117 protein-coding genes and 1 tRNA gene (2 of these 118 only partly in view) are annotated in these 115,343 nt (G+C 42.2%); 41 read left to right on the top strand and 77 right to left on the bottom strand.

All coding sequences use genetic code 11. The annotated features are described in order from the left end of the window. Positions 1-264: the 3' portion of a YbgC/FadM family acyl-CoA thioesterase gene (locus SULKU_RS06925; RefSeq protein WP_013460233.1), read on the top strand. It extends 108 nt beyond the left edge of the window; the window shows 264 of its 372 coding nt (coding positions 109-372); its start codon lies off the left edge, out of view; its stop codon occupies positions 262-264. On the opposite strand, the gene SULKU_RS14400 is transcribed toward SULKU_RS06925, so the two are convergent. The 7 genes from SULKU_RS14400 to SULKU_RS06890 all read right to left on the bottom strand — a co-directional run bounded on the left by SULKU_RS14400 (position 259) and on the right by SULKU_RS06890 (position 4,764). Then, entirely contained in the window at positions 259-708 is a 450-nt protein-coding gene (locus SULKU_RS14400) for an ankyrin repeat domain-containing protein (protein ID WP_013460232.1), read from the bottom strand. The genes SULKU_RS06925 and SULKU_RS14400 overlap by 6 nt on opposite strands. Before the next feature lie 3 nt (positions 709-711). Then, positions 712-1,218 carry a ferritin-like domain-containing protein gene (locus SULKU_RS06915; RefSeq protein ID WP_013460231.1) on the bottom strand — a complete coding sequence of 169 codons (507 nt, stop codon included), beginning with the start codon at positions 1,216-1,218 and terminating at the stop codon, positions 712-714. Positions 1,219-1,284: 66 nt separating this feature from the next. Next, on the bottom strand, positions 1,285-1,950 hold the full coding sequence (locus SULKU_RS06910; protein ID WP_041666772.1) for a Crp/Fnr family transcriptional regulator: 666 nt from the start codon (positions 1,948-1,950) through the stop codon (positions 1,285-1,287). Further along, positions 1,928-2,932 carry a hypothetical protein gene (locus tag SULKU_RS06905; protein WP_151174273.1) on the bottom strand — a complete coding sequence of 335 codons (1,005 nt, stop codon included), beginning with the start codon at positions 2,930-2,932 and terminating at the stop codon, positions 1,928-1,930. The genes SULKU_RS06910 and SULKU_RS06905 overlap by 23 nt, the downstream gene beginning before the upstream one ends. Positions 2,933-2,991: 59 nt before the next feature. Further along, entirely contained in the window at positions 2,992-3,654 is a 663-nt protein-coding gene (locus SULKU_RS06900) for a uracil-DNA glycosylase (RefSeq protein WP_041666771.1), read from the bottom strand. Between the two features lie 81 nt (positions 3,655-3,735). Next, complete coding sequence (locus SULKU_RS06895) at positions 3,736-4,146, bottom strand: hypothetical protein (protein ID WP_013460227.1); 411 nt, start codon at positions 4,144-4,146, stop codon at positions 3,736-3,738. A 198-nt stretch (positions 4,147-4,344) separates the two neighbouring features. Next, the gene (locus SULKU_RS06890) at positions 4,345-4,764 is read right to left on the bottom strand and encodes a class II SORL domain-containing protein (RefSeq protein ID WP_013460226.1); all 420 of its coding nucleotides are present in this window, start codon (positions 4,762-4,764) and stop codon (positions 4,345-4,347) included. 182 nt (positions 4,765-4,946) lie between these two features. Here SULKU_RS06890 and glyS point away from each other — a divergent pair, with 182 nt between their 5' ends. The 3 genes from glyS to SULKU_RS06875 all read left to right on the top strand — a co-directional run bounded on the left by glyS (position 4,947) and on the right by SULKU_RS06875 (position 9,923). Beyond that, the gene (glyS, locus tag SULKU_RS06885) at positions 4,947-6,983 is read left to right on the top strand and encodes a glycine--tRNA ligase subunit beta (RefSeq protein ID WP_013460225.1); all 2,037 of its coding nucleotides are present in this window, start codon (positions 4,947-4,949) and stop codon (positions 6,981-6,983) included. Next, complete coding sequence (locus SULKU_RS06880; RefSeq protein WP_013460224.1) at positions 6,955-8,094, top strand: NAD(P)/FAD-dependent oxidoreductase; 1,140 nt, start codon at positions 6,955-6,957, stop codon at positions 8,092-8,094. The genes glyS and SULKU_RS06880 overlap by 29 nt, the downstream gene beginning before the upstream one ends. A gap of 143 nt (positions 8,095-8,237) precedes the next feature. Further along, positions 8,238-9,923 (top strand): sensor domain-containing protein, encoded by a 1,686-nt coding sequence (locus SULKU_RS06875; RefSeq protein WP_013460223.1) that lies wholly within the window; start codon positions 8,238-8,240, stop codon positions 9,921-9,923. 1 nt (position 9,924) lies between these two features. Here the strand turns inward: SULKU_RS06875 and SULKU_RS06870 are convergent, their stop codons facing one another. Continuing rightward, positions 9,925-10,389: a hypothetical protein gene (locus tag SULKU_RS06870; RefSeq protein WP_013460222.1), complete on the bottom strand. Its 465-nt coding sequence runs from the start codon at positions 10,387-10,389 to the stop codon at positions 9,925-9,927. A gap of 2 nt (positions 10,390-10,391) precedes the next feature. Next, complete coding sequence (locus tag SULKU_RS14395; RefSeq protein WP_013460221.1) at positions 10,392-11,186, bottom strand: C40 family peptidase; 795 nt, start codon at positions 11,184-11,186, stop codon at positions 10,392-10,394. 126 nt (positions 11,187-11,312) lie between these two features. Between SULKU_RS14395 and hemH the strand changes: the two genes are divergently transcribed. From hemH to SULKU_RS06840, 5 genes are read left to right on the top strand one after another with little or no spacing between them, the layout of a single operon-like run. Further along, the gene (gene hemH, locus SULKU_RS06860; protein ID WP_013460220.1) at positions 11,313-12,260 is read left to right on the top strand and encodes a ferrochelatase; all 948 of its coding nucleotides are present in this window, start codon (positions 11,313-11,315) and stop codon (positions 12,258-12,260) included. After that, positions 12,261-12,902 (top strand): HAD family hydrolase, encoded by a 642-nt coding sequence (locus SULKU_RS06855; RefSeq protein ID WP_013460219.1) that lies wholly within the window; start codon positions 12,261-12,263, stop codon positions 12,900-12,902. A gap of 1 nt (position 12,903) precedes the next feature. Then, the gene (locus SULKU_RS06850) at positions 12,904-14,142 is read left to right on the top strand and encodes a hypothetical protein (protein ID WP_013460218.1); all 1,239 of its coding nucleotides are present in this window, start codon (positions 12,904-12,906) and stop codon (positions 14,140-14,142) included. Positions 14,143-14,179: 37 nt separating this feature from the next. Beyond that, positions 14,180-14,887 (top strand): DUF695 domain-containing protein, encoded by a 708-nt coding sequence (locus tag SULKU_RS14390; RefSeq protein WP_013460217.1) that lies wholly within the window; start codon positions 14,180-14,182, stop codon positions 14,885-14,887. Continuing rightward, complete coding sequence (locus SULKU_RS06840) at positions 14,887-16,725, top strand: MFS transporter (RefSeq protein ID WP_013460216.1); 1,839 nt, start codon at positions 14,887-14,889, stop codon at positions 16,723-16,725. The genes SULKU_RS14390 and SULKU_RS06840 overlap by 1 nt, the downstream gene beginning before the upstream one ends. A 6-nt stretch (positions 16,726-16,731) precedes the next feature. On the opposite strand, the gene SULKU_RS06835 is transcribed toward SULKU_RS06840, so the two are convergent. The 4 genes from SULKU_RS06835 to SULKU_RS06820 form a co-directional block, all read right to left on the bottom strand. Further along, positions 16,732-17,043 (bottom strand): hypothetical protein, encoded by a 312-nt coding sequence (locus SULKU_RS06835; RefSeq protein WP_151174271.1) that lies wholly within the window; start codon positions 17,041-17,043, stop codon positions 16,732-16,734. Between the two features lie 197 nt (positions 17,044-17,240). Next, positions 17,241-18,833: a WD40 repeat domain-containing protein gene (locus tag SULKU_RS06830; RefSeq protein WP_041666769.1), complete on the bottom strand. Its 1,593-nt coding sequence runs from the start codon at positions 18,831-18,833 to the stop codon at positions 17,241-17,243. A gap of 10 nt (positions 18,834-18,843) precedes the next feature. Next, on the bottom strand, positions 18,844-19,650 hold the full coding sequence (locus tag SULKU_RS06825; protein WP_013460215.1) for a response regulator transcription factor: 807 nt from the start codon (positions 19,648-19,650) through the stop codon (positions 18,844-18,846). A 2-nt stretch (positions 19,651-19,652) separates the two neighbouring features. Further along, on the bottom strand, positions 19,653-20,468 hold the full coding sequence (locus SULKU_RS06820; protein ID WP_013460214.1) for a sensor histidine kinase: 816 nt from the start codon (positions 20,466-20,468) through the stop codon (positions 19,653-19,655). Positions 20,469-20,660: 192 nt separating this feature from the next. Here SULKU_RS06820 and SULKU_RS06815 point away from each other — a divergent pair, with 192 nt between their 5' ends. Genes SULKU_RS06815 through fliG form a run of 3 tightly spaced genes read left to right on the top strand, consistent with a single transcriptional unit; the run spans position 20,661 to position 23,324 of the window. Continuing rightward, positions 20,661-21,029: a diacylglycerol kinase gene (locus SULKU_RS06815; protein ID WP_013460213.1), complete on the top strand. Its 369-nt coding sequence runs from the start codon at positions 20,661-20,663 to the stop codon at positions 21,027-21,029. A 59-nt stretch (positions 21,030-21,088) separates the two neighbouring features. Further along, a complete protein-coding gene (locus tag SULKU_RS06810) occupies positions 21,089-22,273 on the top strand; it encodes a saccharopine dehydrogenase family protein (protein ID WP_013460212.1) in 1,185 nt (394 codons plus the stop codon). Between the two features lie 25 nt (positions 22,274-22,298). Continuing rightward, positions 22,299-23,324: a flagellar motor switch protein FliG gene (gene fliG, locus SULKU_RS06805; RefSeq protein WP_013460211.1), complete on the top strand. Its 1,026-nt coding sequence runs from the start codon at positions 22,299-22,301 to the stop codon at positions 23,322-23,324. Here fliG and SULKU_RS06800 read toward each other — a convergent pair whose 3' ends face one another. The 21 genes from SULKU_RS06800 to SULKU_RS06700 form a co-directional block, all read right to left on the bottom strand. Further along, positions 23,325-23,894, bottom strand: coding sequence for a hypothetical protein (locus SULKU_RS06800; protein WP_013460210.1), 570 nt, complete (start codon positions 23,892-23,894; stop codon positions 23,325-23,327). Positions 23,895-24,048: 154 nt separating this feature from the next. After that, on the bottom strand, positions 24,049-25,245 hold the full coding sequence (locus SULKU_RS06795; protein ID WP_013460209.1) for a sensor histidine kinase: 1,197 nt from the start codon (positions 25,243-25,245) through the stop codon (positions 24,049-24,051). A gap of 64 nt (positions 25,246-25,309) precedes the next feature. Continuing rightward, positions 25,310-26,557: a methyl-accepting chemotaxis protein gene (locus SULKU_RS15300; protein WP_013460208.1), complete on the bottom strand. Its 1,248-nt coding sequence runs from the start codon at positions 26,555-26,557 to the stop codon at positions 25,310-25,312. A gap of 20 nt (positions 26,558-26,577) precedes the next feature. Then, positions 26,578-26,877, bottom strand: a complete 300-nt coding sequence (locus SULKU_RS06785) for a hypothetical protein (protein ID WP_013460207.1) — start codon at positions 26,875-26,877, stop codon at positions 26,578-26,580. A 343-nt stretch (positions 26,878-27,220) separates the two neighbouring features. Beyond that, complete coding sequence (locus SULKU_RS06780) at positions 27,221-27,586, bottom strand: D-Ala-D-Ala carboxypeptidase family metallohydrolase (RefSeq protein ID WP_013460206.1); 366 nt, start codon at positions 27,584-27,586, stop codon at positions 27,221-27,223. After that, positions 27,579-27,788 carry a hypothetical protein gene (locus SULKU_RS06775; RefSeq protein ID WP_013460205.1) on the bottom strand — a complete coding sequence of 70 codons (210 nt, stop codon included), beginning with the start codon at positions 27,786-27,788 and terminating at the stop codon, positions 27,579-27,581. The genes SULKU_RS06780 and SULKU_RS06775 overlap by 8 nt, the downstream gene beginning before the upstream one ends. Then, positions 27,781-27,999, bottom strand: a complete 219-nt coding sequence (locus SULKU_RS06770; RefSeq protein WP_013460204.1) for a hypothetical protein — start codon at positions 27,997-27,999, stop codon at positions 27,781-27,783. Before SULKU_RS06770 ends, SULKU_RS06775 begins: the two co-directional genes overlap by 8 nt. Further along, positions 28,000-28,617 carry a hypothetical protein gene (locus tag SULKU_RS06765; RefSeq protein WP_013460203.1) on the bottom strand — a complete coding sequence of 206 codons (618 nt, stop codon included), beginning with the start codon at positions 28,615-28,617 and terminating at the stop codon, positions 28,000-28,002. Between the two features lie 18 nt (positions 28,618-28,635). Then, on the bottom strand, positions 28,636-28,977 hold the full coding sequence (locus SULKU_RS06760; RefSeq protein ID WP_013460202.1) for a hypothetical protein: 342 nt from the start codon (positions 28,975-28,977) through the stop codon (positions 28,636-28,638). Beyond that, positions 28,977-29,453, bottom strand: a complete 477-nt coding sequence (locus SULKU_RS06755) for a hypothetical protein (RefSeq protein ID WP_151174269.1) — start codon at positions 29,451-29,453, stop codon at positions 28,977-28,979. Before SULKU_RS06755 ends, SULKU_RS06760 begins: the two co-directional genes overlap by 1 nt. A 467-nt stretch (positions 29,454-29,920) precedes the next feature. Continuing rightward, positions 29,921-30,343 carry a hypothetical protein gene (locus tag SULKU_RS06750; protein WP_013460200.1) on the bottom strand — a complete coding sequence of 141 codons (423 nt, stop codon included), beginning with the start codon at positions 30,341-30,343 and terminating at the stop codon, positions 29,921-29,923. A gap of 405 nt (positions 30,344-30,748) precedes the next feature. Next, entirely contained in the window at positions 30,749-31,528 is a 780-nt protein-coding gene (locus SULKU_RS06745; RefSeq protein ID WP_013460198.1) for a hypothetical protein, read from the bottom strand. Positions 31,529-31,684: 156 nt separating this feature from the next. Continuing rightward, on the bottom strand, positions 31,685-32,992 hold the full coding sequence (locus tag SULKU_RS06740; protein ID WP_013460197.1) for a hypothetical protein: 1,308 nt from the start codon (positions 32,990-32,992) through the stop codon (positions 31,685-31,687). 177 nt (positions 32,993-33,169) lie between these two features. Beyond that, complete coding sequence (locus SULKU_RS06735; protein ID WP_013460196.1) at positions 33,170-33,730, bottom strand: hypothetical protein; 561 nt, start codon at positions 33,728-33,730, stop codon at positions 33,170-33,172. A gap of 1 nt (position 33,731) precedes the next feature. Then, positions 33,732-33,938, bottom strand: a complete 207-nt coding sequence (locus SULKU_RS06730; protein ID WP_013460195.1) for a hypothetical protein — start codon at positions 33,936-33,938, stop codon at positions 33,732-33,734. Between the two features lie 10 nt (positions 33,939-33,948). Then, a complete protein-coding gene (locus SULKU_RS06725; RefSeq protein ID WP_013460194.1) occupies positions 33,949-35,292 on the bottom strand; it encodes a hypothetical protein in 1,344 nt (447 codons plus the stop codon). Next, positions 35,289-35,483, bottom strand: a complete 195-nt coding sequence (locus tag SULKU_RS06720) for a hypothetical protein (RefSeq protein ID WP_013460193.1) — start codon at positions 35,481-35,483, stop codon at positions 35,289-35,291. Before SULKU_RS06720 ends, SULKU_RS06725 begins: the two co-directional genes overlap by 4 nt. A 165-nt stretch (positions 35,484-35,648) precedes the next feature. Continuing rightward, positions 35,649-36,137, bottom strand: coding sequence for a hypothetical protein (locus tag SULKU_RS06715; protein WP_013460191.1), 489 nt, complete (start codon positions 36,135-36,137; stop codon positions 35,649-35,651). Positions 36,138-36,411: 274 nt separating this feature from the next. Further along, positions 36,412-36,762, bottom strand: coding sequence for a hypothetical protein (locus SULKU_RS06705; RefSeq protein WP_013460189.1), 351 nt, complete (start codon positions 36,760-36,762; stop codon positions 36,412-36,414). A gap of 3 nt (positions 36,763-36,765) precedes the next feature. Next, the gene (locus SULKU_RS15010; protein ID WP_013460188.1) at positions 36,766-36,924 is read right to left on the bottom strand and encodes a hypothetical protein; all 159 of its coding nucleotides are present in this window, start codon (positions 36,922-36,924) and stop codon (positions 36,766-36,768) included. Continuing rightward, positions 36,921-37,199 carry a hypothetical protein gene (locus SULKU_RS06700; RefSeq protein WP_013460187.1) on the bottom strand — a complete coding sequence of 93 codons (279 nt, stop codon included), beginning with the start codon at positions 37,197-37,199 and terminating at the stop codon, positions 36,921-36,923. The genes SULKU_RS15010 and SULKU_RS06700 overlap by 4 nt, the downstream gene beginning before the upstream one ends. 77 nt (positions 37,200-37,276) lie before the next feature. Between SULKU_RS06700 and SULKU_RS06695 the strand changes: the two genes are divergently transcribed. The 4 genes from SULKU_RS06695 to SULKU_RS06680 all read left to right on the top strand — a co-directional run bounded on the left by SULKU_RS06695 (position 37,277) and on the right by SULKU_RS06680 (position 39,281). Further along, positions 37,277-37,483, top strand: a complete 207-nt coding sequence (locus tag SULKU_RS06695; protein WP_013460186.1) for a hypothetical protein — start codon at positions 37,277-37,279, stop codon at positions 37,481-37,483. 122 nt (positions 37,484-37,605) lie between these two features. Next, positions 37,606-38,157, top strand: a complete 552-nt coding sequence (locus SULKU_RS06690; protein WP_013460185.1) for a response regulator — start codon at positions 37,606-37,608, stop codon at positions 38,155-38,157. A gap of 111 nt (positions 38,158-38,268) precedes the next feature. Further along, a tRNA-Glu gene (locus tag SULKU_RS06685) sits at positions 38,269-38,343 on the top strand. A gap of 185 nt (positions 38,344-38,528) precedes the next feature. Then, positions 38,529-39,281, top strand: coding sequence for a diguanylate cyclase (locus tag SULKU_RS06680; protein ID WP_013460184.1), 753 nt, complete (start codon positions 38,529-38,531; stop codon positions 39,279-39,281). Positions 39,282-39,318: 37 nt separating this feature from the next. Here the strand turns inward: SULKU_RS06680 and SULKU_RS06675 are convergent, their stop codons facing one another. Then, on the bottom strand, positions 39,319-39,570 hold the full coding sequence (locus SULKU_RS06675) for a hypothetical protein (protein ID WP_013460183.1): 252 nt from the start codon (positions 39,568-39,570) through the stop codon (positions 39,319-39,321). 319 nt (positions 39,571-39,889) lie between these two features. Between SULKU_RS06675 and SULKU_RS06670 the strand changes: the two genes are divergently transcribed. Further along, positions 39,890-40,186 carry an ATP-binding protein gene (locus tag SULKU_RS06670; protein WP_013460182.1) on the top strand — a complete coding sequence of 99 codons (297 nt, stop codon included), beginning with the start codon at positions 39,890-39,892 and terminating at the stop codon, positions 40,184-40,186. A gap of 49 nt (positions 40,187-40,235) precedes the next feature. After that, positions 40,236-41,927, top strand: a complete 1,692-nt coding sequence (locus SULKU_RS06665) for an EAL domain-containing protein (protein WP_013460181.1) — start codon at positions 40,236-40,238, stop codon at positions 41,925-41,927. Between the two features lie 3 nt (positions 41,928-41,930). Here the strand turns inward: SULKU_RS06665 and SULKU_RS06660 are convergent, their stop codons facing one another. Then, a complete protein-coding gene (locus SULKU_RS06660; RefSeq protein ID WP_013460180.1) occupies positions 41,931-42,689 on the bottom strand; it encodes a D-alanyl-D-alanine carboxypeptidase family protein in 759 nt (252 codons plus the stop codon). Positions 42,690-42,827: 138 nt separating this feature from the next. Here SULKU_RS06660 and amrA point away from each other — a divergent pair, with 138 nt between their 5' ends. Together amrA and amrB are read left to right on the top strand one after the other, a co-directional pair. Next, positions 42,828-43,388, top strand: a complete 561-nt coding sequence (amrA, locus tag SULKU_RS06655) for an AmmeMemoRadiSam system protein A (RefSeq protein ID WP_013460179.1) — start codon at positions 42,828-42,830, stop codon at positions 43,386-43,388. Beyond that, on the top strand, positions 43,378-44,178 hold the full coding sequence (gene amrB, locus SULKU_RS06650; RefSeq protein WP_013460178.1) for an AmmeMemoRadiSam system protein B: 801 nt from the start codon (positions 43,378-43,380) through the stop codon (positions 44,176-44,178). Before amrA ends, amrB begins: the two co-directional genes overlap by 11 nt. A 2-nt stretch (positions 44,179-44,180) precedes the next feature. On the opposite strand, the gene SULKU_RS06645 is transcribed toward amrB, so the two are convergent. From SULKU_RS06645 to SULKU_RS14385, 7 genes are all read right to left on the bottom strand, one after another. Continuing rightward, on the bottom strand, positions 44,181-46,772 hold the full coding sequence (locus SULKU_RS06645; protein WP_013460177.1) for a chemotaxis protein CheW: 2,592 nt from the start codon (positions 46,770-46,772) through the stop codon (positions 44,181-44,183). Between the two features lie 128 nt (positions 46,773-46,900). After that, a complete protein-coding gene (locus SULKU_RS06640) occupies positions 46,901-48,130 on the bottom strand; it encodes an FprA family A-type flavoprotein (RefSeq protein WP_013460176.1) in 1,230 nt (409 codons plus the stop codon). 46 nt (positions 48,131-48,176) lie between these two features. Beyond that, positions 48,177-48,494 (bottom strand): hypothetical protein, encoded by a 318-nt coding sequence (locus SULKU_RS06635; RefSeq protein ID WP_013460175.1) that lies wholly within the window; start codon positions 48,492-48,494, stop codon positions 48,177-48,179. After that, positions 48,491-49,588 carry an alanine dehydrogenase gene (gene ald / locus SULKU_RS06630; protein WP_013460174.1) on the bottom strand — a complete coding sequence of 366 codons (1,098 nt, stop codon included), beginning with the start codon at positions 49,586-49,588 and terminating at the stop codon, positions 48,491-48,493. Before ald ends, SULKU_RS06635 begins: the two co-directional genes overlap by 4 nt. Continuing rightward, on the bottom strand, positions 49,560-50,786 hold the full coding sequence (locus SULKU_RS06625; protein WP_013460173.1) for a nitroreductase family protein: 1,227 nt from the start codon (positions 50,784-50,786) through the stop codon (positions 49,560-49,562). Before SULKU_RS06625 ends, ald begins: the two co-directional genes overlap by 29 nt. Beyond that, complete coding sequence (locus SULKU_RS06620; RefSeq protein ID WP_013460172.1) at positions 50,779-51,213, bottom strand: ankyrin repeat domain-containing protein; 435 nt, start codon at positions 51,211-51,213, stop codon at positions 50,779-50,781. Before SULKU_RS06620 ends, SULKU_RS06625 begins: the two co-directional genes overlap by 8 nt. Positions 51,214-51,225: 12 nt before the next feature. Then, the gene (locus SULKU_RS14385) at positions 51,226-51,774 is read right to left on the bottom strand and encodes a thiol peroxidase (protein WP_013460171.1); all 549 of its coding nucleotides are present in this window, start codon (positions 51,772-51,774) and stop codon (positions 51,226-51,228) included. A 139-nt stretch (positions 51,775-51,913) separates the two neighbouring features. Between SULKU_RS14385 and nifA the strand changes: the two genes are divergently transcribed. Further along, positions 51,914-53,548, top strand: coding sequence for a nif-specific transcriptional activator NifA (gene nifA / locus SULKU_RS06610; RefSeq protein ID WP_013460170.1), 1,635 nt, complete (start codon positions 51,914-51,916; stop codon positions 53,546-53,548). On the opposite strand, the gene SULKU_RS14380 is transcribed toward nifA, so the two are convergent. Further along, a complete protein-coding gene (locus SULKU_RS14380) occupies positions 53,545-54,519 on the bottom strand; it encodes a GGDEF domain-containing protein (RefSeq protein ID WP_013460169.1) in 975 nt (324 codons plus the stop codon). The two genes, nifA and SULKU_RS14380, sit on opposite strands and share 4 nt — an antisense overlap. Positions 54,520-54,711: 192 nt before the next feature. Here SULKU_RS14380 and SULKU_RS06600 point away from each other — a divergent pair, with 192 nt between their 5' ends. Both SULKU_RS06600 and SULKU_RS14375 read left to right on the top strand, forming a co-directional pair. Further along, a complete protein-coding gene (locus tag SULKU_RS06600; protein WP_013460168.1) occupies positions 54,712-55,584 on the top strand; it encodes a hypothetical protein in 873 nt (290 codons plus the stop codon). A gap of 65 nt (positions 55,585-55,649) precedes the next feature. Beyond that, positions 55,650-57,584 (top strand): diguanylate cyclase domain-containing protein, encoded by a 1,935-nt coding sequence (locus tag SULKU_RS14375; protein WP_013460167.1) that lies wholly within the window; start codon positions 55,650-55,652, stop codon positions 57,582-57,584. 3 nt (positions 57,585-57,587) lie between these two features. Here SULKU_RS14375 and SULKU_RS06590 read toward each other — a convergent pair whose 3' ends face one another. From SULKU_RS06590 to nifN, 10 genes are all read right to left on the bottom strand, one after another. Continuing rightward, complete coding sequence (locus SULKU_RS06590; protein WP_013460166.1) at positions 57,588-58,853, bottom strand: DNA polymerase Y family protein; 1,266 nt, start codon at positions 58,851-58,853, stop codon at positions 57,588-57,590. Positions 58,854-58,919: 66 nt separating this feature from the next. Then, positions 58,920-60,185 (bottom strand): RNA polymerase factor sigma-54, encoded by a 1,266-nt coding sequence (gene rpoN, locus SULKU_RS06585; protein WP_013460165.1) that lies wholly within the window; start codon positions 60,183-60,185, stop codon positions 58,920-58,922. Positions 60,186-60,360: 175 nt separating this feature from the next. Next, a complete protein-coding gene (locus tag SULKU_RS06580) occupies positions 60,361-60,651 on the bottom strand; it encodes a 2Fe-2S iron-sulfur cluster binding domain-containing protein (protein ID WP_013460164.1) in 291 nt (96 codons plus the stop codon). Positions 60,652-60,731: 80 nt separating this feature from the next. Then, the gene (locus tag SULKU_RS06575) at positions 60,732-61,109 is read right to left on the bottom strand and encodes a 2Fe-2S iron-sulfur cluster-binding protein (protein WP_013460163.1); all 378 of its coding nucleotides are present in this window, start codon (positions 61,107-61,109) and stop codon (positions 60,732-60,734) included. Positions 61,110-61,187: 78 nt separating this feature from the next. Continuing rightward, entirely contained in the window at positions 61,188-61,634 is a 447-nt protein-coding gene (locus SULKU_RS06570; protein ID WP_245535137.1) for a nitrogen fixation protein NifZ, read from the bottom strand. Beyond that, positions 61,591-61,965, bottom strand: a complete 375-nt coding sequence (locus tag SULKU_RS06565; protein WP_013460161.1) for a nitrogenase-stabilizing/protective protein NifW — start codon at positions 61,963-61,965, stop codon at positions 61,591-61,593. Before SULKU_RS06565 ends, SULKU_RS06570 begins: the two co-directional genes overlap by 44 nt. A gap of 10 nt (positions 61,966-61,975) precedes the next feature. Then, positions 61,976-62,491, bottom strand: a complete 516-nt coding sequence (locus SULKU_RS06560; RefSeq protein WP_013460160.1) for a flavodoxin — start codon at positions 62,489-62,491, stop codon at positions 61,976-61,978. 11 nt (positions 62,492-62,502) lie between these two features. Then, positions 62,503-62,955 (bottom strand): NifX-associated nitrogen fixation protein, encoded by a 453-nt coding sequence (locus SULKU_RS06555; protein WP_013460159.1) that lies wholly within the window; start codon positions 62,953-62,955, stop codon positions 62,503-62,505. Positions 62,956-63,068: 113 nt separating this feature from the next. Further along, positions 63,069-63,521: a nitrogen fixation protein NifX gene (nifX, locus tag SULKU_RS06550; protein ID WP_013460158.1), complete on the bottom strand. Its 453-nt coding sequence runs from the start codon at positions 63,519-63,521 to the stop codon at positions 63,069-63,071. Further along, positions 63,511-64,809 carry a nitrogenase iron-molybdenum cofactor biosynthesis protein NifN gene (gene nifN, locus SULKU_RS06545; RefSeq protein ID WP_013460157.1) on the bottom strand — a complete coding sequence of 433 codons (1,299 nt, stop codon included), beginning with the start codon at positions 64,807-64,809 and terminating at the stop codon, positions 63,511-63,513. The genes nifX and nifN overlap by 11 nt, the downstream gene beginning before the upstream one ends. A 107-nt stretch (positions 64,810-64,916) precedes the next feature. Here nifN and SULKU_RS06540 point away from each other — a divergent pair, with 107 nt between their 5' ends. Both SULKU_RS06540 and SULKU_RS06535 read left to right on the top strand, forming a co-directional pair. Next, the gene (locus SULKU_RS06540; RefSeq protein ID WP_013460156.1) at positions 64,917-65,351 is read left to right on the top strand and encodes a putative toxin-antitoxin system toxin component, PIN family; all 435 of its coding nucleotides are present in this window, start codon (positions 64,917-64,919) and stop codon (positions 65,349-65,351) included. Continuing rightward, positions 65,348-65,575 carry a hypothetical protein gene (locus tag SULKU_RS06535; RefSeq protein ID WP_013460155.1) on the top strand — a complete coding sequence of 76 codons (228 nt, stop codon included), beginning with the start codon at positions 65,348-65,350 and terminating at the stop codon, positions 65,573-65,575. The genes SULKU_RS06540 and SULKU_RS06535 overlap by 4 nt, the downstream gene beginning before the upstream one ends. 124 nt (positions 65,576-65,699) lie before the next feature. Here SULKU_RS06535 and SULKU_RS06530 read toward each other — a convergent pair whose 3' ends face one another. Together SULKU_RS06530 and SULKU_RS06525 are read right to left on the bottom strand one after the other, a co-directional pair. Beyond that, the gene (locus SULKU_RS06530; RefSeq protein ID WP_151174267.1) at positions 65,700-66,425 is read right to left on the bottom strand and encodes a hypothetical protein; all 726 of its coding nucleotides are present in this window, start codon (positions 66,423-66,425) and stop codon (positions 65,700-65,702) included. A 180-nt stretch (positions 66,426-66,605) separates the two neighbouring features. Beyond that, positions 66,606-67,436 carry a mechanosensitive ion channel family protein gene (locus SULKU_RS06525; RefSeq protein WP_013460153.1) on the bottom strand — a complete coding sequence of 277 codons (831 nt, stop codon included), beginning with the start codon at positions 67,434-67,436 and terminating at the stop codon, positions 66,606-66,608. Positions 67,437-67,571: 135 nt separating this feature from the next. Between SULKU_RS06525 and SULKU_RS06520 the strand changes: the two genes are divergently transcribed. The 3 genes from SULKU_RS06520 to SULKU_RS14370 are packed head-to-tail and all read left to right on the top strand — an operon-like array spanning position 67,572 to position 72,268. Continuing rightward, positions 67,572-68,828, top strand: a complete 1,257-nt coding sequence (locus tag SULKU_RS06520; protein ID WP_013460152.1) for a maltoporin — start codon at positions 67,572-67,574, stop codon at positions 68,826-68,828. Between the two features lie 39 nt (positions 68,829-68,867). Further along, entirely contained in the window at positions 68,868-69,788 is a 921-nt protein-coding gene (locus SULKU_RS06515) for a substrate-binding domain-containing protein (RefSeq protein WP_013460151.1), read from the top strand. Beyond that, complete coding sequence (locus SULKU_RS14370) at positions 69,788-72,268, top strand: putative bifunctional diguanylate cyclase/phosphodiesterase (RefSeq protein ID WP_013460150.1); 2,481 nt, start codon at positions 69,788-69,790, stop codon at positions 72,266-72,268. Before SULKU_RS06515 ends, SULKU_RS14370 begins: the two co-directional genes overlap by 1 nt. Here the strand turns inward: SULKU_RS14370 and nifE are convergent. The 3 genes from nifE to SULKU_RS06495 are packed head-to-tail and all read right to left on the bottom strand — an operon-like array spanning position 72,262 to position 76,001. Continuing rightward, complete coding sequence (gene nifE, locus SULKU_RS06505; RefSeq protein WP_013460149.1) at positions 72,262-73,629, bottom strand: nitrogenase iron-molybdenum cofactor biosynthesis protein NifE; 1,368 nt, start codon at positions 73,627-73,629, stop codon at positions 72,262-72,264. The genes SULKU_RS14370 and nifE overlap by 7 nt on opposite strands. 58 nt (positions 73,630-73,687) lie before the next feature. After that, positions 73,688-75,337 carry a diguanylate cyclase gene (locus SULKU_RS14365; protein WP_013460148.1) on the bottom strand — a complete coding sequence of 550 codons (1,650 nt, stop codon included), beginning with the start codon at positions 75,335-75,337 and terminating at the stop codon, positions 73,688-73,690. 49 nt (positions 75,338-75,386) lie between these two features. After that, positions 75,387-76,001, bottom strand: a complete 615-nt coding sequence (locus SULKU_RS06495; RefSeq protein ID WP_013460147.1) for a class I SAM-dependent DNA methyltransferase — start codon at positions 75,999-76,001, stop codon at positions 75,387-75,389. 141 nt (positions 76,002-76,142) lie between these two features. On the opposite strand from SULKU_RS06495, the gene SULKU_RS06490 reads away from it, so the two are divergent. Genes SULKU_RS06490 through SULKU_RS06470 form a run of 5 tightly spaced genes read left to right on the top strand, consistent with a single transcriptional unit; the run spans position 76,143 to position 80,566 of the window. Then, positions 76,143-76,565 (top strand): host attachment protein, encoded by a 423-nt coding sequence (locus tag SULKU_RS06490; protein ID WP_013460146.1) that lies wholly within the window; start codon positions 76,143-76,145, stop codon positions 76,563-76,565. 50 nt (positions 76,566-76,615) lie between these two features. Then, positions 76,616-76,954 carry a TraR/DksA family transcriptional regulator gene (locus SULKU_RS06485; RefSeq protein WP_013460145.1) on the top strand — a complete coding sequence of 113 codons (339 nt, stop codon included), beginning with the start codon at positions 76,616-76,618 and terminating at the stop codon, positions 76,952-76,954. A 10-nt stretch (positions 76,955-76,964) separates the two neighbouring features. Next, positions 76,965-77,438 carry a DUF2603 domain-containing protein gene (locus SULKU_RS06480; protein ID WP_013460144.1) on the top strand — a complete coding sequence of 158 codons (474 nt, stop codon included), beginning with the start codon at positions 76,965-76,967 and terminating at the stop codon, positions 77,436-77,438. Between the two features lie 10 nt (positions 77,439-77,448). Next, positions 77,449-78,063 carry a protein-L-isoaspartate O-methyltransferase family protein gene (locus SULKU_RS06475; RefSeq protein WP_013460143.1) on the top strand — a complete coding sequence of 205 codons (615 nt, stop codon included), beginning with the start codon at positions 77,449-77,451 and terminating at the stop codon, positions 78,061-78,063. A gap of 4 nt (positions 78,064-78,067) precedes the next feature. Continuing rightward, complete coding sequence (locus SULKU_RS06470) at positions 78,068-80,566, top strand: cation-translocating P-type ATPase (protein ID WP_013460142.1); 2,499 nt, start codon at positions 78,068-78,070, stop codon at positions 80,564-80,566. A gap of 5 nt (positions 80,567-80,571) precedes the next feature. Here SULKU_RS06470 and amrS read toward each other — a convergent pair whose 3' ends face one another. From amrS to SULKU_RS06450, 4 genes are all read right to left on the bottom strand, one after another. Then, a complete protein-coding gene (amrS, locus tag SULKU_RS06465) occupies positions 80,572-81,597 on the bottom strand; it encodes an AmmeMemoRadiSam system radical SAM enzyme (protein ID WP_013460141.1) in 1,026 nt (341 codons plus the stop codon). A 33-nt stretch (positions 81,598-81,630) separates the two neighbouring features. Further along, the gene (locus SULKU_RS06460) at positions 81,631-82,059 is read right to left on the bottom strand and encodes an Hsp20/alpha crystallin family protein (RefSeq protein ID WP_013460140.1); all 429 of its coding nucleotides are present in this window, start codon (positions 82,057-82,059) and stop codon (positions 81,631-81,633) included. 108 nt (positions 82,060-82,167) lie between these two features. Next, complete coding sequence (locus SULKU_RS06455) at positions 82,168-84,288, bottom strand: helix-hairpin-helix domain-containing protein (RefSeq protein ID WP_013460139.1); 2,121 nt, start codon at positions 84,286-84,288, stop codon at positions 82,168-82,170. Then, positions 84,285-85,538 carry a DEAD/DEAH box helicase gene (locus tag SULKU_RS06450; protein ID WP_013460138.1) on the bottom strand — a complete coding sequence of 418 codons (1,254 nt, stop codon included), beginning with the start codon at positions 85,536-85,538 and terminating at the stop codon, positions 84,285-84,287. Before SULKU_RS06450 ends, SULKU_RS06455 begins: the two co-directional genes overlap by 4 nt. A gap of 118 nt (positions 85,539-85,656) precedes the next feature. Here SULKU_RS06450 and pta point away from each other — a divergent pair, with 118 nt between their 5' ends. Together pta and SULKU_RS06440 are read left to right on the top strand one after the other, a co-directional pair. Then, positions 85,657-87,747: a phosphate acetyltransferase gene (gene pta / locus SULKU_RS06445; RefSeq protein WP_013460137.1), complete on the top strand. Its 2,091-nt coding sequence runs from the start codon at positions 85,657-85,659 to the stop codon at positions 87,745-87,747. Then, positions 87,744-88,850 carry an acetate/propionate family kinase gene (locus SULKU_RS06440; protein ID WP_013460136.1) on the top strand — a complete coding sequence of 369 codons (1,107 nt, stop codon included), beginning with the start codon at positions 87,744-87,746 and terminating at the stop codon, positions 88,848-88,850. The genes pta and SULKU_RS06440 overlap by 4 nt, the downstream gene beginning before the upstream one ends. On the opposite strand, the gene corA is transcribed toward SULKU_RS06440, so the two are convergent. Both corA and SULKU_RS06430 read right to left on the bottom strand, forming a co-directional pair. Further along, on the bottom strand, positions 88,851-89,819 hold the full coding sequence (corA, locus tag SULKU_RS06435) for a magnesium/cobalt transporter CorA (RefSeq protein ID WP_013460135.1): 969 nt from the start codon (positions 89,817-89,819) through the stop codon (positions 88,851-88,853). Then, a complete protein-coding gene (locus tag SULKU_RS06430) occupies positions 89,816-91,030 on the bottom strand; it encodes a phosphoglycerate kinase (protein ID WP_013460134.1) in 1,215 nt (404 codons plus the stop codon). Before SULKU_RS06430 ends, corA begins: the two co-directional genes overlap by 4 nt. Positions 91,031-91,196: 166 nt before the next feature. Here SULKU_RS06430 and SULKU_RS06425 point away from each other — a divergent pair, with 166 nt between their 5' ends. Beyond that, positions 91,197-92,645 carry a pyruvate kinase gene (locus SULKU_RS06425; RefSeq protein WP_151174265.1) on the top strand — a complete coding sequence of 483 codons (1,449 nt, stop codon included), beginning with the start codon at positions 91,197-91,199 and terminating at the stop codon, positions 92,643-92,645. A gap of 8 nt (positions 92,646-92,653) precedes the next feature. Here SULKU_RS06425 and glgP read toward each other — a convergent pair whose 3' ends face one another. Genes glgP through SULKU_RS06375 form a run of 10 tightly spaced genes read right to left on the bottom strand, consistent with a single transcriptional unit; the run spans position 92,654 to position 108,844 of the window. After that, positions 92,654-94,297: an alpha-glucan family phosphorylase gene (gene glgP / locus SULKU_RS06420; protein WP_013460132.1), complete on the bottom strand. Its 1,644-nt coding sequence runs from the start codon at positions 94,295-94,297 to the stop codon at positions 92,654-92,656. Between the two features lie 7 nt (positions 94,298-94,304). Continuing rightward, the gene (locus SULKU_RS06415; RefSeq protein ID WP_013460131.1) at positions 94,305-95,564 is read right to left on the bottom strand and encodes a glucose-6-phosphate isomerase; all 1,260 of its coding nucleotides are present in this window, start codon (positions 95,562-95,564) and stop codon (positions 94,305-94,307) included. Continuing rightward, the gene (glgB, locus tag SULKU_RS06410; RefSeq protein WP_013460130.1) at positions 95,561-97,507 is read right to left on the bottom strand and encodes a 1,4-alpha-glucan branching protein GlgB; all 1,947 of its coding nucleotides are present in this window, start codon (positions 97,505-97,507) and stop codon (positions 95,561-95,563) included. Before glgB ends, SULKU_RS06415 begins: the two co-directional genes overlap by 4 nt. After that, positions 97,504-98,982, bottom strand: a complete 1,479-nt coding sequence (gene glgA / locus SULKU_RS06405; protein ID WP_013460129.1) for a glycogen synthase GlgA — start codon at positions 98,980-98,982, stop codon at positions 97,504-97,506. Before glgA ends, glgB begins: the two co-directional genes overlap by 4 nt. Then, positions 98,975-99,817 carry an ROK family protein gene (locus SULKU_RS06400; RefSeq protein WP_013460128.1) on the bottom strand — a complete coding sequence of 281 codons (843 nt, stop codon included), beginning with the start codon at positions 99,815-99,817 and terminating at the stop codon, positions 98,975-98,977. The genes glgA and SULKU_RS06400 overlap by 8 nt, the downstream gene beginning before the upstream one ends. Then, positions 99,814-101,235: a glycogen synthase gene (locus SULKU_RS06395; RefSeq protein ID WP_013460127.1), complete on the bottom strand. Its 1,422-nt coding sequence runs from the start codon at positions 101,233-101,235 to the stop codon at positions 99,814-99,816. Before SULKU_RS06395 ends, SULKU_RS06400 begins: the two co-directional genes overlap by 4 nt. After that, a complete protein-coding gene (locus tag SULKU_RS06390; RefSeq protein WP_013460126.1) occupies positions 101,228-102,238 on the bottom strand; it encodes a galactose-1-phosphate uridylyltransferase in 1,011 nt (336 codons plus the stop codon). Before SULKU_RS06390 ends, SULKU_RS06395 begins: the two co-directional genes overlap by 8 nt. Next, positions 102,231-104,285 carry an alpha-amylase/4-alpha-glucanotransferase domain-containing protein gene (locus SULKU_RS06385; RefSeq protein WP_013460125.1) on the bottom strand — a complete coding sequence of 685 codons (2,055 nt, stop codon included), beginning with the start codon at positions 104,283-104,285 and terminating at the stop codon, positions 102,231-102,233. The genes SULKU_RS06390 and SULKU_RS06385 overlap by 8 nt, the downstream gene beginning before the upstream one ends. Before the next feature lie 18 nt (positions 104,286-104,303). Further along, positions 104,304-106,352, bottom strand: a complete 2,049-nt coding sequence (locus SULKU_RS06380) for a glycoside hydrolase family 57 protein (RefSeq protein WP_245535163.1) — start codon at positions 106,350-106,352, stop codon at positions 104,304-104,306. Beyond that, on the bottom strand, positions 106,337-108,844 hold the full coding sequence (locus SULKU_RS06375; protein WP_013460123.1) for a sugar phosphate nucleotidyltransferase: 2,508 nt from the start codon (positions 108,842-108,844) through the stop codon (positions 106,337-106,339). The genes SULKU_RS06380 and SULKU_RS06375 overlap by 16 nt, the downstream gene beginning before the upstream one ends. Positions 108,845-109,098: 254 nt before the next feature. On the opposite strand from SULKU_RS06375, the gene SULKU_RS06370 reads away from it, so the two are divergent. The 3 genes from SULKU_RS06370 (at position 109,099) to SULKU_RS06360 (ending at position 111,896) form a co-directional block, all read left to right on the top strand. After that, the gene (locus tag SULKU_RS06370; protein WP_013460122.1) at positions 109,099-109,806 is read left to right on the top strand and encodes an EF-hand domain-containing protein; all 708 of its coding nucleotides are present in this window, start codon (positions 109,099-109,101) and stop codon (positions 109,804-109,806) included. A gap of 178 nt (positions 109,807-109,984) precedes the next feature. Continuing rightward, complete coding sequence (locus SULKU_RS06365; protein ID WP_041666988.1) at positions 109,985-110,653, top strand: response regulator transcription factor; 669 nt, start codon at positions 109,985-109,987, stop codon at positions 110,651-110,653. After that, entirely contained in the window at positions 110,646-111,896 is a 1,251-nt protein-coding gene (locus SULKU_RS06360) for an ArsS family sensor histidine kinase (RefSeq protein WP_013460120.1), read from the top strand. Before SULKU_RS06365 ends, SULKU_RS06360 begins: the two co-directional genes overlap by 8 nt. Positions 111,897-111,901: 5 nt before the next feature. Here the strand turns inward: SULKU_RS06360 and SULKU_RS06355 are convergent, their stop codons facing one another. Beyond that, on the bottom strand, positions 111,902-113,179 hold the full coding sequence (locus SULKU_RS06355; protein ID WP_013460119.1) for an OprD family outer membrane porin: 1,278 nt from the start codon (positions 113,177-113,179) through the stop codon (positions 111,902-111,904). A 267-nt stretch (positions 113,180-113,446) separates the two neighbouring features. Between SULKU_RS06355 and SULKU_RS06350 the strand changes: the two genes are divergently transcribed. Further along, complete coding sequence (locus SULKU_RS06350) at positions 113,447-114,319, top strand: Abi family protein (RefSeq protein WP_013460118.1); 873 nt, start codon at positions 113,447-113,449, stop codon at positions 114,317-114,319. A 22-nt stretch (positions 114,320-114,341) separates the two neighbouring features. Continuing rightward, on the top strand, positions 114,342-115,160 hold the full coding sequence (locus SULKU_RS06345) for a hypothetical protein (RefSeq protein ID WP_013460117.1): 819 nt from the start codon (positions 114,342-114,344) through the stop codon (positions 115,158-115,160). Here the strand turns inward: SULKU_RS06345 and SULKU_RS06340 are convergent. Then, positions 115,157-115,343, bottom strand: partial view of an arsenic transporter gene (locus SULKU_RS06340; protein WP_013460116.1) — the final stretch only. The gene runs 1,067 nt beyond the window's last position; 187 of the gene's 1,254 nt are visible here — the last part of the coding sequence; its start codon lies beyond the right edge, outside the window; it ends in the stop codon at positions 115,157-115,159. The genes SULKU_RS06345 and SULKU_RS06340 overlap by 4 nt on opposite strands.

Genomic DNA, 115,343 nt, shown 5'->3' with positions numbered 1-115,343 from the left:
GGACGTTCACCGATATTGGAAAACGGACATTTCGTAGCCAAACATATCGATGCGGAGTATCTGAAAAGTGCCAAATTCGCTGACATTTTAGAGGTAAAAACAACACTCTTAGAGATTAAAAATGCCTCATTTACGTTATTGCAGGAAGTATTCAGAGCCGATGAGAAACTTTTTTCGATGAAGATTGTTCTGGTTCATATCGATTTTTCGGGAAAAATGACAAAAATCCCCGATCGCGAAAAACAATTTCTCTCAGCTTTATAAGAGAGGCTTGAGTTTCGGTGCCGCTTTTTCAATCGCTTCTGCGATCTCTTTGTTTTCTTTCATCAATGCAATATCCAAGGGTGTCATCCCGTCTTTACTCATCGAACTTCCTGAAGCGCCGTTTTCAAGTAGATACAAAGCAATAGTGTTGTGCCCTTTCCAAGCAGCCAGATGCAATGCAGTCGCACCGCCGGAGTCTTGAGCGTTTACGTCCGCACCTTTGGAGACAAGATACTTGACCGCTTCCAAATTCCCGACCCAGCAAGCATACATTAAAACTGTTTTATTGTTATCCTCTCTGGCGGCATTCGCATCATTCAGATTTTGAACCTGCATTTCAAGCGCCTCGGTATCATTAAGGTCAAGCAAACTTACCAGTTTCAATATCTCTGCACCATACAGGAGATTAGAGAGTAGGACTGCTAATAAAAGAATTTTTTTCATACGTTAGTTTTTAAACTCGGCAATAAAATCATGGATGTCATCGTACAGTGCCTGTAGATCCTCTTCATGCTCGACTTCATCTGCCAAAATTTGTGAGACCATGTCATAGGTAATAATGTCTTTTTCCCGAGTAATGTCGAGGATATTGGAATAGACACTGATAGCACATTGTTCGCCCTTGATAGCTTGTTCAAGAACTTTGCGTACATCAGGATCAGTCGGGGCCTCATATCCGCAATTGGAATTGCTTACCCACTCGGAAGGATGAAGTACCGGAGTACCACCGAGCTGAATAATCCGATCGGCTACCATCGTAGCATGACGCAGCTCATCCGCCGCATGTTGGGTAAGCTCTGCGATTGCAGCATCTTTCATTAACCCTTTGACCACTTTGGATTCGATGAAATACTGGTAATACGCTAACCATTCATCACAATATGCTTTGTTAAGAAGTTCGTAAACCGTTTGCGCTTCGATTCCTCGAAGGAGTGAAATACCTCTTTTGCCCATCGTAAACTCCTTATCTTTTTTTATAGATTGTTTAACTCTATCACTGCTTCTCTTAAAGGAAAATAATTATCCGCAACACCGATTTAATTTATCCGAGGACAAAAGGTTTAAACCGTTTTTTTTCGAGAATTCTATTATCCCTTCGGATTTTAATTTTTTAATCATTCTTGATAGTGTTTCGGGCGTAATCCCAAGCAAATGTGCAATTTCGATCCCTTTAAGGCGCTGAAAAATACCGATATCATCTCGAATCAATCGCGCTACTTTTGCCATGGCGTTTGGGGCACTGTGTCGTTGCAGCGAGAGCTCTAATGCGGATATTTTTTGGGTCAGTGAGGAGATAAGGGCGATGCTCAATGAGGGATCATTCTGCAAAAGTTTAAGAAAAGGATCACGAGCAATTTTTAAAATAATTGAGCTATCTATCGCTTCACACGAAGCCGGGTAGGGGACTTGTTTCAATGTTGCGACCTCGGCGACCAATGAAGGTGCCCGGAATCGGTGTATCAACATCGTCTCGGTTGAGGCGGTTGATTTGAAAATGGAAACTTCCCCTTCAATCAGAAAATGAAAATAATCGCTTTGGTTCCCTTCATAAAAAATGATTTCACCTTTATTATAATGGCGGATAATTCCGATCTGTTCGATCTGATTGCACTGTAGTGGGGTTAAATGGGAGAAAATTCCGATTCGTTCCAGAGAAAGCGAATTATTTTGAGGTAACTGATTCAAAACCGTACTCTTTCGCATGCAACAGCTCAACAGGATAAATAACTTGAGAATTAATTAGACGCATTGTATAGGCTCGTGGCGTATTATCTAACATCGAGACAAGATAATCGATTCCGACACTGCTGGAGTATTGAATCCAATCATAGGCAAGATCGTTATTCATCAATTCATTAGCCTCATAAATCGAAGGAGGGAATTCAACGAGAGAATTGGCGATGATCATATTTTTTCGATCTCGGTATTGGGTTAACACTAAAAGATTCGGGTCCATATTGATTTGTGTGGAGAGAATATTACGTTCTTTGATCCCTATAAAAGTGAGTTGGGAGGCCAAAATAGCGCTTTTTACAACAGGAATATGAAGGATTACACTGTTTTTGTTAAATAGGGAAGGTTTTGAAAGATGGGAAATAATATTGTCACCGTTAAAGTCTACGGCGTAGCTTCTGACTTTTTTCTTTTCGCGTTCATGAGCCAGAAAAACCTCTTCGGTAGATGACTTTAGTTGCGAACCCACCGGTGAAGTGTCGTAAAAGATTGAAATTGAATCTGCCATATACGGGAGCAGCGCTTCAATCTGTGCCAGATAATCGATTCCTCCGAAAGTGATATTATCAGGAGCTGATGGGATATCACGCTTATGCACGGTCGGAATAAATATCGGGAGATGTGTCTCGATATGGACAAGATTCTTGGCACCTTCACCGGTAAGGGGAGCCAGTACGGCATCCATTTTGTCTTCACGCAGTTTTGCAAACGTTTCTGCCAACGTTATTGACGATTCATCCTGCATAGTATATTGTTGTATTGAAAAACGGCCGCTTCGACGGGTTGAGAGTGTTGCCAGTGCGACGTTATAAACCGACTGTGCATATTTTCCGATTATCTTCGGAGAAGAGACTACGGCAATTTTAATCGATTCATCAGGTTTGATGGATGTTTGAATCGGGTGGATTGCATCGGATGATTTTCGAATAACCATCGTTTTTCCCTGAGAAAAAACGAACATAAGCGAAAGGATAAAAGCTAAACGCAAAAAGATCATAATAACTGGCTCTTGATAGTTTGCAAATCCCTCATCGCCTCTTTTTTACAAGAGGGATTGCGTACAAGATAGAGGGGATGATGCATCGGAATCAATTGAGAATCTCCATAAGGGATAATCTCTCCCCGGACACGTTCAAAATCTCCGTGGTCTCCGCTGAGTATCCGATAGGCATCCGCTCCCAGAGGAATGATAATGCGGGGTTTAATCAGTTCAATCTGTTTGGATAAAAACGGAGCGCAGCTGCTGCATTCGCTGGGGGAAGGATTTTGAAAACCGAACGGCTTGCATTTAACGGCATGGGTAAAGAAAACCTCTTCAATTTTTAGATTCAACACTTTTTCAATCATATCCCGCAGCATCACGCCCGATCTTCCGACATAATACTCTGAACTCTCATCTTCAGCGGCTGAAACGTAGGCATCCACAAACATCAGTTGAGCCTTAATGTTGCCGTATCCGCTCATACTTTGACGGCGGGACTTACTCAAATCGCAGAGAAAACATTGAGCAATGTTTTGATTAATTTCCCCAAGAGAATCGGGTAATGAGTTCAAAGGGGTTTGAAGATTCGGCGTAATCGGATCAACAAAAGAATACCCTAATGATTTTAACCGATAAAGATTTTCGAGAAGAGCAAGATTTTGAAAAGAGTCCACGGCATTCACTTACGTTTATGTATTTAATGGAGTATAGATAAGAAGGGGTTAAAAGGAGATAAAAAGTCTAATCTGATTTTCTTAGCGGTGAAGGATATCTTCCGTTTCAATGCGGACATGGGAATCTTTGTGGATCTCTTTCATAATCTGTTTTAGACGGTTTAAAATAAGTTTCGGCGACATGGTTACATCCAACGAATCCAATGCGACTGAGCTGCTGTGGTTATTAAAATGTCCGTCTAACTTATGGATAATGTTTTGAGATGCTTTGTAAGCGTTTTCTTCAGACGTAAATGCAAAAATTATAAAATAGTGATGTTCATCCAACTGTATCAAATGATCTGAAAGCCTCACAAATTGTGATAAATCCACTACACTTAATGGTGTTTCATGGTACAACAGGGCAAACGTTGCGTCAACCTCAAATCGCTCATATGTATAGTACGTTTTTTTGACGAGTACATTGACCCGATTTAAGATGTTCTCATCCATAAGTACATAATCTTTAAAAATAGTTTTAATATGATATCCAAAAAGTGTTGTAATTAACTTCTCGTTTGATTACAAATCTATTACTATTTATTATTCAGGTATCTGTTTTTTATACATTGCAATGATGCGAGATGAGAAAAAAGTTGAAGAAATTTTGTAAAGAGGGGGATAAAGCCCGCTTTGGGCTTTATTTAGAATTTACGAGCAGTGTCCGCCGCCGCAGCAAGAACTGGCTTCTTCGACTTCAACTTCAACCGGAGTTGATTCCCATACGCCGTGTTTAGTACAGTAGCCGTGAGCTACAAGGGTCAATTTTTTCCCTGTCGGAACGATGTTGAAAGTGACTTCCGCATGGTTCTTTTCATTTCCGAGTGTACCGGGTACGAAATCTGCGCGTGCAAGTAATGTCTCACCGTTATAAAGTGCGATATTGGCGATAAAGTGATCGAAATCATCAGGATGAGAATATTCGTTCCCCATTTTTACCGTAACGGCAAATTTTTCGCCTTTTTTAGCATTTGCTGCACAGTGGATAAACGGTGAGTGACGATCGATATAATCTTTTTTCGCTTCACGGTCTACTGTGCTGATATCTACGTAACGATTGATTGTTGGCATGATGTTTCCTTAATTGAATAATTATGATGTGGGTATTGTACTCCTCAAAACTTTTAACAACACCTAAATAAGATATTTTATCTCTGAATTAATTTTTTCCAAAGCAACGGTCATTCAACAGCATTTTTTAACCATCTAAGCGGTAAAATCGGACTTTAAAAATGATTAACGGATAAATGATTATGTTAAAACCACTTTTGATTGAGATCGGTGTCGAAGAACTGCCGGCTGTTCCTCTGCTCAAAGAACTTGCGGATATAGAAAAAAAATGGGTCGCGGTACTCGAAAAAAACGCACTTCTCGGAGAGTTTGAGTTTTACTATACGCCGCGTCGTTTGGTATTGTGGCACCGTGAATTTAAAACGCGTCAGGACGACCGTATAGAAGAGTTTTACGGGGCACCGGTCGATATTGCCATTAAAGACGGTACTCCTACACCTGCCGCATTAGGGTTTGCCAAAAAATGCGGCGTGGAGTTCAATCAGCTCTCCCGTGCCGAAAAGGGCGGTAAAGAGGTACTTTATTTCAGCCAAAATATTCCGGGACGCTCAAGTATTGAAATCTTGGGTGAAATGATTGACCAATGGATTAAAAGCTTGAGCTTTGGAAAATCGATGCGTTGGGGTTCGAACCATGAGAGTTTTATCCGTCCGATCCGCTGGGTAAACGTTACGCTAGGGGAAGAACTGGTCGATATGGAGCTTTTCGGCGTCCGCTCCGCTTCTGAGACGTACGTTCACCGTATCAGCCATTTCGAAGCGAAGAAAGTAAACTCTATCCATCACTATTTCGATCTTCTCAAAGAGGGTTCCGTCGATCTGTATCCGCAAAGCCGCCGCGAGTCGATTTTAGCCAATTTTGCACAACTAGAAAAAGAAAACGGTATTAGTATCGAAGTCGATGAAGATCTTTTGAATGAAGTCGTTGCGATTACCGAACATCCGACACCGCTTTTAGGTAGTTTTGATGAGAGTTTCCTTGAGCTTCCACCGGAAGTTATCATTACATCTATGAAAGAGCATCAGCGCTACTTTCCCGTATTCAAAGAGGGGAAACTGATCAATGCGTTTGTTGTTGTTTCCAATGCACTCACCGATGATTTCTCCAAAGTAATCGAAGGGAATGAACGGGTTCTGCGTCCGCGTCTTTCCGATGCACTTTTCTTCTATCGAAACGATCTAAAAAAAGGGCTCAGTACCGCGGGACTCGAAAAAGTCGTCTTTATGAACGGCTTGGGAACATTGGCGGAAAAAATCAAGCGTGAAAAAGTGGTTGCATCCACTATCGCCAATCTCATATATGATAATATTAATCCTGCACATTTGGATCGTGCAATGGATCTGGCAAAAGCCGATCTGATGAGCGAGATGGTGTATGAGTTTACCGAGCTTCAGGGGCTTATGGGGTATTATTATGCATTGGCGCTCGGTGAAAATGCGGATGTCGCAACAGCTATCAAAGAGCAATATCTCCCTACTGGGGAAGAGAGCGCATTGCCGAGTACGATGCTCAGTGCGATCGTTGCTATGTCTATGAAAGTCGATACGCTGATCGGTATGTTCAGTATCGGTGAGATTCCGACCGGTTCACGCGATCCGTTTGCACTTCGCCGTGCCGTCAACGGGATTATCAAAATTGCCGTAACGCACCAAATTCCGCTTAATTTTTCAACATTGATTGATCAGCTTGTATCTATCTATCCGCAAGGGAAAGAGTATAAAAAGAACGTTGAGACATTTGTCATCGAACGTCTTGCGGGAGCTTATGTCGGTGTCAATCCGTCGATCATCCAAGCGGTTGTTGCCAAAGATGCGAATGTAGAACTCGATATTCTCGAAATCGATCGTAAAATCCGGGCAGTCAACACTATCGCTTCATCCGATTCGTTCGTCGAAGCGTTCTCTACCTTTAAGCGGGTCAGCAATATCCTTAAAGACGAAGCGATGGATAAAGGGTTCAAGGTTAACGGAACATTGTTTGAAAACGATGCGGAGCGTAATCTATACTCCGCCGCAGTTTCGGCTATCTCTAAAAGCTACGAAACACTGGAAGAGCGTTTGGATGCATTGTTCGCACTTAAAGCGCCTTTGGATACCTTCTTCGACAATGTCATGGTCAATGCCGAAGATTTAAGTGTCCGTGCCAACCGCAAAGCGTTGGTCGGTATGATCTACGCAGAGATTTATTCGATTGCCGACATCAAAAATATCACCTTATGATGTCATCATCATCGGTGCGGGGATAAATGGCTGCTGTAGTGCTTATTCCCTTGCACAAGCAGGGCTGAACGTCGCTCTGATCGATCAGGGCGGTATCGCTTCCGGCGGCAGCGGTGCGGCAGGGGCGTTTATTTCTCCGAAAATCTCCAAAGCCGGAGAGCTCAAAGAGATAATGTCCGAGGCTCATGTTGAAGCATTGGCCTTTTATACGTCCCATTTTCCGCAGTTTACCCTCGTAAAACCGCTTCTTCATATCGCCAATAGCCCGAAAGAGGGTGAAAAAGTCGAATCCTTCAAACGAGAATCCCATTTAAAACACTCCAACATCCCCCATAAAATACAAACCCTTTTAAGCGATGAAGCATTACATTCGGCGTCGATTTATTTTGACATGGGCGCCGTCGTTGACGCACAGGGAGTATGTCACGCCATGGCGGAGGGAGTCGATTTTTATCCGATGAGAGTTGAACAACTTACCCATGCAGACGGATTATGGGAGGTAGGTAAACTAAGATCAAAGCACCTTGTCCTCGCAATCGGAGCCTATCCGAAGCTGTTACCGATCGATTATGTCGGTTTACGCGGCATCTGGGGTCATCGTATCGATATAGAAACATCAACGCATATTCCGTGTATCCTGCACCATCATGTCTCGATCTCTCCTACGACCAAAGAGGGGATTGTCGCAATCGGAGCAACCCATGATGTCCATTATTCTCCGTTTTTGCTAGAGCCTTACGATGTAGAGCAGGGGAGAGCTCTACTTTTGGAAAAAGCTTCTAAAACATTAAAATTAAATAATATAAATATTCTCAATGACTACATGGGATTGCGTTCAGGATCAAATGATTATCTCCCAATGTTGGGAAATCTTGTAGATGCCGAGGCAACACTGGAAAAGTTTCCTCATCTGCGCCACGGCGAAAAAATTAATCCGCGTGAATTCGTCTACTATCCGAATTTAACGATGGTCAACGGATCGGGGGGATACGGTTTCGTACTCGCCCCGTATTTATCAAAAAGGCTTCAAGAGCATCTAACTACGGATTCTTCCCTAAATCCTTTACTTTCGCCTTCACGTTTTTTCCAAAGATGGGCTAAAAGAAAATAATTTAGTCTTATTTATATAAAATAATGTTTAATAATATTTATTTATAATATAATATTTTATGTTTGTTTGCATTATTTATTGACATTTTTGTGAGATTTTATTAGTATAATATTCCTTTATTTTTATAATAAGGGCGGTAGATTATGAATAATTTACCTTCAATTGATTATTTTGAGCCGATGGAAGCCATTGTAAACAATACGGGAGCTTTGGTCTATGTTATCGATTTGAGTAGCTATGAAATTTTGTATGCGAATAAGCAATGCAAAAGTTTATTCGGTGATATAGAGGGGAAAGCATGCTATAGCGTATTACAGAACGGACAAAATGTCCCTTGTGATTTTTGTCCGATGCAACAGCAGCCTATAGATCCTCTTTCGCTTCCGGTGGGAACCTATTTTGAGTGGGAAAATCAAAATACGCGCAACGGCCGTTATTACCTCTACAATGACCGGATAATACGATGGAAAAACGGACAATTGGCAAAAGTTCAAATCGGTATCGATATTACGGATCAAAAAAAACTGGAATTAGATTTGAAAAATCTAACACACTACGATACCTTGACGAATTTGCCGAATCGTTTATTATTTACGGTCCATTTAAGCAATATGATTCATCATACTTACAGAAGCAAACATTATGCAGCCATCTTATTTATTGATTTGGATCATTTCAAAACGATCAATAATACAAAAGGCCATAGTGTCGGTGACCAAATATTGGTGGAAACGGCAAAACGCATATTTAATATTGTTCGGCAATGCGATACCGTTGCCCGATTCGGAGGCGATGAATTTGTTGTATTGATCAATACCAACAAGGACGACAAAATTCAGGCAACAGCCGATGCGCAATTTGTAGCCGAAAAAATCCTTGCCGAATTGGAAAAGCCTTTCTATATTGATGATTTCGACTTTAGAACATCGGCCAGTATCGGTATTGCAATGTTTACGGATTTAGAGCACTCCATTGATGATTTATTGAAATATGCTGACAGTGCTATGCACAATGCAAAAACAAGCGGACGAAATACGTTTCGTTTTTTTGATCCGCTTCTTCAAAAGATGATGGAAGATAGAGCCTGTATGCTCGATCGGCTGCGAAAAGCAATTGAAAACAATTTTATGGCACTGCATTATCAAAATCAAATTTTGGTCAATCGCCATCAGCATGTAGTCGGTGTAGAAGCGCTGCTGCGCTGGAATGACCCTGAACACGGGATGATTTCCCCGGGAGAATTTATCCCCCTGGCAGAAGAGAGCGGTTTGATTATCCCCTTGGGTGAATGGATCATGCGAGAAGCGGTAAAACAGTTAAAAATTTGGGAAGATGATCCGGTCAAAAAAGATTGGCGTATCTCGGTCAATGTCAGCTACAAACAATTTGAAAAAGATGACTTTGTATCGCTTATGGAATCTATTTTACAGGAATATCCTACTGCTGCTAATAGACTTAGACTTGAATTGACAGAGAGTCTATTGATAAAAAATACAGAGGAAGCTTTACATAAAATCCGTCAACTAAAAGTTTTAGGGATTTCTCTTTCTATAGATGATTTCGGAACAGGGTATTCATCCTTATCTTATCTAAAACAACTTCCTATCGATGAGCTTAAAATCGATCAATCCTTTATTAGGGAATTAACCACGAATCGTAATGATGTCATCATCGTCGAAACCATAATTTCAATCGGGCAAAAGTTTGGCTTTGAAGTAATCGCCGAGGGGGTTGAAACAGAAGAACAGTATCAAAAGCTTGTATTGATGGGATGCGAGTATTTTCAAGGCTATCTGTTTGGAAAGCCGATCCTTCCGTCACTTTTATAATTTAGTCGTAGACAACCACTCCGTAATTGTCGTCAATTCGGTAAAAGCGTGAGTTGGCTGTAATGATAAGCTCATCCAGGCGTGCCAGATGGATATAACTTTTTTTACCGATTTTAATTCCGTTCTCTAGAAAAAACCGTTTTAGATTGACAAATTTAATATCATTGACAAATTTATACTCGAATTGACTATACAGACGCATTTTTTTGTAGGCGAAAATATGGCTGTCGATCCCTAGCTGTGTTGCGGCATATTGGGTGGGTAAATAGCCGGAGAGATCTGTCAAATCTTCTTCGATATGGGCATATTTGATGGGAAGTGTATGTTTTTCGAGAAATATATAACGGTTAAGTTTAATGTGACGTGTATTATTCCAGTATTGATAGGCAGGCGAAGAGATATCGAGTTTTGTGTATATCTCTTTCCAAAGCCAGTGTTTGTCCAATGTAGAATAAATAGTCGACATAATTACTCATCATGATCAGGGTCGTTCAAGGCAATACGTCTGGCATACATAAAACGGTCTTTATAGTACCCTTTTTCTATTGAATCGTATTGCACTTTACGTGCGGTATAGGAGGCATGAATAATTTGGCCGTTACCGGCATAGATAGCGACATGAGACGGATCAGACTTATACGTCCTATAAAAAAGAAGATCACCGATTTGCAAGTCATCAGGATTGACATTTTCTCCAAATTGTGCCTGTTCCATTGCACTGTGCGGCAATGAAATTCCAAACTGCTGGTAAACTTGCTGCGTAAATCCTGAACAATCGGTACGTCCGCTGTCTTTGTCTCCGAAACCATAAGGTGTTCCTAAAAAACCTTTGGCACGCGAGAGCAATTTTTCTTTAGCATTTTTTAAATTTTTGATGATTTTCTGAGGTGTAGTTTTAGGTGTTTCCGCAGGTTTGGAGACATCGCAAAGGGTTGATGAGACAATAGGTGCCGGTTTTGGTACGACTAAAAAAGGATTAGCCTCTTTGCCTATTGTGTCGGGATCGATTTTGGTATTTTTTAAAACAGTAGTTTCAGCCATAGCGATAGACTTTACAGCCGGATCAGGCTGCGGAGCAGCTTTTGTTTTGGAGAATGTAGAAGATGACTGATTAAAGGAGGTGTCATCATCTTTTAAAATATCATTAATTTTTTTCAATTCGCGCTCGTATTCTAAGAAGAGAGACGGCTCACGCCTTGATGAATCCGCTTGTACGACAATACTCAGTAAAACCAGTGATAACACTGTACTTCTTATCGGCATTAACCCTCCTTCTTTTCTGCACTATAGTCATTATAGATCAAAAAGCTTTAGTTTTTTTTATAATATTTAGATTTAACACTATGTTATGGTACACTTTCTCCAAAAACGAACGGATAATAAGCATTAATGAGAGAAGCGATTGTATTATTGAATATGGGCGGCCCCAATAATTTGGATGAAGTTGAGATGTTTTTGCATAACATGTTCAATGACCCCTACATCATACGTACGAAGAGCCCTCTTTTGCGCCGTTTTATCGCGGGAATGATCACCCTGACACGTACAGAGAAATCGCAAGAAATATATCGGCAAATCGGAGGAAAATCTCCTCTGGTAACTCTTACGATAGCTTTAGCTAAACGTTTTCAGGAGGCTGTCGGAAATGAGGTTATTGTTGATTTTGTGATGCGATATACTCCGCCTATGGCCAATGAGGTATGTATCCGTCTAAAAGAACAGGGGATTGAAAAAGTTTATCTCATTCCGTTATATCCGCAATATTCCTCTACGACAACCCAATCTTCATTGGATGATTTCGAAGCATCTGCACACGCAATAGGATGGAATGTCATAACACATGAAATTAAACACTTCTTTTCATCCCAAACTTACAACCGATGTCTAATTGAACGAATCATCGAGGCGTTGGGTGATGATAATGCCGAATCGTTTGATGTCATATTCTCGGCACACGGCTTGCCGCAAAAAATCGTCGATCAGGGTGACCCGTATCAGCGTCATGTCATTGCTCATGTGGATATTATGGAAAATATGATGAAAGAGGCCGGTCTTTGCTTTAACGCTGTCCATTTGGCCTATCAGTCCAAAGTTGGGCCGATGAAATGGCTGGAACCTTCTCTCGAGACTACTTTACATGAACTATCCAATAAACGGGTCATTATTGTCCCGATCGCATTTACGATCGACAACTCTGAAACCGATTTCGAGCTCTCCGTCGAATATGCGGAAGTTGCCCATGATTTAGGGTATGAGTCGTATCGCGTATGTCGATGCCCGAACGATCATCCGCTGTTTGTCCAGACTCTCAAAGAAATCTACGAGAAAATGAGATAAATGAAACAGATTGTTCTCTTCGATATGGATGGAACGCTGATCGATTCTGGATTGGATATTACACTCTCAATAAATCATGTCCGAGCTGAGTGTTATCAGCTAGAACCCCTCAGTGTACAGAATGTCATTGATGCAATCAATGCCCCCGTTCGAAATTTGTCTGAAATTTTTTATTCTCAGAGTGTTTACGAGCAAAAAGCGCGCGATCTTTTTGAAGAACACTATTATGATCAATGCATACAAAATGTTGCTCCCTATGAAGGAATTTGTGATCTTTTATCTACTTTGCATAAAAGTAATATCATTCTGGGAGTTGCCACCAATGCCCCGAGTCAATTTGCAAAACGGATGCTGAATCATTTAAAAATGGATGATTTCTTTCAGCTGATACTCGGTGCCAATGATGTTGAAGAACCCAAACCTCATCCGCAAATGCTCAACCACCATTTAAAACACTATAATTATCGTTCAGGTACGGATAGTGCTTGGATGATCGGTGATAACTCCAAAGACATGGAAGCGGCCGCTCGGGCAGGAGTCAAAGGGATTTTCGCGGGATGGGGGTTCAGTTCTCATGGGGCAGGGGATTACTATGCCTCTACACCTGAATCACTTTTGGATATTATCAATAAAAAGGGTTAGTATGATCAGTCTGGATTTGTTACTCGTAATTTTAGCCATGTCACTTTTATTTTTGCGTCATACCGCCGTTTACAAAGACCCGAGTAAAATCAATTATACCCCTATGGTATTGGCTTTAGGCTTTATCGGAGGATTATTGCATTTTATCCTCAGCGGTTCTATTGAAATAACCATAATCAAAGAATCACTCTTATCCGTAAGCGTCGGAATCCTACTCTCAGCTATTATGAGTGTTATGAATCAAACGGTTTCGGTCATCAACTCCCATGAAGATCGATTGCGGATCAGTCAAATCAGTGAAGAAGTCGCTTTATTGACATCACTGAAAGAACGTCTTGATCTCATCACTCAAATGGAGGGGTCGACACACGATCAGATACGGCATGTGTTTAAAGAGGAATTTGACGCACTTAATGTTATTCAAGAGAATCAAAAGCTTTTTATCAAAAAAATCGAATCCCTTTTAGCGCAACAGCAAAATGCCATGGGGAAATTTGAAGAGTTTACGTTTACGGAACTTCCGAGTCTGGATAATGTCGTGCACCGCCACATCGATATGCTTCGAGTTGCGGAACAAGATCACTTTTTGCAGCTGAAAAATGTGGCCCGGTCCAGCAGTGATGAGCAAAAAGAGGTACATACTCAGTTAAATGAGATTCGTGAACTTCTGATACATATGAGCCATCATCAGCTTCCGGACCATACCATTGCGGTATTGCATAAAGAGCTGGACCGCATCGTTCAGGATTTTTCCCATCATCTTCAGTCACTCGGGGCGAAAAGTGAATCCATCGTTACCTCATTGCTTGAAAATGATGCCTTGCTTCAGGGTTCACGGGAACAAAGCGAACTGATTATGCAGCAAATGGTTCTATCCTCCAAACAGATGAAAGAGATGACCCTTCATGCCAAAGAGCTCTCCGATTCACTCAAACCGCTTTCACACCTTTTTGATTCTGCCGAAACGCTCCATAAAGAATTTGTCCATGCCAAAGGTAAACTGAGTGAACTTATCGTAACGCTTGAATCGTATGAACATCAAGAATACCGTGCAGTCCGCCAAAGTTTGGAACAAGTAGCCGCTGAAGCGACCGCACAAATCCAGCTTTTGACGCAAACACTCCAAAAACAGGGTTCGCATGAGAGGGATAGTTCTCCAATGATAGAAGCCAGAAGTGTCCAAGAATTAGCAAGTAAAGTCAAACTTCACAGAAGCTATTTGGGAGAAAACCAAGAATAAAGACTTTATAATGGCAAAAAAATAAGGTCTTTACTCCATGATAGAATTTTATGAACTGCTCGATGACGAAAATATTCCCTATCGCTGTGATGTGGAATTGGATCTTCTCGAAGAGTCTCCCCAAGAAGAACGTCCCTGGCTGTTATGGCTTTTTGTCAAAGCCGACACCCTCACTGATGCTTTGGAAGCGTTCACGACAGATCTTATCAGTACCTTAAGCGGCTCATTGGACGCCGTATTCGCGGGCAGAGTAATGAAAGAGGGATGGGCGGAATTTTATTTCTACGCTCCGCACGCCAAACGGTTTGAAAACATCAGTTCTGATGTGATGAACCGTCACGGCGGATATGTGTATGAGCGCGGATCATCCAGAGATTCGAAGTGGGAGATGTACAATGACAATCTCTATCCTGATGCATACGGCTTGCTCAGTATCCAAAACCGTCATACCATTGCCGCACTTGTTGAAGCGGGAGATGATTTGACTATCCCCAGAGAAGTAGAACACTATCTCTTTTTCCAAACCAAAAGCTCAATGGAGCGTACCGTATCGCAGCTTTCGTCACACGGTTTTGAGGTAAAAGAATATGTCAATGACGATGAGAGTGATTACGCTTACGGGGTCGTTCTGATCAAAACAGAAGCGATAATGCCTGCAATCATTGAAGAGACAACCACATCCCTGTATGAATCGGCAATGCAGGAACACGGCTATTATGAGGGATGGAGCACGGTGCTGGGATAATGAGCATCACCAAAATTAAGGGGGTAATCCCCTATGCTCTGGCACTTTTTCTTAATGCCTTTACCGACCTCGGGCATAAAATCATTATTCAAAATACCGTTTTCAAAATTTATGACGATCAGACCCAAATCATCTATACCGCTGTTCTAAACGCCCTTATACTGCTCCCGTTTGTTTTTCTCTTTACCCCCTCAGGATATATATCTCACCGGTTTTCAAAAGTGAATGTCATGCGATACGGCGCATTGTCGGCCGTATTCATTACCTTGCTGATCACCTACAGCTATTATCAGGGATGGTTTTGGACGTCATTTGCCCTGACATTGATGTTAGCGGTGCAGGCGGCCATCTATTCTCCTGCCAAATACGGCTATATCAAAGAAATCGCGGATGAAAAAGAGTTTAGCGCACTGAACGCTTTAGTTCAATCGGTCACAACGGTAGCCATACTCTCCGGTATTATCGGGTACACCGTAATGTTTGAAAATTCTCTGACCGGCCGATACAACAACGAATCGGAAATCTTGCATCAAATTGCACCGCTTGGGTGGCTGCTGGTTATCGGAAGTATCATCGAGTTTTTATTAACACTGACGCTCCCGCAAAAAGGAAAAAACAGCTCGATTCCGTTTAATATTAAAAAATATCTAAGCGGTTATTCCCTGCGTAAAAACTGGATGCTGCTACGACGTAAAAGAGAGATTTTTGACGCCATACTTTTTCTCTCGTTATTTTGGTCGATCTCACAGGTCATTTTGGCGGCATTCGGCGCTTATGCGAAATCGACCTTAGGGGTTCAGAATACCATTGTCGTGCAGGGGCTTATGGCGCTAGCGGCATTCGGCATCATTACCGGCTCGATCATTGCCGCCCGACTGTCACGCCATTATCTTCACAAGGGGCTAATTGTTGCCGGAGCGTTTAAAATCACCGTAATGCTCATTCTTTTACCGCTGACCCATAATCTTGTTCTTATCGGACTTATCTTCTTCGGATTCGGGATCGGAGGCTCGATGATGATCGTCTCTCTCAATGCCCTGATTCTTTCTCAAACTCCCCGTGCCCATATCGCGTATATATTGGCGGGGAACAACTGGATACAAAATATTTTTATGACTCTCTTTTTGGTATTAACGACCCTTTTCGCATATGCGGGGTGGGATGGATTAATGCTCTTGTATGCGATGCTGGCCGTATCCGCACTCCTTACATTTTGGACGCTCGTACGTTACAAAGATTATTTTGTGTGGTTTATTTTTGAACGCCTTTTGGCGTTGCGCTATAACATTATTCCGATGCAAACCCATAATATTCCAAAAGATAAAGCGGTTTTATTGATGGGAAACCACATCAGCTGGCTCGATTGGATTTTAGTGCAGGTGGGTGTTGAGCGGCGTATCCGTTATCTGATGGAGCGATCCATATACGAAAAACCTCTGATACGTCCCATTATGGAACTCGGAGAAGTGATTCCCATTTCTGCAAAAGGGGCTAAAGAATCGTTTCGACATGCACGTAATCGACTTCAAAATGGTGAGATCATAGGCCTTTTTCCCGAAGGTACCATCAGTCGAAACGGTGAGATGGGGACATTTATGCCCGGGTATAAAAAGATTTCAAGCGATTTGAATGGGGTCATCATCCCCTTCTATATATGCGGTATTTACGGAAGCATTTTTTCACGTGCCCCAAGACGTCATACCCCTTTACGCTCTTTGTTTCGTAGAAACATCCGCGTTATTTACGGTGAACCGCTGAGTATGGATAGCGAGCCGCACATCGTGTATGAATCGATTATCCATTTGAAAGAACATTACGGCACTCACACGTCTGAATAAAGGCGGTCAACACGAGTTAATGTTCTGCAATCCGTATTGTTTGAGCAAATCCTCATATTCATTATCTTTTCCAAATTCGTTGATGTAAAAATCAGCTATTCTTTTAGCCGACTCAAAATAGTTTTCGGCAAGAAGAATGGAGAGCTTATTAAAAGTTGCCTGACGAACGCATTCTTTGATTTTAAGCTTGAATATTGGGATCTCTGCATAAGGGGACAAAATCTGTTTCACCCGTTTGATTTGCCCCTTGGCAACCGATAGCATCGCATTAGAGAGCACCTCGTCGAACATTTCATCATATACAATAAATTCAGGCATAGATTCAAGTATAGGATTGGATGCAACAATTTCATATACGGAATATCTATCGTCCTTTTTGATCACTTCCAATAGCTTTTGCCGGATATAAGTTTCTTTCGTCAATTCTATGAGTTGATCTTTATACGGAAGGAAAATCATAACTTGTTTGATGCCTACTATGGCATCATTATATTTCCCTTCATGAATCAGCTTTTTCAGCTTTTGGATAGAAGCTTCTGCAAGAGCGCATACCCCCTTTTATAAACCTCTTCGGATTTTAAAAACTCAAACTTGGATACAAGGGCAAAATATTCTCTGAATTGTTTATTTTTAATGAGGTTGTCTGCTCTAAGATAGATTTCATAGTTTTTTTGCAGCGAATGGATCATCTCTTTTTTCTCAGGGACGACGCAAAAAGGTTTAAGAATCTCTTGCACTTTTAAAAGGTTATGCATTGGATCGGCCGAAAGCAGTTTTTTGGCTTCCGTGAAACTTTTGGCAAAGTAGTGTTCCAGCTTACGTGCACTGTCCGTTTTTTGAAGATAGGGGGCTTGTTCCAGCATACTAAACGCATCAAAAAACTCTTTATTTTGAACCAAGATGGCAAATTTTTCAAAATCTTTCTGTTTTTGAAGTAAAAAATCAAATTCCTTCTTATTATTCTCATCCGATAAAAATGGGGTTGCAAATTCTAACGCCGAAGCGGCATTACCTGTCGAAAATTGATTGATAATCTCTTTAAGCATATATTCCCACGCTTCTTGGAACATTTCTGACATCGGATGAATTGCTAAAAACAGGTTACTATCCAAGTATTTTTTAGCGGTTTTAAAATTTTCAACGGTCAGCGCTTGAGAAAAATCATCTATGAATGCATACATATCTATTACATACATCCATCCGTTTTCAAATCCAATAAACAATAATGAATCTTCAACATGCAATGAACTGATCCCTTTTTGATCGAGCTTAAATGAAGAAAACAGTGAATTATCTGCAAGTTTTACAATATATATCATCCCGTTTCGCCCGCCTACAATGGCAAATCGCCCGCTCGAATCGGCTACACAGCAGTTAGGCCAGGAAGAGAAAAGTGATTTTTTCGATATTTCATTTGTTTTAAAATCATAAATATAGGAATTCCCCTCACGACCGATTGCATACAATGATTTGGAATCATTATAAAAAAATGAGTCTTCAATCGCATCATCTACGAAGGTGTTTAAACGCTCTTTTTGATGACGTATATTTAAAACTATTAATGATTTATCATAGGCGGAGTAGGCTAAATTCCCCCCTTTTTGATCTACTGTAATATGGGAAATATAGTCCGGTTTCGGTTTTAGAGACATGATAACTCTACCGGTTTTAGTACTGTACATATAGACCTTGCCATCCGTACCTCCGGTAAGAATATATTGCCCTTTTTCACCGCAAAAGGTCATAACTTCCGCACGCTGATCATGTCCGAATAATCTGATAATCGTCTCGTCATCCTTTTCATTCATATCGCAATAACCTACGTCTGAATCACCTTTAACGGGAAGCTTCATGCATATGGCACAATTCTTTTTATTTTCTTTTACACTGTAGGCGACATGGCCGTTTTGACTAAAACATGAGCCTTTTTGAAATCTGTGCAGGGGCGGAGATGAGTCAAAAATCAGCGGTTCTTCGGTTCGGCTCCATTGTGTTTTGCATATTGAATGAAGGTTACCGTTAACATCGGTAAAAAATATTGTGCTCTCATCGGAATGTATGGCGATAACACTTGCTTTTACGTGAAAAGACTGGGTTATTTTAATCATAATACACTTCTTAATTCAGAAGTTCTATTAAGCAAAGGAGATAAAACCGCGTATTATCGTCAGAAATTATTCGTTTGATTTTTACCGAATAGATAGTTTTTTCAATATTGAAATACGGGTCTAAGTCTATTAATACACACTCATCTTTCCAGTCACAAAAAGCTAAATCACTTTTGATGAGAGCATCGGTACTTAAAAGATCTTTGATATTGAGCTTTTTATCAATCAGTTTTTTATAATGCTCCGTACAGGCAAGAATAGTAAAAATTTCACTGTTACATGTGATGATATGATCATTCTGGTCAATAATCATGGAGGGGAGGGGAATATTATTGACCAGAGATTCAAGTGACTTGTTGTAAACATACCGTAATTGTTCACGCTGATAAAGCTTTTCTTGCTCTTTTTGCAAAGATTCATGTTCGATTTTAAGTGCGAGTGAATTCAAAATATTATCAAGCTGATCGAAAACAATCGGTTTAATGATGAAGTGCTCGATTCCGATTTCGATGGCACGAAGCAAATACTTTGTCTCAGAATGGGCAGTAATCATAATGCATTTTTGGGATGGATTATATGCTTTTATTTTTTCCAGCATATCAAGTCCCAGCATAACCGGCATAGTTTGATCCGCAATAACGATATCGACAGGACGAAGCGAATTCATATAAAAATCAAGCCCTTCTTGTCCGTTCGATGCGAGAGAAACGTGACCAACCGTATCACTGAGCATATCAGAAACCATTTCACGAATAAGCCACTCATCATCTACAAACAGAACATGAAGTTTTTTCATTAATGCGATATGATTTTCCATTGTCAGCCTTTGCTATTAGTATGTGTAGGGATAAGAATTGTGAAAAATGCACCTTTCTCATTGTTGCCTGCGGCTATACTTCCGCACAATCGTTCTTCTACGATCCGTTTGGACATATACAAACTGATTCCTGTCCCTTGGGATTTGTGTTTGGTCGTAAAGTAGGGCTCAAAGATTTTGTCTAAATACTGAGTATTTATTCCTCCTCCGTTATCATATATCCGGATCATGACTTCACTTTTATCAGCTGATGGGGTAATTTCAATAATGATCGTTCCGTTGGAGACGTTGTTGAAGATAATTGTTTCTTTGGCATTATTAATCAGATGCAGCAATACCTGTTTAAGGTCATCGGGGAAACCAAAAAGCTCTATATCTTTCTGTGCGGATATATCTAACGAGATATTTACAAATTTAAGACTTTCTTTTAGAAGAGCAATGATATTTTCAATGACACTGTACAAACTGTAGGATACTTTTTCTTTATTCGGCTCGAAATGTATACGAAAATCATCAATCGTCTTTGACATCTGGCTTATGGTAGCCATAGCCTGATTTAGAGCGTCGGACATGGTGTCATTATCAAGCAGACCGTTTTTATGAAGCCTGTAAACTTTTTGAAAGAGCATGGAAACGATATTAAGGGGTTGGCGCCATTGATGGGCAATATTTTCGATCATTTCTTCCATCGAAGCGAGTTTGGCTTGATGAAAGAGGAGATAGTCTTTTTGTCGATTTTTTTCAATTTCTTCTTCGATTTTTTCTATTAAATCGCTGTTAAGACTCTGTATGGATAGATTTTGTAAGCAGTTTTTCATATCCAATCCTTATCTAAAATTTAAAAATTCGATCTGATGCTTCATTATCACGATTTAGTGTTGCAAATGTGTTGCAAAATTTAAATATTTATATTTATATATGTGTAATTTATTTTTGAAAGATCTATTCGCGCTCTATGGATAGTGAACCGCACATCGTGTATAATGCGTTCATTCATTTGAAGGAGAGTTATGGCACTCAACAAGCCTGAATATACACTTTTTAAAAATACCCGTTATGCATTGACCGGTTTGCTTGAAGTAACAAAAAATGAAAAATCTTTTCGACTTCAGATAGTATTATTCGTATTCGGTATGATTGTCGCTTGGAGTCTTCCGATAGGATTCGTGTATAAGGCGATACTTTCTGTCTCTCTTTTTATTCCTCCGATTGCTGAGATTATCAACAGTGCCGTTGAACGTACGGTTGATTTAGTGACGTTTGATCATCATGAACTTGCAAAGAGGGCAAAAGACGCCGGTGCGGCATTGGTATTTCTCTCTTTAACCATGTTGGCGTTTATTTGGGGACTTACCCTTTATGCGGCTTTTTATCTGTAACGTTTTCGTAAGAGATTTTTGCGTATAATTTATATAATATTTTTAACAGGGGTTTTGCTATGGCAACAGCACTTATTATCGGCGCCGGCGGAGTAGGGCGTGTAGTGGCACATAAATGTGTCATGAATAACCACATTTTTGATCGTATCATTTTGGCAAGCCGTTCTATCGGACGCTGCGAAGAGATACAAAGTGAACTTCCTGCAGGTTCACTTGAAATTACAACGGTAGATGCCGACAATACGGAAGAAGTAATTGCGCTAATCAATAAATACAATCCGGCAATTCTCATTAACGTTGCTCTTCCATACCAAGACCTTGCTATCATGGATGCGTGTATCGCTACCAAAACCCCTTACCTCGACACGGCTAACTATGAGCATCCGGATGAAGCGAAGTTTGAGTATAAACTTCAATGGGAAAGAGATGCCGCATTTAAAGAAGCGGGGATTATGGGGCTGCTCGGAAGCGGATTCGATCCCGGGGCAACCAATGTTTTCTGTGCATATGCACAAAAACACTATTTCGACGAAATCCATACTATCGATATTCTTGACTGTAACGCAGGTGATCACGGCTATCCGTTTGCAACCAATTTCAATCCGGAGATCAACCTTCGCGAAGTAAGTGCCAAAGGGCGCTACTGGGAAGATGGAAAGTGGATCGAAACGGCACCGATGGAAATTATGCAAGTATGGGATTATCCCGAAGTAGGGCCGAAAGACAGTTATCTTTTGTATCATGAAGAGATGGAATCACTTGTCAAGCATATTAAAGGGCTTAAACGTATCCGCTTTTTCATGACGTTCGGACAAAGCTATCTGACCCATATGAAATGCCTTGAAAATGTCGGGATGCTTGGAATCGAACCGGTGGAACACCAAGGGATGAAAATCGTTCCGATCGAGTTTTTGAAAACCCTCCTTCCTGATCCGGCGTCACTTGGACCGCGTACAAAAGGGAAGACCAATATCGGTATCGTCGCCGAAGGTCTCAAAGACGGTAAGAAACGAAAAATTTATATTTATCAGGTAAAAGATCACGAAGAGTGCTATGCCGAGGTTAAATCGCAAGGTGTTTCATACACTACGGGTGTTCCTGCCGTCATCGGCGCAAAGCTGATGGTTCAGGGAATCTGGAATGGACAAGGGGTATTTAATATGGAGCAGCTCGATCCGGATCCGTTTATGGATGAGATGAATACCCAAGGTCTGCCTTGGAACGTAATCGAGATGGAGTGCTAAAAGCAACACTTCTCGGGGTTTCACTTTGAATTTAAATCAAAGTCAACAGCAGTATTTCGATGAAATGGGAATGGCTGAAAAAGTCTCTATTTTACTTTTACAGCTGGGTGAAGACGTCACTGCCACCATTTTTTCGCGTATGAATGTTGACGCGATTACCGAAATCTCCAAATACATTGCATCTAACCGTTCGGTTGAAAAAAGTATCGGTGCCGCGGTTTTGGAAGAGTTTTATGCCATTATCCAGTCAAACCAATACCTCAATACCGGAGGTTTGGATTACGCGCGTGAAATCCTTTACAAAGCGCTAGGGCCGGAGGAAGCCCGAAAAGTTCTGGAACGTCTGAGCAAAAGTATGCAGGGCGCTCAGAACTTTGCCTATCTCTCTAAAATCAAACCGCAGCAGCTTGCCGACTTTATTATGAACGAACATCCGCAGACGATTGCGTTGATTTTGGCACATATGGAGCCTTCCGGAGCCGCGGAGACCCTTTATATCTTCCCGGATGATTTACGGGCCGAAGTGGCGATGCGTATGGCAAAACTCGGAGATATTACACCGGCCATTATTAAGCGGGTCAGTGCCGTCCTGGAATCGAAACTCGAATCCCTTGCAAGCTACAAAGTCGAAGTGGGAGGACCTCGCGCCGTGGCGGATGTCTTCAACCGTTTGGGGGCGAAAGCGTCCAAAGCGACCCTCACACAAATCGAACAACTCGATCAGGAACTGGCCGCATCGATCAAAGAGATGATGTTTACGTTCGAAGACATGGTTAATTTGGATAATAACAGCATCCGAGAGATTCTTAAAGCGGTGGATAAAAACGATCTTATGCTGGCCCTTAAAAATGCCGCCGAAGAGCTCAAAGAGAAGTTTTACGCCAATATGTCCCAACGTGCGAAAGACGCTTTTATCGAGGAACTTCAGTTCCTGGGTGCCGTTAAGATGAAAGAGGTCGAAGCCGCGCAGCGTAAAATCGTCGATGCCGTTCAGTCCCTGGCCGATCAGGGTGTTATACAAATCGGCGAATCTGAAGAGATGCTTGAGTAATCACATATCCGAGTGACTTACTTCTTCTAAAAATCGGGTAAATAATTGAAGCTGCTTCGCTTTTTGTGTAGAAGATGATTTATTGACTTTGTCTCGATAATGTTCCAGCAAAGCAGTTTGAAGAAGAAAAAATTCAGCATGATCAAGATTTTGTTCGGAAATGATTTTGTCCATCGTATCATGCAGTTTTCTTTTTGTTGATCCGCTGAGTTCGTTATCCATATTTTGCACAACAGCGTCGCACGCATAAATGGCTTGTGTAAGAAGAATATCTTTTTGATCATTGTGGGATTCATTTGTATTGAATGATGTATTCCCCTTATCTGCTACATTTTTATAGAGATGCCGATAATCGGATATTAACTTATATTGATGGATAAGGCTGTCTGCGGCGGCATCCATACTTAAATAATAAATCGGTAGCTTGCCCGGAACATGAATAACAATTTTTTTATTCGGGGATTGTGACCATGAACTGATTTTTGCACCTTTGCGCCGTGCTTTATCAATAACTTCATCAAGCAAAGTTTCGTACGTTTTATCGGTCTTAGCGTCGCTGGAATATGTCATATATTATCACTAAATCTAAAAAGTATGCAGTAAATAATCACCGCAATATTATGTGACGAATAATAGCGGTTTAATCTTATAAATTCGTTGCAAAATTATATTGCATAGGATTAAGCAATGTAAGCTAATTAATTGATGATTTCTATTGAGTACATTAGGAGCCATAGGCTGTATCGGTGGCCTGATTTATCGGAATCGAAATGGAAAAAACAGATCCGTTTTCATTGCAGCTGGCACGGATGGAACCGTTCAAATGTTTTTCAATAACAACGGCAGAGATGTATAATCCGAGTCCTGTACCGTTTTTTTCCTTTTTAGTGGAAAAATAGGGATCAAAAATTTTATCGATAATATCTTTATCAATCCCTCCGGCATTGTCCTGGATAGTAAAGCAGATCATCTCACTATTATGAAAAGATTTGAAGCGTATAAACGGATTTGAAACGCGACGTTCTTCAAAAGCTTCTTTGGCATTGGCCAAAATATTTAAAAAAACCTCCATCAACTCATTTTTATAGGTGACAAAACAGATATTCTCATCACACTCAAAGGATAAATTAATACCGATATTTTTGTAGGTTATTCCAAGTACAGTGATTAAACCATTGGATATTTCATGTAATGTGACGGTTTGCGGAATTTTGGCAGGGCGAAAAAAATTATGAAAATCGTCGATAATGGAAGAGAGATCATGGATTTGTTGGTCGATAATGTTTAAATCGCGTAAGAGTTGCTGCTGATTTATCTCAGCAAATGTCATCATTGTTAGAATAGCATTATTCGCAATCATTCCGATAACGCTAATGGGTTGACGCCATTGGTGGGCTATCATTCCGATTATCTCTCCCATAATCGCCATTCTTGATTGGGTCATCAGCATTTGTTCAGTTGCTTCTTGTTTGCTTCCAGCCTCAAGTATTTGACGATTAGAAGCACTGTTAATCTCATGCAAGCGTGCGACACTCCGGCATGCTTCAATAGCAATGGCAAGTTTGGTCTTAAAAGATGCGAATATCGTTCCGTATGTATCGACATCGATACCTTTTTCAAAAGCAAAAAGAAAATGTTCGTCTCCAATCGGAATATCCAGAACGGATCGATTGGGCTCTACCGGATAAATCATATATTTTTCGGTTTCATGACTCAAATTATCGGGTATATCAAAATCATTTTCTATGCTGACAATACTCTTGGGAAGAGGGTGGGATAAAATGTATTTTCCGCCCAGTGCCTCAGTATGGGAAATGAATGTTGAAATAACATCGGTCAGCATATCCTCAAGAACCAGTGAATTTCCGATAGAATTCATACATGCATAGGCAATATTATCCTGTTCTGTCAAAACTATCATATTGCTACTATTTCCTTTCTTGGTTGCTATGTACTATCAAACATTCATTTAGTTAAATTGCATTTTATGATTTAAACTGATCCAGCTTTGTTTTTAAGTTATAGGTTAATCCGGACAAATGTTCGGCAGCACCTGCAATCTCTTCAACACTTCTTGCATTCTGTGTGGTCAAATCATTGATTCTGGAAACTGATTTCACTATTTTTTCTGAATCACTGGCAATTTGTAATGAATTATCAGCATTTTCAGCAACATTGGTAATGGATTGTTTCATTACATCTACCGTTTCAACAACAACTGTTTCTACTGTCTCGGATATTTTCACAAGCCGTTCGATGTTTTTGGCGTTCACACCCATCTGCTCAGAGGAATCGTTAATCGACTGTACGATAACGTTGATCGTAGCATTGATTTCCGTCAAACTTTTTTGAGTCCGCTCGGCAAGTTTGCGTACTTCGTCTGCAACGACCGCGAAACCGCGTCCATGTTCACCCGCACGTGCCGCTTCAATCGCTGCGTTGAGTGCCAATAGATTGGTTTGGTCAGCTATATCGCTGATGACAACCAAAATCATTTTGATTTGAGCGGCTTCGGTGCTCATTGCTTCCAGTTTTAGCGCCATTGCCGTTTCCGATTCGCTTGCCGAACTGACATCTTGTTTTAGCTGCTGTATATCGTTTAACATGTGATTCAATCTGCCGCCGGCTGCTTGGATACTCTCTTTGGTTGATTCGGATAAAGCTACCGTCGATTGGATAAAATCTTTAATATCGTTGATTTCATGAATTGTATTATCGACAATAGACATGCTGCTTTCTGCGTTTTTGCCGATTTGCAAACTCGTACTGCTCAGTTCGCTTGAAACCGTAGCATTTTCATCGGCCGCATATTTTGCCTCTTTGATCGTATATTCCAACGTTTCCAGAAGCGTATTGAAGTTGTTGATAATCACTTTGATTTCATCTTTTTTGTTGTATGTCAATCGGATAGTCAAATCTTTTGTATCGACGAAATTTTTGATATTGCTATCCAGCAGTTTGATCGAATCTTGTATTTGAACCAACACTATATAGCTAATTAAGATGACAACAATAAGTGCGATGATAAAACTTACCGCCAGATTGGTTCCGACCGATTCGAACTTGCTTTTACTCAGTGAGGAAGCACTGTCGGCAATATCTTCTAGCTTTGTTTGGAATTCTCCGCTTGTCGCGACCAGTGAACTTAAATCGACGTTATTGCGTTCATTGACATCCGCTTTCATCATTTGCGGTGCGATTTTGTCAAAATCATTACCGTATTTTTCAGCCAAAGCGATAGCTTCGTCGCATTTTATACGGTTAGCTCTTCCAACGAGAGCAGAGATTTTAGCTCTGTGATTTTCTTTTTATTATCTTCGATATTGGAGTGTACTTTATCCAATGTAGTGTTATCCGGTTTTCTAAGAAACTGGTAAATCGATATTCTTGTTTTCAAAAAATCGCTTTCAACTGCTTTTGCTTCGCTAGCGCGATTAAGTGCATTTTGTGCAGCAGTATTAGAGCTAGCGTAAAATAAATACGTTGCGCCAAACACACAAACGAGTAGAAGAGGGATGATAAGCAACTTTGCTTTAATGGAGAGATTGTTCATGTTAATCCTTTAATTTTATACCGAATACAAATTCGATATAAATGTGATGTACAAATAAAATCGTAACTCTCCCAGGTGATTTTACGGTTATTTTTTTTTCTAATAAAGCATTTTTTTTAAAAACATTATTTTTACACCATAGACATATTAGATATTTTAGTGATATATACGGGTTACTGTATAGCTGACATTTTAAATATAATATATATTGAGTTATCCAGAAGATTTGAGCTTGATACAATATCAAACATGAAAATTCAGAATTATAAATAAAGAAAAATTAAAAGAACTTTATAAATAGAATTAAATGTTAAGAAGAAAGAATTATGCTTAAGGGATGAAATTAATCATCCCAAACAACATTTTGAGGTTTTTTAGGGTCGATGTCAGCATGAATAAATGTATCATAAACGCCAATACGAACGAAACCTACTTTTAAAAGAGAAGATATAATAGCAAACTTCTGCTGAGAGGTCTTAGCAGAGATATCCGCCGCATAACCGTAAAGATGTGCGCTATCAGGTTCGCCTTTAACATTTGGATCAGAATTGTGTTTTTTACATCGAGTACCCGCATTAATTGAAAAAGGAACTCCCGAAATATCGCGAGCTTCGTCAAGTTTATCAAGAAGAGCATCGCTAATATTGTTAAGACCACAACCACACTTGCAAGTAAATTCATCTTTTTTAAAATATTTCCATTTACTCATTTATAAGACCTTTTGATTTTAGATACAAATATACAGCACCGCCAATGGCCGATGCAATAACGATAAAGTAATTTACAACGCCCTCACCTACACGGAGATAAAAACTCTGTTTTAGCTTTTGAGAAACAAGGGTTGCAATTTTTTCTAATTGCTCATCGCTTAGAGTGTAATTGCAGTTTTGGCATTTTTCATTTTCAGACATTTTTATTCTCTCTAATAAAACGTCTAGCTTCGATACGTTGTTGAGCAATTTCTAAAATATACTCATCTGATGATGGTTCATAATCAGGAAGTACTTTATGATCGGTTCGATTCAAAAAATCAAGTGCATTTGAAAGTTGTTCAGAAAGATTTACTTTATCCAATTCAGAAGAAGAAAATTGAATAGGGGATTGAGAAAAAGAGATTTCCATTTAGCCAACCTTTCTAATGATAATTCGGGAACCAACACCAAAAAGAGAAGCGTTAGAAGCCGTAAAAGTCAACTTAGTAATATTATCAACTGCAGCAAGCTTTTGCATTGATACAGAATGATATTGATTCGAAGCATACTGATTCATACCGAGATATGTCATTATTCCGCCAACCAAAGAAAGTTTCGCAAAACCAGAAATCTTAAGACCTGAAACATTATTAACAATCATAATAGTCGGAGTTCCCGCACCCTCGCTTGAGCCATAAAGAGATAATGTCGTTAAACCGTTCGCGAAAGCATAAATTTTTCCACCTAATGAATTTCCGCTAACAATTTGTAAATCAATTTCATAAATTCCACCGTCAGCATTCAAATCAATACCCGAAAAATCAATAGTAGATACCGCCGAATCTATAACAACAAAATCAACTATCACATTTGTGTCAGGTGTATAATCAATAGCCGCGAGAGTTGTGCTTATTTCATCGAGTCTAGTTGTTACGGGAGAAAGGTCAATAGTAGGGTTTTGAGTAGAAAGCTGATCAACAGAGGGGATAATTTCATCGGTAATAATAGCAGAAACAAAAGAAAGAGCAATTTGGAGACTAGTTTGCATAATGGGTCACCCCCGCCCTTAAGCGAAGGTAAGAGGTGAAAAGTCGACAAATACTACTTTGTCAACAAGTACACCATTGATTGTAAGGCCAGTAAGAGCCGTTCGAATATCGTCTGAACTCATAGTGCTTTTTGCGATCATTCGCAAATAAGTTTTATGACCTACAGAGTCAACAAGCTGAACGCCAACCTTATTGGCGTTAACAACAGCAGTATCACTACCCAAAGAAGAAGTTTCCTCAAAAACTTTCCAAGTCCCCGCGAAAATATCAGTTGCAAACGTTACAGCATTTACGCCAGTCATAGGGAGGTAATGACGTACAGTATCATCACCGAGTTGATTAACAACCAAAGATTTCATTAGATTTCTCCTCCGTAAATTTGACGAATACCAGTTGCAGACATAGAGTGCTTATAATCCGCATCGAAAAGAGCTTTATGAGCAAAAATATCGACCTCATTTTTACCCGGTTTAACATGTTTGAGAGTAACAGTACAGCCGAGACGATCAGCTTTACGATTAACTCCAAATTTCATTACACGTTTTTTCGAAGGAGTAGGAACATCTGTTCCGCCCAAACCAACTTCATCAAAAACAGAAACGACACCTTCCATAAGGTTAGTAATAACCAACAAGTCAGCAGGCGAGCAAACGATATCATTTGAAGCATAAGACTTTTTACAAGTGTTAACCAAAAGAGACATAACAATCCTTTTTAAAAATGTTTGAATACAGACAAAAGCAAAGCCAAAAGCGACAAAATAATGACCGCTAATAAAAACCGCTAATGAAAATTCAACAGGGAAAGTTTTGCAAGATTTTAAAATGAAGAACAATATTTGAATTTTATATTTATTAATATCGATAAATAGCGGGTTAAAAAGTGGTGTAGTTCAAATACCTTTGAATTTTTAAAAAATAAAATAGCCATAATTCGCATTTTAAAGCCGATAGGAGACAAAGAGAAGATAAAAGCAGGGCTTTTACCTCAGAACCATTAAAGACGTTTAGAGTTTCTTTTTTGTCATTGAGAACGAGGGGTTATTCATGAATTGCGTTAGTCAGAGATCGGCCCCACGAAATAGCTTTTAAGTGTCGAGCTAACTCAGGTCGGCCCCCTGCACGGGATTAACATATCGAAAGCACCAAAATGTTAAGAAGCATTACCAAAAAAGTTCAGGCCGAGTTCTGATAGTTGACTGCTCAGAGGGATTTATCTTATAGGGGAGGGGGAACGCGACCTTATGGCGCAATATGCGCCCGTCGGTCGCTTTTTTTGTGTGGGGGGAGGGGGAGGAGCGGCCTAATAGCCGCTTAGTTTGCTTTCCTTAAACACGGTTGCGATTGTCGCATCGATATTTAAGCCGTCGATCTCCATGCACTCCTTGATTTTTAGGGCTATATCGGTGCTATCTTTTGTCAACTTGACGTTACGGACAACCACCTGCATCGATTTTTGGCTTTCTTCATTTCGTGCAATGAGCTTAACCATAGGAAAATAAGCCATGTCATCCACTGGCGGAATCGTCGTGTCAGTATATGGGCTAGAAAACCCCCAAACTTCTGTTACCTGAGCAGTTGACAAAGAGTTGTAAAAATCAAGAACTGCGGCGAGGCTTTTAAACTCTCCACGCTCAACGTATGTGCGACCACCTTGTTTTAGTTGGATACGAACTTTAGCCACAGTAAACCTTTTTGAAATAGTATTTAAATTCCCTAATTCCATTTGCATAAACCCTACGTGTAAGACCATACATAAAAGGAGAAGAAAGATCATTAACAGCACTAAAATCATATTTAGTTAAATCAATAGATTGAACAACAGCCCAATCAGCATAATACCAATCAGAAAGGCGAAGCATATCGTCCAGACTCGAATAATACGAAAATTCTTCAATCCGAATCAAAGAACCAAGACTTACATTATAAGGGTCAGAGACACATAAACCATAAAATTTAAATGGTGAACAATCACAACAACACCAAAAAGGAAACATTATAATTTAAGCTCCAAGCCAATCATATCAATATTAATACCAAAAACAGTACAAAGAGCCTGAAGAAGTCTTTGAATATCCCTTTGTCTAACCGACGCTTCTTCACATGATGTCATTTTTCTACCCCTTTAATATTATTTAATAAAACCCATACCATTAGCCCAAGACATAAGAGCATTGGTAAGAGCAACCATTTTTCCGTTAGAATCTTTAACATAAAGGAATTCATGTACTTTATTGAATTCGTCAACATTTAACGGAACCGTAGAAAATTCTGTTCTACCAATCATTTTTTGAAGCATGACTTTATCCGCAACCGTAAAAGAGCCCGTCGCCGTTTTTATGAACAAAGAGGAAGAAAAGGATTTGTTGTGCAATTCAGCAAATTTGAGGTTATGAGCCTCACGGTTAATAGCCGTATCCTGAGAACTATTAGAAGCCGAAATAGTATTCGCTACATCATGCGAAGAATTACGACCCTGCATGATCGCCTGCATAGCTTGATAAACTTGTCCGACAAATGAATTCGTCTGATCTGTTTGTGAATTAAGGGTTTTCATTTTAGAAACAGCTTTAACACCTCTAAGCCCCATTATTTTAGATTTCATACCATCAAAGAACCCTTTATTACGAGCATAAAGAACATCTATCACAGCCTCACCAGCCACGAATAAGTATTCGATAAATTTCTCTTCACGTCGTATAACTTCCATCATTGACGACATAAAAAGAAAAGAAGCACCACCGCTCAGAACTTCTAATGCAATGTTTTGGACGGGTTTACCATTTTCGTCTAATTCAGGAGGGAAGAGATCGGATAATTTATCATGCAACCATTGATTAACAACAGAGTATCCAACCATCATGGTGAGGTCTTCACCCATATTAATGACGGTATTTTGTGCAACGCTCATCTAATCCCCAAAACGAAAATATTTTAGGAAATCGTAGAGAAAAAAAGAAATTAAGAACAATATTTGAATTTTATATTTTTTAATATCGATAAATAGAGGGTTTAAATAGGGTATCAATCAAATACGTTTGAATTTTCCAACCCAAAAGGGAAGGAATTAAGAGAATAAACCCGTAAACTTTGTTTTCATAATCTCTAAGAAAGAATTAGAAGTAGGGGCTTGATGTTTCGGATTATATATATCCGAGGAAGAAATAAATGGAATAGTCGGAATAACATCAAAAGGATTATTAAAATCATCGTCGTCAAATTCCTGACTATTAATATCGGTTTTTTCTCTTGCTATAGAAGCATCTTTAGTAATAGAAATACTCAAGGGAGAAACATTCTCAGCAATTACAGTACCATCCATATCCTTTATTGTAGTAGGAGTTTGAATAATTTTTTCACGCTCAATAGCCATATCAGCCCATCCAGCAATTTTCGAAAGAGAAACACCACTAACATCATTTGATAGATTCTCAGTAGCCGCTTTATAATAAGTAGAAGCTTCTTTAGTTGCTTCTTTTTCAGACTCAGTACCTTTAACAAGAGCAAAATCAATTAAAGCACGAACACCAGAAGGAACTTTAGACTTTCTATAAGATTCGACAGCATCACGAATTTCTTTCTTAGTACTTGTTTCTTCAAGCCTATCAATCAATGAAATTTCACCTTCCATATACATAACAGAAGGCAACAAATCAGAATTTGTGGTAATACCCAATCGTTCATCAAAAACATATTGTGCCAAATCAACCTTATGCCAATAAACAGAAGTAGACTCAAAAGCATAAAAATAATCGGCATCACCATAATCACCACTAGAAGCCATCTTTTTTTGATAATCAGTGATAACCTTATTATTCTGAACATCAAGAATTTGAACATTCAAAAATGAATCAAAGTAAGAAATGAAGACATCAGTAAGATTAGTAAAAATTAAATTTTGCTTCTCTAAAGAGATAGCAATAGAATCCAAAGTATCCTTTGTCATAGCCTGATGCATTAATAGAGGAGAATGAGAAACAGCATCGACGAGAGAAGTGTTTGCAGTTGAAAATGAATCAACAGCAGAATTAATCTTATTTTCAATATTTTGAAAATTAGTATTAGCAATTCGTGTATTTTCATTCATTTTTTCTTTAAGCTCATCAATAGGTGCTTTAACAGATGGATTCGGGACAACTGGACTCGTTTTAGTAGGAGTCGGAGCAGGCGAAGGAGGGAGAGGCAAAGTTGGAATATCAGGAAATTTATCAAGTCCGTCAGGCAAATAAGGGTCTAAAAGACCTTTATTATATGCCTCATAACCTAGATAAGCAGCAGTTCCAGCAGCAACAGCACCACGAACCCAAGGGTTAAACTGAGCACCAGCCCAAAGAACTTTTAAAGCAGAAGAACGAGGAACAAATTCAACGGCCATCAGTAACCCTTTATTGGGCTACAAGAGCCATGAAAATTAAAATTGAAAAAGCGCAAAAAATGATTAAAACCAATAAAGGCTGTTTTCGCATAATATAAAATATTGGAATACGACGAAGAAAAAACTTTTTCATAATAGAATCCTATATAATTTTCAACCATTTTACACCCCCAAAACTTAAGGAGTGGTAACTGGCGGAACATACGCAGTTAGAAGAGACTCAGGAACAGAAAGTTTATGACCATCAACACTAGAAAGATCATAAACAACCTGATAAGCATTGTCAGCATAAATCTGAAAAGAAGAACGAACAACAGAGTAAACAACGTTAGGACGTCCAACAGAAACAACCATTGCACCATCAATATATTCACAACCGTTACCGTTTAAAGAGGGGAGAGAACCCAGCAAAGGAGGAACGGGAAGACCGGCATATTTGTAAACACCCTCAATGTCAAAATAAACGACGGTTTCAGGAAAGATGTATGATGAATCATTTAAAACACTCAACATCAAACCATCATTTTGGACAAGCTGAATTTCAAAAGCATAACAACCGACAAGAGTAGAAAAGAAAAGATCACAATTGACGGAAGGAACCAAATCAACAACAGAAAAATAAGAGGGATAATTACCCAAAGGATATTCAGTGATAGAGTCACTAGAATCTAAGAAAGATCGACGCTCAGTTAGAACATCATTTACAAAAGAAAAATTAACATAATAGTTACGAGCCATTTTAAACCGCCTCAATCATTTTATGAGAATCAACGACGCTAACAGTACCAAAATTTACAGTATTGTTACCTCGAGGAGCAAGATAAGCGCATCCGGTCTGAACGACTTCTAAGACTTTATCATCCTTAGAAGAATCAGTCGTTTTTACATAAGCTTTAATAAGCTCAACAGCAAGAGGGACAAAATACGAGATTAATGCGATTGGCATTTTTCAATCCTTAAAATATAGTTTTATGTAGAGCATTTTCTACAGTATGGGAAGCCAACGGAGCAATGTAATACTCTATGTTTTCTTTTACGGCATCATCTACATCTATGATGTCCAACCCATTCGATTTTTGATAATCAACTTTTGCGAAATAATCCACAGTTTTTAAAATTGCTTTATCCAATACACCCATGTCATTATTCTTCTCGCAACGAGTTTCCGCCTCGACAATAGTTTTTTTAACGAGTTCTTCATCAAACCTCCCGTAATGTTTAGTAATCGTTGAAACAAGAGCGCAGTAGGCGTTCATAGCGTAAATGGGTGACGTAGCCTTGACCTGGTTGAATCGAAAGTAATAAGATGGTTTTGTAGCCTCATAAGAGCTAATCAATTTCCATAAAGGATGAAGCTCTGATTTTTTATAAATGTTTCTTTCAGCTTCTTTTGTAAGGATTTTAAAAGAGCCATCTTTCTTTTGCCAATGGCCCTCGATGATGTTCAATGTTTTATCACGGTCTAAATCACGGTAAGAAAAATAGTTAATAAAAAAATCCCATAGACCCGAAATATTTTCAAGAAGAACAGAGGTGTAATCATACGGCTCTTTATGAGCATTAAATAGTTGTTTTAGAATAGGCCGTCTGATCTGAAATTCAATTCTCCAAACGTCCTTTTGTTCGTTATAAAGCGGATTAAGTCTCCATAGTCTTTCAATATGCCCCGAGTCAGGATGGCCCTTAATTTCCTTTGTTTTGTCATAGATGCGTAATTTGTTATTAGAACCTCCAAAATACATTGTCTCCATCCGGCGAGAAGAAAACACCATTTGTCTTCCGATAAATTCATCATCTCCATCATGAACCGAGATAAAGCGGCTTCTAGTCTTAAATCGTACAATATCAAGGAGAGAAAAACGGTGACCCTGCGTATCCGCCGAGATATGAATCTCTTGGACTTTAGAAATAAAATCAGCATGAATAAATACTTTAAAATAATCATGCATAGTTTTAACACATGAATTAAGGCCATAATTAACAAGAAAAGAAGCACGATATTCGATTTTTACAGAAGGGTTTTTATCGGTTTTTAAATCACCTTTTTTCTTCAAAGCGATTGATACATCACCATTTTTCAAGACAACAGAATAGCCGCGAATTGAAGTGGCCATGATATGCCATTTCATACCGCCCATAGTAAAAACAATAAAACGGTTATCATTGTTTATGTCATGTATGTCTTGTGCTTGTTCTTTTAACTCGATCATGTCATTTACAAATTTATTGTATTTTTCATAATCACCACTAAGATAAAGGGCTTCTTTAAATGTGTCAGTATGCTGAGAGATAAGAGTCATTTATTTAAAACCTTTAAAATAAAATACTCTCTAAAACAAACCTCTAAATATTCTTTGAAATCTTTGTAAATAGACTTTTCAGATAAAGGTAAATTCTGCCAATCTGATTGTGCTTTGTGATAAATCAATAAACCATTCATTAAATCTATTGCAGATTCCATAGCTTCATCAATATATTTTGTATTATTCATTTAAAACAACCTTTAATCAAATTCAGTTCAGATAGTTTGACTTTTTTAGAGTAGGGTGAAAAAGAAACAAATGCATAATCGCCGTCAATACAAAAAATTTTCCCTCTAACAAAAACAGAATGTAAACAAAAATTTCAGTATGTAGATATTTTTTTCTAGAAAGACTCATTTAACACCATCCTTATATTTGTCCTGTATTACTTCTAATTTAGTTTTTTGGGTTTCTGCACGGTCAGAAAAAGACCGCTTAGACCCCCTTGTTAATCCAGCTTGGGGAACGTCATATTTCGCCAAATTGAATTTTTTGTAGAACTCGTTTTCATGCAATTTGACATGATTGATATCATCAAGAGTTAAAAATGATTTAGCTAAGAAATATCGTTCAGGTGTGCAGACCTCAATTATCGGTGATTGCTTTCGCTTCATGAAAAGACCAAAATGAGTTTTAATATAATCAATCTTATCAATCGTGAAAGTATGAATTATTCTATCTCCCCAAGGAATAGGGGAGGGAGAAGGGGGAAGCTCATCATCATTAATCTTTAAACCAAGAAAAGCGATAGTGTTTATATCGAATTTGTAAACCTTTAAAGGCTCACCTTTATTTTGTTTTTGCTTTTCATGTATGTGCAATAAATCGTTAATACGGCTCATAAGTCAAATTCCAATTGTGTATATTTTAAAAGCCCTTTGGCTTGTGATTGATTGATTTTAGTTTTATAGGCCGAATGTTCAAACTCGAATGTACTTCGAGAAATCTTTTTCCATAGACGACCATGTACGGGACGCATTAACCACTTAGTCGGAGTACGACAATATGAAAAACCGTTATGTACAAATAAATCACAAATCAAAGAACTATAAGGAGTAGGGAGGGTATACTGCTCCCCCATCAAGCGGAGAACAACGGAGGAGAGCGCAGTCATGGTTAAATCTCTTCGATAGTGTCGTAAACAACGCCGACAGACTCAGAACCGAAAGACTTAATCAGCCCTTGACGACCAGTAAAGAGATACATTTCACCAATTTTTACTTTTTTGTACTGCTCAGAGTTAAGTGGGATTTCCGCCTCACCACCGACAAAAGCAACTTTACAAGACATACGAGGTGCATAAAATTGCTGTACACCATCGATAAAAACGGGTTCACCATCTTTGAGCTTAGCTTTAGGTTCACTAATGTAATTAGATACAACAGTACCCGCCAATTTTACGATGTTAGTTTGAGTGAGCTTGATATACTCGCGAGCTTGATTTTTTGCGTCTTCAACAGATGCCATAAGTTATCCTTCTGAATATTTTTTGATAATGATATAAACCGTCGAGCGGTCAACAGATGAAACCATATTCGCCACTTTGTAACGGGTAATATTTTTCTCACCCTTTTGTAATAACTGAGCTATCGCATAGAACACCTTTTCTTGATTGGATTTTTGACTCATAATTTGCCGCCTTTGAAAGCATTATTACAGTCAGTCAAATAGAGCTTAGACATGAGAGCCATTAAGTCAGGATTGTCGAAATTAAGCGACAATACTCTAAAATATTCTGTTTGATTGTATGAAACGCCGTTAGCTGAAAAAAAATTATTAACATTTTTCTCTTTATGCGTAAAAACTTTTTTTTCACTGGGGGTAAAGTTTATTTTAAGATAGTCAGTTCTTGCAGAAAGAGTGTTACCATCATTTCGTTGTAGTGAACCGATCATAGAAGTCATATAAATCCTTTTTTCAATATAATATATATTATGTTAATCAAAAAGAAGTTTCAGTTGATGTAAGTTAAACTTTCCAAATGGAATCAACTAAAGAACAGCTAATAGCAGACATTGAAAACCTTCTAAACCGCTATGGGGAAATCAAACCTACCCACATTAATCCTGAGCTACTGCAATTCATGGATCGTCAAACTCTTCTCAGTATTATAGAGTCGATTTTGCGACAGCAAGAGAAAACCAATGAATCCAATATTGAATGGCTAGAACAATTCAAACAGTATTAAATGCCTCACTCTAACTAAAGTTGTTTTTTTAAGGTAATGCTAAAAATTATTATCTATAATTGCAACAAATAACCACAGCGACATTTTTTAACATGTTGCTGAAATACTATTAAGGATCTATCATGTCATCAAACGTCGATCTAATCCAACTTACAGAACAAACAAAGAAATTGACAGCAATGGTCGTTGAAGATGAAGTTGTCGCCAACGATCTTTTAAGCTCAACGTTCAAAAACTTTTTTGCTGAAGTTACATCGGCTTACAACGGTGCTGATGCACTTCGCATGTATGAAAAAATCAACCCGGACATTATTTTTGTCGATATTATCATGCCTGAAATCGACGGTATTGAGCTTGCCCGCCGCATCCGATCAATCAATCCGTCACAAATCATTATTGTTATTTCTGCAAGTAACGATATTCAAAAGATCTCTGAATCGATCGAAGTCGGTGTCAACAGCTTTATTCAAAAACCGATTGATACCAAAAAAATTCTTGAGATGCTTCAAAACATTACAAGTCTGGTTGCTAAACGTAAAAAAATTGAAACCAAAACATTTTCAATCTCTTTGCCGTTAGATGTTTATGAATTGGTAGATGACAATGCAAAAGCTGAAAGCATCTCTAAAAATGCAGTTATAATCCGTGCTCTTCGCTCTTTTTATAACAATTAATCTCCCCTCTTCCCGTTTTTCGGGAAAATAAAGTTGTGATTTAGCTTTTTTTCAGCATACAAATCGTATAATTTCGGCTCAGGTTCGCCTGATTCTTTTCTTTTTTAAAGTGGCCCCATCATCTAATGGTTAGGATTCCAGATTTTCATTCTGGCCATAGGGGTTCGAATCCCCTTGGGGTCACCACTTTAAACTTCTTATTTTTTACTCATCCTACTCAATTTATCTTATTTGCCATTATTTGTAGCTCATAATACGACTTTATGTATTTTCAGGAACTTTATGTACAATAAATAAAATGTAGATATAAATATTTTGCAACAACCGAATCAAAAAGGGTGAAGAGGTTGGATTAGCTGAAAATAGGGTAAATGAGTAATATACACAATAAATTGCCGAATGAATTTGTTCAAAAGGTAAAAGATGTCATTGCCGCAAAAAAAACTCTTGTAGGAGAGTTGAAATATATAACCAAAGAGGGAAAAGTACGTTGGTATCAAAACAGGATAATGCCTATTTATGATGAAGAGTATTTTCCACTAGGTGAAGTCCTTGTAAGATATGACATAACTGAAAAAAAGAATTTTGAAAAATTATCAATTACTGATTCACTGACAGAACTTTATAACAGAAGATATTTTAACGATATTTTAACACGAGAGATTTATCGTGCTACAAGAGAAAAATCTACGCTTTCATTTATAATTCTTGATATAGACTATTTTAAAAAATATAATGATACGTATGGCCATTATGCCGGAGATAAAGCATTGACGATTGTTGCTTCTACTATTAAAAATTCATTACATAGAGGCGGCGATTTTGCATTTAGACTCGGTGGCGAAGAGTTCGGTATAATATTTTCAGGATTAAATAAAGAGCAGTCATTAGAATTTGCAGAGCAGATAAAAGCAAATATCGAAGATTTAAATATTCCCCATTCCAATTCGGCGGTATCATCTCATATAACGATATCTCTAGGTTTGGTGGTTATTGATTTTGTTAATGAATATGTGGATGAAAACGGTTTCTATACTATGGCAGACTCAGCACTGTACAGGGCAAAAGAGACCGGAAGAAACAAAGTCATAATGCATGAAAACGAAGAATTAGATTTTTTTTAAGTTCTAGCAGAATCCGCCGCTTTTAGGAATAACTATCTTATTTACTGCCGTTCCAAATGAAATCTTTTTTATAAACTATATAATCGCTTGACTCTTTAAAAATGGCCATTTTATTGAAAATTTGATCAATCGGTACATTTTGAAGATTGCTGATTTCCAGGCACATTGACATCTCATAGTGTGTCATTTTTGCCTTGTATGCAATTTGTAGATGTTGATGTGCAATTTTGGTTATTCTATTGACTACATCATCTTGAACCTGTTGATTTACAAGTGAATTTTGTATCATGGTTAGCCTTATTAGGAATTAACAAATTATGGAATGAAAAAATTACTTGTTTATTACAGTGTATTCGGCTAAAAGCGCTCTTTCAATGTGACGAGTAAAGAAAGAGCTTATCTTAAGGAGGATGAGAAAGAAGTCCTTCAGGCCATGTAGACCATCGGGCAAAAGCAGTATGAACCAAAAAGGTAAACGAATAAGAAATTTTAATTATTAAAGTATGCATGTGTTACGATAATATTACACGAACGATATAGGCCTACTCGCTTGTACAATGGAATTCCGACGATATAAATAAATATCTTGCCATAATAAGGAAATATTAATGAATTTAAAAAATAAAATACTCTTATCGACTGCTTTATTAATAACCGTATTTATGATAATCCTTGTATTTTTTTGGCGCTACAACACTCAAAAACTGGAAACGGTACAAAAAATAAGAGTTAGTGAATTTCAATCAACATTTAATGAAGTATTAGCGTTAAAAAGCAATCCATTTAAAGTTCTAAATTATGATTATTCCTATTGGGACGATCTCGTAACATTTACAAAAAATCAAGATAAAAATTGGGCTCAAATAAATCTTGAAGAGCCTATGTCCATAAATAAATTAGACTAATGCCGAATCTTCATATTTTTCAAATTATTTTTTATTTGAAAATGGAAAAGTGATTCAAATATTTACCGCCCCTATTCAACCTTCGATAGATTACAGCAGAAAAACTCCGCCTCAAGGCTATTACATAATCGGAAAAATTTGGGATAAAAAATATATTTCCGATTTGGCGAATGTCACAAAACAAAGTATTGAATTTGCCGATAAGGATAAAGACTATGATATCCTTTTTCCTCTCTTCTCAAGCGACAAAAAACCTATTGCCCATCTTGGCATTAGACTAAATTCAAAAACAACAGAAATTGTAAATTATATTTTTATAAACCAATTGTATCTGATCTTTTTTATGGGACTTGTTTTTATATTTTTATTAGGAAATATTTTATTCAGAACTATTATCCAGCCGCTTAATGAAATTACAAATACAATCAACTGCAACGAGAGTAATAGACTTTCGAAATTTCTACTTCAAAAAGACGAAATAGGCAAGATAGCGAGAGCCGTTAACGATTACTTTAAACAAATGGAACGTATCGTAAAACAGACTACGGATCATTTAACTGGTATTCCGAACCGTCAACAACTCACGGAAGACCTCGAAGTAACGGGTGCAAAATCCTTGATGTTAATCAATATAAAGCATTTTAGAAATATCAATGAATCTTACGGATATGATATCGGGGATGCTATTTTACAGCTATTTGCATCAAGACTCGCTACAGTATTGGAAAGTCAGGAAAGAATCTATCGAGTTTCCGCAGATGAATTTGCGATACTGACTAAAGAAATTTATGGAAACGAAATCCTGATAAAACAAGATAATATTGTTCGATGTATAGAAAATGAACCCTTTCGCATCGGTGAAATACGATTAAAGATAAATGTTTTTATCGCATTTGCTCGTGGTGAAAGCAATCTTAGAAGAATGTGCGATATCGCTTTGAGTTATGCTAAAGAAAACAATATGTCCTTTATCGATTTTAATAAAAACACCCATATTATAGATGAATTGCACAAATCAAAATTGTTGACTGCAATGATCCAAAACGCTATTAATAAAAAATATATAAAACCGTTTGGACAAAAAATCATTAATGTATTCGATAATAGCTATCATATTGAAACTTTAATGCGCATTATTGATGACAAGGGGCAGATCACAATGCCGTCTTTCTTTCTGGAGCAGTCTAAAACTGCCGGTATATATACGAATCTTACCTTGCTGATGCTCGAAAACGTATTTGATTATTTTCGACATAATACATATCACTTCTCTATTAATATTACGCATGAAGATATGATAAACAAGGAAGTTTCATTCTTGTTTTTCAATTTGATAGATCAATATAATATGCATGGACGGGTTATTATAGAATTGGTTGAAAGCGAGCATATTGATTCATCGAATAAAAATGTAAGCGAATTCATAGACAAAGCAAAAGCTGCAGGATGTCGAATATCAATCGATGATTTCGGCAGCGGATATTCAAATTTTAACTATATCGTAAATATGAGTCCCAATTTTTTAAAAATTGACGGCAGTTTGATCAAAAACATTGATACGGACGAGAGTGCATATCTCACTGTTAAATCAATCGTTTCGCTTGCGAAAGAGTTAAAGATAGATATTATAGCCGAGTACGTCCATTCTGAAACTATTTTCAACATCGTTCGGTCGCTTGATATTGAATTTTTGCAAGGATATTATCTTCATCAGCCGGAGCCTATAGAGAATATCACTTAAAGATTATGCCGTTTCATTTCCGCCTGTTACTTTGATATGCCACGGTTCGTATCGTACGCCGTAGGGATTTCCGTTTGTATAGCGGATGGTGATATATCCGCCGTTATACAGTTTTTTAAATACATCGGTCTCTTGAAATTTCTCGCTAAAATTGCCATACCCGAGACCGATTTTGCCGATATCGAAATCTCCGACACTGTGAAATGTAAATCCGGGAGGAGCGATAGAGGTTGAAGCCAAACGAAGATTTCCCCCCTCGCTGGCTATTTTTTTCAAAAAAAGATAAAGCTGTTTGACCGGAGCGCGTACACCCGAAGTCAATATGGCATCTTTTCCGACAAGCGATTTGATAGTAGTGTATTTTTCGGTAGCAGCACCTTTAAGAAGAAAATGGCCTGTCTTTTTGATGTATACAAGATCTTTTTCTGAAATTTTTGCGGTTAAGAGCGGTACGGTTCTCTCACCGAAAAAGCCGTATCGGCGCGGGTCTCCGTAAAAAATAGTTTCGATAAATCCTATTTCGCCTGAAGTAAGCGGTTTATTGCATAGAGACGCAACTTTTAACATCTCGTCAAAGCTGATAATATTGAATCGAACGTAGCCGACATGTTTTTGCACCGCATTCAATTTATCTAATAATATACTGATCGTAGGAGAGACATTTTTCAGGGATGCGGATGATGGGACGAATTCTTCATTGGCGCCAAACGCAAGTGTCGTACTATAAGCAACGGTTAATGATAAAAACGCTCTTCTATCCATATTTTTTCTTTGATTAACAAATCTCATTCATCTACATTGGTATTATCTTACCTGATTTTGAAACAATTGTAATCAGAAAATGGTGTAAAATAGTCCGTAATATCAAATTTTATTCAAAAAGAATGGAGAGAGGGAAACATGGATTCTTCGGTTTACATCCAAATTGCAAAAAATGCCATACAAGCTCATTTTGACGGTGTCGGAGTGGATAAAGACCGCTACGTATCTATGCATCCGGAATTATCCGAAAAAAAGGCATGTTTTGTGACTCTGACACTGCATGGCCACTTGCGCGGATGTATCGGATCAATTATCGCTCATCAAAGTCTCATAGATGATTTAACTTCCAATGCTGTTTCTGCTGCATTTCGCGACCCACGATTCTCACCTTTGAGCAGAACGGAATATTCTGAAATTTCGCTAGAGGTGTCTCTTTTAACCCATCCCAAGGAAGTGGTATATCAAGATCAAAATGAACTTAAGCAAATCATACGCCCCCATATTGACGGCGTCATATTGCGTCTAAATAATCATCAAGCAACTTTTTTACCCCAAGTTTGGGACGAGCTCAGTGATTTTGATTCTTTTTTTGCCCATTTAGGACTTAAAGCCGGTATCGGAAGCGATCCCCTACCCTACCATCCAGAAATATATACCTATCAAGTTGATAAGTATGAGGAGAAGAATGATGAGTACTAGAACTATGAGCGTAGCCGGGAGTTTTTATCCGGCAAGTGCCGCTGAAATCAATGATATGATTTTCCATTTCAATTCTGTTATAGAAGCCCATTCAGATATTATAAAGTCATTTTCTACCTTGTACGGGAATGCCATCATTGTTCCCCATGCGGGTTGGGTGTATTCAGGTTTTACGGCCAATGTCGCCTACCGAATTTTAAACAATAGCGAACCCAAAACCGTGGTTGTCATCGGACCGTCACATCGTGTCGGTTTTGATGGAGTAAGTATTTGTGATTTGACGCACTATCAAACACCACTCGGAGATTTGACCATTGACCCGCAGTTGACAAAAGAGTTAAGAGAGAGATTCGCCCTCCCCTACTTTTCCGAGGCGCATCATGAACACAGTACTGAAGTTCAAATGCCTTTTATCAAGCACTATCTGCCCGATGTACAGGTTGTCGAACTTGTCTATGCCTATGCGGAACCCTTTATGCTTGAACCGGTTATAGAGTATTGTCTTGCACGACAGAATACGGCTGTCGTCATCAGCACGGATCTAAGCCATTACTATAATTTATCGCAGGCACAGCAGCTTGATTCCATTTGTTTGGAAGCGATTCGGGAAGAAGACAGTGATAAGCTGCATCAAGGGTGTGAAGCATGCGGAATGATCGGAGTTGAAGCGATGCTCAATATTGCGAAAAAAAGAGATTTAAAAAATATTATCCTTGATTACCGAACCAGTGCCGATGCAAGCCAGGACACATCACGTGTCGTCGGCTATGCAAGCGTATTGTTTTACTGAATTTAGAGAGCTTTTAGCGGAAGCTTATTTTGATTTTTGATCAATGTTCTAAAAATAGCATCGATATCGAGAATCGAGAGCATTTCACCCTTGCTTGTCCCCTCATCGGGAATGACAACCGCTTTGGTAAGCGGCGATACGCCTGCGAGCGATCCTGAATACGATTTGATGCTTCGTACCGGGATTTCAGGACTGTCTTTAATATGGCTGATGACAATTGCAAACTTCGTGTCTTTTTCCTGTGAAGATTTTAGAACAATCAGTTCATCCCTCTGAGGATCGTATGTGCTATTGATATCGAGCAATTCATTCAAAGAGATAACACCGATGGTTTCTCCCTCTTTGCTGCCGACTACACCCAGGAAAACGGCATCGCTTCCGATAATCCGCGTAACATTTTGTTGACTGAGAGAATTGACGATATTGTAAGACTCTACTCCGAAAAACTTGTTTCCGATATAAAAAGTAGAGATATCGACAGTCTCTTCAAGGCCTTGTACTTTAGGATAGCTGCATACCATCTGGCTCTTATCGATTGTACAAACATTTGGCAGTTCGTCACCTCTGACGATTTGTACAAAAATAAAGGCAATGACATCGTTTTTATAAAAATCGTGTTTTTTGTACTCTCGATATCCGTTTGAAGTATGAAGCCCCATGATATAATAGTCACCGTCAAGCTCAACAATCCCCGAACTTCCGTTTCCGTTTTCCAATAAAAAATAGGAATCATCAATGTCCAAACGCGATCCCACACGATAATCGCTGCTTGTGGAGGCTATAATATTTTTATCCCGGTCGGTAAAGAGGGCAAAACTCCCCTCAATCATCTCACCGTTTTTATCACTAGGAAGCGCATCTTCGAGCATCGCTTCAAATTGCGGCTGGGAATCAAAAACAATGCCGATTCCGCCGACACACTCTTCATTCGACGGATCTGTGATCCCGGCACCGTAAATATAGGTATGGCGATTGTCATACAAAGGCGTTTTGGCAAAATGACTGACGCTATAGCGCTGTGTATCGGTAACTTTTAACGAATCACGAACCCACTGATCTTCAATTTTACTTCCGACAAACCGCTGGTCACTGCTGTTCGAAACGGCAATGATTGTGCCGGTGCGGTCATATAAAAACAGATTGGTATAGACAGTATAGAGGTTGTTGATATACGTCAAAATCGATTCGAGCATAAATACATCGTCTCTTTGAAGTTCGGATTGGGAAAGTTTCTCTTTGAATGCGGAGGTTAATGCCCACCAGCGGCAGTCGTTTGCCCTCTCATATAGATTTCGGTCCATAATGTCGATGGCTAAAGAGGCATTAAACTGCGCATCATCGAGATAGGCCGAAAGAACGGTATGATTAAGGTTGCTGATAGAATCTTCAAATACTTTTTTCGTTTGGAATCCCGTATTTGAAATCTCATTCAAAAGCGATTTGGAAAAAGAGTTTTCGTTTGTTTTTGAATTGGCAATGTGAACATTACCGTTCCATACGGTGACGTCTAACTCTTTTTGAATCTGATCCGCTTTTTTAGGGATCATTTTAAGATCTCCCGAAAATAGAGGGGAGTGCTTCAGTACCGTTTCGAGTATTTCCGAAGCAATACTTTTATATGCGTGAGGTGCCTTTTCGAATGCATGATCGACCGGAATCATGACATGTCCGTACCATCCCAAACCGAAAAATCCCTGGTATCCTTTGGTGGCACAGGTTCTAGCCAGATATTCCCGGCCGGCAAAACGGATAATTTTATACCCGTTATCCAGAACCTTTTCCATCTTGATCCCTAATGGAATATGGGTTGTATCGCTGCAGCTGATGACACACCCCTCTGCATCGAGGAGCATGATTTCCATCCAGTCATTTTCGGTTCGTAGATTTTTAAATATACCCTCCATCTCATCTTCAAAACGGAAGATTAAACTCAATACACCGATATTCTCAGCGTCGTCGCTGCTTGAACTCTTGACCCTGTAACTGTAAATCAACGCCTTGTCCGCATTCGGAACCAAATCCGTTTTACGAAATACTTCGACATACTCTGCTGAGGTACTTAAAGACTCTTTAATCAACGGATCGCTGCTGCTGGTAATGGGATTATGATCATCCAACTGAGCGACAATGTTACCGCGTGTATCCATAAGGATAATATTGCTGTAAACACTGTATTTGGCTACATACTCTTTAAAACGGTTTTTAAGTGCCATTCGACGATCACGGAGCGATTGCCGCGATGCATCATCCGTTGTTCCGGCCAGATATTGTCGGAGAAACAAACGGATATCGTCATCCGTCGCCAAAAAACCGATATCGGCCGTACGCTCGAACAAATTCCGGATAACGATATCAACCGCAACCTGCGCTTTGGCTTCCATCTCCGAAGTCGTCTTTTTCAGAATTTCCAATCCGAGCTTGTCCAAAAGCTCCGCAGTCAAAGCTTCAAAAGCGGCACGGGTATCGATCATATCCATTCCCGTATTACTCATTTTCCCCAACATTGTCAGAAGATTCCATTTCTCCGACAAGGTATCCAGTGCTTTTTCATATTCCTGCACCGATTGCATGTACTTTAGTAGGCGGTGATCCATCTGTTTTTCCCCAGTCATAAAAAAGCTGATTTGTGACGGGTATGCAATTAATATTCTATATTATTAATATTTATTTATATTTGATTAAAATTTGATATTTATTTAACTTATACTCCAATTGTAAATTTCTAAAGGGTTATTTCAATCATTTTCCCCATGGCAATTTCAGATACTTCACGGCCGTATTCAATGCATGACTTTAGTTCTTCTTCGGTAGGAATCAATTTTATTTTTAAGGGTGCCAGCGGAAGTCGGAACTTTAGCCCTTTTAGACGTTCATGCAGCATTTCAGGCGCTTCACCCGTCCAGCCGTAAGAGCCGAATGTCGCACCGATTTTCCCCGTTCGTTCCAGATACGCCATACACGATAGCAGATCCCATGCCGGCTTGACCGCATCGCCGTTAATCGTCGGAGAACCTATCAGTATCGCATCCGATTCCTCAAGCAGCGTGATCATATTAGACTCATCCAGTGAGGCAAGGTCGTACATACTGGCACGTATCCCCTCTACTTCATCCGCTCCCTGAGTAATTTTTTCAGCCATTTTATGGGTATTTTCATAACTGGAAATATAAAAAACAGAGAGCATTTTTGTACCGAACTCATTTTTTCTAAACCTTGCTTCAGAGCTCCAGCGTGCATATTTATCAATATAGCCTTGTGGATTACTGCGTAGGATCGGTCCGTGCAACGGCGCTATAAGGTCAATCTCAAACTTTTCATAGAGCTTGAGGGCTTGAAGGACATATTGTTTAAACGGACGCATAATATGGTCGTAATAGTAATGAAACGCATAGGAAAAATCGCCGACGAGATCGTCGAAAAGACGTTCGTCATAATAATGGCTTCCGAAAACGTCTCCGCTAAAGAGCAGCTTTTCTTCATGCAAATAACTGCTCATAGTATCGGGCCAATGGAGAAACGGTGTCATAATAAACTCTATCGTCTTGTTTCCTAAAGAGATTACCGTACCGGTCGTAGCCAGTTCATACTCAATATCGGTTTTTATGATCCCTTTAAGCATCATGACCGCACGACCGGAAATTATGAGCTTAGCAGCGGGAGCACGTTTCATCAGTTCAATCAACGCACCGGAATGATCGGGTTCGAGATGGTGTAAAACGATATAACGAATTTCATCGTACTCGCACACCCGTTCAAGCCGGGCAAAAAAATCATCACTAAACTCTTTTTTGACGGTATCCATTACGGCTACGCCTTCGCTGCCGCGTACAACATAGCTGTTGTAGGAACTGCCGTTAGCGGTTTTCATAATAATATCAAATGTACGGATTTTCGGATCAAAAGCACCTGTAAAATAAACGTCCGGCTTTATTTCGACGATGGGGGGAAGCATATGCATCCTTCTGGAATCTTTATTGATTAGGAATGCATAAGGTGTTCTAATTGACCCTCAATTGTGTCCGTCCCGTAAACAATTTCAAGAAATCGTAAATATCGCTAAGGAAAAAAGCACGGGTATCCTGATGAGCGAAACGTTGCAGCCAGGCACGGTCTTGTTGCAGTATTCCCCGACACGGAATAACAAATTCTGCTTGCGGGAGCAGCGGCTTAAGGATGCCGCTATCATCGATCGCATGAACAACAGCGTCAAATAATTCATCAAGCCGATTATCTTCATCGTAATTGTAAAGTTTACCGTCCATTTTATAGAAACGGTATATGGCCAATATTTCCTGAGCTTTGTCTATTTCGTTCATGTAAGAGCCTTGTATGTCATAGAGTGTGCCTCTGCTACTGCCTGGTTGGTCACGTCTCCGTTATAGACGTTAAGTGCACCTTTGTACGCTTCATCTTTGAGGAGTATTTCCAGCGGTGTCGAAGCAATTTTAATCGCATACGGAAGTGTTGCGTTGGTAAGGGCTATTGTCGATGTACGCGGATACATACCGGGCATATTGGCGACACAATAATGGACGATCCCCTCTATCTCATACGTCGGATGCGAATGGGTTGTAGGATGCGATGTCTCAAAGCATCCCCCCTGATCGATAGAGACATCGACAAGAACAGTCCCTTTTTTCAAAAGCGATAACATCTCCAGAGTGACCAACTTCGGCGCTTTTGCACCGGGAAGCAGTACCGTACCGATAATCAAATCGGCATCTTTGATAGTATTTAATATTGAATCGTGTGTGGAATAGATCATCGTCACATTGGAAGGCATCACATCCCGAAGATAGGTCAAGCGCTCGATATTGATATCGAGCATACTCACTTGGGCACCCAAACCGGCTGCCGCATCAGCTGCCGATTTACCTGCTACCCCCGCTCCCAATACGACAACATGATTTCTCTCGACCCCGACCGCGCCGCCGAGCAATCGTCCGCTTCCGCCGTTATAACGCCCCAGATGAACCGCTCCGAACAACGTCGCCATACGACCTGCAATCTCGCTCATAGGCTCCAGCAGCGGAAGCCGTCTGCCTACACGAAGCGTTTCATAGGCCAAAGCGGTAATTTTCTTTTCGCATAATACTTCGGTTAGCCGTTTGTCAGCGGCAAGATGAAGGTAGGTAAAGAGGATTTGCCCCTCTTTGAGCCTGTCATATTCGATCTCTATCGGTTCTTTTACCTTGATAATCATCTGCGCTTTGCTGTAAAGTTCATCAACACTTTGGAGTATGACGGCACCCGCATCGGCATAATGGGCATCTTCGAATCCGCTTCCACTTCCGGCCCCCGATTCTATAATGATACTGTGCCCGTATTTCGTCAATTCACGCACACCCGAAGGGGTCATTCCGACCCGAAACTCATCCGTTTTAATCTCTTTTGGTACACCGATAATCATTTTTTCCACCTATAGCTACCGCATAAAGCAGTGATTTGTCCGACCAGCGGGAAGCTTCGTGGTCATAAAAAGCTCCGATTCCGCTGCATCCGATACCGTGATATTCACACGCCGCATAAAGCTCTTGCGCATAAACTCCCGCTTCGATATGAGAGGCTGCATTAAAATGCTCTGCGTAGATTAATACTACCATATTTGCCCCGGCAATAAAACGCTGATCCAAAAGTAAATGGACTATTTCAGAGAGAAAATTTCCGTCAACATCGCATTTTCCGTTTCGATATATCCCTTGTTGCATAGAGTGTGCCTGCAACACAACAAAGAGGACCTCCAGTGAAAATGGGACGGGTAATTGCATCAACTCCCTAAGTGCAGAGTCGTCTATCGTATCCGTATTAAACTCTCTCGCACTCCGTCGAATAGTATTTAAGGCTATAAAATTTTCCCTTTTTGCCGTTAGGGGGACATCGGTGTATGGCAATTGTGCTTGTATTTCTGAATATAATTGCTCGATTGGAAGCGTATAATCGGTCGGTTGGACATGCATTAACGGTTTGCTCAGAGGCTTGACCGGACGCGTTGAAGGCTCACCGATTCCATATACGGCGGCTATGGTCTCATCATACCCCATTCCCATAATTTGACTTAATCCGTTATGAACAGACATTTTTGTCAATGATAACCCAAAATGTCGTACAGATGCGACAAATGTCGCTATTTGATGCCCAAGATCCAGATAGAGATATCGCCAGGCGCGCAATCCGTATTTCCAGCCCGAACGAAACGGTACCAATGAAAGCATTACGATAGCACCGTTGAAACGGGTATTCAATCCCAAATATGGTTCAATACCCTCCCCTGCGATTTCGGCAATCATAACCAGCTCTTCATGCAGAACATCAAAATGATAGATTCCGCTGAGCAGGCCGGTAACATTTCGAATTTGGACATACATCTCAATCGGGTGAAGATTGCCGGCAGAAGGGACGTTTAAGCGTCGATAAGGCTTATTGACAACGGTTCGTTCATCGGTTATTTTTCGAGTCTCTTTAAGCCACAATAATGAAGGAAAATCAGCGATCGGTACACGATAGCAAAACTGAGGATAGTGTTTAAACATCTCAGGTTGCGTGTCCCAGTCCAAAAATGACTGATTATCGGCAATCTTTTTTGGCGTTAATAGTGTTGATTCACGCACTGCGAAGCTGTAAAAAAATATCGCGATTGCTGGTCAATTCTATCGCACTGAATCCGTCTTCATTATGAAGCTTCGGATCGGCACCGAGGCTGAGGAGCATTTTAACACACTCCGCACGCGAAGCGGAAGCAGCGTACATCAGTGCAGTTGTCCCCTCTTCATTTGTGTCATTGATATCTGCTCCCGCTTCTACCAACAATCGGATCACTTCAGGCGACGCTGCATAGCAGGCATTAAATAGGACGCCGTTATAATCATTATTTACCGCATAAATATCGCTTCCCGCTTCGATAAGACGCGAAACCATCATGGCGTTCCCTTCCAAAGAAGCAAGCAATAAGGGGGTATTGCCGTTAAACCCCCGATCTTCTAAATTATCAGGATGAAAGCCGTGCATCTGGAGCCATGTAATGTATTGTTCGACCATAATAAAGTCCTTTTAAACACCCATCCAGTTTTCGTGGTCGTGCCCTTTTTTCTTGAAGTTTGCCGCTTTGTCGACTGCTTCGATACATTTATCATAGTCTACTTCGTCCGTAATCTCGGCAACAAGTTCTTTATAGCTGATCATCCCCTCTTGATCGATGACAAAGACGGCACGGGCGAGACGGTCCTTGAGCTTCCCTTCGCTGATCAGCAAACCGTATTTTTTGGCAAAGTCACGTGCGCTGTCAATCACGATTTCCGCACTGTCAATCCCTTCTCTTGCAACAAAATCGTTTACAAATGAAGCATCGTCAGTGGTAATCATCACTGTTTTCAATTTTTTGAACTGCTTGATGAGATCATTGAATTTTTTAGCACCTAACGAACACACTTCGGTTTTTAGCGATGGAATAGCAATCAACAACTGCGCGGTAGGAGCAATCATACCGATAACATTTTGACTTCCGTCAAGATTGGTTACGCGAGCGGCCGGTGCTTCTCGCCAAATAGTCATCTCTTTTCCCTCTAACAGTGTCGGTGTTCCATGAACAGTAATCTGCATAATTTCTCCTTTAGGGCATTTTGTCAATAAGTGCAAAATCAGTTCTATAAATTGCCTATTTTTTATCCATATGAATAAGGGTTCATTGTTGGGTTTTGTACTACAATTACTAAATAACTTAAGAGATAAAGATTAGCAAATGATGACCTATGAAGCAAACATCCCCAATCGTGAAGAGTGCCAGACCTGCCCTCTAACTTTTGCGTACAAAGAGATCAACCTTCTGTATGATATCGCCGTCATGCTGACCAGCACAACCGAGATTCTTGATAGTGTCGAAAAAGCGATGCGTAAATTGAAACAACACGGATATTTGGAACGATGTGCATTGTTTCGTAAAAAAGACGACGCCGATGAACTTGAACTTCTTAATTCCATTGACTTGGAACCCTATCAAAAAAAGATGGCGACCTACCGTTTCGGTGAAGGGGCTACAGGCCTTGCGGCCAAAAGCCGCGAACCGATTGTTATCGAAAATATCCATAACAATATTAATTATCTGAACAAAATGGGGAATATTTCGACACAAATGGTCTCCTATGTCGCTGTGCCGCTCCTCCAAGAGGACGAAGTGATCGGTGTTATTTCCGCCAATATCGGAAAAAACAGTCCGCTTAATTTTGATGAAATCGTCCGTATGCTCACCATCGTAGGGTCTCTCTTCGTTGGGGCTTTAAAAGCACAGCAAACGATGACGAAAGAAAAAGAGTCCCTCAGTGAGCTCAAAACCTACTACAAAGAGGAGCTTCAAAAAGATTATAAATTTGAAAACATCGTCGGACGATCTACTCGAATGCAGCAAGTTTTCGGGATGATCAATACCGTTGCACCGACCGATGCGACTATTTTAATCCGAGGGGAAACAGGAACCGGTAAAGAGCTGATTGCTACGGCGGTACATAATCTCAGCCGTCGCCAAAACGGTCCGTTTATCAAACTTAACTGTGCCGCAATCAGCGAAACTTTGCTGGAGAGCGAACTGTTCGGTCATGAGAAGGGAGCCTTTACCGATGCGCGTGAGATGCGTAAAGGGCGGTTTGAATTGGCAGACGGCGGAACTTTGTTTCTCGATGAAATCGGCGATATTACCCCGGCACTGCAGGTGAAGCTTCTCCGTATTTTGCAAGAGCAGGAGTTCGAACGGGTCGGCGGGAACAAAACGATTAAAACCAATGTCCGTCTCGTAGCGGCAACCAACCGCAATTTGGAAGAGATGGTGCGCAAAGGGGAATTTCGTGAAGACCTTTTTTACCGTCTAAACGTCATTCCGATTAACTTGCCGCCGTTGCGTGAGCGGTACGAAGACGTTAAATTGCTTATTGAGCATTATCTCCACCGATTTATGAAAGAGCACCGTAAAACGATGCACTTTACAAAAGAGGCGATGGAATTGCTGCTTGATTATCCATGGCCTGGAAATATTCGTGAGCTTCAAAATACGATGGAGCGTATCGTACTCATCTGCCCAGACGGCGAAATTCAACCGGAGATGCTGGCGCATGTATTGCCGTTTAATTATCAAAAACTTTATATGCAAAGCGAACCGGCTCCGACGCCGCAGCCGGCATATATAAGTCAGCCTGCACCGACGCCGCACGCTGAAGTGCATTCCGGCGGACCGATGACCAAAAAAAGTCTCCAGGAGCTCGAACGTGAATCGATTCTTCAAGCGCTCATCGATTCTCACGGTATTCAAACCAAAGCGGCGAGACTGCTCGGAATGACTGCTCGACAAATCGGGTATAAAATCAAACAGTACGGCATAGAGATCTAAGGCATCTCTATACGTACGCAGTTTTTTCCGTCTTTTTTCGCACGATAAAGCGCCTTGTCCGCACGTTCAAATGCCTGTTCGAGAGTTTCAGCAGGCTGAATAGAGGTCAGACCGAAACTGCAGGTTACATGGACGATCGTTTCAAAACTGTTTTTATCGATGAGCTGACGGATTTGTTCGGCGATTTTAACGACGGTTGAGGGGTCCGAATAGCGAAGCAAGATGGCGAATTCTTCTCCCCCCCAGCGGACGAATATATCCGATTTTCGAATCGATCTGCTTACCAAAGCAGAGAGCTCTTTTAATACCGAATCCCCGACATTATGGCCGAATGTATCGTTGATACCTTTAAAATTATCGATATCAAAGAGGAGCAGAAACAGCTTGTCTGTATATTGTTCGCCGAGCGCTTGATGCGCTTGGAAAATTTCTTCGAACAACCGTCTATTCCCGATTTCGGTTAATGTATCGGTCGTAGCCATTTTTAACAATCCCCTCTCCCCTTCGCCGACCATTCCCATTAACGAATGGACCATATTATATTCGTGTTTTATAATCGGGGTTAATTGTGCGTAGCATATAGAGAGTAAATGATGCTTGTCGATAATGCCGACAATCGTGTTGTTTTTTGCTACCACAATTTTTTTAAAAGAACATTCCTGCATCTGATCAAGAACTTCAGATATCTTTAAAGACGCATCAAAAAGAGTGACGGGAGCTGTCATAAATTCTTTAACCGGCAAACCGGTGTTATCGCAGTTATGAAGCGCACGGACGAGGTCTTTTAAAGTCAATATTCCGGCCGGAACAGAGTCTCGTGTAAGTACAACCGCGTCTGCACTGGAAATAGAGAAAAATTCCAATATTTTATAAATGATCACATCGCTTTCAAATACACCGCACACATGAGTTTCGTCAAAAAGCGTTCCGATTGCAGTTGAATGCGATATGACTGATATTTCTTGAATCATTCTTCCTCTTACGCTATTGTTTAAACACCAAGACATTCGAATTAGATAAATTTTGCTTTTAATATATTAAAAAAAATATTATAGCACAAAAAAATACAATATTAAAAATATTACATACTTTGCTGATTCAACCGCTTCTTAATATCAACAGTGCTAAAACTGAAAGTGAAAATTTCTCTCAGGAGTATTTTCATGAAACGGATCATTAACATCTATACCGAACACAAAAACAGCGTTCAATTTTATCTTCGTACAACCATGGACAACTTCCATCCTCTCTCAAATGATTCTGGGGATATGCGCCGATTTTTTGAAACTGAAAAGTCTGCTGAAGTTATCTATGCGGTTAACGACTCATTTGTCCAATTCACACCCAGCTACGGAAGAGAATATAGTGACGAAGATCGAAAAGGGACCGACAAATCTTTTTATTTTAAGTGGGTAAGTTTTGTCGAGGAACCGATCCATATCAGCAACCCGTATCTCCACCATGTAACAGGATTACCTACATTAACGGGCGTTAAAAGAGAAAACGGCCGTTTTGTCGTCGTCGACTTTGATATGCTAAAACTTCTCGAAGAACTTCGACTTATCGAACATAACAGCGTATATGAACAGATAAATCGATTTGTATTGGGAAGCGGCGGGCTGTTACTTGGATTTGTTTCTGTTTTTTTAATCTTTTACGGAGCCTATATCTTTTATGAGATGCTCCTTTCGCCTTATACCGGAGAAGCGGTAATGCATCAAATATTTACCTCTATTATCTCTATTACGATCGGTTTGGCTATCTATGATTTGGCCAAAACGCTTATTGAAAATGAGGTTTTATTTAAAACGTACGATTATGGAAACGATCTGCAGAACAAAGCATTATCAAAGTTTTTGACTTCTATCATAATTGCCCTTTCTATTGAGTCACTCATGGCGGTGTTTAAAATTGTATTGGATGATTACAGTAAGCTGATTAACGCCTTTTATCTCATACTAGGGGTAACGTTGCTCATTGTGGGAAGCGGGATACACAATCGTCTTTCCCGTCGGCCGCGTAAACGAAATAGTTAGATTTCCATCTGATATAATCAGATCCGTATAAACAATAAGAAACAAAAAAGGTTTAAGGCAATTTAATGAAAACTCTAAAAAGTTCATTTAGCGAATACTTTGCCAATAAAAGAATAGAGCAAACCCCTTATTACCTTATTGCCCTCTTGACCTTTAATATGATAGTGGTCGTTACGATCGCGATAGTGCTTTTGTATAACCTCGGGTTTGAACGTCAAAAAAATCGTTTGGTCGAACTTGTAGAGACGCAAGCCGTGATGATAAATATCGTAGCGCAGCAAGAATTTTTACTCTACGACGGCATTTCAGTCGAGACGAAAAAAAAGCTGGCTGTAAATGTCATTCAAAAAATAGCCGAAGCCCACTATCGATACGGAGGATTTGGACAGACGGGGGAATTTACTCTCGGAAGACGTGATGGGGATAAAATCCAGTTTCTGATTAAACAACGCCATTATAAAATGAGCAAACCGACGGCAATCCCATGGAAATCGGAGCTTGGCGAGCCTATGCGCCAAGCGCTGAAAGGGGAAAAAGGGACGATAATAGCATTCGACTACAGAGGCGAAACCGTTTTGGCAGCGTATGAACCGATCAAAGATTTAGGATGGGGGATCGTTGCTAAAATAGACATATCCGAAATCCGTGCCCCCTATATCAAAGCGGCGGAATACGCATTTGGATTAACGATCTTATTAGCATTGATCGGCAGTCTTATTTTTTGGTATTTTCTCCATACGCTGGTACAGGATATCGAAGATTCGCGCCATTTTAACCGGATGTTGATCGCCAATTCATCCGCCGGGTTGGCACTTTGTTCTTTAGACGGAAAAATTCTCGATGCGAACAAAAGTTTTTTAAAAATAATCGCCCTTTCCAGTAAACGGATTCGGGGACTAAGTTACTTTGATTGCATATCGGAGGATGCCGTCGTATTTGAAAAAGAGCAGTTTCGTGCATTGATACAAAACAAACATATTGATCCGTATGAAAGTACCTATATCGGTAAAAGCGGTGAAGCCGTACCGGTCAAAATCTCAGGCAAACTTATTATGATCAAGGCTCAGCCCTATGTATGGCTGAGTGTAGACAATATAAAAGAGTATAAAAGACGCGAAGCGGAACTCTTATTGTCCGATGCCGTTTTTCACAATACGAGCGAAGTGATTTTTGTCACCGATACTTCCAAAAAAATTATCAAAATCAACGAAGCGTTTACAGCCGTAACGGGATTTAGCGAAGAAGAAGTCTTAGGAAAAGATCCCCGTATTCTAAAATCGGGCAAACACGATCGCCATTTTTATGACGAAATGTTTCATACGATTAACAGTACAGGAAAATGGCGCGGCGAAATATGGAATAAACGGAAAAACGGTGAACTCTTCCCCTCATTGCAAAGTATCTCGGCTATTCGGGATGAAACAGGAAAACTGATACGCTATGTAGCGGTCTTAAGCGATATCACCCTTCAAAAAGCGTATGAGGAGAAACTGCTTATAGACTCCCATCATGACGTTTTGACGGGTTTGCCGAATCGTCTTTTTTTTAATCAGGTATTTACTCAGGTACTTGCCAGATCCGAACGGAATCATCAGATATTCGCCCTCTTTTTTATCGACCTCAATCAGTTTAAAGAGGTTAATGACACTTACGGACATGAGTGCGGGGATATCCTTTTAAAAACAGTCGCTAAACGGCTGAAAGAAACTATCCGTTCCGATGATTTTGTCGCCCGTTTAGGAGGCGATGAATTTACCATTATCCTCGAAACCATCAAGACTAAAGAGGAAGCGGTATCAGTTGCAAAAACACTTCTGGATAAAACCGAACAGCCTATCGTACTTGAGAATTGCGACATCATTCCCTCCATCAGCATCGGTATCGCCTTTTATCCTCAGGACGGTGCGGATGCATCGACATTGCTCAAATCTGCCGATAAAGCAATGTATCATGCAAAACATGAGACCATAGTGCATTTTACACTGTGCAGTGAATTGTGAGGATCACAGCTCACCGCCCCCTCGTACAATATCCATCCCGTATTTGTCCCTGATAGTGGTTAACGCATCGCTAAGACTGCGCATTTTCATATCATTTTCATATTCTAAAATATTAAATGTTTTCGGGTCATGATGGATAAATTTTGTAGCACTCATGGCGATGTAACGGACACGTATATGAGGATAAACATCAAGCTCTCTGAATTTCTCTATCGTAAAAGATTGGAGAAACGTCTCATTAAAGAGACGATACAGGGTGTATTGTTTTTTGGAGCTTCCCCAGTTTTCATATCCCAATGAAAAAGAGTACGTCGTAGGATTCACCCCCAGCTTCATGATGGTATGGCTCCAATGGCGTACCAAAATGTGAATACGGCGGAAAAGCTCATCCCTCTCCTGTACCGGATGATCCATCGATCTGGATATCCCTATCCCTTTTCTAGATCGGCTTGGCTGTACCCTCTCATTGTCCTCGCCTCTGAGCCGCGCATAAAGATCGCGTCCGTGTGTTCCCCAAGATCGGATAAGAGCATCCGATTTCCAGGCATTACCGATACTCTTGATCCCGTAACGCTCCATTTTCTGAGAAAATGCTTTGCCCACACCGGGAAAGTCACCGATGGGAATATCTTTGACAAACGATTCGATCTCCTCTGCGTGGACGACGCGCACACCGTAAGGCTTGGCGGAAGATGTTGCGAGCTTCGCAATCCATTTGGAACGGCTTGCACCGATAGAGACGGGCAATTTAAACTCTACGCTGATTTGATTTTGGAGGTGCCGGACAAACTCATACGTATCGACATCATCGATCCATCCGCCAAGATCACCAAACATCTCATCGATGCTGTACTGCTCCATCACGGGGATAAGCGTCGAGAGATACTCCATCAGTTCATGACTCATCGTATGATACAGCAGATGATTCGGCGGCAGGAGGATGAGATGGGGACAAAGACGGAGAGCTTCATGCACGCTCATAGCGGTTTTTATCCCGTATGCACGTGCTTCATAGCTCGCGGTCGTGATAATCCCCCGCATTTTATCCCCGTCTTTAAAATAGTGTCGGCTGTCGTGCTCCGCATGAAAGAGTGAGGGGACGAAAGCTCCCGAATTCACCGTCATCAGTTTTTTGGCATGGGAGGGTTTCTTGTCAAAGATAAACGGATCGCCCCGCCCTCCGACGGCCACGCATTTCCCCTCTAATGAGGGATTTCGAACCCGTTCGCAGGAGGCAAAAAAACAGTCAAGGTCTAAATGAATAATCATAGAGAGGATAATAGAGCGATTTTAGCAAAAAGCTCTATTCCCTGTCAGATTGACATGCTTTAAAGCCTAAAGGAGTTCGAGCTTGTACAAAAACAACCGCTCTTTATAGGATGGGATATCGAGTTCCTGACGGTATTTGGCGATGACGCGGCGCACCATCTTGACCCCGAAACGCTCTTCAATCATCTCATGAAGCGTTTTATCGCTGAAAGGGTCGTCTTTATTCTCGCTCGTGACAAGACGTTTGAGAAAATGTTTGATCTCCGAGGTTGAGACTTCGCCGATCGAATTGGAGAAAAAGTCTTTAAACGCGTACAAGCCCCGTTCCGTCTGAATGTATTTGTCGGCAATCGCCCGTGAGATCGTCGATTCGTTAAAGCCTAACTCATCGGCAACATCCTGAAGACGCAGCGGTTTAAGCTCCCCACCCATAAAAAAGCCGTACTGTTTCTCAAGCAGAACCAATGCGACGTTATAAAGGGTCGCTTTGCGCAGGTCAAGCAGTTTGACCAGTTCGCGCGCCTCTTTGAATTTTTGACGGGCAAAATTATCGTATTTATCGATCATATTGACCTGCAAGTCCGGATAAAACGCATGGTTGATACGGATATTGAGTTCCGAACCCGAAAATTCGACAAAAAGATCGGGAGTGATCTGCGTCTCCGGTTCCATATACTCCAATGCAGGCGGGTTGCGAAGATGCTGTAAAACATGTTTGGCATCGTGAAGCCGCGGATGGTTGATAAATTTTTCCATTTTGTCAAACTGCAAAATCATCGCACTGAGCAAAATGCTCAGTTCATCATCCAGATCATGATCGCTGAGCTGGAATAAAAACGACTCTTTGTAATCCACCGCACCGACACCGGAAGGCTCGAGATGGGCAAAACGCTGACGGACCCGTTCTACGGTATGGGCATCGGTATCGCACTGCTGTGCCACCTCTTCGACGCTTCCCTCAAAATATCCCTCATCGCTGATGTAATAGACGATCTGACGTGCGATCTTTTGCGAAATCGGTGTCGGAAAAAGCGGTGCTACGATCTGCTCGTCGAGTTTTTCGTAGAGAGAGGTAGAGGAGATACTCAACCATTCGATCTGATCGCTGGAAGCGTTGGATACATAGTTTTGAAATGCTCCGTAGGCTGCGCCTCCCCCTGCGGAAGTATTAGACTCTTCAAAGCCCGATTTTACTTCCAGGCAAGGGTTCTCATTCGTAATTACCTGAAGGTGTTTTTCTAGGTCATTGAGCGAGCATTGAAGTAGCGGAAGCCACGTCTGCATCGATAATCTTGGTAATTGTTTTTGTTTATATGAAAGTGTTGTTTGCATGATAATCCGCCTAAAATAATACACACTTACATAACAAGTGCATAAATTGTTCTTTTAAAAGTATAGACTCTTTTTAAGCAGATGAGTGATTAAAAAACATACAGTTCTATCTGCCTCAAAAGAGGCAGTAGATTCAATCGGAATAAATACCGATGGGATTTATGTAAGGTAGGGCTTAATATTTAATACGTACCAATCCGTTTGGTGCGATGACTTTCATTTGACAAGCAAGACGAGCTTTCGGATTGCTTTCGTTAAGCGTTTTAAGTACCGCTTTCTCTTTATCAGTAACAGGACTCATATATTCCATTCCTGATTCGATCATTACGACACAGGTACCGCATTCACCGTCACGGCATCCGAAAGGAAGCGCACTTCCTGAAGCTTCAACGATATCTTGGATCGTTTTGCCCGGAATAACGTTGATCGCCAAAAAGTCATTCATAATTTCTACACGTGTTGTCATCCCAACTCCTTTAATGATTATGATGTTCGCTAAACGAATTGTTTCCGTTTAGATGTTAGCCCGAGGGCACTTAGAAATATTTAGTACGGTTTGACCAGTATCGCGTCTTTTATTACGCATTGACAAGCCAAACGTACCGGAGTCGGACGATTGAACTGTTGAGCGATTTCAGCCTCTTTTTTGGTGATAGCGCCCATTGAAACTAATGTTTCAAGCTCTTTATCTTCCATATAGACTGCTTTGCCTTTTGATGCGTATTCTTCAGCATTTGAGTCCATTGATTCATCAGTAGCAATGTCTTCAATACGTACAACACAGCTTCCGCACATACCGTCTGTACAATCTGTCGGGATTACAATACCGTTGCTTTGGGCAACACGCAGTAATACATCACCGGATTTTGCGTAAACACGTTTATTTTGACCTTCAGCGAAGCCGCAAAAAATGACACTGACCATCTTAACCTCCTCATATTTCCCGCATCACATGATAACAACCATGTTTCTGCAGTATGCACAAATCTCAAAAAGTGTAGATTACTCCCCCTCTTCTTGAGATTGCGCCGCTTTTTCAGCAGCTTTTTTAGCGCGATGTTCTTTTATCCATCGGAGTTCTTCGGCCACTTCATCGTATCCGTCATCTTCCAGAGCACTCTCTAATTCCGCTTCGCGGCACCCGAAGATCAGCCCCTCTTCGATAAAATTGACTTCATATACCCGGATGGTCTGAAGAAAATCACCTATGGCACGGACATACCCTTCCGCTCCCGCTTCTACAAGAATGTCTCCGACTGCCGCATGGGGGTAGGTCCCGTCATTTCGGATCGATTTGGTTAATCGTACTCTCTGCCCGATTCTGTAAAGAGAAAGAATCTCGTCTTTAGTGGACATTTTATAGAGATTGGTTTTACGGGCTGCCTCATCAATCGGCATATCCTCTTCAGAAACTAACGGTGTTTTGGCTGACGCAGGCGTGGACTCCATGACTGACCTCCTCTACGCTACTGCAGCTGCTTGATGTGGAACAGGTACCGCAAGCACTCGGCTTATCGAACATCTCCCAGACATCGGCTGCTGACGGGCTGTACCCGTTTTCAAAATTCTTATAAACGGTAATCAAAGCGAACTTGTAATATTCAAGCAATTTTTCATCGCTTCCCATATCGTGCCCTTTAGCTTTATCCACCAATTCTCCAAATTTTTTCATCATATGAAAACGTTTTACCTGAACCAAACGCTCATCGTATGCAAGATCGAAAAAATCAAAAAAATCTTCGGTATCGGTGATTTTTTGAAATTCAGCTAACGTTCCCATAATATTCTCCTTATAATCCCATCTCACTTTTGAGCTGGTTTGCCCAACCGATAACTCTCTCTTCGGTCAAATCTTCCTGATTGACATCGTCAATCCCTAATCCGCAGAATTTTCCGTCACGTTCCGCGAGGGAAAACTCATAGTCGTATCCGCTTGTCGGAATGAAACCGTATGCACTTGCACCGAGTGAGGTGAAAAGATCGTGCATTTTCCCCAAAGCGCTTATAAAGTGTTCGCCGTGGGTTTTTTGGTCACCCGCACCGAAGAAAGCTACTTTTTTCCCTTCCAAATCGGGACGATCGTTATCGAGTTCATATAGCGGATCAACCCAGTCACGCTGAGGATCGCCCTGCCCCCATGTGGATGAGCCCAGAAGCAATACATCGAAATCCTCGAATTGATCGATCCCGTCAAAATCTTCTTCCATATCGATCAATTCAGCACCTTTGAACTGATCCGCAAGAAGTTCTGCCGCACCTCGTGTGACACCGCTACTGCTACCGAAAAAAATTCCTACTTTTGCCATTATTTACCCCTTTATCCTTGTTGTATACACGGTTTATATTGTTCATAAATCTCAATCGCGCTTGAGAGTGTTTTATCTCCGTCTTCAAAGAGTGCATCAAGCGTTCGATAACTGAAGCGGTGCGCATCTTTGAAATATTTATTGACGATACAGATACGATCGGCAATAACGGCACATCGTCCGAACCCTTCATGGCTCATCTCCATAATAACGTTACAGACGACCCCTGTTTTACGTTCAAACGACAATGCAACCGCTTTATAGATCATCTTGATGTCATTGATCATCATCTCATCAATGTCTGCAATCAACGGAACCAATTTGAGTTCCTCTTTGGTTTTGACATACTTTTTGATCAGCAACTCTTCATCGCCGATCTTTGCCCAGTTTCCGAATTGATCGAGTGCACGGATCTGACGAACGATTTCTAGTCCGAAATCACTTAATTTTTTTTCTGCTTCCATCGTACTATCCCTTTATTTTTGATACGCCAAAGGAGCCAAGCCCCTTCCGGCTATGTTCACACTGGTTCGCTTCGGCAGCGGACCCACGCACAGTAAACCGTGCTTATATTTTATTACTCGCCTTCTGCCCATCGGTCTTGACGTACGTCGTGTTCGGTCTGCATTTGCATAATGTTTTTGATCCACGGCGGAGGATTGCCGTTGATCATTTTTACCAGCTCTTTTAGAACCTCTTCGATTCGTGTCGAGTTATTCGCTTTCATCGGATGTATGCCGGCTCGGATAACTTTTGCCGCAGCCGTTCCGCCGATACTTTCCGAATACATGATGTTGACCCCTTTAAGGGCTCGGACACGATAATCGGTTTTATCATCATCTTCTAATTCGGCATTGTCCGTTTTTATGACTTCGGAGACTTCATATCCGTCTTTGGATACGTTGTATACAACAAACTCTTTGGCCCCGCCGAAATGAGCATTGATCTCTTCCATATCTTTCGTCGCAAAAGCAACTTTTAAAGCGCTATTCATAGTCCCATTCCCCTCTACCGTGATTTTAGTGTTCATGTTTGACCTTTCTCAATTCGTTTGCGATCTCGAATAAAAAATATGTGCTTCCTTCATACAGTTGATCGTTTTTGAGCTGGTTCCCTAACTCTTCGTAATTAGGGAATCCTCGGATAACGAGAGCCGTATGTTCTACACTATGCAAGATTCGTTCTGCATGGAAATTACTGATAACCATGTCCGCCTCATCAAAGAAACGGCGCGCATCTTCCAAATCACCGACAAATACATTATCCGCTTCTATCAAGTGAAGAGCGTCGCTAAACGTCGTAGATACCGCTGCAACGACGGTTCCGCCGACACTTCGGAGCAGCGCACAGATACCGACGAGCATATCCGGCTCACCCGTAACGACGAAATGGGAACTTCCGATCAGAAAATGAGAATCGAGCATCGCATCCTGCAGACGTGATCGCCACCGCTTGACCAACGGTTTTGGCTCCGTGTGTCGTATTTTCATCAGAGCAGCGACAAAATTGTCACACCCGTCCAATCCCATCATATGGTCAAAATGGAGATGCTCGATTGAGGGATTTTTCTTTAACAGAGCCTGCGCCGATTTTTTCATCGACGTACCGATGGAGACGACCACCGAAGAGGTTGCTAGTTCACGGATCTGATCAACCGTAATCCCGCCGTTGGCAAGTTTTCCCTGCCCCTCTTCCCAATATCCGTCGAGCGAAGTGGAGAGATCGGGAAGCGCATAGGTCTCAAACCCGAAGTCCTCGCAAAAGCATTTGATTTTTTCGACTTCGATAGGCTGCATGCTCAGGTGAGGCAGCAGTACGAGTTTATTCGCTCTGACCTCGGTTGATTCTGCGGTGATCTGTTCGATCATTGCCGCTACCGTGAGCGCCCAGCCGCTCTCCATCCCCCCTTCGTAATCGGGAGTATTGACGAAGACATAGGGGATCTCGATGTGCATTCCGACACCGCGGACATCATCCCCTTTGGTCTCGGTCAGTCCCGTCGTGTGCAGACCGATCATGCTGGGTTTGAGATTTTTCTCTTTAGACTGGATATTTTCTATCGCCATCAGGATCGAGTAATCCCCGCCGTCGAGTACGGCGGTGATATCGCTCACCGAAGTGTTGCGTACGGCGATGGGTTCGTTGAAATGGCGGGTGAAGAAAACTTTGGTGTACGAGGCGCATCCCTGTGCTCCGTGCATCAGAGCCATACAGTCTTTGACCCCCAAAAATGCCAGGGTTGCACCCATCGGCTGGGAGTGTTTGATAGGATTAACCTGCAGAGGTTTGCGTTCATGATGTGAGAGGGAGAATTCCATGACAACTCCTTGTTAAAAGGAGTATTGCAAGAAGTGTGCGAGAAGAGCTTATTGTTAAGATACTAAATACAGCTTGACACTAAAGTAATATTGTATATAATATCACCATGAAAATTGTTTTAGATACCAATATCATCGTAGCAGCACTTATGAGTCGAAACGGCATAGCCAATGCACTTCTCATTCGACTCTTTGAGATGGATCAAAAAATCAATGTCGTTTCGAATCCTTTAATCTTAGAGATGGAAGCAGTCTTGAAACGAAATGAAAACAAAGTGTCTTGCGGTAATTTGGATGACGGAACAATAGACCTATTTATCGATGATTTGTGTCTGATTTCACATCATCAGAAGATAAACTTTTTGTGGCGGCCGTTTTTGCATGATCCGCAGGATGATATGGTTTTAGAAACGGCTTTTAATTCCCAAGCTGAGATTATAGTCACTTACAATCTCAAAGACTTTACCGAAGTTGAAAAATATTTCGGTATTAAGATTATGACTCCCAAAGAGTTATATCCCTTATTAGGAGAAACAAAATGAACTTTGCCCTACGGATTCCCGATTACTACCGACAAGAGATAGAAGCGCTCAAAGGTGACATTTCGATTAATCAGTTTATTATTACGGCATTGAGTGAAAAAATTGCATCGCTTAGAACCGAAGAGTATCTACAAGAGAGAGCGAATCGCGGATCACGCGAACACGCCCTTTCATTGCTCAAAAATGCACCCGATGTTCAGCCGAAAGCAGAAGATACGTTTTAAACATCGGCTGGGAGTGTTTGATCAGGTTTCGAGAGGGAGAATTTTCCATGACAACTCCTTAGTTGCCATAGATAATGTAAGAAGTGGGCGAGGAGAGGTACTTAGTATAAATTATTTACCTTAATCAAGACTCTCCTAATAATAGTTGTTTTACATAACTCGATAATTCAGTTAATCCTTGAGATACCGTAACAATATTTGCAACATCACTTAATCTCTCAAATAGTGTTTTTGTTATTGGTGTTTTATTCATCTCATTACGAAATTCATCATTTACAACCATATGTCCAAAAACCATGTCAATAGAATCCATTATAGGTATAGAACCAGAAATATTATATTCATCAACACTAACTAATATTTTTTGCATTGCTCTTAGCAAAAATTCTTTTACTTTTTCATCTAAATCAGTTTCTATAATTTCTTTGTAAAGGTTATCGATCTTTTCTCTTATTTCATTTAACTTTTCTTTTTCAATAAGAGATATTATTGATTTTGATTGCAATAAATTTGCAGAAAGCTGAAGATATGCAATTGAATGATTATCGATGTGTTTAATAAATGTGTCCCATTTATCATTAATATTTTGTAATAAAAACGCATGACTTAGTTGTTTACTCCAATGTTCATATGTATTAGATTGATTAGGAAATTTTTCTTTTAATTCTGAAATGATTTGATTGGGTAACTCCATCACTTTGCCCATTCGAGACATCATTAGTGCATGATCAGTAATCTCTACATTTAATAGTCTTGCCCATACAGCTCGACATGGTGCATTCACATTTTCATTTTTCCCATCCTGTAAAATTTTTAGCAATCTTTCAGCTGGATTATCGTGTATCATCATACCCTCACTTATTTATTTCATTGCATTTTATCAGTTTTCTTTACCACTTTGCCGATATCTTGTCATTCTTAACTGTATAATAACCCCCTTTTCCGCTTCCGTGACTCTCAAAAATATGTCTATGATATGTTTATATCCTCTAATCGCATCAATATTTGATACGATTATCGTTAAATTTGATTAAGACTCTTTACACTCATAAACATGAACATCCCTCTGCGGATACGGAATTGTTACGTTTGCGGAGTTAAGTGCTTTATAGACCGCCATATTGACCTCATACTGCGTTTTGAAATAGCTTCTCGTCGGAACCCAGTAGCGCATCCCGATCTCGACGGCACTATCTCCGAAATTCTGTATCCCCACAACCGCTTTGTTCTCACCCGATAGGTTCTCGAAAGCATCTATCACATTTTTGATCAGTTCAACCGCTTTTTCGGCGTCGTCGTTGTACGAAATGCCGACACTCGATTCAACGATGCGGTAATCAAACGAGTTGACGATCACCTCTCCGATCATGTTTTTATTGGGGATCGTAATGAGCTCTTCATCCTCGGTGCGTAGCGTCGTGTATCCCAGTTTAATCTCTTCGACGACGCCGTAGACGTTATTGACCGAAATCGTGTCCCCGAGTTTAAAGGGGCGGGTAATGACCAGTGATATCCCCGCCGCGAAGTTGGCAACCGTCCCCTGCAACGCCAAACCTGCAGTCAGGAATACGGCACCGACCGCTGCGACAAACGGAGCGATTGAGATGCCTAGTTTGCCGATTGCGACGATAAACATCGCACCGAATATCAAAATACGGACAATATTGGCCGCAAACTTGCCCAGTGTGACATCAAAATCGTGAGTATTGAAAAATCGGATCAAAACATTATAAATGTATTTTGAAAGAAACCATCCGATGGTGATGATAATTACGGCACCGATAATTTGAAAGCTGTAATTTGTAAAAAATTCTATCGTCAGCTCATAGAATTTTTGAACATAATGTAACTCTTGATTCATAGTGTCTCCTTGAAATTCAAAAGGAACATTATGCCCAATTACCTCCGCCAATACTGTATTTCTTTAAGCCTAATTAATTTTATACGATCTATAATGACAGCTTCCGCCTAATGGAACTAGACACAAAAGGTGTGCATGATGATACGGATGGGCATGATCACAGTGTTTCTAATATTACCGCTATGGGGTGTCGAGAACACACTCGGAACGACGGGATATGCACGCTTGCAAACCTCTTTGCAAGACGACAAAGCCGATGTCTGTTTCAAAGCCCCCGGTGCCGGGAGCAAATACCGCCTCGGCAATGAATGCGATACATGGATAGAGCTAGGGCTGTATGATCGGATCCATTTTGATAACGGTATTACGATGCACAATCAGATTCGCCCTATCTTCTCGGGCGCGAACAATCGGCAGATCGACTATCTCCGTCTCGATGAGATATACAGTGAAATCAGCGGTATCTTCGATAATAACAGCGTCTCATTCTGGGCGGGGCGCCGCTTTTACGAACGATACGACAGCCACATTAATGATTATTTCTTTTTCAACATGAGCGGTGACGGAGCTGGATTCCGCAATCTTAATATTAACGGATATAAACTCTCCTACAGCTACATCTTCGACCGTCTCAATCCTTCAAATATCAGCGGAGATGAAAAAGTCCGTTTTGACAGCCATGATCTTCGGCTAATCAAAACCGTACCGCGGGGGGAATGGACTGTTTTCGCCAACCGGATGGAAGTCCATTCCAAAACTTTCAGCGACTCTCAGCACATCAGCGCATCCCCCGGCTATGCGGCGGGTTTTCTTTATAAAGATACGCAGATATGTAAAGAGCTTTTCGGGATGGAGGGAGAGAATATCAGCGGTATTTTTTACGGAAAAGGGGTGGCGAAAAGTGCCGGAAGCGGTTCTCCCTATTTACAGGAAGGCTTGATCGACAATATTATCTCAGCACCCGATACGATTGAAGAAGCACGGACATGGCGGTTTATCAACTACAATGCATTCGAAAATGAAACGTGGGGATTGATGAGTAATTTCGTCTATGAAAAACGCAAAGAGACCGCCTTTTCGGGAACCGATCAAACCTGGATTTCGGCGGGGGTACGCCCTTACTGGTTTTTTCATAAAAACGGCAGGCTGGTACTTGAAGAGGGTATTGATCGTGTAGAAGACGGCACTTCCCATAATATCTATACCCTTACCAAAACGACGGTCGCTCTTGAAGCGGCACTTGATAAAGGGGTATGGAAACGTCCGGTCCTCCGACTCTATTATACCTATGCTAATTGGTCTGAAAGCGCTTTGGGTTTAATAGGAACCGACTACTACACAAAGCAGACACACGGCGACAATCTCGGCATTCAGCTTGAGTATTGGTGGTAAAAACAATTTTCGTTATAATAAACAATAAGAGAGAAAGTAATGCTCAACATAACTAAAAAAATTTTAGAGTCGCTATTTGTCGTGTCACTGACCAGCGCATCCTTAAGCGCCGATGTCAAAACCATCGCATTTGCTCAAGATACTCTCGGCAACGATTTTCGCAAAGCGCAAGTCTATGAAGTTCGTGATGAAACCGCTAAATATCCGAATATAAAATTCATCTATTCGGATGCCAAAGGGCAGACATCGCTGCTGATACGTCAGATCAAAGGGTTCATAGACTCCAAAGCCGATTTGATTGTTGTCGGAACGAATGATGAAAAAGCGGTTGTACCGATCATTTCCAAAGCCTACAAAAGCGGAATTCCTGTCATTATTCTCGACCGTGGAATCCAAGGAAATGATTACACGACGTTCATCAACTCCGATAACATAAAAATCGGCTCAATCGGAGCACAATACATTGCCAAGCGGCTGAACGGCAAAGGGAAAGTTCTTCTGTTTGAGGGGATACAGACAGCGGACGTAACGAAGCTTCGAAGCAAAGGCTTCCTCGATGAGATTAAAAAACACAAAGGGATCAGCGTCATTAAACGGACCGGAAATTATCTGCGTAAAGATGCCATTATCGAAATGGAAAAACTGATCGCTTCAGGTGAAAAAATAGATGCTGTTTTTTCTGAAAGCGACAGTATGATAAGCGGTGCCCGTTCCGCAATGGAACACCACGGGTTGGATCCGTCTAAAATCGTTATGGTCGGATGCGACTATACTTCAGAAGCGCGCGATGCAATTCGTAAAGGAACGCAGACCGGTTCCGTTCTCTTTCCGCTTGGGGGTAAAAAAAGTGTAGAGACGGCCGTAAAAATCTTTAACGGCGAACGCGTCCCCAAACACATCGTCATTCCGGTCAAGCTGATCACTAAAGCAAACGTCGAGCTGGAAGAACCGATTTTCTAATGATAGGGAAACTGTACCGATCTCTCAAATTGAGAGGAAAACTCGCATTCATCCTGATAGCGGCAATAATCATACTATCCGTTATCCTCGGTCTGTATTTTGATTATTTTCTCCGAGACAATTTTGCCAAAACAACTCAAGAACGGATAGACTATGCCTTTCATAGGTTCAATATTCATCTGCGTGAAACCGAAACCGAATTAAGAGATGGGATTGCTTTTATCAAAGACGACGAAGCCCTCCTCGCCTCTATCGAACTGATTAACGCCTATCAGGACAAAACCGATTACAACGCTGTTTTGTTGGACGAGGAGAAAAAAAGGCTGGTTGAAGAGCTTTTAAACCGTGTCAAACTCTCTATGAACAACGACATTGCGCTGTACGATTCTCATGATGAACTGGTTGCCTTCGTTACCAAAACATCTCAGGGATATTATCTGGCTTATGTTTCGTTTGAAAAGGGGATACCGATCTTTTTCAGTCGCTATGAAAATGATTCTGAATATACCCGTCATCCATTTAAACCTCATTGGCTGCTACCCTACAAGCATGTTTCCTATTATTCGCAAAAAGAACTCTTGCAAAATAACGGTGCAATTACCTATCACCGTTTCAGAAACGATTTAGTCATAAAATCGCATCAAAGTCTCTTTGATGGAGAGGGGAAAGAGTGTATTGCCCATATCGAAATGTCCCATTACGTCTCCAAGCCCTATTTTCTTTCCCTCTCAAAGGACTTAGGGATAGACGTATCGTCTCAAGCGGCAATTCCTGAGGGGATCAATCCCTCTTCATCCGATAAAAATACTATACTCTATGATAAAGAAGATCATTTCAACGGTATAACTTCGATCAAAACGGTCGATGGAAAGGTCTATGTCATTGCGGCTCTTGATAAATCTACCCTTCAAAAATTGCTTAATGAAAACCGTATAAGCTTTGTTATTTTGATTTTGGCGATCACCTTTCTGACTCTATGGATCTTAAAAATATTGTTTAATCGGGGGGTCGCCCAACCGCTTCAAGCACTCATGAATCAGATCGAAAAAATCGAACGGCATGATTATTCTCATTCGTCTATCATACACACGGGAGATGAACTAGAGGCAATTTCGCGAAGTGTCCGTCGTCTCGCGTCAACGGTTAATGAACGTGAAGGGGCCTTGATCGCTTCGCAGAAACAACTCAAATACCTCTCCGATACCGATCCGCTAACCGATCTCCCTAATAGAAGGCTTTTTTATGTACTTCTTGAAAACTGTATCGAAAAAGCAAAACACTTAAACCGCCGTTTTGGTGTTATTTTTCTTGATTTGGATCAATTCAAACAAGTAAACGATACTTTTGGGCATGAAATAGGGGATATTCTCCTGCAGGAAGTTGCACTTCGACTACGACAAACCCTTCGGGATTCAGAGATTCTCGCACGGATCGGCGGAGACGAATTTAATATTTTGATCGAAGGATTTGATGGCTATGAGGAGATTGAATCAATCGTAAAAGGGATTTTAAATAGTTTTGATCTGCCGTTTCTATGTCAAGATCATGAAATCCGTACAACTGCGAGTATCGGAATAGCCATTTATCCTGAAGATGGACAAAGCATTCATAACCTGATCAAAAATGCCGACATGGCAATGTATCGATCAAAAGACAAAGGAAGAAACGGCTACAGCTTTTTCACAAATGACCTTGCCGTTGATATCGAAGAAAAAACGATGATGATTCATGCTCTTAAGGCGTCAATAGATAAAAAGGATGAGTTTTTTCTTCTCTATCAGCCAAAAACTTCAACCTTGACCGGGAAAATAACAGCTGTTGAAGCATTGCTTCGATGGAATAGCAGCGAAGTGGGGAAAATCACTCCCGATACATTTATCCCTCTTGCTGAAGAGACCGGAATGATCCTCACACTCGGTGCATGGGTTCTTAATCAGGCGTGCAGTGATTTTATGCTCCTACGTAACGAAGGATACCTGTTGGAACACATAGGGGTCAATGTCTCTTCTTTGCAGTTGCAGCGTGATGATTTTATTAAAACCCTCAATGATGTTCTCGATCAAACCAAAATTGATCCGAAATGGCTTGAGATTGAATTGACGGAGAGCTATCTAGCTACCGATGCCGATCATGCGCTATCAATTTTACGTACCCTTCGTGATCTTAATATCAATATCGCCATCGATGATTTTGGAACCGGCTATTCATCGATGGCGTATTTGCAAAAACTCTCTGTTACCCGACTGAAAATCGATAAGTCGTTTATCGATGATCTTCCTCTCTCCTCCGAAAGCATTGCTATTACCCGTGCGATCATCGCACTGGCGAATACGTTCGGTCTCTCCATTACCGCCGAGGGGGTAGAGAATCATGATCAGCTCTGTTTCTTACAGGATGAAGGGTGTCATGAAATTCAAGGGTATTACTATTCAAAACCGCTCACCCTTAATGAATTAAAAGATTATATTACCAATCAGTAATTCATCTCTTCCCACGGCGCAGGCTTTCCGACATTGGCAAATACGGGATTACGAAAGGCGTATTTTAAATCTTCAGCCAAATTCAGCAGTCCGTTATATCCGCCGTAGCTCGTTTTCTTCTCCTGATTGACATCGATAAAAGAGATTTTTTTCTTGATCGCCGTATAGAGGCTCCGACCTCCGGCGAGGAGGATATGAGCTCCCGTCGAATCGATTACTTTGGCCTGTTCTGCCGCCGGTTTGGTCATCAAAACGCCGTTTTCTCCCAGATATTCGCGTGCTTTATCGATGTCATCCTGTGTCGATTTTGCAACACTCGTCGCGACCACTTCGATACCCAAATCCTGCAATCCCGATGCTATCGACCACGCCTTGTTTCCCCCCGTATTCAAAACCGCTTTTTTCCCTGCGAATAGCGCTTTGTACGGAGCCAGTTTGGCTTCCAATCCCGCCTCTTCCTCGGCGATCACCTCTTCGGCACGTGCGATAAGTTCAGGGCATCCCAGCGCATTCACAATTTCACGTATGGCAAAACTGGTGTCGCGTTTGCCGTAAAATGAAACCGAAATCCACGGAATACCGTACTGCTCTTGCATCTTGCGTGTCAACGTGATAAGCGATTTGGCGCAGACGATGACGTTGAGTTTTGCACGATGGGCACACCGAATATCCCCTACCCGTCCGTCTCCGCTCATTGAACTGAGTACCCGGATTCCGATCTTCTCAAAAATGGGAAGATACTGCCACATATCTCCGGTGACATTGTAATCTCCGATAAGATTAATATCATAAGGAGTTGTTTTTTCAGGCTCTTTTGTCCCGATCAGATGCTCCAGCACCGCTTCACCAGCAAGACGAGATCCGAGGTTTTTGCTTCCGACAAATCCTGCCGCATGAACGGGAACGACGGGAACTCCGTGTTTTTTGCTTGCGAGATGGCAGGTCATATCAATATCGTCTCCGACCAATGCCGTCACACAGGTCGAATAGACAAAAATGGCTTCAGGACGGTAATGTTCCATGATGTAGTCGATCGACGCATCAAGCCGTTTGTCTCCGCCGAAGATGACGTCATTCGTCGTGATCCCCGTCGTGAATCCCATTTGGGTATGGTCACGTCCGGTATACGACGTTTTTGTCTCACGTGTCTCCCATGAAGCCCCCAAACAGGTTTGAGGTCCATGGACAAGATGTACCGCATCGGCATAGGGGAAAAGAGAGATTTGTGCGCCGTCAAACGCGCATCCACCCGCGGCAAGCCCCGGTTTTGGCTTATCACACCCCTCTCCGGGTTTTTTATCTTTGCTGTGTGAACAGGCGCTCTCATTCATAAGCTCTTTTATTTTTGCGCGGCTGACCATAGGTTACTCCTAAAGCTGAAGTAACGTTAATAATGCAAGAAGTGTGCGAGATGAGCGTTTAACGACAAAAAGCGACGCAATTACGCCCCTGATTTTTAGCCATATACAAGGCTTTGTCGGCACGTTGCTGGAACGAGGCTTCATCGTCGTTCGGCTCCATTACGGCGACACCGAAACTGATGGTAATATGCCCTACCGCCTCGAACACTTCATTCTCAATACAGCTTCTCAAATCTTCCGCCAATTTCATGGCATCGTCATAACCGCTTTTAGGGAGAAGTATCATAAATTCTTCCCCTCCCCACCGTGCAAAAATATCGGACGATCGAAGACGCTTCGCTATTGTTTTTGCCGTATGCCGCAGGGTAATATCACCGATATTATGACCGAAATTATCGTTCACATTTTTAAAGAAATCGATATCAAACATGATCAGCGAAAGTGGCTCGCGATCGCGTTTGGCACTGTTAAGGGTATGGGCGCACAAGATATCGAATTGAAACCGGTTAATCAGTCCGGTCAATTTATCGGTAATGGCCAGTTTTTCGAAGCTCTTTTTTTGAGTTTCGACTTCTGTTATATCTGAAAGCTCTACTAAAACTTTATTTTCAGATCCTTCCAAACGGCGCGCTTTGATCGAAAAAAACAAGGTTTGGCTATCGATCGTCATTTGCACCTTGTGTCTAATATCGGAATGATCAAGTAGGTAAAACGGCCATAACTGGCCATCAATTTTTTTGTCATGAAGATATTCCAGTTCATCGACTTTATCGAAAAAATCACAGATACACTCGTGTTCTTGTTTGAACGCCTCTAATGTTTCATATCGGAAAAAAGAGAAAAAACTCCCGTTGGCACTGAGCAGATGTTCTCCGTCCGTAATAATGATAATATCGGGACTACTGTCCAAAACAGCCTGTAGATAGTTGTTCTGTTCGTCAAGTTCACGTGTCCGTTCATCTACTTTTTCTTCCAATGTTTCATTTAAATGTTTTAATTTTCGATTGTGCCGAAGCAATAAACGGTACATTCTGTAGATAAAAGCAAGCATCCCGACAAATATTACCCCGACGATTAGTGATTGAATCAGAAGCATTTGGCGTTGCGTATACAAAAAACCGGTATCATGAACGATGGTAATCCCTCCGCGATTTTCACCGGGCTTTTCATAATAATGACACTGTATACATTTATCGGTTGCTTTGAGCGGTTCGAGAAAATAGAGTTTTCTTTCCTGATCGTTAAATTCATAATAGTAATTTAATTTCGGATTTTGTTCGAGATAGTGCAAAGCTCTTGCTTCAAACCTCTTCGCTTTGTTGACCGGATTTTTGGGATGAAGACTGCTGATCGTAAAATTGTACATTTTACTGTGGATACGTTCCGAGAGCTGACGGAGCATCCACGCATGATTGATGCGGATAAGCGATTCATTGGTATCCGTAACGATTACGTCATTGTCAATATAGCTGTTTTCAACGATATTGGGACGCTTCTTAACATAAACGCCGTCGTAAAAATCGTTCCATGTTTTGAGGTTCATAAGACCTAAAATATGGACATGGGCATTTTCTAAAACGGCTTTTTTATATTCGAGCATTTGGTTTTTATACTGCATTGTCATGAAGCCCAATCCAAAAAAACCGAATATTATTAATAATAAAGCGAATGCTTTTTCATTGACAAGGAGCTTTTTAGGAATTTGCATTATTCTGTCCTCGTGTCGATTATTTATACATTCGCACAAATCGACTAGATTATGTTAAACTGTTTCGTTTGTGGGCGGTTACAAGAAAGACAGGATAGCCTCGTCCCTCTTTTTCAACGGTGTAAGCATGATGAAAACGGACATTCTCAAACCCCTCATTTTCTATCGTTTCACGCAAAGCATTCCTCTCAAATCCGAAATGGTACACCCCATCGTTTCCATGAGAATGGAAAGTGCCGTCTTCGGCTTCCAAGTCGGCAATTGCTATAAATCCGTCTTGTTGGAGATGGCTATGAAACGTTCTGAATAAATCGGCGGTATCTTCCACATGGTGCATCGCCATCGAGCTGACGATACCGTGAAATTTTTTATCCAACGGTACTTCGCAAATATTTTGGCAGATACCGTCAACACATATTTTATCGCTGTTTTTACTTGCCAACTGCTCGAGCATCTTTTCGGATAGATCTACCCCTGTGACATTTTTGACCATCGGAGCGATTTTAAAACTGAGCAGCCCCGTTCCCGCACCGAAATCCATAATACTCATATGATTTAATAAAGCTATTCGGCTCGTAATGGTTTGAAATACGGCGTGTGCAATGTTTTGCCGCATGTCCCCTTTGTCCCACTCTTTGGCAACCTGATTGAAACGTTCCGTCATTTGTACTCTTTATTCATTTATTTCTCATTGCACATTATAAAGTAAATTTATCCACTTGGATATTGTAATCTTTTCTTTATATTTCCGAGAGTATCATATAAAATAATCATTTATAATCTTCAAGAATACAAGGAGGATCAGATGGAATATAACGGCAAATATCTTATCGTCGCCGATATGGGTGAACTTAAGTGTTATCAGGTGAAGTGGATTGAAGAGACAGACCGATATCATTTGGAGCTTCAGTACGATTTAGACTATATTGAAGGGCGACAGACTCCAGGGGAAACCCTTAGTGACGGCCGGGGCCGCTTCAGACACGAGAGCGGAGACGATCACGGTGTCGAACATGAAAGCCAACAGCGGTTGATTCATCACATAGCAAACGATATCTCTGTATTTTTAGCCGATATTCCGGAAAAGTCTTGTTATCTTGCATTCCCTGCAAAGCACCATAATGAACTAATATCCGCCCTATCGAAAAGCGCACAGAATGCGTTGGCAAAAAATATCGCCGCCGATCTTGTCAAATGTCCGGTAGAAGATCTGATTTCGCATTTTTAAATCCATTTTCCGGCATTTTCCGGATATTTAATTAAAAGAACGGAGACACCATGAGTAGTCGACATGATCTGGATATCAAATCATTCGAAGCGATCCTAAAAACGGAAAAAGCAAAAATCGGAAAAAACATCTCTTTGTTAAAAGCAGAACTGAGCAGTATCGTTGATGAAGATGAAATCGACGATATAGAAGGTATAGCGGGGCTTGAAATCGACAATACGAACGACCAGGCACTTTTGCAAAAGCTGGAAGCAGAGATGTCGGATATCAATGCGGCGCTCAATAAGATCGCATTAGGTACCTACGGAATTTGTGAAAGAACCGGCAAGCCTATCCCCGTAGCTCGATTAAGTGCCAACCCTACCGCGCGAACGATCGTCGGCGAATAAAAGAGCAGCAATGTCATATCCGGATCATTTGCATAATCATATAGGGGAAATCTCCGAAAAAATGGGAATCGATCCTTCTGATATAACGGTCGTGAAAATGTCTTCCGGATCAGATGAACGGCATCGTTCCCTCGAACTGATACAGGGGAGTTGGAATAAAGATCAGCCGTGGATCATTGTGGATGAAGAAGAACAAATCTATGCGCTCACATCTTTCGAATCCATTGTAAAACTCATTGGTTTGCTAACCGTTACTCAAAGCGAAAATTTCCAGCATAAACTTGAAAAAGCGATTTGGCAGCGCTTGCCGATCGATTTTGAAGATGTCTGGGCAGTGGCGATGGAGCGTATCCGCACAATGGCACGGACGCAATCCGACAGCACCGTCGTCAACATCGATTTGGACTGGCTGATAAGTGAAATCAAGAAAAAATATCCGAATCTTTTTTACCATCTTGACCAAATTATGGGAAAAAAAGAGTAGGAAAGAGGGAATGCAGAGTAATGAACAGCTCGTTAATTATCTGATTTCTTCAGGCGTTCTCCGTTCCCCGTTGCTTATCAATGCATTCGAGAAATGTGATCGCATCCTTTTTGTCCCCGATGAATTCTATCCGTATGCATACGAAGACCGCCCTTTGCCTATCGGACGAGCGCAAACAATATCACAACCTTACACCGTTGCGATTATGCTTGAACTTCTCCAACCGAACGTTGGAAACAAAATATTGGATATCGGTTCAGGTTCAGGGTGGACGACGGCACTTCTGACTACGGCTGTCGGAGCGTCAGGATTTGTTGAAGGGATCGAAATCGTCCCCTCATTGGTTGAGTACGGTAAACAAAGCTTGCAAAAAATGGGAATAGACAACGCATCTATCACACAAGGCACTTCTTCGGTTCTCGGAAAGCCAGGAGAAGTATATGATCGCATCCTCGTTTCTGCAAGCGCACCAAAAATACCGGATACCCTGTTCGAGCAGCTTAAAACGGAAGGAAGACTTGTTGTCCCCGTCCAAAACAGTATTTGGTGCCTTACAAAAAAAGAGGATGGAACCGTTGATGGCTATGAACTCCCCGGATTTCAATTCGTCCCGCTGATTGTATGAGTACATGAAAGCTGAAACGCTGTTAATCGGATTAAATTCCAAAGAGGTTCAATCCAATAAAATTCGATACGGTTTAAACGCATTGCCGGAGAGTGAACCCAAAAAGCTCTCCTCTATTTTACTGAACGTCATTGAAGAACCGATGTTTCTAATGTTGCTGGCAGCCGGAAGTATCTATCTGATTCTGGGGGATCGTGCCGAAGCGATTTTTTTACTCACCTTTGTCTTTGTCGTTATAGCTATCACGCTGTTTCAAGAACACAAAACGCAGCGTGCGCTGGAATCGTTGCGAGATCTTTCCGCCCCACGTGCGTTAGTGATTCGAGACGGAGCAGAGATCCGCATACCGGGACGTGATGTGGTTCACGGCGATCTGATGATCTTGCATGAAGGTGACCGTATTGCAGCGGACGCACACTTGTTGGAAGGACAGTTATCGGTAGACGAATCCCTTTTGAGCGGCGAATCGGTCCCCGTTGAAAAAGTGCCCGAAGCGATGTTGTATGCCAGTACGGTAGTAACCAAAGGGGTCGGATACGCCAGAGTTCATAGCGTAGGGGTTGATACGGCCGTCGGACATATCGGCCAATCGCTAAGCGGCACCGAAGAAACGATATCCGGTTTACAAAAAGCTTCCCGTTCGCTTATCCGCGCGTTAAGCCTTATCGCATTAGCTTTGGCATCTGCGCTTATCCTCATCAATTGGGGATTGAATGATCTCTCGCTGTTGGAAAGTATCCTCTCTGGGATTACACTGGCGATGGCAACCCTTCCCGAAGAGATACCCGTCATTCTCACCGTCTTTTTGGCATTGGGCGCGTGGCGTATTACGAAAATCAAAGTGTTGACACGTCGTGTATCCGCTGTGGAAGCATTAGGAGCGATTACCGTCCTCGCCGTCGACAAAACAGGAACGTTAACGCAAAACCGTATGAAAATCACCGAATTATCGGTAGATAACGATATGTTCAATGCTTCAAATGAGAATGAACTTGCAGAAATATTTCATCCTCTGGTGGAATTCGCCATGCTGGCAACTCCGGCCGACCCTTTTGATCCAATGGAAAAAGCGATTCAGTCTTTCGGACATGAACATTTAGTAGGTACCGAACATATGCACGATGAGTGCAGTCCTGAATTTCATTATGAACTTTCCGCCGAAATAATGGCGATGACCCGCATATTTTCAGATATAGACCCATCATTGCATCTGCTTGCTACCAAAGGCTCCCCAGAAGCCGTTGCCGATTTGTGCCATCTTTCGGAGACAAAACGGAGTGCCATTCAAGCTCAGGTTGAAGAAATGGCTGAACGCGGTTTACGGGTATTGGGCGTTGCGAGAGGTGAGTTGCAGGTGACGGATTCCACGCCCATCTGGCCTAAAAGCCAACACGACTTTGATTTCATTTTTCTGGGTCTTATCGGCTTTATGGATCCTCCGCGTCCCGAAGTCTCTGATGCACTCGCTGAATGCAAAAATGCCGGTATACGTGTCCTTATGCTCACGGGAGATCATCCGGCTACGGCATATGCCATTGCAAAGGAAGTCGGATTATCCGAGCGTTCTAACGTCATTACCGGCGACGAAATCTCCCGATTAAAGGATGACGAGCTGCTTTTGCGGCTGAAAGAGAGCGATATCTGTGCACGTATGCAGCCCGAGCAAAAGCTTCGCCTGGTTCAGTTATTACAAAAAAGCGGCAATGTTGTAGGGATGACCGGGGACGGCGTGAACGACGCGCCTGCTCTGAAGGCGGCCGATGTAGGAATTGCCATGGGCGAACGCGGTACCGATGTAGCACGTGAAGCCGCAGCTATCGTCTTACTGGATGACAGCTTCGGCAGTATTGTCGCCGCAATTCGCCAAGGCAGATCCATCTATGACAACATCACCAAAGCCACCCGATTCATTTTTGCCGTACATCTCCCTATCATTGCATTGACGCTTGTGCCCGCTTTGCTGCACTGGCCCGTCATGCTCCAGCCAGTCCATATCGTCTTGCTTCAACTGCTGATAGATCCGGCCTGCGCGATTGTCTTTGAAGCCGATACGGCAGAGGCCCATATCATGCGGCGTCCGCCGCGACCTTTGAACAGCAGCCCTTTTACCGCGAAGAATATCGGATTCGCTTTGGCTCAGGGTGCGGGTATTGCCCTTGTTTTCTTATTCGGATATCTTCTATTGCTGCAGATGGGATGGCATATCCATTCCATACAAAGCACTTTGTTTGCGGCACTGGTCTTTACCTTATTTCTTTTGGTTTTGGCGAACAGCGATTTTAACGATTCTCTGCGTTCGGGTTACAACCGCGGAAATCCGATGCTGATCTATATGTTCGGAGGGGTTGTCGTGCTACTTTCGGCCGTATTATTTATCCCTTTTTTAAGAGACATGTTGGGCTTTGCGCAATTTTCTATCACTTCTGTTTTTGCTGCCATAGCGGTTTTTGCAGTAGGCGGAATATGGCTTCTACTACTTCAAAAGATACGTCATAATCTGTAGAATGTCTAATGCCAGACACCTTCAACCGACGTACTGCAGTAAGGACAGACATTTAAATTAACAAGATGATTGGTAACAAATTGTCCGACGTGGCCGTGCCGTTCAATAAGCGGCTTATGACAGGAAGAACAATAGGTCGATTCACGCGACTCATCATCGATATTTCCGACATAAACGTATTTTAATCCCGCTTCCTTGCCTATTTCATAGGCACGCCGAAGGGTTGAAGAGGGTGTCCGAGGAATATCCGTCATTTTATACATCGGCTGAAATGCACTGATATGCCACGGCATCGAAGGATCGAGCGCCGCTTGAAACGATGCGATTTTGCGAAGTTCTTCATCCGAGTCGTTCAGTCCCGGAATCAGCAGTGTCGTCGTTTCGATCCAGATCCCTTTTTTATGGGCATATTCGACAGTCTCCAACACAGGTTTGAGCGAACCTCCGCAGATATCTTTATAAAACGACTGGCTATATCCTTTAATATCAATATTCATCCCGTCTAAAAATGGGGCTATCGTGTCGATCGCTTTATGGGTTTCATAGCCGCTGGTGACATAGATGTTTTTCAGCCCCGCTTCGTGGGCCAGTTTGGCCGTATCATAGGTGTATTCGAAAAAAACGACCGGTTCATTGTAGGTATAGGCGATGCTTTGGCATCCGTACTCAAGGGCCAATTCAACCGCTTTATGGGGTGAGAGCGAACTTCCGAATATATCGTGATTGTGTTCTTTCGGGTATTGCGAAATATCGGCGTTTTGGCAAAATTTGCACGAAAAATTACACCCCACCGTCCCGAACGAAAAGACCTGTGAGCCCGGTAAAAAATGAAACATCGGTTTTTTTTCGATCGGATCAACATTCACCGCGGCCGCTAGGCCGTATGTCAGAAGCTGCAACTCCCCGTTTTCTACTTTGCGTATACCGCAGATCCCGTATTCACCTTCATGAAGCTTACAATGCTGATTGCACGCTTCACACGCAATTCTCCCATCTTCGAGTTTGTTCGAAAGCCACGCTAATGCTGACACGGTAACTCCTTTAACGGATTTATCAGAAAACGGCTATTTCACCTTAATCTGTTTTGCAGATTCCCCTTTGCCCTCTTTTTTCGGCAAAGTAATCTCCAACACACCGTCTTTGTTTTCGGCATGGATGTTTTCGGCATCGACATTTGAGGGCAAGGTAAAACTGCGGGTGAAACTCCCGAAACTGCTTTCACACTGGTAGTATTCCTCTTTTTTAACCTCTTTTTTCTCTTTTCTCTCCCCTTTGAGAGTCAGAACACCGTTTTCGACTTTTACACTGATGTCCTCTTTTTTGACACCGGGAAGATCGACATCGATATGGTAGGCAAACTCCCCTTCCCTCGTATTGACGGAGGGTTTAAAGCTTGAAAACATATCTTTGGTTACATCAGGCGAAAACGCCCCTCTCATACGCTCTTCTAACGTACGCAACTCTTTAAACGGATCGAATCGTGTTAATAACATAATGTATCCTTTAGAATAAATTGCAGAGAAGAAACTGCACTTTTCAGTCAACCTCTGCTTGGTATTATTCTAGTTTTTAATACATTAAAATATACATTAAAAAACAAATTAGATTACTATATCCTTCAAACTCAACCCCACTTTTCCTTTGACACCGTCGACTTCGATAACACGAATACGGCTCAACTGCTGATTGACGCTGAGGACCTCAAGGGGATGCGATATCCGCTTATCGGACATCTGCGAAATATGGATCAATCCGTCATTTTTAAGTCCGATATCGACAAACGCACCGAAGTCGGCAATGTTTCGGACGACACCTGAAACGATAGACCCCTCACGCAGCTCTTTGATATCGGTTAAATCCGAACGGAACATAATCGGAGGCAGCGTCTCACGCGGGTCAAATCCCGGTTTTCGAAGCTCAGCGACTATGTCTGCGAGCGTCGCTTCCCCTATTCCTAACTCCTGCGAGATTTTTGGAAGCTGATCTTTCGTGATGGCGGAGAGTTCATACCGCTTCATCAGCTCATTCGCCGCCTCATAACTCTCAGGGTGGACGCCGGTGTTATCCAGTACGCTTCTCCCCTCCCGTATCCGAAAGAACCCGGCACACTGTTCATACGCTTTGGCACCGAGCCCTTTGACCTTGAGAAGTTCCTGTTTGGCTTTAAACGCTCCGCTTTGCTCGCGGTACTCTACGATTGCCCTGGCAACCTTTGTCCCGACCCCAGCCACGTAGGAGAGAAGCGATACCGATGCGCTGTTTGGGTCTACACCGATACGATTAACCAAATCTTCGGTGACACTGCCGAGTTTTTTTTCCAAGAGTTTTTGATCGACATCGTGCTGATACTGCCCTACGCCGAGCGATTTCGGATCGATCTTGACCAGCGCCGCCATCGGGTCGCGCAGTCTCTGTGCAATCGATATCGCGCCCCGAATTGTGACATCAAGCTGCGGATATTCCTCCTGAGCGATTTTCGAGGCGGAATAGACTGATGCACCCGCTTCGGAAACGACCGTATAGGTGAGGTTCATCCCCTCGTCACGGTTCAGCTTTGCAAAAAATTCCTGCGTCTCCCGTGAACCCGTTCCGTTTCCTATGGCAACGGCATTGAATCCGTAACGCTGAGAGAGCTTTTTAATGACCTGGGCGCTCTTCTCAAAATCGCTTTGCGGCGGTGTCGGAAAAATCACCGCGTGGTCCATATAGGTACCGTTCTCATCCACTACGGCGAGTTTACACCCTGTCCGATACGCCGGATCGACACCCAAAATTACACGTTTGGTTACGGGAGGGGAACCTAAAAGCTGGGTGAGGTTTTTACCGAAAGTATTGATCGCTTGTGTATCCGCTTTCTCTTTTACCATCGTATGGATTTCCCGTTCCAAAGATGGGAAAAGGAGCCGCTTAAAACCGTCAAGATAAGCGGACAACAGAAGACTTTGAGAGCTTTTAGCGTGTTTTGGTATGCGATAGCGCGCGATCGTATTCTCCACACGATCTGTATCCATTGAAATTTTAACACTCAGCTCTTTTTCGGCTACCCCGCGCATAATCGCCAGATAACGGTGAGAGGGGATGGAGGAAATTTTCTCCGTTTTTCCGGCAAGTTTGGCGAAAAGCCCCTCCTCTTTCATCCCTTTTGCCGCCTTGATCTCAAATGAGGAATATTCCTGTATCTGACGACGCCAGTAATCGCGCTCACGCGCATCGTCGCTGTAGCGCTCCGCCACAATATCCTGAGCCCCTTTGATCGCATCCTCGCGTGTGGAAACGGAGCCTTTTACAAAACTATCGGCTCTTTTGGTAAATTCGTCCAATTCCAACCGTCCGCTCTCCAGCAGATCGGCCAACGGTTCCAGTCCTGAGGCAATGGCGACACTTGCTCGGGTGTTTTTCTTCTCTTTGAATGGACGGTAGATATCCTCAACCTCCTGGAGAGTGGAAGCGCCGTTCAATAATGTGCGCAATTCATTGCTGAATTCGGCACGCTCCGAAATAAGCCGTCCCACCTCTTCTTTACGTTCCAGAAGTTTTTTCGAATAGCCGTAGATGTTCTCAAACTCCCGCAGCTGCTCGTCCGTAGCGCCCCCCGTCATTTCTTTGCGATAGCGGGCGATAAAAGGGATGGTTGATCCCTCTTCGAGAAGCTTGAGAATGTTACTGACGGTTTTGGATGTAAGAGCTGTTTTTTGAGAAAGAAGATCGATGAGGCTGTTCATTGGTTTCCTGAGTCTTTAGTATTTTTGGCGGCAAGCTCACGGGCTTTGTCTTTTTTACTTTTCCCTTTTCCTTTGACCGGTTCGGGACCTTTTTTCTTCGGCGGAGGGGTTCCGATGAGTTCGAATCCCTCGATCTGTTCGCGCGGCAGCTTGATCTTGGAGCGTTTCTCGATCAATGCGAAATGATCTCTTTCGGCAAACCCGATAAACGAGATCGCAAGCCCGGATTTACCCGCCCGTCCCGTACGTCCGATACGGTGGATATAATCGGCGGGAGAACGGGGGAGATCGAAATTGACCACACAGGTGATATCATCGATATCCAATCCCCTCGCAGCGATATCGGTCGCAAAGAGAATGCGGATTTTTTTCTTTTTGAACTGCTCTAGCACATAGTTCCGATCCTCTTGGAGAAGATCGCCGTTAAACGAATCCGCCGAAAATCCGTATTTGCGGAACTTTGCGGCGATATTGTCGGAGGCTCTTTTGTTCGCCATGAACACCAATACCTGCTCCCATTTTTCGGTATTGAGCAGGTGACGGAGCAAAGGGCCCCGATTTTCGGGATTTACTTCGATAACACGCTGATGGATATTCTGTACCGTCGGCATCTCCGCTTCTAACGTGACATGAATCGGGTTTGGGGTGATTTTGGAGGCGATTGACTCCATCTTCGGCGGATACGTCGCTGAAAAGAGGAGATTTTGGCGTTTTTGGGGGATAGCATCCAAAATCAGTTCCAGCTCTTCGGCAAATCCGAGGTCGAGCATTTTGTCCGCTTCATCCAGGACAAAAAACTCCAGATGCGACAAATTCATCTGCTTTTTCTTCAATACGTCCAGAAATCGTCCCGATGTTGCAACGAGAATATCACAACCCTGCTGAATGGCGTAGAGCTGATCGCCGATGCTTTCCCCGCCGATGATGCTGAGCACTTTCGGTTTTATCGGAAGATGTTTCCCCATGCTTTCAAACGCCTGTGCCACCTGCAGTGTCAATTCGCGTGTCGGCGTCAGGATGAGGGCTTTGATCTTCCCTTTTCCCTCGCTGCGGCTTAACGACCAAAGATGTAATATCGGCAGTACAAAGCTCGCACTTTTTCCGCTTCCCGTCTGAGCGCGCGCAAGAATATCGTTCTTCTCCAAGACAAGGGGAATCACTTTTTCCTGAATAGGCGTAGGATGAGTGTAGCCGCTCTCTTTCACCGCTTGAACGATCGGGGATAAAAGAGAGAAGTGTAAAAATGGCATTGTAGGTCCTCGTAAATGGTGAGAGGAAGTATAGGTCTATTTTGGTGTTAAGCGCATTAAAGATGTATAATATAGATCAATGATAAAATGTTCGTATATATGATCAAGGAGTGCCGCCGTGAGTGTTAAAAATCTCTACATCGCTTCGTTAGAGCCAAATTCGGGATCGCTGATCATCTCAATGGGGATTATGGAACTCCTAAAAAGCCGTGTTCATAAACTGGCATTTTTTAAACCTATTATTAAAAACATTTCATTGCCCGACAGTGATATAGAGTTTATGATAAAACACTTTAATTTGGAGCAAACTCCCGAAAGCTGCCGATGTTTCGGTCTGGATGAAGTAGAAACACTCCTCTCAGAGGGGAAAGAATCGATTATTTTGGAACGCCTCTTTGAACAGTACCATCGGTTAGAGTCGGAATTCGATTTCGTCATGATTCAGGGGCTGGATCAAGCCTCCTTTTCAAAAACTCTCTCTCAAAACTTTAACCATATTATCGCCAAAAATCTCCAAGCACCTTACATCAGCGTTATAAACGGAAAACACAAAACGCATGAACAGCTCATTCATGAAATCGATTTGGAACGGGTATCGCTCAAAAATGAGCATGTGGAACAGATCGCCCTTTTTGTAAATCGGCTGGATGAAGCGATATATCGTAGATTCACCGAAGAGGTCATCGACCAAAGCACCCTTACCTTTTTTATGGAAGAAATTGACGAACTCGATCGCTTAAGCGTTGCCGAAGTCAAACATGCACTGGAATGTTCTTTACTTGTCGGCGAGAAAAAAGATCTCGATCGGATGATACGACATCCTAAAATCGCGGCGATGCATTTGGAGCACTTGCTGGATCGCCTCGAGGATAACGATCTTATCATCGTTCCGGGTGACCGTCTAGATATCATTTTAACCGTACTGTATGCCAATTATTCCAAAGATTTCCCTACCATCTCCGCTATTTTACTGACCGGAGGTATCATCCCGCCGGACAATTTTTTAAAACTCATCGGCGGTATCAATTTTCTGAACATCCCCATTTTAAGTGTCAAGAGCGATACCTATCAAAGTGCCCTGAAAGTAGACAGTATCTCGGCATCGCTCCATCCGGAACAAAATCGTAAAATTGCTCTTGCAATCGGGGCATTTATGAATGCTGTAAATGTTGATCTGCTCCAAGAGCGTCTTCGTACGGCTCACAGCGATATTATTACCCCCGCCATGTTTGAATACACACTCTATCAGCGCGCCAGATCCGAACGAAAACGTATCGTCCTGCCTGAAAGCAACGATGAACGTATTTTGCGTGCCGCCGAAATTTTATTGCGTCGGGATGCCGTCGATTTGATTTTACTGGGAGAACGGACAAGTGTTTTACATCAGGCCAATACATTAGGGCTTGATATTTCCAAAGCTACGATTATCGACCCTTTGACTTCTCCGCTTATGCAGCAGTACATCGACAGTTTCTATGCCTTGCGTGCGCATAAAGGTCTCAGTATGAATACGGCGATAGACGCAATGAGCCACCGAACCTATTTTGCCACCATGATGGTATATAGCGGCGACGCGGACGGAATGGTTTCGGGTGCCGTACATACGACGCAGGATACGGTTCTTCCCGCATTGCAGATCATCAAAACACTTCCCGAAATCTCGCTGGTATCGAGTTTGTTCTTCATGTGTCTGGATACCAAAGTACTCGTATATGCGGACTGTGCCATCAATCAAGACCCAAGTGCACCCGAACTTGCCGAAATTGCGATTGCTTCGGCATTCAGCGCCAAAGCGTTCGGCATAGAGCCGAGAATTGCTATGCTTTCCTACTCTACCGGTAATTCAGGACATGGCGATGATGTCGAAAAAGTACGTGAAGCTACCCATATAGTCAAAGAGCGCTATCCTGATCTTCTCATCGAAGGACCGATCCAATATGACGCCGCAATAGACCCGGAGGTCGCCCTGATAAAACTTCCGAATTCTCCGGTTGCGGGACAAGCGACAATCTTTATTTTTCCTGATCTTAACACCGGAAACAATACCTATAAGGCGGTTCAGCGCTCATCAGGTGCCGTTGCGATCGGGCCCGTACTTCAAGGGCTCAAAAAACCGGTTAACGATCTCAGCCGAGGATGCGAAATCGCCGATATCGTCAATACAGTACTGATTACCGCCATTCAGGCTCAACAAAGTGAGAAACTATGAGTATTTTGGTCATCAATGCGGGAAGTTCTTCCATCAAATACAGCATTTACAATACAAAAACACTGCAGTTGATCGATCACGGACTAATCGAGGAGATTCGCGATCACCACGAGGGTTTTGAAGTAATGCGTACCCAATTGCAACTGCACAATATCGATATTACCAAAATCGATGCTATCGGCCATCGTGTCGTACACGGCGGAGAACGTTTTCATGAACCCGCACGCGTCGATGATGCGCTCATCCGTGAAATCACTGCCCTCATCCCTCTCGCACCGCTCCATAACCCGGCAAATATCGAGGGGATTCAAGCCGCCCGAGCCATTGCTCCGAGTGTCCCGAATTTTGCGGTATTCGATACGGCTTTCCATCAGACCATGCCCCCTTATGCGTACCGCTATCCCCTCGCACATGATTTGTACGAATCGTTTCATGTCCGCCGGTACGGCTTTCACGGTACCTCCCACCATTATGTAAGCATTCAGGCGTCCGATCTGCTGCAAAAGCCTATCGAGTCTTTGAATTTAATTACCTTTCATATCGGCAACGGTGTAAGCGCCTGTGCTATTCAAAAAGGGCGCAGTATCGATACTTCCATGGGGATGACGCCTCTGGAGGGGCTGATGATGGGGACGCGATGCGGAAGCATCGATCCCTCAATCATAGGGTATCTTATGCATGAAAAAGGGATGAGTATCGAAGAAGTGGATACGCTCTTGAATAAAAAAAGCGGCTTGCTGGCTATTGCCGGTACCAATGACCTCAGATCGATCATTGAAGCGCGAAAGAGTGGTGATGCCAATGCGGCTTTGGCCATTGATATGTTTGCCTACAGACTTAGAAAACAGCTCGGAGCATACATGAGCGTCTTACGCGGTGTCGATGCCGTCATCTTTACCGGCGGGATCGGCGAACACTCACCGCTGATCCATGAAATGGTATGCGAAGGACTGGAACATATGGGCATCTGTTTGGACAGAGCTAAAAACAGTGCGTTTGAAACCCGGATTCACGATGAAGCAAGCACCGTAGCACTGCTCGTTATTCCGACGGATGAGGAGCGGCAGATCGCTCTGTACGTTCAATCACTGTTAAGCGCTTAATTACAGCCATCCCCGATTTCGAAAATAAAGAAGGGGTATCAATCCGGCGATAATCATCAGCCCAAGTGAAAACGGATACCCCAAATGCCAGCCGAGTTCCGGCATAAAACGAAAGTTCATACCGTAAATACTGGCGACGAGTGTCGGAGGCATCAACACCACACTGGCGACGGTAAAGAGTTTGATGATCTTGTTTTGTTCGATATTGGTCTGGGCCAAAAAAAGGTTTTGAAGGTTGTCGAGCGTATTGCCGTCTATCGTAATAAACTCTACCAACGAATTCAGGTCTTTCATCATAATCGTAATGTCTTGTTTGATTTCTTGAGAAAGTTTAGGGGATTTGACCATCGCCGTCAATATTCTCCGTTTGTCAAAGACCGATTGACGTACCTTTTGGGTAAATTCCTGCAACGTGGAAATTTTTCTCAATAACTCAACCGAATGGGCATCCGCTTCCCACAATAGTTTTTTGCGGATCTCATCCGATTCTCTGGAAGCGTATTCGAGCAGATCGGCATCTCTGTCGATCCGGATATCAAAGATATGCATGAAAATCTCATACCCTGAAAAAAACTCTTTCGGGTTCGACATCAGCATTTTGCTCATGATCTCGAATGTTTGAAGCTCGCTGTCACGCACGGTAAAGAGGATATTGTCCTGGAGTACGAAACTGACGCTTTCGTTGTAGTGCGATTTACTGTTCTCGACAAAAAAGAAAGAGACAAAGAAGTATGAATTGATGTTGATGCTTCGGCTGTCTTCCCAATAACGCGAGCTAAGTTCTATCTCTTCCCTTTCATGCTTTGTCGGCATTTTAATATTAAACAATATTTCTACTTGTTTTATCTCTTCTTCATTTGCTTTAAAGATATCGATCCAGACAATCTTTTCATGTTCTGCAGGATCTTGTATCTCGTTTAGCGAAACGGCATCTATCGAGCCGTTATTATGACGGTAGACGACTATCATGATTCTTTTCGGTCAAGCTTCTCAAAGCCGGGGAGAATTTTTCCTTCCAATAGCTCCAAGCTTGCGCCACCTCCGGTCGATATAAAGCTGAACTTCTCTTTTTCACCGGCTTTTTCTACCGCATCGGCGGTGTCCCCTCCTCCGACGATACTGTATGCATAGCTGTCGGCGATGAAAGAAGCGAGTTTGAATGTCCCTTTTGAGAACTGGCTGATTTCATAAATCCCCATAGGCCCGTTCCAAATGATCGTATTGGAGAGTTCAATCGCCTCCGAAAAAAGTTTAAGTGTCGCGGGACCGATATCAACGGCATGGAACCCTTCAAGTACGTCTTGGGCCGGTGTAACCTTAATATCGACAGGTGATTCGATCGAGTCAGTTATAACGACATCGACGGGGAGATAAACTTTTACCCCATGTGCTTTGGCTTCATTCAACACCTCTTTTGCCACTTCGATAAAATCATCTTCAACCAGCGAAGCTTTCATGTCATGATCCAACGCTTTTAAAAATGTATTGCTCATCGCACCGCCGATAATCAGTTTGTCGATTTTCGGCATAACCGACGTTAACAGGGTGATTTTAGAAGATATTTTGGAACCGCCGACAACAAGTGCGATCGGCCGAATCGGATTTTCCAGTGCTTTGGTAAACGCCTCAATCTCCCGCATCATTAAAAAACCGGCCACTTTGATTTTCGCAAAATCGGCAATCCCATAGGTCGAAGCGTCTTTGCGATGCGAGGTTCCGAATGCATCGTTGACATAAATGTCGCACAGGTCTGCCAATTGTTTACAAAATGCAGGGTCATTTTTTTTCTCTCCCTGAAAAAAACGGATGTTTTCAAGCAAAAAAATACGCTCCGCCGAACAATGGGAATTTTGGGCTTTTAACGTGTCGAGATCGTCAATAAACTCCACTTTTTTTTCAAGCAGTCTCTCTAAACGTTTTTGGATATGCACAAGAGAATAGCGATCTTCATACCCGTTTTTCGGCTGTCCCAAATGGCTTATAAGGGTAATAGAGCAGGCATTATGATCGATACAGTAGTTAATGGTCGGAAGAGCCGCCCGTATACGGCTGTCATCGGATATGTTGTAATGCGCGTCCATCGGGACATTAAAATCGACACGGATCAAAACTCTTTTTCCGGCCAAATCGACATCTTTCAAACTCTTAACTCCGCTCATCATGAGAATGTTACTTATCATCGCTTCACCTTTATTTGGGATTAATTTGCTGTTGAGAATCCTCAACATAATTGAAAACATAGTACACTAGAATAGCTTATTATTGTTACGATTTGTATATAAAATATTATTTTGTAATCTTTTTAGCGTACTATATTAATGCGAAAACCATTGAAAAAAAGAGGGAATGATGAAGAAAGATATTTTATCCGAGTTATTTGATAACTTGTTGGATCTGAAAGAAAAAATGTCGTCCGGAGTAGACAAAAATATGCCAAATGTCTCTTTACTCAACATGAAATACTACCTCAATGTCCGGAAACACGATTTTTCCCATTTACAAGACGATCTTACCAAAGTCGGATTATCGTCGTTCGGACGTTCGCAAGCTCATATGGAGGCCAGTATCAATGTTGCGCTCGAGATGCTTTCTCATGCCCTTAAAAAAGAGCTGCATCTGCCTAAAGCACTATTAAGTTATGAAGAGTCGCATGCGATAATGGATAAGAACAGTGAAATTTTTTCCACATCCGAAGACAAAACAAAAATCATGATTACCGTCCCTTCGAACTATGCGGATGAAAAAGAGTGGTTCAAAAATCTGTCTCAGGAAGGGGTCCACCTTTTTCGGATTAATACAGCCCATGACAATCCGAGTGCATGGAAAGAGATGTCCGGAGAAATTAAAAATGCATGTTCCGACGAAAAAGAGCTGAAAATATACGTCGATCTTGCAGGCCCTAAGATCAGAACATCCCTAAAAAAATCAAAAAAATCGGACAAGCCGAAAAAATATAAACTTTTCTGCGGAGACAGTGTCCTAATACACCCGGACGGGCAGCCTCCGCTGAAAAAAGCCGCTAAACAATACGATGCCGTTGTCGGATGCACCCTAGAACATTTGGGCGGATTGGTCAAAGTCGGAGACAAGGTTTTTGTGGATGACGGAAAGATCGAAATGGTGATTGATGAGATACTCGGCGACGATATCGTCTGCAAAGTCGTATCGCGCAATGAAAAAGGGATATCGCTCAAAGATGAGAAAGGGATCAATTTCCCCAACAGCGATATCGCCGTACGAGCGATCTGCGATCATGATAAAGAGGTATTGCCCCATATTTGCGAATATGCCGATATTATAGGGATATCCTTTGCCCAAACATCCGAAGACATACACGATCTTATCGATGAGTTGGACCGCCTGGGCAAAAAAGGGAAAATTGCGATTGTCGCTAAAATCGAAACCCAAAAAGGGGTCGAAAATCTGCCCGAAATTCTCGAAGCATTGATTGAATACGGGCATTCAGGGATTATGATCGCACGGGGAGATTTGGCAATCGAAATAGGATTTGAAAATCTCGCCTATATGCAAGAAGAGATTTTAGACCTCTGCACCGCGGCACATATGCCGGTCATTTTGGCCACACAGGTTTTGGAAAGCAAAATGAAAACCAATATCCCGAGCCGTGCCGAGATATCGGATGTCGTTTTTGCCCATAAAGCAGAATGCGTTATGCTCAATAAAGGGGATTATGCACTGGAAACCATCAAAATTCTGACCACGATCCTTAAACAGATGGATCTTGTTTTCCGCAAAAATAAACTGCTTTATAATCCCAGCTTCCAGTGGAAGTAACGAGCCTCTCAGTGCTCGTACATTTTGACATAATATTCATGTGCCATACGTCCTGAGTCAAAGGCGGGAATAACGTCGCTCATCGCACTTTTCATCATTTGCACCCAGTGATCAGGCTTATCGTAATACATAGGGATGATCTCGTTTTCGAGCATATCCATCATGTTTTTGTTGTCTTCGGCATCCTGAAGCTCAACCGGCTGATCATGATCGATCGGAGGGATCGTAAAACAATTGATCGTATGTTTTGCAAATTCGGGGTGCCATCCGTCATCGGTTGAGAAGTGGATAGAACCGTTCATACTCGCTGTCATACCGCTCGTTCCGCTTGCTTCGCGTGAAACACGAGGAGTATTCAGCCAGATATCCGACCCTTTTTTCAGCATTCGGGAGAGATCAAGCTCATATCCGACCAAGACAGCCATGTTCGGATAATCATGACTGATATGGATAAGTTCGTTGAAAACGTTGATCGCATTCGTATCAAAAGGGTACGGTTTTCCGGCCCAAATAATCTGAACAGGTTTATCGGTACGCTGAAGCAGCTTTTTAAAACGTGCGAAATCGTGTTTGATGAGTCCCGGACGTTTGTACTCCGCAAAACGGCGTGCCCAGACAATCGTCAAAATATCGGGATTAAACATTTTACCGGTTTGGTCGGCAACGATAGCAAACAAACCGCGTTTAAGATGTTTTTTTCGACTGATAATCTGATAATCTTCATGATCGTCCAATGCCGCCAATAACTCTTTATCGGTCCAAAAACGGCGGTTTTGCGCATTGGTAACGTGAATGATTTCTGATTTTCCTTCGCAATCCTTCCACATCCGGTTCGCCACTTCCCCATGGAATTTGGAGACGCCGTTAGTAATTTTCGATGCACGCAGCGCACCGACCGTGAGATTGAAATTGTTTTCGTTTTCCATCATCATAATGGAGCGGACCGTTTCCATATCCAAGCCGTTAAAAAACCCGAATTTATGCAGCAGATCGATATTATGCTGTTCGTTCCCCGCATCTTCAGGGGTATGGGTCGTAAAAACAACCCGCTTTCTAACCTCGTCCATATCGCGATATTTGGCATAAAGCTCAAATACCAGCGGCAAAGCGTGACCTTCATTCATATGATAGATATCTATTTTTTGTTTCAGCGCTTCGAGTACCTTGACTCCCCCGATTCCTAAAACGATTTCCTGAGAAATACGGGTCTCTTCGTTGGCGTCGTACAGTTTATGAGTGATCGTACGGGCTAGAAAATCGTTTTCAGGGATATCGGTCGAAAGTAAAATCAACGGGGCCGAGCTGAAAATGTCCGGAGATAAATAATATGCTTTAATATGGACCTCTTGCGAGTGGATGATCACTTTTGCCTGTATTCCCAGATCTTTTAAAAAATAGTAATGTTTCCGAATAAACTCGGCTTTGAGGCTTCGATCGGGACTGCGCGTCTGGTCATAATAGCCAAAACTCCATAATATGCCGACTCCCACAACATTTTGACGCAGATCATAAGCACTGCGCATGTGCGAACCGGACAAAAAGCCCAATCCTCCGGAATAGATTTTTAGCCCTTGATGAATCGCGAATTCCATCGAAAAATAGGCAATACTTTTTGTGTATTTCGCATCATATTGGTAGTCGTGTAAAATCATATTTCCCTCACTCTGTAAATTTTTCGCAAAGAATCTGTTTCCCAAGCTCTACGCCCGGCTGATTATAAGGATTGATATCCATCATCCTACCCATCAAAGTCGTCAACAATTCATAGTAGACTATTATTGTACCGACACTTGCTTCATTTATCTTTTTAATTATAATATGATCAGTCGGAATATTGTTCATTCTGAGACTCTCTTTTGTCGCTTCGCATTGAAAATTGATAAGCTCATTAAACTTTTTTCCGTTGACAACGTCGTTCATCTCCAGATATTTTAACGATATATCGGGAATAAGCAAATTATTTTCAAAATCTTCTATCGTAATAAAAGTAACACTTTTATCTCTAGGTCCCTCCATAATAAGCTGTAAAAACGAGTGTTGATCAATCGATCCGATCAGTGCATAAGGGGTCAGTCCTACGTGTTTTCCCGCTCCGTCCTTTTTGCCTAACGACTCGGCCCATAGCTGTACATACCATTTGCATAGGTTTTCAAGCTCATCGGCATAGGCAAACAGAACATTAATGTTGATATCGCTGCTGTGTTTATAAAGAAACAAAGCTTTATCCAGAAGATGGTCTTCTTCATGATTGAAAAACCGTTCCAAAAACTGGCCGCCCTCTTCCAACAATGATTTGGTGTCGTACCCCGCTAATGTCAGAGGGACGATCCCCGCCGCACTCAGTACTGAAAACCTTCCGCCGACATTTTTGGGTATCCCGAACTGCTGAATACCGTGATATGACGCGAATCGTGATAGCGGCGATCCTTCATCGGTAATGGCGACGATACGCTCTTTGTCAATTCCGTCCAAATCCAAGTGATAATAACCGATGAGCGTTTTAAAAATCGAGACAGTCTCTATCGTTTTCCCAGATTTAGAGATGACGATAAACAAAGTACTCTCTTTTTTCAGATTGGAAAGTGTTTTGGAAATAGCGATAGGATCGGTGTTTTCAAGAAAGTGAAGAGTTCTATAAGGCATTTTTTTCGATTTAAGCAGTGAATCGATCCCTTTGGTTCCAAGCGATGATCCTCCGATCCCGATAACGGCGATATCGTGAATCGTTTCTGCTGACAAAAAAGGATTTTTTTCGGCAAACCGATGAATGTGTTCGATTAGCGCAACCGATTGAAACGGCAATTCGTAATAACCGATCTCCTTACCGATACGTTCGTTTACAAGAGATGAAAACGCATCATCTTTTAATCTTGAGTCTGTCGAAAATGATTCTGAGCCAAAATCATGGCTGAAAATCATCTTTTTTCCCCTTCGTTGCGCTTTAGATAGAGTACCCCTAACGGAGGCAAGGTCAGTGTAAGTGTGTACGGACGGCCGTGCATTTCTCTCTCAACCGCCGCTAAAGGTGAAGTGTTTCCGATATTCCAACCCTCATAATAGTGTGATTGCGAATTGAAGATTTCTACATAATCTCCCGCATACGGCACACCCAGACAGTAGTTTTCCCGTGTATTATCGGCAAAATTGCACACAACGATAATATTGTCGGTAGGATCATCACTTTTGCGGATAAAGCTGATGCAGTTATGCGAATAATCCCGATCATCGATCCACTCAAACCCTTCGCGTTTCTCGTCATACAAATGCAAAGCCCGCTCATGTGCATAGAGCGCATTCAAATCGGAAACCATCTTTTGCAAACCGTGATGGAGCGGATAGTCCAAAAGATGCCAGTCCAAGGAGCGTTCAAAACTCCATTCCGCGAACTGCGCGATCTCTCCCCCCATAAACAGGAGTTTCTTTCCGGGATGAGCCATCATATACGCTAGCAATGAACGCAAATGGGCAAATTTTTGATTATGATCGCCCGGCATTTTGTTGATGAGCGAGCCTTTCATATGGACGACCTCATCGTGGCTGAGAGGGAGCATAAAGTTCTCATCAAATCCGTACCACATACTAAACGTGAGCTGGTGATGATGGTGTTGACGATAGATCGGATCACGGCTCATGTATTTAAGGGAGTCATGCATCCATCCCATGTTCCACTTAAATCCGAATCCTAGCCCGCCTACATCTACCGGTCGCGTCACCATCGGATAGGCGGTCGATTCTTCGGCGATCATCAGGATATCGGAAAATTCTCCGTACACACTGGTATTGAGTTTTTTCAGAAATTCAATCGCTTCGAGATTCTCATTCCCGCCGTATTGGTTGGGGATCCACTCCCCCTCTTTTCGTGCATAGTTGAGATAAAGCATTGAAGCGACCGCATCGACGCGTATGCCGTCGATATGGTATTTATCCAGCCAAAACATTGCAGAAGAGATCAAAAACGATTTTACTTCGTTTCGACCGTAGTTGAAAATGATGCTTCCCCATTCGGGATGAAACCCCTGTCGGGGGTCGTCGTGCTCATACAGGGCCGTTCCGTCAAAATTAATCAAGCCGTGCATATCGACGGCAAAATGTGAGGGTACCCAGTCCATAATAACGCCGATCCCGTTTTGATGCAGCCTATCGATCAGATACATCAAATCCTGCGGTGTTCCGAAACGTGCCGTTGCCGCAAAGTATCCTACGACCTGATATCCCCATGAACCGAAAAACGGATACTCGCTCAGGGGCATAAACTCGACATGGGTATAGTTCATCTCTTTAAGATACGAGACCAGTTCTACGGCTAGCTCCCGGTAGGTGAGAAAACGGTTGTCTTCTTCGACTTTGCGTCTCCATGAACCGACATGCATCTCATACACGCTGATCGGTGCATCATGGGCATTGTTGCGATATCGTGTATCCATCCATCCTTTATCGTCCCAAGGGTAGTTTTCCAGACTCCAGACACGGGATGCCGATTTCGGCGGCTCTTCTGCATAAAAACCGAACGGATCGCTTTTGTCATGGACGATATTATGAAATTTTGAGGCGATATGATATTTGTAGGTGAGCCCCTGCTCCACTCCCTCTATAAATCCTTCCCATATCCCCGACTCGTCTTCACGAAGTTTTAACGGATGCGAGCCGGTATCGTAATGGTTGAAATCTCCCCGGACACTGACATATGCGGCATTGGGCGCCCATACGGCAAAATAGATCCCGGAAATCCCGTTGTGTTCCATCGCATGAGAACCGAGTTTATCGTATAGCTTGGTATGGTTACCTTCTTTGAACAAATAGATATCCAGTTCGCTCAGTCGCGAAATCTCATAGGTTATCCGATGGTGTTGGTGAGTATTCATTCTCCTCTTCTTCCCGCTTTAATGCGATAGTACAGCGCTTCATACTCTAATGCCGCGTGGTGCCAGTCAAATCGTTTCTCCATGGCGTTACGCTGCATTGTTTCAAATCCATGAGGGTCATTGTACCACGTATAGATTGCCCATCCGACCGTATTAATCAAGGCATTCGGGGTGGCATCGTAAAATTTAAATCCGGTGCCGTGTGTCGAGTCGTTGGCATAGTTTTCGATCGTATCATCCAGTCCCCCCGTTGCACGGACGATAGGGAGCGTTCCGTAACGCAGAGAGTAAATCTGATTGAGCCCGCACGGCTCGAATAAGGAGGGCATCAAAAACAGATCGCATCCCGCCTCGATTTGGTGTGCCAGATCATTTCGGTATCCGATGTAGCAGCGAAATTTTTCAGGATACCGTCCGGCAATATCGCTGAAAAAATGTTCCGCCCACTTCTCCCCTGCCCCCAAAAGAACAATTTGAAGCTCCATATGCATCAATGCATGGATGGAATGGACGAGGAGTTCGATCCCTTTTTGTTCAACCAGTCTTCCGACAAGACCTATCAGCGGAACATCATCACGTTCGGGAAGGCCGAAAGCGTATTGCAAGGCACTTTTACACACACGTTTCCCGTCCATAGAATCAGTATCGAACGTTTCGGCGATAAAAGGATCGTGTGCGGGACTCCATTCATCATAATCTACCCCGTTGAGGATACCGTGCAATTTATACGAATAGCCGTCAATCAGCCGCTCCAACCCCCATCCGAATTCCGATGTACGAATCTCCTGCGCGTAGCGACGGCTCACCGTACTGATGGCATCGGCATGAACGATCCCCCCTTTGAGGAGGTTAATCCCGTCAAACTCCTCAACTTCATCGGCGTTAAAGTGGCTCCAACCTATATCGAGGATATCCATAGCCCCTTTATAAAAGTGTCCCTGATGCTGAAGATTATGGATGGTCAAAAGTGATCCCGTATAAGCGAAATCATCGTCAAAGGCGTATTGGACATTCAGCATCATCGGTATCGAGGCCGTATGCCAGTCGTTTGCATGGATGACATCCGGATGAAAACGGAGCTTTTTAGCCAGTTGCATCACTGCCCGGGAGAAAAAGATAAAGCGGTTGTCATTGTCGGTATAGCTGAATCCGTTCTCATCATACAGACCGCCGCGGCCGAAAAACCCTTCATGATCGATAAAATAGACGGGCACATCGGTTCCGCTCATTACTCCCTCATACACTCCGGCCCACTCTTCGCCCATAATCCCCATCGGGACACCGAGGCCCCCTTCCATAAATCGGAGGCCGTATTTTTCCCTATCAACGATATAGTAGCGCGGCATCACAACACGCACATCATGACCGAGTGCTCTGAGGGCTTTCGGCAAAGCCCCGGCAACATCCGCTAATCCGCCGCTTTTGGCAAAGGGGACTACTTCCGAAGCGGCAATTAAAATATTTAATTTATCCATTCTGCGTCTCCAATAATTTCGCACCTTCAAGCGGTGCATTTTTTAACACACTCATCTCAATACGCAACCCTTCTAACGAAGCGTTTAAGGCATAACGTTTTAATTTTTCTTCCAATAGTGTACCCAAATATGGATTCTGTTCAATCACCCCTCCGCCCAGTACCAGGATTTCAGGATTGGCGAGGGTTACCAAAACACCTGATGCATGAAGAAATGCATCTTCAAAGCGGCTCGCGATGAGACGTTCTTCTTCGATATCCGAATTTTTTAACCGATTCAAATCAAGATCATGGTCACTGCCGAAATGTTTTAGCCATTTTCCCATCCCGGAGCCCGATGCAAAAAGCTCTATACAGTTGTTTCGTCCGCATCCGCAAAAAAACGGTGTCTCCTGATATGGGATATGCCCTATCTCATATGCCATGTTTCGGCTTCCCTTAACCAATGAGCCATGATCGATAACCGCCGCACCGATTCCCGTACCGACAAAAAGAGCGGCGATATTGTCTGATTGCCAGTATGCCGATTCGGCCCGGACGGCACAATTGAGATCATTGTCTATGACCAACGGAATACCGTAGCGTGATTTTACGACCGATGCAATATCATATTCATCAATATTAATATTTGGCGAAGCGGCAATGATCCCGTTGTTAACCTGCCCGGCATACGATATGCCGATAAAAGAGATGTCTGGATGGAGTGTAGCTTGTTTATCGATATAAGAGAGCAGTCCGACCTCCTGCGAGGATACCATATCCTCTGCCGTATGCTCTTCACTCACTATCTCGCTGCGCAAATGCGTACCGCCGATATCGATAAACAGTTTTTTCATTTGATCAGTTTCTTATAGATACTATCGTACGCTTTGGCACTTTCGGACCACGAATAGTTACATTTCATATTGTGATTGACGATCGATTCAAAATGTTTTTTGTCTGCGTAGAGGTCACACCCTTTTTTGACTGCCGTAAAGAAAGTTTTGGGTGTAGCAGAGGTAAATACGATGCCGAATCCGGATGGGCTCTCTGCATCATACGATTCAAATTTTTTCACCGTGTCGGCCAATCCACCGACTTTATTGACCACCGGGACGGCTCCGTAGGCAAAGGCAATCATCTGATTAAGTCCGCACGGCTCAAACAAAGAAGGCATCAGTAAAAAATCGGCTGCCGCATACATTCGGTGCGCAATAGATTCATCGTAACCAAATTGCAAACTGACATTTTTATACTCTTTGGCTATCTTTTCCAATGACTCGAAATGAGCCTCTTCCCCTTCTCCCAAAAGGGCGATATTGCATTCGAGTTCGGCAATTTTCGGAAGGGTCTCGATCAAAACATCCATCCCTTTTTGATGGGTGAACCGGCCGATGAAAACAAGCAGCGGTTTAGCGGCCCCTTTTAAGCCGAATTGTTTGAGAAGATCATTTTTGGAGGCTTTTTTCCCTTTGAGGGTTTTATAGGGCGCGACTAGCGCTTTATCGGTAGAAGGGGAGAAATGGTCAGAATCGATGCCGTTTACTATCCCGCGGAGTTTACGCCGATGGAGATGCAAAAATCCCTCCAAGCCGCATCCGAATTCGGCAGTTAAAATCTCTTTGGCGTACGTCGGGCTTACCGTCGTAACGGCGTCCGCATAAGCAATCCCCGCTTTCATGAAATTGACCTGATCGTAAAATTCCAGGGCATCCATCGTAAAATAGCGTTCATTGAGCCCGATTTGGCCCATCACCGATGGGGGAAATACCCCTTGATAAGCGAGATTGTGAATGGTGTAGACTATTTTTGTCTTAACAGAAGGATCTTCTTTCACGAACAATGCGGCCAATGCACATTGCCAATCGTTTAAGTGTGCGATTGCATAGGAATCGATTCGAAGTAACTGGGTGATCGCATGCGAAAAGAGCCCGAACCGTATACCGTTATCTTCATAGCCGCTCTCCGGCGGTCCGTAAAGATAATCGCGATCACAGAGGATCGGTGCATAAATAAAACGGTATTCTACCCCCTCATAGGATGTCCCGTGAAGTTCTATCGTATACGAAACCCCCCCCATCATTATCTCAAACGTGTTTAACAGCGTGAGGGAAAAACGGCTTCGGTCTATCTGGCTGTAAAGAGGCAATACGACGCTTACGTCATACATCTCATTTAATGCTTTGGGAAGCGAATGGGAAACATCCGCCAGCCCTCCGGTTTTAACAAAGGGGTACACTTCGCTGGATGCGAATAACAAGCGTTTTTTATTCATGAATGCTCTCCCGTAGTAATTTTGCCGCCAGTTCCGGAGAAACAGGATTTATGATGATGCCCGTCGCATTTTCAAATCCGCCGTGCCGATAGAGGCGCGGCATAATACGAATCGTAAAACGGCAAAGATCAAATGAACCTATCCCTTCCGTATCGATGAGCGGCGGGGTAGAAATCCAAAGGTTAAAATGAAACACTCCGAGCTGCCGTCTAAGCCGCTGCAAGGTCGAAATCAGCAACGAGGCAACGGTATCGATGCGGGTTCGGCTGAGGGTATCGATTTGTCCCGTTGCCTTAGCCGAACTGATCATCACTTCAAAAGGATACGCACTCCCATACGGACAAAAAGAGGTAAACTCATCTTTTTTTTCAATAATACGGGTCTGAATTTCCTCTTCGTGTGAAAGTATGGATTCCATCAATGCATGACCGCTGGTTTGATAATATTCGTTTGATCTTCGGTATAACTCACTGAAAGATTTTGGAATCATCGGCAGTGCAATCAGCTGTGTATGGCAATGGCTCATTGTCGCCCCCGCGTTTCTCCCCTCATTTTTAAACAAGGAGATATAGACCAATCGGCCGTCGCGACGTAAATCGCCGACACGCTGACGTAGTGTTTTGAGCCATGCGACCGCTTCTGCGTGCGTCCAATCGCACATAGATGTCGTATGGCGGGGAGTATCGATGATCACCTCATGCGCACCGAAACCTTCCCAATACTCAAACAGACCGAAATGGTGATTCGGAGGAGTTTCAATCTGAACCGCTTTGAAAAGATTCGGGACGACACGCGTCTCCCATCCTCTTTCATTGGGAAAACCTCCCTCCGGACGAAGGGCAAAAATCTCACGCGGAGTCATCGATTCATTTCCCTCACAAAAAGGGCACGGTTCCGGTATAGAGGGCTCAATAAATTCAGCAGGCGTATCAGGATGACGCAGCCTCTCGGGTGCGATAAGGACATGGGTATCATGAAGACGGTCATACCGGATTTCAGACATCGTTGATCTCCAACTTCCCTTTTAAAATAAAATTGCCTCTAAATGGTATTGCCATTGCAAAACTGATCCCTTGTACCGTCAAATCAAATCCCTGTTCGCTTTGTGAGAGCGTTTTAAGTTTGAAATAGGTGGTTTTGAACGGCTGATCCAAAGAAATAGTGATTCTTTTTCCTAATATAGAATCGATAATCTCCATAACCCGGCACGATTCAATCTCCCCCTCATCCTCCAACATTTCACCGTTAAACAAAACTTTGTCGCTTTCTGAAAAATGTAAATTATGTTCCAGCAGATAAAGGAGTTCTTTGGTTGATTCGGATTCGAATTTTATTTCAAAATCCAAACCGTTACCTCTGGGCAGATAATGCTTTTCCAAAACGGCATCGACTTTTTCCGGAAAATAAAGGCCGCCGTGGCGTAAAAAGCTAATCGCATGTTGATTCCAGGAGGCTTCATATGGCTGGTTGGCAAAATCGCCGAATTCGCGGAATGAGCAGTGTCGAAAACGTTCCGGACTAAACGTTTCGTCACTGATATGATCGATAAACGAATTTTTGAGATACCAGTCATAAATAATCGCATCCCGCAAAGTGTCATCGATTTGGGCTATGACGTTATGGATCGTATCTATCCCCTCTTCCGCAGGAGCTTCATCTTTGCACCCGTGCTCGTTGCACACAACCGGTTCCATTACCCGTTGATGGTAGGCCTCTTTGCGGCGCGTAAGGGTATTTTGGTAGTTGAAACAGCGATCTCGCAGATCGAATTCTACCAACTGCCCACCATACGCGCTGTCAAATCGAAAGATCAAATCGGGGGTTAATACTTTTATCTTTTCATAGCCGTCCAGCTCGTTATGATTGACTTCGATCACGCTGCTCTTATCGTACCTTATATTTTCGCATTCGATGAGGTACCGATAGGCGGTATCTCTTAAATTCGGCAAATACAGGCCGCCGAAGACTCCGTGCCACAGCGGATCATTGGTCTGGAGTTTAAAAAGTGCCGTATCAAAATCCGAACGGTTAATGACCGGACGCTGTGCTGAAAGCTCCAACATCCGTTTATGGATCCGATTACTCTCGGGATATTTGACGAAGAAGTTTTTCCAAATACCCCCTTTCAGAAATTTAACCCCCTCTTTTTCATACCGCTCAAATCCCATCTCCTGTTTATAACGCTCTAGGCGCAATGCATCATCCGCACGCAAGCTCCACTCACCCATCTCATAATACGAAGCATTGGGAACGTATGCGATTCCGCGCGGCTTATGCTGCTTAAAATATTCGCTGTAATGGAGCGTCTGGATATCATCATCTGCGAGTACGGTTTGAACGAATTTCTCCAGCCACCCTTTTTTATAGACCCATTCAAAAGTTCCGGGCCACATGCCGAATTTTTCGGCATCATCGAAAATAATTGCTGCCGAATCCTCTTTTCGTCTATAGCTTTTGATGACATCCAACGCCTTTTCGACACTCAAAAACGGAAGTGCGTACCGGAGCTTTTTGCTGATGGGAAAAATTCCAAGCCGCTTGCCCCCTTCCTCGCTCAAATAGTAGCCGTCAAGCACCTCTTCATCAAAACCCGCACACTGAAAATGATAATCGTCCATGACCGTATATTCGATTTTGCTTCGGTTCAAATCAGTGATCAGCGAAGATTCCCATACCCGCTCGGTGAGCCATAGCCCTTTGGGAGCTTGACCGAATGATTCGAAAATAGAGCGGTTGAGCTTTTCGATTTGGGCAACGCGGTCTTGCGAGGGGATAACGCTCAAAATCGGTTCATAATACCCCGCACTGAAAAATTCGATGCTTCCGGATTTGGAAAGCACCTGAATTTGCTGATACAACTGGGGATCACGTATTTGTATCTGTTCCATCAGCCATCCGCTGCAATGGAGACTGAAACGAAATGACGGATAGCGGCTCATAACTTCAAAAAAAGGTTTATAGCATACCTCTATCGCATGTTCGATCACCCAATCAAAATTATCGACGGGCTGATGCATGTGTATCCCGAATAAAAGTGAAGTTTTAGACATCCGTATTCCTTATTAGTGTTAAACAAACCAGTTGGCGGCATAATGTTCGTTCAAATCGATACAAAGGGCACCGTTACCGGGCATCGTTTGGAGTATTTTAGTATCGCTTATCAATTCAAACCGCAAATGGAAGAGTCGCATCATTCCGAAATGGGAGCGTGCTATGGCAATTTCGAGCCGCTCATCCATGGCTACGATATCGTTCTCCGCAGCACTAACCGTTTCCAGATCAAATTCAAAATGTTCGCCGCTTTCTTCCAGTATGACCAAAAGTTTCAGACCGCGCCGATTAATCGCAGAGAGGTTCCCCTCGAACGCTACGTATATCGCCTTTTTGTCATGCCCATAGTAGAGGGTATCGATCGGTCCTCGAACCCTGTCCATCGTCGAATAAAGTTTCCTCTCATCCATGCTTCCGCATCCGAGCCATTCAAAAAATGAAGAATATTTACCGTCAATAACAGGGGTAAGCGGAGATTTAGGTTTTACCCAAAACGGGGCTGCGGAACTCATCGAAAGGATAGGCTGAAAAAGATTCGCCGGGGGAGCAATCCCCAGCAGTTCGTAGATAGAAATTAAATGGTTACGAAAGAGCGTGTCAAATTCCACAGCGAAATCGGTGACATGATCGTCACCGTACCACCAAAACCAATCGCTGCATTCCGACGCTAAGAAATGTTCCTCAATTTTTCGTGCCGTTTCGTCTGAAACCGTCCCGCGAAAGTTATCCGCATCCCGGCGCGTTTGATAGATCAGTTCCCATGCACGATTTTTTTGGGGGTGACCTGACCAGGTATCAAACGTTCCGTGAATCCAGCTCCCCGGCTGCAGGCTTTCAAGGTTGGTATGTTTTATACCTTTTGCCATTTCGTCCATTGTTGCTGTTTTGCACCATGAAGCGCCCTCCAGCCGTTTATAGAGTGCCATGAAAAAATTAAATCCGTTGTTCTCATAAAATTCCCAGGCGTTCTCTCCGTCGACAATGACAAAAACAGACGGATCAGTTTGTTCATTTTCGATCGATTTCAAGGTATGGAGAAAATGATCTGCCGCATCGTCCGCAGATTTAAACCGATAGGTAAATCCGATCAGATCACTGAGTGCATGATCTCTAAAAGCGATCGTCACCTCATTAAAACGGTATGTCATGTAAAGATTTTTACGTTCGTCATTGCCGAGCGAATGAAATAAAATCGCTTCGTCCGTCGCAATCCATTTGATCCCGTTCTCACGGTAAAGAGAGAGCGTTTTCGTATCTACCGCCCCCTCAGCCGGCCAAAAACCGCTCGGTTTCTTTTTAAAATGCTTCTCATATAGCTTCATTGAGCGTTCAATATGTTTTTGAGCATCCGCATGCAATGAGAGAGGCCTTTTCGGCAGCGTTGTGTGGGGATTGGCGATGGTGGCATTTTCCATGTCGATCAGCAACGGTAAAATGGGATGATAATAAGGGGTTGTCGATACTGAGATACGCCCCTCTTGCTGCAATGAAGCGTAAAAAGGAATAATCGTTTCAATAAACGCGCACAGCGAATCGAGGAGACGGTGTTTATCATTTTGATTAAATCCGGAGCCTTGCTGCAGCATCCTTTTTACAACCGCATTTTCACTGCGCAGATAATTTCCGCACCACGACAAAATAAAAAGTATTTCCAAATCGATAAGCTCGTTATCGCTGTATTCATTTTTACCGTACAGATATTCATAATGGGGGATCGGCCTGACCATCGTCTCAAACTGACTCGATTTACACAGTTTTATCAGCCATTGACGTGATTGAAAATCGAGACTTGAGGGGTGCTGTTCCCATAAAGAGAGAAAATAATCGTATTTGAGAGGATCGCGGTAAAGTTCCAACTGCTCCATCAATGTCGCGGTCAGATTAAACGTTGCCTTGATGGTCGCAAATTTTGTCAACAGCCACGGCATCTCATAATAATCTTTAATGGCATGCAGAAAAACCCACGGCATGCTCATCACCCCGTCGCTCCCGCGATAATCGGGCTGATGCATATGCCAGAAAAACGAGAGTTGGAGAGTATTCGGTTCCATTATGAACGTATCCATTCCTCAATTTTTGTCTTATAGGTTTCATAAATATGTTCACCCTGTTTCGCTGTTTTGGCTTGAATGTAGAGGTTTAGATGATCGCTGTACTGATCCGGTATCATTAATACCCAGTCATGCTGATCAAGCCAAATTTTGACTCCGTCAAGGGTTGAGGATTTTTTCCCTTTTGAGTCTTCCAGGAACATTCTCATCATTTTTCCTTTGTTCGCCTGTGTACACGGAACCTGGAAAGTGTGATAATAAAACGTCGGAAGCGCTTCGATAAGTTCGGAGAGTTTAACTCTGTGATTGACGATCATCTCCAAAATTTTCAGCGTAGCGTACATCGAATCACGGTGGGTTGCAAATTCGGTAAACGCGAAGTTCCCCTCCCCCGTCGTGACCAAATCGTACCGTTTCATTTGATCGCTTTTAAAATTGGCATATTGCCCGCGTTCAATTTTCAAATGCTCGAATCGGACAAAATCGGCTGCCCAGGTAGGGAGAAATACCCGTTTTTCCACCCCTTTTTCTTTCGCTTCCATGTTCAAAAGAGTGAGAACGACAAACAATGCGGCCTGCTTGCTGAGTACAATCCCTTTATCGCACAATATATCAAGCCGCTGTCCGTGCGGATAGATCATAAATCCCGCATCCAGTTTCAATGCATTGATAACGGCACTCATATCCTCATAGGAGCGTTTCATAAGGGTATTGATATTTTCCAGACGCTGTTCGTCGGGATGTGCGTTGAACATTATATTGTCTACACCCATATCGTTTAAAATATCGGGAAACACTTCGGATGACATCCCGTGCATCACATCGATCGCGACACGGCAATTAAGACACTTGAACATATGCGACTGAAGAAGCTCTTCCATCCCTTTTTTATAGCCGGCATACTCTTTCTCATGATCGGATGGAAAAATTTGGCCGATTCGAGAGTAGTCTACACGACGGAAAGTCTCTTTAAAGAACGCTTTTTCTACCTTTTTTGCCGTATCGTTATTGATTCGAAGCGCTTCGTGATTGTAAAAGGTAATAACGGTACTGGTCGGATCATCGAGCTTTTGGTTAATATGGATACCGGCGGCATACTCATCATGGTACGATAAGCTGCATCTCATGACGGCCGAGGGAATAGCTCTGTAATCGATTACGTCCATCCCTGAGGATAAAAGCCCCCCTAAAAATGCCCGCTTAAGCATCCGTGCGCTTTTAGAACTGTCACGAGATACGAGAACGGTAGAACCTACCGGGAGCTGAGCACCGAATGCTTCGGCCAGTTTGGTCGCCATTTCACAGGAGAGTTCGACATTTGATTTGCCGATAACCAACCCGTTTTCAAATATCGAATTTTTATATTTGCTCCCTAAAATGACACTGCGGCTGACGATAGAGGCTTCTTGAATCATTTTATCCGGCCAGATTGTGACATCCTGTTCGACTACGGCCAATTCGCCGATTTCGCACCCTTCCGCCAAAATCATCCCCGATTTTGCCGTCACATTTTTGCCGATACGGTTGTTATTACAGATGACACATCCGTCGAGCTTTACATTTTTCCCTATCTCAACATCATTCCAAATAACGGTATTGCAGATTTTTGATGACGCTCCGATGGTGACATTGTCTCCGATGACGACATTACTGAGTCTGGCCCCTTTTTTGATCGTAACATTGTTTCCGATTACGACAATACCGACGACTTCGACACTCTCGTCAATGACATTGTCCTCTTCGCGAATCAAAACACCGTCAACGTATTTGATAGCTTCGCCGTCGAGCTTGAATTTTATTTTTCCGCTCAAAATATCGTCATATACATCACGGTAGCTTTCAGGATTGCCTACGTCACGCCAATATCCCTCGGCATATCCCGCCATTAAATCGATCCCTTTGTTCATTAGCATCGGGAATAGATCTTTGGCAAAATCAAAATTTTCATTATTAGGTATGTAATTCAGAATCTCCGGCTCGATAATGTAGATACCGGTATTAATCGTATCGCTGAATACCTCACCCCAACTCGGCTTTTCCAGAAACTTTTGGATAATCCCCTCTTCATTGGCTATGACCACCCCGAACTCGAGCGGATTTTCAACAGAAGTGAGTGTGATGGTCAGTTTGGAATTTTTCGATTTATGATAGTCGAATATTTTTTGAAAATCAAAATCGGTAACTAAGTCTCCGCTGATAATGATAAAATTTTCATTACCGATAAATTCCTGAGCTTTTTTCACGGCACCGGCGGTACCGTAATCATCATCCGGTATTACATAAGTGATGTTGATCCCCCATGCCTTTCCGTCTTTAAAATAATCCTTAATGATCTCAGGTTTAAAATAAAGCAAGACAATAAATTCTTTTATCCCCAAATCACGTAAACTGACGATCGTATGTTCCATCATTGGACGGTTCATTATCGGCAACATCGGTTTAGGAATTGAGTTAGTAAGCGGTTGAATCCGTGTTCCAAATCCGCCTGCCATAATAACAGCTTTCATTTATCTCCTTTATTTTTAAGCCGTATTTATCGCATAAAGATACGATATTCAAAGCTTATTTTTATTCATGCAGATTTAATCATAACATAGAATGAATACAATTTATTACAAAAATATTAAATTTTAGAGACAAACTTTTTTTTATATTTTTTTATTGATAAACATTATTAATGTTACCTATTAGTTACTATAGGGGCTTTATGATTTTGACCGAGTAAGAAATTTTTCTTGCTACACCCGATAAGGAGCGTACCATGACAGTTAATTCTAACTACAGTGCGTATTCGTCTTACAGTTCTTCCGGGGTATCTTCGTCACAGACGTCCAAACCGAATTTTGAAGATATAGCGCAACAAATGTTGAGCTCTATGGACACGGATGGAAACGGTACTGTCGACTCAGCAGAATTCAGTGCGGCTGCACAAGCGCTCGCATCTAATTCAAATAGTTCTAGCGGCAGCTCTAGTTCTAGCAGCACCTCGGCTACAGATATTTTCACTAAGTTGGATTCAAACGGAGACGGCGGTTTAAGTACCGATGAATTCATGGCTGCACTTAAAAATTCAAAACCGCAAAAAGCTCAAGGAGAAGACGGCGGAATGCCTCCGCCGCCACCGGGAGGAATGCCACCGCCACCGCCGAGCGACTCTTCTTCCTCCACAGACAGCACGGACAGCCAAAGTATCGATAAGATTTTTTCCGCTCTGGACACCAATCAGGACGGATCGGTCAGTGCCGATGAACTAGCGGCTCTCTTTGAGAAAAAATCAACCGATAGTTCAAGTACGTCATCACAAACCAGTACTTCCGCTTCGGCACAAACATCTGCTTCTACAACAGAAACAACGACGGAAGACGCATTTAAAACGATGCGTAATGACATGCTTCAAAAAATTCTTTCCTACTACGGCAGCAATGCCTCTGCAAGCAACTCCACTTCTCTTTTAAGTGTCAGTGCATAAACACGCATGCCCTTCGGGGCATGTAGATTCAGTGTTATACATCCAAACCGGCTAAGCCGGTTTAGATGGCAAGGACACAATTGTCCTTTGCAATCCCCTAAAGGTTTTCGCATACATGCGAAAAAATCGACAAAATTCAGTTACTATCTTGTTACCTTTTCATCGATATAATCGATTTATGATACAGGTTTTAATGATTGAAGATGATGATGAACTGGCTCAACTGTTGCGATCACGTCTTTATAAAGACGATATTGATGTCACGGTCGCTTTGACACCGCTGGAAGGGCTGAGCCTGTTTCAGGCACAAACCTTTGATCTGTTGGTGCTCGATCTCTCACTACCCCAAATGGACGGTATGGAAATATGCCGTCTGATCCGTCAAGAGAGCGACATACCGATTATTATCTCTTCGGCACGCTCAGACATTCGCGATAAGATAATGGGATTTTCGCGCGGGGCGGACGACTATCTGCCTAAACCCTATGATCCTCAGGAGCTGATCTTTCGTATCGATGCCATTATGCGGCGCATCCACCCCTCATTGCCCAAAAAACTGTTTCCGTTCGAAGTCAATGAGCAAAAACACGAAATTTCCCGTCACGGCTCGGTTTTGAAGCTTACCCCCGCCGAATACGATATCGTCTCCTATATGATCAAAAAAGATCGTTACGCCATTTCACGAGAAGAGCTGTTGATGAATATCGGTTCGATCAAATACGAAAGCAGTCTCAAAAGTATCGATGTCATTATGGGGCGTATCCGCCAAAAAATAGGCGACGATCCGAAAAATCCCCGTTACATTATTTCCGTTCGCGGCGTAGGGTATAAATTTGTCAATGAATAACCACTCCATCATCCGCCTCATTATTTTATTTTTTCTGCTCATATTTGCTCTGATCAACGGTTTGTTTTGGATAGCACACAACTATTTTGCAAATGAGATGCAAGGGGACAGAATGCGCCGTTTTGCTCTTGCGGAACGTCTGATTCACCACCGAAGCGGAGATTTCGGGACGGAACTCAAACAACTGATGATCGCCCCCTCTTCCCTGTCACCCGATTTCCTCCGAAAAAACGGAATAACGCTTGAAGAATTCCCTTTCGGAAGAGTGATGGAACATAACGGCAAAATCTATTTTCTCAAATCCCCTCCTCCGATGAATCCGTTTGACCGGCCTCCTTTGATGTTTGATCCGTCATTGCCGCCGCCTCCGCCGTTCGATCGGCATGATTTAATGGTTTTGGAAGACCTCAAAGTAACCTCAATATGGCCTATTTGGACTGTATTCATTATGATCGATCTGCTGGTGCTGCTCTTTTTTATCTTTATTCTCAAAAAGCTGACCCCGCTGAACCGTCTTAAAAATGCTATCATGAACTTTAAAGAGGGGGATACCCGTCTGGACGTACCGATAGGCGGGAAGGATGAAATTTCTCAGATTACCCATGAATTCAACCTTGCGTTAGAGAAAATCGCCTCGATGAAAGAGGCGAGAGCGCTGTTTTTACGCAATATCCTTCATGAACTTAAAACACCGATTATGAAAGGGGCTTTGAGCACCGATTGCCTCGAAGAATCAGAGGATCAGAAACGGCTGAAGCGGATTTTTAACCGTATGGATTATCTGCTCAGAGAGTTTTCGACAATGGAGCGTTTCAGCAGCGGAGAGATGACGATCAATCCCCAAGAATACCGTTTTGTCGATATTCTCGACCATACCTGCGATATTCTGATGTGCGAGAAAAAAAACATTGTGATCAAAGGGGAAGATTCCGCCCTCATTATCAACGTCGATTTTGAGCTTTTCGCCATCGCACTGAAAAACCTTCTCGATAACGCGTTTAAATACTCCGATACGAAACCCACCCTTTTCATATTGCAACACGCTATTGAAATCTGCAGCCTCGGAGAGCCTCTTCCCGAAGAGAACCGAACTTTTACCAAACCCTTTAACCGTACCTATGAGAGTTCCATGACCGGTCTAGGGTTAGGGCTTTATATCACCAATGCCATCTTGCACAAACACGGATACAGACTCGAATATCATTACGATACGGGATTGAACTGTTTTAGAATTGTTTTGTAAATGTACTAAAACAGATAGTCGGCGATAATGCGGACATTTGTCTCATCGTACGCTTTGGCTTTATACAGCTCTGTACTGCCGCTGTCGTAATCGATCCGAGCGAGTCGTGTGCGCAGCCGAAACGATTTAGAAGGTTGATAAGTCGCATCGATGTTGTATTCGTTTGAATCGGGTCGGGGGTTGAGGGTAAGCGACGCGGGGTTAGACTGTATAGCGTCGTTTTGATCGATGTGCATGGTTTTGGCAGAAATCTCGAAATCCGATGAGGGGCGGTAGGTCAGGATACTTCCGTAGGCTTGTGCCCCGCCGTTTTCGCTCTCCCCGTCGATTTGCAGATCGGTGTAGGTAATAAACCCTCCCCACCCCATTTTCTCATAGCGTCCGCCGCTCCCTTGCAGGCTTTGATCGCCGATGCGGGTATACAGAGCGCTCAGACTCCACAGCCCTTTGGACACGGTGCCCCGGATTCCTAGCAGATAGGTATCCATCTCCCCCGCCGCATGCAAACCGATACTCTTTTCATTCAAATACTGAACGGCGCCCGAGAGGGTTGTCCCCTCGGATGATTTCCAGATCGCATTATCGATAATCTGCAGATACGGGGCGTTCATCACGTCACGCACATAGGTGTCGTAAAGTTCAAATTTTAGCGAAGGCTCAGGAGTGTAGACCGCTCCGACAACGGTGATATCGCGGTCAATTCCGAGGGTATAGGTCGGAGAGACAAACGTATCGGAGCCTTTATACTTCCACCCCGTGATGTAGGCGGCTTTGAGAACCGTATGCTGCAGCGAACGGTTCTCGCCGTACAGCGCTTCAAAACTGTTGGGGAGCATACGGTTGTAATAGTCATTCGTCAAAGGAAGATCAAGACGCTGCCGCCCGATCTTGATCGACGTCTCACTCGCTTTGTACTGCAGATACGCTTCGCAGAGGGTGTTGATGGAGCTTCCGTCGAGATTGAGGTTGTGGGTCTGCCCCGATTCGGGCATGTGCGTCAGCGACGTGATACCGTTGCTCGAAAAAAACGATACTCCGCCACTCAGTCCCGCGAACGGCGCCGTTTGATAGGAAAGTATCCCCCCCACGGTCAGTGCCGTACGATCGATCCGCAGTTCCCGCTGTCCGTCATACCAGAAGGCTCGGAGCTGACCGCTCACTTTACCCTCTTTGAAGATATCCTCAAGGTTTTCTGCACTGCACGAGGTGCTGATTATTGCCGACATCATCAAAATACCGCCGAGTCCTATAAATCGTTGTGCAGTGTATTTTGATGAAACCATTTCGACCCTTGCTATAAAAAAGTTTGCTATTTTACTGAATAATTACTTCTTATACCAACCTGCTCAACACAACAGATCAGTTCGGAAGGTCATTCAAATCTGCTATAATCACTGCAATTATTTTATGTTACGGAGTATGAATGTCTTACGTTAGCATCATTATGGAATATCCTCGATGCACGTAATAAATTTCAAAGCTTATTTTCGTAATAATTCTCTCAACATACTCCCCCCACCTCTTCACAATGTGCAAACGGGGAAGTGCTTATGACTTCTTACAACAAACCTCACCTTTCGTATCAAAATCAAATCGATCTTCTCAAAAATCGCGGACTTATTATCCATGATGAAGCTTATGCCATTACTAAACTCAAACACATCAGTTATTTTCGGCTCAGTGCTTATTTCCTGCCGTTTCAATCGGCAAAAGACACTTTTGACCACGGCATTACGTTCGAGCAGATCATCGACCTCTACCATTTCGATAAAGAGCTACGACTTTTAACATTTGGCGCTATTGAAAAAATCGAAATATTTTTACGCACTTCCCTCGCCTACATTCTCTCGAAACACACCAAGGCTTTCGGCTATACCCAAGAAGAAAACTTTTGTGCCAGAGACGGGGATTTTGCATGGCTCAAAGACGACATAGCAAAAGAGACGGGACGTTCAAAAGAAACGTTTATCAAACATTTCAGAGACAACTATTGCGATAGTGATTTACCCATTTGGATGGTCGTTGAGATCATCTCATTCGGTACACTTTCAAAACTTTACTCTATGCTTTGTCCCCCTATCGAAAAAGAGATTTTAGACGGAATCGGGTTGCCCTCTTTTGTCTTTAAAAACTGGCTTCATGTCTTTTCGTACGTGCGCAACCTCTCCGCCCATCATAGCCGTTTATGGAACCGTCAATTCGTTATCAAAACCAAAATACCGAAGCATAAAAAAGAGTTTACGGGGATGGTCAACGACAAATACTATACGTTTGCCGTGATGACCCATCATGTACTTCGTTCGATTCATGACACGTTTGATATGAAATCGGAGCTATTAAACCTTTTTGCCAAGTATCCTGATATAGATTTGGAACAGATGGGATTTGTTGATGGTTGGGGAGGGATTGCGGTGTGGAAATGAATCTAAACCAAGGAATCAATAAATGAAAATTAGCATTATTATTTTAACCGTATTCGTACTTATACATTACTTCTTTTTTCTTTTTGGCGGTTCAATTACGCCAGAAGGTATCAATACAAATTTTTATATGGATCACAATCTGACACTTGAAAAGAAAGGAGTCTTTGGTGACTTCACATCAGGACATTTTAGTATCTTAGCTTTTATATGGCTTGCATACGGAATTTTTATTCAGAGCCGAGAATTCAAGCTCCAAAGAGAAGAATTTGAAAATCAAACGGAGCAGTTCAAAGAACAAAACAAACTTTATTCCCAGCAAATGAAAGAACTCGAAATTCAATCTATTCAAAATCAATTTGATCGAAAAATTTCAAAATTAACTGCATTAGAAAAAACAATTGCAAATCAAGCACTCGTTAATAATGATATTTATGTTTTCATAAACGCATGCCAAAATAATATAAGTATGTATCAAAAACTTGAAAAAATTAAAAGTATTGAAAAGTACATCCAACTTTATGATAATATATATGAATATACTCGAATTAATGCAAATATTATTAATTTAACTGATGAAATCATCATATTAAAAAAAGATATTTATGACGGCTTGAAAATATCATTTTTATTTCTATTAATATATCTTTACAATGAAGAAAAAAACAATAATCATACTAAACTTCATCAATCAAGTATTCAGGAGTTAGTAAAATTAAAAATATATCAAGACATATCCAATCTTTTTACTAAAAATATTCACTTGGATGCGAATAAAGCAATCAATCTTTTAACAGATGAATTGATAAACTTAGATCAGATCAATATATTTGAAAAATATTAAATGAGTCCTACCAACGCTACCAATAATACCGGCGGGGTAATCACCAATCCCACTTTCATGTATTCGCCCCAACCGATCTTGACCCCTTTTTGCGCCAAAACGTGAAGCCACAATAGTGTCGCGAGCGATCCGATCGGGGTCATTTTCGGTCCGAGGTTACAGCCGAGGATATTGGCATATGCC

The organism is Sulfuricurvum kujiense DSM 16994, from assembly GCF_000183725.1.
GTDB classification, from domain to species: domain Bacteria; phylum Campylobacterota; class Campylobacteria; order Campylobacterales; family Sulfurimonadaceae; genus Sulfuricurvum; species Sulfuricurvum kujiense.
This window is presented reverse-complemented; position numbering and strand designations above follow the sequence as displayed.

Bases quoted from the DNA above. Each gene is read 5' to 3' on its own strand.
- SULKU_RS14400 (WP_013460232.1), bottom strand. From the start codon at position 708: ATGAAAAAAATTCTTTTATTAGCAGTCCTACTCTCTAATCTCCTGTAT.
- SULKU_RS06915 (WP_013460231.1), bottom strand. From the start codon at position 1,218: ATGGGCAAAAGAGGTATTTCACTCCTTCGAGGAATCGAAGCGCAAACG.
- SULKU_RS06905 (WP_151174273.1), bottom strand. From the start codon at position 2,932: ATGGTTATTCGAAAATCATCCGATGCAATCCACCCGATTCAAACATCC.
- SULKU_RS06895 (WP_013460227.1), bottom strand. From the start codon at position 4,146: ATGGATGAGAACATCTTAAATCGGGTCAATGTACTCGTCAAAAAAACG.
- SULKU_RS06890 (WP_013460226.1), bottom strand. From the start codon at position 4,764: ATGCCAACAATCAATCGTTACGTAGATATCAGCACAGTAGACCGTGAA.
- glyS (WP_013460225.1), top strand. From the start codon at position 4,947: ATGTTAAAACCACTTTTGATTGAGATCGGTGTCGAAGAACTGCCGGCT.
- SULKU_RS06875 (WP_013460223.1), top strand. From the start codon at position 8,238: ATGAATAATTTACCTTCAATTGATTATTTTGAGCCGATGGAAGCCATT.
- SULKU_RS06870 (WP_013460222.1), bottom strand. From the start codon at position 10,389: ATGTCGACTATTTATTCTACATTGGACAAACACTGGCTTTGGAAAGAG.
- SULKU_RS14395 (WP_013460221.1), bottom strand. From the start codon at position 11,186: ATGCCGATAAGAAGTACAGTGTTATCACTGGTTTTACTGAGTATTGTC.
- hemH (WP_013460220.1), top strand. From the start codon at position 11,313: ATGAGAGAAGCGATTGTATTATTGAATATGGGCGGCCCCAATAATTTG.
- SULKU_RS06855 (WP_013460219.1), top strand. From the start codon at position 12,261: ATGAAACAGATTGTTCTCTTCGATATGGATGGAACGCTGATCGATTCT.
- SULKU_RS06850 (WP_013460218.1), top strand. From the start codon at position 12,904: ATGATCAGTCTGGATTTGTTACTCGTAATTTTAGCCATGTCACTTTTA.
- SULKU_RS14390 (WP_013460217.1), top strand. From the start codon at position 14,180: ATGATAGAATTTTATGAACTGCTCGATGACGAAAATATTCCCTATCGC.
- SULKU_RS06840 (WP_013460216.1), top strand. From the start codon at position 14,887: ATGAGCATCACCAAAATTAAGGGGGTAATCCCCTATGCTCTGGCACTT.
- SULKU_RS06835 (WP_151174271.1), bottom strand. From the start codon at position 17,043: ATGCCTGAATTTATTGTATATGATGAAATGTTCGACGAGGTGCTCTCT.
- SULKU_RS06830 (WP_041666769.1), bottom strand. From the start codon at position 18,833: ATGATTAAAATAACCCAGTCTTTTCACGTAAAAGCAAGTGTTATCGCC.
- SULKU_RS06825 (WP_013460215.1), bottom strand. From the start codon at position 19,650: ATGGAAAATCATATCGCATTAATGAAAAAACTTCATGTTCTGTTTGTA.
- SULKU_RS06820 (WP_013460214.1), bottom strand. From the start codon at position 20,468: ATGAAAAACTGCTTACAAAATCTATCCATACAGAGTCTTAACAGCGAT.
- SULKU_RS06815 (WP_013460213.1), top strand. From the start codon at position 20,661: ATGGCACTCAACAAGCCTGAATATACACTTTTTAAAAATACCCGTTAT.
- SULKU_RS06810 (WP_013460212.1), top strand. From the start codon at position 21,089: ATGGCAACAGCACTTATTATCGGCGCCGGCGGAGTAGGGCGTGTAGTG.
- SULKU_RS06800 (WP_013460210.1), bottom strand. From the start codon at position 23,894: ATGACATATTCCAGCGACGCTAAGACCGATAAAACGTACGAAACTTTG.
- SULKU_RS06795 (WP_013460209.1), bottom strand. From the start codon at position 25,245: ATGATAGTTTTGACAGAACAGGATAATATTGCCTATGCATGTATGAAT.
- SULKU_RS06785 (WP_013460207.1), bottom strand. From the start codon at position 26,877: ATGAACAATCTCTCCATTAAAGCAAAGTTGCTTATCATCCCTCTTCTA.
- SULKU_RS06780 (WP_013460206.1), bottom strand. From the start codon at position 27,586: ATGAGTAAATGGAAATATTTTAAAAAAGATGAATTTACTTGCAAGTGT.
- SULKU_RS06775 (WP_013460205.1), bottom strand. From the start codon at position 27,788: ATGTCTGAAAATGAAAAATGCCAAAACTGCAATTACACTCTAAGCGAT.
- SULKU_RS06770 (WP_013460204.1), bottom strand. From the start codon at position 27,999: ATGGAAATCTCTTTTTCTCAATCCCCTATTCAATTTTCTTCTTCTGAA.
- SULKU_RS06765 (WP_013460203.1), bottom strand. From the start codon at position 28,617: ATGCAAACTAGTCTCCAAATTGCTCTTTCTTTTGTTTCTGCTATTATT.
- SULKU_RS06760 (WP_013460202.1), bottom strand. From the start codon at position 28,977: ATGAAATCTTTGGTTGTTAATCAACTCGGTGATGATACTGTACGTCAT.
- SULKU_RS06750 (WP_013460200.1), bottom strand. From the start codon at position 30,343: ATGGAATTAGGGAATTTAAATACTATTTCAAAAAGGTTTACTGTGGCT.
- SULKU_RS06745 (WP_013460198.1), bottom strand. From the start codon at position 31,528: ATGAGCGTTGCACAAAATACCGTCATTAATATGGGTGAAGACCTCACC.
- SULKU_RS06740 (WP_013460197.1), bottom strand. From the start codon at position 32,992: ATGGCCGTTGAATTTGTTCCTCGTTCTTCTGCTTTAAAAGTTCTTTGG.
- SULKU_RS06735 (WP_013460196.1), bottom strand. From the start codon at position 33,730: ATGGCTCGTAACTATTATGTTAATTTTTCTTTTGTAAATGATGTTCTA.
- SULKU_RS06730 (WP_013460195.1), bottom strand. From the start codon at position 33,938: ATGCCAATCGCATTAATCTCGTATTTTGTCCCTCTTGCTGTTGAGCTT.
- SULKU_RS06725 (WP_013460194.1), bottom strand. From the start codon at position 35,292: ATGACTCTTATCTCTCAGCATACTGACACATTTAAAGAAGCCCTTTAT.
- SULKU_RS06720 (WP_013460193.1), bottom strand. From the start codon at position 35,483: ATGAATAATACAAAATATATTGATGAAGCTATGGAATCTGCAATAGAT.
- SULKU_RS06715 (WP_013460191.1), bottom strand. From the start codon at position 36,137: ATGAGCCGTATTAACGATTTATTGCACATACATGAAAAGCAAAAACAA.
- SULKU_RS06705 (WP_013460189.1), bottom strand. From the start codon at position 36,762: ATGGCATCTGTTGAAGACGCAAAAAATCAAGCTCGCGAGTATATCAAG.
- SULKU_RS15010 (WP_013460188.1), bottom strand. From the start codon at position 36,924: ATGAGTCAAAAATCCAATCAAGAAAAGGTGTTCTATGCGATAGCTCAG.
- SULKU_RS06700 (WP_013460187.1), bottom strand. From the start codon at position 37,199: ATGACTTCTATGATCGGTTCACTACAACGAAATGATGGTAACACTCTT.
- SULKU_RS06695 (WP_013460186.1), top strand. From the start codon at position 37,277: ATGGAATCAACTAAAGAACAGCTAATAGCAGACATTGAAAACCTTCTA.
- SULKU_RS06690 (WP_013460185.1), top strand. From the start codon at position 37,606: ATGTCATCAAACGTCGATCTAATCCAACTTACAGAACAAACAAAGAAA.
- SULKU_RS06680 (WP_013460184.1), top strand. From the start codon at position 38,529: ATGAGTAATATACACAATAAATTGCCGAATGAATTTGTTCAAAAGGTA.
- SULKU_RS06675 (WP_013460183.1), bottom strand. From the start codon at position 39,570: ATGATACAAAATTCACTTGTAAATCAACAGGTTCAAGATGATGTAGTC.
- SULKU_RS06670 (WP_013460182.1), top strand. From the start codon at position 39,890: ATGAATTTAAAAAATAAAATACTCTTATCGACTGCTTTATTAATAACC.
- SULKU_RS06660 (WP_013460180.1), bottom strand. From the start codon at position 42,689: ATGGATAGAAGAGCGTTTTTATCATTAACCGTTGCTTATAGTACGACA.
- amrA (WP_013460179.1), top strand. From the start codon at position 42,828: ATGGATTCTTCGGTTTACATCCAAATTGCAAAAAATGCCATACAAGCT.
- amrB (WP_013460178.1), top strand. From the start codon at position 43,378: ATGAGTACTAGAACTATGAGCGTAGCCGGGAGTTTTTATCCGGCAAGT.
- SULKU_RS06645 (WP_013460177.1), bottom strand. From the start codon at position 46,772: ATGGATCACCGCCTACTAAAGTACATGCAATCGGTGCAGGAATATGAA.
- SULKU_RS06640 (WP_013460176.1), bottom strand. From the start codon at position 48,130: ATGCTTCCCCCCATCGTCGAAATAAAGCCGGACGTTTATTTTACAGGT.
- SULKU_RS06635 (WP_013460175.1), bottom strand. From the start codon at position 48,494: ATGAACGAAATAGACAAAGCTCAGGAAATATTGGCCATATACCGTTTC.
- ald (WP_013460174.1), bottom strand. From the start codon at position 49,588: ATGATTATCGGTGTACCAAAAGAGATTAAAACGGATGAGTTTCGGGTC.
- SULKU_RS06620 (WP_013460172.1), bottom strand. From the start codon at position 51,213: ATGGTCGAACAATACATTACATGGCTCCAGATGCACGGCTTTCATCCT.
- SULKU_RS14385 (WP_013460171.1), bottom strand. From the start codon at position 51,774: ATGCAGATTACTGTTCATGGAACACCGACACTGTTAGAGGGAAAAGAG.
- nifA (WP_013460170.1), top strand. From the start codon at position 51,914: ATGATGACCTATGAAGCAAACATCCCCAATCGTGAAGAGTGCCAGACC.
- SULKU_RS14380 (WP_013460169.1), bottom strand. From the start codon at position 54,519: ATGATTCAAGAAATATCAGTCATATCGCATTCAACTGCAATCGGAACG.
- SULKU_RS06600 (WP_013460168.1), top strand. From the start codon at position 54,712: ATGAAACGGATCATTAACATCTATACCGAACACAAAAACAGCGTTCAA.
- SULKU_RS14375 (WP_013460167.1), top strand. From the start codon at position 55,650: ATGAAAACTCTAAAAAGTTCATTTAGCGAATACTTTGCCAATAAAAGA.
- SULKU_RS06590 (WP_013460166.1), bottom strand. From the start codon at position 58,853: ATGATTATTCATTTAGACCTTGACTGTTTTTTTGCCTCCTGCGAACGG.
- rpoN (WP_013460165.1), bottom strand. From the start codon at position 60,185: ATGCAAACAACACTTTCATATAAACAAAAACAATTACCAAGATTATCG.
- SULKU_RS06580 (WP_013460164.1), bottom strand. From the start codon at position 60,651: ATGACAACACGTGTAGAAATTATGAATGACTTTTTGGCGATCAACGTT.
- SULKU_RS06575 (WP_013460163.1), bottom strand. From the start codon at position 61,109: ATGGTCAGTGTCATTTTTTGCGGCTTCGCTGAAGGTCAAAATAAACGT.
- SULKU_RS06570 (WP_245535137.1), bottom strand. From the start codon at position 61,634: ATGGAGTCCACGCCTGCGTCAGCCAAAACACCGTTAGTTTCTGAAGAG.
- SULKU_RS06565 (WP_013460161.1), bottom strand. From the start codon at position 61,965: ATGGGAACGTTAGCTGAATTTCAAAAAATCACCGATACCGAAGATTTT.
- SULKU_RS06560 (WP_013460160.1), bottom strand. From the start codon at position 62,491: ATGGCAAAAGTAGGAATTTTTTTCGGTAGCAGTAGCGGTGTCACACGA.
- SULKU_RS06555 (WP_013460159.1), bottom strand. From the start codon at position 62,955: ATGGAAGCAGAAAAAAAATTAAGTGATTTCGGACTAGAAATCGTTCGT.
- nifX (WP_013460158.1), bottom strand. From the start codon at position 63,521: ATGAACACTAAAATCACGGTAGAGGGGAATGGGACTATGAATAGCGCT.
- nifN (WP_013460157.1), bottom strand. From the start codon at position 64,809: ATGGAATTCTCCCTCTCACATCATGAACGCAAACCTCTGCAGGTTAAT.
- SULKU_RS06540 (WP_013460156.1), top strand. From the start codon at position 64,917: ATGAAAATTGTTTTAGATACCAATATCATCGTAGCAGCACTTATGAGT.
- SULKU_RS06535 (WP_013460155.1), top strand. From the start codon at position 65,348: ATGAACTTTGCCCTACGGATTCCCGATTACTACCGACAAGAGATAGAA.
- SULKU_RS06530 (WP_151174267.1), bottom strand. From the start codon at position 66,425: ATGATGATACACGATAATCCAGCTGAAAGATTGCTAAAAATTTTACAG.
- SULKU_RS06525 (WP_013460153.1), bottom strand. From the start codon at position 67,436: ATGAATCAAGAGTTACATTATGTTCAAAAATTCTATGAGCTGACGATA.
- SULKU_RS06520 (WP_013460152.1), top strand. From the start codon at position 67,572: ATGATGATACGGATGGGCATGATCACAGTGTTTCTAATATTACCGCTA.
- SULKU_RS06515 (WP_013460151.1), top strand. From the start codon at position 68,868: ATGCTCAACATAACTAAAAAAATTTTAGAGTCGCTATTTGTCGTGTCA.
- SULKU_RS14370 (WP_013460150.1), top strand. From the start codon at position 69,788: ATGATAGGGAAACTGTACCGATCTCTCAAATTGAGAGGAAAACTCGCA.
- nifE (WP_013460149.1), bottom strand. From the start codon at position 73,629: ATGGTCAGCCGCGCAAAAATAAAAGAGCTTATGAATGAGAGCGCCTGT.
- SULKU_RS14365 (WP_013460148.1), bottom strand. From the start codon at position 75,337: ATGCAAATTCCTAAAAAGCTCCTTGTCAATGAAAAAGCATTCGCTTTA.
- SULKU_RS06495 (WP_013460147.1), bottom strand. From the start codon at position 76,001: ATGACGGAACGTTTCAATCAGGTTGCCAAAGAGTGGGACAAAGGGGAC.
- SULKU_RS06490 (WP_013460146.1), top strand. From the start codon at position 76,143: ATGGAATATAACGGCAAATATCTTATCGTCGCCGATATGGGTGAACTT.
- SULKU_RS06485 (WP_013460145.1), top strand. From the start codon at position 76,616: ATGAGTAGTCGACATGATCTGGATATCAAATCATTCGAAGCGATCCTA.
- SULKU_RS06480 (WP_013460144.1), top strand. From the start codon at position 76,965: ATGTCATATCCGGATCATTTGCATAATCATATAGGGGAAATCTCCGAA.
- SULKU_RS06475 (WP_013460143.1), top strand. From the start codon at position 77,449: ATGCAGAGTAATGAACAGCTCGTTAATTATCTGATTTCTTCAGGCGTT.
- SULKU_RS06470 (WP_013460142.1), top strand. From the start codon at position 78,068: ATGAAAGCTGAAACGCTGTTAATCGGATTAAATTCCAAAGAGGTTCAA.
- SULKU_RS06460 (WP_013460140.1), bottom strand. From the start codon at position 82,059: ATGTTATTAACACGATTCGATCCGTTTAAAGAGTTGCGTACGTTAGAA.
- SULKU_RS06455 (WP_013460139.1), bottom strand. From the start codon at position 84,288: ATGAACAGCCTCATCGATCTTCTTTCTCAAAAAACAGCTCTTACATCC.
- SULKU_RS06450 (WP_013460138.1), bottom strand. From the start codon at position 85,538: ATGCCATTTTTACACTTCTCTCTTTTATCCCCGATCGTTCAAGCGGTG.
- SULKU_RS06440 (WP_013460136.1), top strand. From the start codon at position 87,744: ATGAGTATTTTGGTCATCAATGCGGGAAGTTCTTCCATCAAATACAGC.
- corA (WP_013460135.1), bottom strand. From the start codon at position 89,819: ATGATAGTCGTCTACCGTCATAATAACGGCTCGATAGATGCCGTTTCG.
- SULKU_RS06430 (WP_013460134.1), bottom strand. From the start codon at position 91,030: ATGATAAGTAACATTCTCATGATGAGCGGAGTTAAGAGTTTGAAAGAT.
- SULKU_RS06425 (WP_151174265.1), top strand. From the start codon at position 91,197: ATGATGAAGAAAGATATTTTATCCGAGTTATTTGATAACTTGTTGGAT.
- glgP (WP_013460132.1), bottom strand. From the start codon at position 94,297: ATGATTTTACACGACTACCAATATGATGCGAAATACACAAAAAGTATT.
- SULKU_RS06415 (WP_013460131.1), bottom strand. From the start codon at position 95,564: ATGATTTTCAGCCATGATTTTGGCTCAGAATCATTTTCGACAGACTCA.
- glgB (WP_013460130.1), bottom strand. From the start codon at position 97,507: ATGAATACTCACCAACACCATCGGATAACCTATGAGATTTCGCGACTG.
- glgA (WP_013460129.1), bottom strand. From the start codon at position 98,982: ATGGATAAATTAAATATTTTAATTGCCGCTTCGGAAGTAGTCCCCTTT.
- SULKU_RS06400 (WP_013460128.1), bottom strand. From the start codon at position 99,817: ATGAAAAAACTGTTTATCGATATCGGCGGTACGCATTTGCGCAGCGAG.
- SULKU_RS06395 (WP_013460127.1), bottom strand. From the start codon at position 101,235: ATGAATAAAAAACGCTTGTTATTCGCATCCAGCGAAGTGTACCCCTTT.
- SULKU_RS06390 (WP_013460126.1), bottom strand. From the start codon at position 102,238: ATGTCTGAAATCCGGTATGACCGTCTTCATGATACCCATGTCCTTATC.
- SULKU_RS06385 (WP_013460125.1), bottom strand. From the start codon at position 104,285: ATGTCTAAAACTTCACTTTTATTCGGGATACACATGCATCAGCCCGTC.
- SULKU_RS06380 (WP_245535163.1), bottom strand. From the start codon at position 106,352: ATGGATACGTTCATAATGGAACCGAATACTCTCCAACTCTCGTTTTTC.
- SULKU_RS06375 (WP_013460123.1), bottom strand. From the start codon at position 108,844: ATGAAAGCTGTTATTATGGCAGGCGGATTTGGAACACGGATTCAACCG.
- SULKU_RS06370 (WP_013460122.1), top strand. From the start codon at position 109,099: ATGACAGTTAATTCTAACTACAGTGCGTATTCGTCTTACAGTTCTTCC.
- SULKU_RS06365 (WP_041666988.1), top strand. From the start codon at position 109,985: ATGATACAGGTTTTAATGATTGAAGATGATGATGAACTGGCTCAACTG.
- SULKU_RS06360 (WP_013460120.1), top strand. From the start codon at position 110,646: ATGAATAACCACTCCATCATCCGCCTCATTATTTTATTTTTTCTGCTC.
- SULKU_RS06355 (WP_013460119.1), bottom strand. From the start codon at position 113,179: ATGGTTTCATCAAAATACACTGCACAACGATTTATAGGACTCGGCGGT.
- SULKU_RS06350 (WP_013460118.1), top strand. From the start codon at position 113,447: ATGACTTCTTACAACAAACCTCACCTTTCGTATCAAAATCAAATCGAT.
- SULKU_RS06345 (WP_013460117.1), top strand. From the start codon at position 114,342: ATGAAAATTAGCATTATTATTTTAACCGTATTCGTACTTATACATTAC.